Below are 100,725 nucleotides of genomic sequence, written 5' to 3'. Positions count from 1 at the left end.
TGCTTTCTTTGTTTTAAATCGACCGGCGCGTACACCTTCGTGACGTCAAGCAATATCCGAGCCGCGCTGGTGGCCGCCGGGGCGACCACGGCCTTGTATAATGGGGTCGTCGACCGCCGCGCGGGCGGTCGACTACGCCGCAACCTACGCTTTGATCGGATATATCCCGAAAAATCAGCCTGAGCGCTCCACCACGTAGTCGCACAGAGCCAGGAACGCGTCCTTCGCCGGGATGTTCGGCAGGCCCGAGAGATCGGCCCGCGCCCGGTCCACCCACGCGTCCAGTTCCGCACGGGCCTGAGCCATCGCCGGGTGCGCCCGCAGCAGCGTCAGCGCCTCCTCCAGGTCCTCCTCCGCCACCGGCCCCGACAGCAGCGTCTTGAGCCGCGAGTCCTCGGGCGAGGCCAGCAGGTAGAGCACCGGCAGCGTGCGGATGCCCTCGCGCAGGTCCGTCCCGGGCGTCTTGCCCGACTCCGACGAGGTCGAGGCCACGTCGAGCAGGTCGTCGCCGAGCTGCCAGGCCACGCCGATCGCCTCGCAGGCCCGGCTCAGCCGCTCCTCCACACCCGTGGGGGCGCCCGACAGCAGCGCCCCGAACCGCCCGGAGGCGGCGATGAGCGAGCCCGTCTTGTCGGCCAGCACGTTGATGTAGAACGAGATCGGGTCGTCGCCGGGACGCGGGCCGATCGTCTCCCTGATCTGGCCCTGCACGAGCCGGGAGAACGTCTGCGCCTGGACCCTGATCAGGTCAGGGCCGAGGTCGGCCAGGAGGTCGGAGGCCTGGGCGAACAGGTAGTCGCCGGTCAGGATGGCCACGGTGTTGTCCCACCGGGCGTTGGCCGACGGGGAGCCGCGCCGTACCGGAGCCTCGTCCATGACGTCGTCGTGGTAGAGCGAGCCGAGGTGCGTGAGCTCGATCACCACCGCGCCCGGCACGACGCCGGGCGCGGACGGATCGCCGAACTGGGCCGCCAGAAGCAGCATCAGCGTCCGGAACCGCTTGCCGCCCGCCTCGATGAGGTGCTTGGACGCCTCCGTGACGAAGGCGTCCTCGCTCTCGACCGACGAGCGCAGCAGTTTCTCGACCGCGTTCAGCCCACTGGCGATGTCCTGCGCCAACCGCTCGTCCTCAATGGGCAGATCAACAACCGGTGGCGCGGACATAGGTACCCCTATCTAATGAACAGGCCGGACGCAGCCTGGTTGGCGATGTCGAGTGCGGGCTGCGGGAAAAGCCCGACTCCTACCGTAACCAGCAGCGCGACGCCGATGACCACCGCGGTGCCCATGCTGGGCGCGACCACGGTGGGGCCGTCGGCGGCAGGCTCGCTGAAGAACATCAGCACGATGACGCGGACGTAGAAGAAGGCCGCGATCGCCGAGGCGATGACACCCACGACGACCAGGCCGGTCATCCACGCGCCCATCGAGTCTCCGGTCTGCGTGCCACTGCTCACGGCAGCCGCGAACACGGCGTACTTCCCGAAGAACCCGCTGGTCAGAGGGATACCAGCGAAAGCCAGCAGGAAGAAAGCGAACACACCGGCAAGCAGCGGAGATCGCTTCCCGAGTCCGGCCCAGCGGGACAGATGACCCGCCTCGCCGCCGGGGTCGCGCACCATGGTGACCACGGCGAACGCGCCCACGGTGGTGAAGCCGTAGACCAGCAGGTAGAACAGGATCGCCGACAGCGAGGCGGCGTTCTTCTCCGCGGCCTCGAACGTCGCCATCACGCCGATGAGCAGGAAGCCCGCGTGCGCGATCGAGGAGTAGGCCAGCATGCGCTTGATGTCGGTCTGCGTGATCGCCAGGATCGCGCCCACGATCATCGTCAGCGCCGCGACCACCCACATGACCGGACGCCAGTCCCAGTCCAGGTTGCCCAGAGCCACCCAGAACACCCGCAGGACCGCGCCCATGGCCGCCACCAGCGTGCCGGAGGCCATCAGGGCGGTGACCGGCGTCGGGGCGCCCTGGTAGACGTCCGGCTTCCACGCGTGGAAGGGAGCCGCACCGATCTTGAAGAGCAGGCCCACGCCGAGCAGCGAGAGGCCGAGCAGCAGCAGCGGGTCCATGAGCGAGCCGGTGGACATCGACTGGCTGATCCCGGGCAGGCTGACCGTGCCGGCGTAGCCGTAGATCATGGCCATGCCGTACAGGAAGAAGGCCGAGGAGAACGCGCCGAGCAGGAAGTACTTCAGCGAGGCCTCCTGCGACAGCAGGCGGCGACGGCGGGCGAGGCCGCACAGCAGGTACAGCGGCAGCGACATGACCTCAAGGGCCACGAACATCACCAGCAGGTCGTGCGAGGCCGCGAACAGCAGCATGCCGCCGACGGCGAAGAGCACCAGCGGGTAGACCTCGGTGTGCGCGCCACCGCTCGTCTCCGCCTCCTCCTCATCCGCACTCCCGGGTACGGCCGCCGCCGACGCGACGAAGTGCCCGTCGTCGTTGACCATCAGCACGGCGCCCAGCGAGAGCACCAGGATGACGCCCCAGATGAACAACGAAGGACCGTCCACCGCGACGGCGCCCATCGCCGAGGCCGTGGTCGGCACGCCGCCCCTGGCCACCTGCACGATGACCAGCGCGAAGGCGCCGATCAGGCTCAGCAGCGAGAGCGGCACCTGGATGGACTTGCGCAGGTAGCGCGGCGCGAACGCCTCCACCAGGACGCCGATGCAGGCCGCGCCGAAGACGAGCAGCAGCGGCGCGAGCTGCCCGTACTCGATGGTCGGCGCCTCGAAGCCGTTCACTCTCCGGCCCCCTTCTCAGCGATGGCGGGGTTCTTGACGTCCACGTTGGTGAGCGTGTGCTGCACCGACGGGTTGATCACGTCGAGCAGCGGCTTCGGGAAGAAGCCGAACCCGATGATCAGGGCGACCAGCGGGGCGAGCACCACGACCTCGCGGACGTTGAGGTCCTTGAAGCCCTTGACGGACTCGGCCGTCGGGCCGTTCAGCGCCCGCTGGACCATCCACAGGATGTAGACGGCGGCGAGGATGACCGCCACCGCGGAGACGATCGCCGCCACCGCGAGGGCGCCGGATCCGAACGCCTCGCTGGAGTACGTGCCGACCATCACCATGAACTCGCTGACGAACGACGACAGCCCCGGCAGCGACAGCCCGGCCAGACCGGCGACCAGGAAGAACCCGGCCAGCATCGGGGCGACCTTCTGCACGCCCCCGTAGTCGGCGATGTACGGCGAGCCGCGGCGGGAGATGAGGAAGCCCGCGACCAGGAACAGCGCGCCGGTGGCGAAGCCGTGGTTGACCATGTACAGCGCGGCGCCGGACTGCGCGACCTGGGACATCGCGAAGACGCCCATGACGATGAAGCCGAAGTGCGAGATCGAGGTGTAGGCGATCAGGCGCTTCATGTCCGTCTGCCCGATGGCGACGATCGCGCCGTAGATGATGCTGATCACCGCGAGCACCACGATCGGCATCGTGAACGCCTTGGCCGCCTCGGGGAAGAGCTCCAGGCAGAAGCGCAGCATGCCGAACGTGCCGACCTTGTCGAGCACGCCCACCAGCAGTACGGCCGCGCCCGCCGGAGCCTGGGCCGCCGCGTCGGGCAGCCACGTGTGCACCGGCACCAGCGGCGCCTTGATGGCGAAGGCGATGAAGAACCCGGCGAACAGCCACTTCTGCGTGGCCGGGTCCTGGATGGCGCCGACGAGCTCGGGGAACATGAACGTGCCCTTGCCCGCCGCGAAGTACAGCCCGATGACCGCGACCAGCATGAGCAGGCCGCCGAACAGCGAGTACAGCAGGAACTTCACGGCCGCGTAGGACCGCTGGGCGCCGCCGTAGGAGCCGATCATGAAGTACATCGGGATCAGCATGGCTTCGAAGAAGATGTAGAAGAGGAAGATGTCGGTCGCCGCGAAGACGCCGATCATCATCGTCTCCAGCACCAGCAGCAGCGAGAAGTAGGTCTTGACCGACCGCTTCGGCGCGATGACCGTGCCGTCCGCCGTCTTCACGCCGTCGGCGTCGTTCCACGAGGCCAGCACCACGATCGGCACCAGCACCACGGACAGGGCGATCAGCACCAGCGCGACGCCGTCCACGCCGACGCCGAACTTGACCCCGAAGCTGGGGATCCAGTTGTACTCGGCCACGAACTGGAAGCGGTCGCCGCGCGGGCTGAACTGCACCGCCATGACGAGCGTCAGCACCATGACGACCAGGGAGACCAGCAGGGTCACCTGCTTGGCCAGCTTGTCGCTGCCCTTGGGAAGCAGGGCCACCACGACGGCGCCCAGGACGGGCACCGCCATGAGGATTGGGAGCCAGGGTGACATCAGATGTTCCCAACGAGGAGCAGGGCGCCGGCCAGGAGGGCCGCACCGAACAGGATGGACAGCGCGTACGTTCTGGCGAAGCCCGTCTGCAGCCGCCGCATGCGGCCCGAGGTCCCGCCGATCGCCGCCGCCAGCCCGTTGACCAGGCCGTCGACGCCGCGGTTGTCGAAGAAGACGGCGATCCTGGTCAGCCACTGGCCGGGGCGCATGAACAGCGACTCGTTGAGGGCGTCGCCGTACAGGTCGCGCCGGGCGAAGGCGGTCAGGAACGAACCGCGCGGCGCCAGGACCGGAACCTCGGACTTGCCGTACTTGTACCAGGCGAAGCCCGCGCCCAGGGCGACGAGGGCCAGCGACGACAGCCCCACCGTGGTGGTGCTGAACAGGTGGAACTCGGGCAGCCGCTCAGGCAGGCCGACCGCCGGGGCCAGGAACTTCATGAACCGGTTGTCGCTGATCAGGTAGTAGCCCAGGCCGATCGAGCCGAGCGAGAGCAGGATCAGCGGCACCGTCATGACCGAGGGCGACTCGTGCGGGTGCGCGTCCTTGTCCCAGCGCTTCTCGCCGAAGAACGTCATGAAGATCATGCGGGACATGTAGAAGCCGGTGATGCCCGCGCCCAGCACGGCCAGCCAGCCCATCCACTGCCCGTGCTCCATGGCCGTCTCCATGATCCCGTCCTTGGTGTAGAACCCGGACAGGAACGGGAAGCCGATGATCGCCAGGTAGCCCACCATGAAGGTGGCGAAGGTGATCGGCATGAGCTTGCGGAGCCCGCCGTACTTCCTCATGTCCACTTCGTCGTTCATGGCGTGCATGACCGAACCGGCGCCGAGGAACATGTCGGCCTTGAAGAAGCCGTGCGCGATGAGGTGCGCGATCGCGAAGGCGTAGCCGGCGGGGCCGAGGGCGGCGCCGAGCATCATGTAGCCGATCTGCGACATCGTCGAGCCGGCCAGGCCCTTCTTGATGTCGTCCTTGGCGCAACCGATGATCGCACCGGCCAGCAGGGTCGCGACGCCGACGATGGCGACGACGAGCGAAGCCGTACTGGATGCCTCGAAGAACGCGCCCGAGCGGACCACCAGGTAGACGCCGGCGGTGACCATGGTCGCGGCGTGGATGAGGGCCGAGACCGGGGTCGGGCCCTCCATCGCGTCCAGGAGCCAGGACTGCAGCGGGAGTTGGGCCGACTTGCCGCACGCGCCGAGCAGCAGCAGGAGCCCGATCGCGGTCAGCGTGCCCGAGGAGGCCTCGCCCACCTTGCCCTGCAGGTCGCCGAAGGCCAGCGTGCCGAAGGAGGTCCAGATGATGAACATGCCGACCAGCAGGCCGAAGTCGCCGACGCGGTTGACGATGAACGCCTTCTTCGCCGCGACCGCGGCCGACGGCTTGAACTGCCAGAACCCGATGAGCAGGTAGGACGCGAGACCCACGCCCTCCCAGCCGATGAACAGCCCGACGTAGTTGTCGGACAGCACCAGCAGCAGCATCGCCGCGACGAACAGGTTCAGGTAGGCGAAGAACCGGCGCCGTTCGGGGTCGTGCGACATGTAGCCGATCGAGTAGATGTGGATCAGCGATCCGACACCCGTGATCAGCAGCGCGAAGCTGATCGACAGCGGGTCGATCAGCAGCCCCATGTTGAGGCCCTCGCCGTTCAGACCCATGCCGGGGATGAACTCATACAGGTGTACGGCCTGCCGCCGCGCGTCCTCGGGAAGCCCGAGCAACTCCACGAACCCGAGCACCGCCACGACGAACGAGGCGAGCGACATCGCCACGCCCAGCAGGTGTCCCCACTTGTTCGTGATCCGGCCGAGAACCAGCAGAATCGCGGCGCCGAGGAGTGGCAAGGCGATCATCAGCCATGACACACCGATCGCGCCGCTGCCGGCGAAATCGGCGATCTTAACGGGATCCACCAGTCACCCCTCAGTACTTCAGCAGGTTCGCGTCGTCCACGGACGCAGACCTGCGGGTTCGGAAGATCGTCACGATGATGGCCAGACCGACCACGACCTCGGCCGCGGCCACCACCATCACGAAGAACGCGATGATCTGGCCTTCGAGGTTGCCGTTCTGCCTGGCGAAGGTGACGAACGCGAGGTTGCAGGCGTTGAGCATCAGCTCCACGCACATGAACACCACGATCGCGTTACGCCTGATCAGCACACCGAGCGCGCCAATGGCGAAAATCAGCCCCGAGAGGATCAGGTACTGCGTCGTCACTTCGAGTCCTCCTCGACCTCGACCGAGTGCTTGATCGCCTCGGCGAGCTTCGGGTCGGCGGGCAGGTGGCCGTGCTCGACGTCGTAGCGCGCGATGTAGCGGTTGACCGACTTCTCGGAGACCGAGCCGTCGGGCAGCAGCGCCGGCATGTCGATGGCGTTGCTCCGGGCGTAGGTGCCGGGGCCGGGCAGCGGCGAGGGCTGGTCGCCCTGGAACCGGGCGCGCGAGAGGTCCTTCTGCGTGGCCTTGGCGGTGAGCCGCTCGCGGTGGGCGAGGACCATCGCGCCGAGCGCGGCGGTGATCAGCAGCGCCGAGGTCACCTCGAAGGCGAACACGTGGCGGGTGAAGATCTGCCCGGCCAGCGTGCGGATGTAGCCGCCCTGACCGGTCGCCGCGGCCAGGCCCTTGGCGTTGCCGAAGACGGCGTTGCCGACGGCCAGGATGATCAGCGAGGCGAAGCCGAGCCCGGCGATCGCGGCCCAGAAGCGCTGCCCCTTCAACGTCTCCACGAAGGAGTCGGAGGAGTCGACGCCCACCAGCATGAGCACGAACAGGAAGAGCATCATGACGGCGCCGGTGTAGACGATGATCTGCACCGCGGCGAGGAACGGCGCGTCCTGCGCCGCGTACAGCACCGACAGGCAGAGCATGACGCCGCCGAGCATCAGCGCGGAGTAGACCGCCTTGCGGCTGAACACCACGCCCAGGGCTGCCGCCACGGACACGACGGCGAGCACCCAGAAAGTGACTTGCTCACCCATTGGTCCGTCCCAGGCGGTAGTAGTCCTCTTCGGTCTCACCGAGCCGCATCGGGTGCGGCGGCTGCTCCATGCCCTGCGTCAGCGGTGCGAGCAGCATCTCCTTGGTGTAGATGAGGCTTTCACGGTTGGTGTCGGCCAGCTCGTACTCGTTGGTCATGGTCAGCGCGCGAGTCGGGCAAGCCTCGATGCAGAGACCGCACAGGATGCACCGCAGATAGTTGATCTGGTAGGTGCGCCCGTAACGCTCGCCCGGGGAGAAGCGCTCCTCCTCGGTGTTGTCCGCGCCCTCGACGTAGATCGCGTCGGCCGGACAGGCCCATGCGCACAGCTCACAGCCGACGCACTTCTCCAGCCCGTCGGGCCAGCGGTTGAGCTGGTGGCGACCGTGGAAGCGAGGGGCCGTGGGCCGCTTCTCCTCCGGGTAGTTCACCGTGACGGGCTTCTTGAACATCGTGTGGAAGGTGACGCCGAAGCCCTTGACGGGGTTCAGCCAATCAGTTAGTCCCACTGGGAACCTCCTTGTGCTGCACCCCGTGGTAGTGCGGCAGATCGAGCGGCGGCACCGGGAATCCGCCGGCGGTCGGCTCGCGGTCCAGCTCCTCGAACTCCGCGGCGACCTTGGCCTTCTCGGCTTCCTTGCGGCGCTGGTTGACGGTGTCGAACCGGGCCCAGATGCCGAGCGCGCCGAGGACCACGATGGCGGTGATCGTCAGGACGACCGCCATGCTCCCCTCGAAGCCGGAGGTCGGACCCTCCCTGACGTACATGATCGCCCGGACCGAGGCCACAAGCATGATCCACGCCAGGTTCAGCGGGATGAGGACCTTCCAGCCCAGCGACATCAGCTGGTCGTAGCGGACCCGCGGCAGCGAGGCGCGTACCCAGACCACGAAGGAGAAGACCAGGACGAACTTGATGAAGAACCAGAGCAGTCCCCACCAGCCTTCGTCCGGCAGGCCGAAGGGCGCCTGCCAGCCGCCCAGGAACAGCGTGATCGCCATCGCCGACGCGGTGAACGTGTGCAGGTACTCGCCCATCATGATCAGGGCGAACTTCAGCGAGGAGGAGTACTCGGTCTGGAAACCACCGACCAGCTCGCCCTCGCCCTCGGGCAGGTCGAACGGGATACGGGCGGCCTCGCCGAAGCCACAGATCACGAAGATCAGGAAGGACGGCAGCAGCAGCACCACGTACCAGGAGGGCATCGGGATGCCCCAGAACTCCCCGCCCGTGGCCTGCGCCTTGACGATCTCCGAGGTGGACAGCGTCCCGGCGAACAGGAACACGCCGACGAAGGACAGTCCCATGGCGATCTCGTAGGAGACCACCTGCGCCGCACTCCGCAAACCACCCAGCAGCGCGTACGGCGAGCGCGACGACCACCCGGCCAGCACGACGCCGTACACCGAGATGGCGCCCATGGCCAGCATGAACAACACCGCGACCGGAAGGTCCACGAGTTGCAGCGGCGTCTGGACCCCGAACAGGTTGACCATGCCGGCGAACGGCGTGATCGAGAAGGCCAGGAACGCGGGGATCACCATGATGACCGGAGCCATCAGGTAGAGCGCCTTGTCCACCGTGTTCGGGAACAGGTCCTCCTTGAGGCCCATCTTCAGGCCGTCGGCCACCGACTGCAGCAGGCCGAACTTGCCCGCCCGGTTGGGACCGATGCGGTTCTGCAGCTTGGAGATGAGCTTGCGCTCGTACCAGACGCCGAACAGGATCCCCAGCATCAGGAAGACGAAGAGCATCAGCGCCTTGACGATGGTGATCCAGAGCGGATCCTTGCCGAAGTCGGCGAGGGTCGGTTCCGTGGCGAGGAGGATCATGAAGCGCTCCCGATCGTGACGATGTCGCCGGACACCGCGCGCAGGTCGCGGGTGACCGAGCTGCCGCCGGAGTTCGCCGGCACCCACACCACACGGTCGGGCAGTTCGGCGATGCGCACCGGCAGCGTGATCGCGTCGCCGATGACGAGCTTGTCGCCGTCGCCCACGCCGATCTCGGCCGCGGTGCTCTCGGAGACCAGCGCCTCAGCCGCGCGGGAGGTGCCCGCGAGGTAGGGCTCGCCGTCCTGCAGGCGGCCGTCGTCGAGCAGCAGGTGCCAGGTCGCCAGTAGCGCCTGACCCGCCTGCGGCGCCCCGGCGGCACCGCCGCCGACGTTGGGCGCGGCCACGTGGCTGCCGCGCCAGGCGCCGACCGAGCCGAGCTCGCGGCGGGCGGCCTTGGCGTCGGGCAGGCCCAGGTGCACGTCCAGGCGGTCGGCCAGATTGCCGATCACGTGGAGGTCGCTCTGCAGGCCGGGCACCCTGATGGGCGCCTCGAACGAGCGGCCGCGGCCCTCCCAGTTGACGAACGTGCCGGACTTCTCCTGCACGGCCGCGACGGGCAGCACCACGTCGGCGCGGTCGGTGACCGCGCTCGCGCGGATCTCCAGGCTGACGATGAACGGCGTGTTCTCCAGCGCGGCCAGCGCGGCGGCCGGGTCGGCCAGGTCGTAGGGGTCGACGCCGGCGATCACCAGCGCGTCGATCTCCTCGGCCCGGGCGGCGGCCAGGATGCCGTCGGTGTCGCGGCCGGGCGTGGCCGGCAGCGAGGCGACGTTCCACGCCCTGGCGATCTCCGCCCTGGCGCTCTCGTCCTCGACCGGGCGGCCGATCGGCAGGAGGTTCGGCAGCGCGCCGGCCTCGATGGCGCCACGCTCACCGGCCCTGCGCGGGACCCAGGCGACCTTGGCGCCGGTGGCGGCGCTCAGCCGTACCAGAGCGGACAGGGCGCCCGGGGCGGTGGCGAGCCGCTCGCCGGCGAGCACGATCGTGCCCTCGGCCAGCGTGCCGATGAGGTCGCCGATGGCCTCGGCCTCGGCGCCGGGGGCGGTGCGGATGAGCGTGCCGCCCATCTTGGCCAGCCCCTTGGCGGCGAACGGCGCGATCGCGGTGACCTTCAGGCCATGCTTCTTCCAGGCCTTGCGCAGGCGCAGGAAGACGATCGGCGACTCCTCCTCGGGCTCGAAGCCGACCAGGACGACGGCCGGGGCCTTCTCCAGGTCGGTGTAGGAGACCTCGATGCCCTTGCCGGCGACGGCGTGGGCGAGGAACTGGGTCTCCTCGGCCGAGTGCGGCCGGGCGCGGAAGTCGATGTCGTTGGTGCCGAGCGCGAGCCTGGCGAACTTGGAGTAGGCGTAGGCGTCCTCGACGGTCAGCCGGCCGCCGAGCAGGACGCCGGTCCTGCCGCGGGCGGCGGCCAGGCCCTCGGCCGCGACGGTCAGCGCCTCCGGCCAGGAGGCCGGGACGAGCACGCCCTCCTCGTTGCGGACCAGCGGCGTCTTCAACCGGTCGGGCTGCGTGGCGTAGGTGAACGCCCAGCGGCCCTTGTCGCAGTTCCACTCCTCGTTGACCTGCGGCTCGTCACCGGCCAGCCGGCGGGTGACCCGGCCGCGGCGGTGGTCGGTGCGCTGGGCGCACCCGGAGGCGCAGTGCTCGCAGACGCTCGGCGTCGAGACCAGGTCGAACGGCCGGGCGCGGAAGCGGTAGGCGGCGCCGGTCAGCGCGCCCACCGGGCAGATCTGGACGGTGTTGCCGGAGAAGTAGGACTCGAACGGCTGGCCGTCGGCCACCCGTACCTGCTCCTTGGCCCCGCGCTCGAAGAAGTCGATGAACGGGTCGCCGGCGATCTGGTCGGAGAAGCGGATGCAGCGCGCGCACTGCACGCAGCGCTCGCGATCGAGCAGCACCTGCGTCGACAGCGGCAGCGGCTTGGGGAAGGTCCGCTTGTGCTCGTGGAAGCGGGACTCGCCCTGGCCGTTGGACATCGCCTGGTTCTGCAGAGGGCACTCGCCGCCCTTGTCGCAGACCGGACAGTCGAGCGGGTGGTTGAGGAGCAGGAACTCCATGGCCGCCCGCTGCGCCTTCTCGGCCACCGGCGAGGTGAGCTGGGTCTGCACGACCATGCCCTGGGCGACCTCGATCGCGCAGGAGGGCTGCGGCTTGGGGAAGCCGCGACCGTTGCCGGCGTCGGGGATGTCGACCAGGCACTGGCGGCAGTTGGCCGCCGGGTCGAGCAGCGGGTGGTCGCAGAACCGCGGGATCTGGATGCCCAGGAGCTCGGCGGCCCGGATGATCAGGGTGCCCTTGGGGACGCTGACCTGGAAGCCGTCGATGCTCAGGGTCACCAGGGAGGTTTCTACAGCGGTGGTCGTCACTGGTCACCCCAGACAGTGGACTTCTTCGCGTCGAACGGGCAGCCGCCGACCTCGAAGTGCTTGAGGTACTCGTCGCGGAAGTACTTCACCGACGAGTGGATCGGGCTGGCCGCGCCGTCGCCCAGGGCGCAGAAGGACCGGCCGAGGATGTTGTCCGCGATGTCGGTGATCGTGGACAGGTCCTCCTCGGTGCCCTGACCGGCTTCCAGGCGCTTGAGCACCTGCTTGAGCCAGTAGGTGCCCTCGCGGCAGGGCGTGCACTTGCCACAGGACTCGTGGGCGTAGAACTCCGTCCAGCGCAGCACGGTCCTGACCACGCAGGTGGTCTCGTCGAAGATCTGCAGCGCGCGGGTGCCGAGCATCGAGCCCTTGAGACCGACCTGCTCGAAGTCGAGCGGCACGTCCAGGTGCTCGGCGGTGAAGATCGGCGTGGAGGAGCCGCCCGGGGTCCAGAACTTGAGCTCGTGGCCCGCGCGGATGCCGCCGGCCATGTCGAGCAGTTCGCGCAGCGTGATGCCCAGCGGCGCCTCGAACTGGCCGGGCCGCGTGACGTGCCCGCTCAGCGAGAAGATGCCGAAACCCTTCGACTTCTCCGTGCCCATCCCGGCGAACCAGTCGGCGCCGTTGGTGACGATCGAGGGAACACTGGCGATCGACTCCACGTTGTTCACGACAGTAGGCGAGGCGTACAGGCCCGCCACGGCCGGGAACGGGGGCTTGAGCCGAGGTTGACCGCGACGCCCTTCGAGCGAGTCGAGCAGCGCCGTCTCCTCGCCGCAGATGTACGCCCCAGCGCCCGCGTGCACGACCAGGTCGAGGTCATAGCCGGAGCCGAAGACGTCCTTGCCGAGGTAGCCCTTCTCGTACGCCTCGCGCACGGCCGCGTGCAGCCGGCGGATGACGTGGAGCACCTCGCCGCGTACATAGATGAAGGCGTGGTTGGCGCGGATGGCGTAGGACGTGATGATGATGCCCTCGACCAGCGAGTGCGGGTTGGCCATCATCAGCGGGATGTCCTTGCAGGTGCCCGGCTCCGACTCGTCGGCGTTGACGACGAGGTAGTGGGGCTTGCCGTCACCCTGCGGGATGAAGCCCCACTTCATGCCGGTGGGGAAGCCCGCGCCGCCGCGGCCGCGCAGGCCGGAGTCCTTGACGGCCTGGATGACCGCGTCGGGATCCATGGCCAGGGCCTTCTTCGCCGCCTCGTAGGGCCCGTAGCCCTCGAGCGTGAAGGAGTTGGGCTGGTCCCAGTTGGCGGTCAGGACCGGCGTCAGCGTAGTCGTCATGCCTCAGGGGCCTTCCATCCGTTGGCCTTGGCGACCTTGAGGCCCTCCAGCGAGGCGCCGGCGGCCGAGGGGCCGTCGCCCGCCAGCTCGTCGGGCAGCCCGGCGAGCACGCGCGAGGCCTCCTTGAAGGTGCAGAGCTTCTTCGGGCCGCGGGTCGGCGAGATGCTCTTGCCGTCACGCAGGTCGTCGACGAGCTGCTTGGCCGAGTCGGGCGTCTGGTTGTCGAAGAACTCCCAGTTGACCATCATGACCGGGGCGAAGTCGCAGGCCGCGTTGCACTCGATGCGCTCAAGCGAGACCTTGCCGTCGGCGGTCGCCTCTTCGTGACCGACGCCGACGTGCTCCGACAGCTCTTCCCAGATCTGGTCGCCGCCCATGACGGCGCACAGGGAGTTGATGCAGACGCCGACGTGGAAGTCTCCGGCCGGGCGGCGCTTGTACATGGTGTAGAACGTCGAGACGCCCACCACCTCGGCCTTGCTCAGGCCCAGGATCTCCGCGCAGAACTCGTGGCCGTCGTCGGAGACGTAGCCCTCCTCCGACTGCACCAGGTGCAGCAGGGGCAGCAGCGCGGAACGAGTCTTCGGGTAACGCCCGATGATCTCCTTCGCGTCCCGCTCAAGACGCTCGCGGACCTCCGGTGAAAAGCTCATGCCAGCTCCTTCGGAGCAGGCATGAGCTGCGCTGCTGCGTCTACTAGGCGCTCGCTGCGCTCGCTCACCTGTCAACACCTCCCATAACCGGGTCGATAGAAGCCACCGCGGCGATCACGTCGGCGACCTGGCCGCCTTCCGTCATGGCGGGGAAGGCCTGCAGGTTCGTGAAGGAGGGCTCGCGGAAGTGCACGCGATAAGGCCGGGTGCCGCCGTCGCTGACCACGTACGCGCCGAGCTCGCCCTTGGGCGACTCGATCGAGGCGTACGCCTGGCCGGCCGGCACCCGGAAACCCTCGGTCACCAGCTTGAAGTGGTGGATCAGGGCTTCCATGGAGCTGCTCATGATGTGCGCGATGTGGTCGGGCGAGTTTCCGAGGCCGTCGGGGCCCAGCGCGAGCTGCGCCGGCCAGCCGATCTTCTTGTCCTCGATCATCACGGGCTTGCCCTTGAGCGGACCGGCGATCCGGTCGAGAGCCTGCTCGATGATCTTGAGGGACTCCTCCATCTCCTTCATGCGCACCAGGTAGCGGGAGTAGACGTCGCAGCCGCGCTCGGTGGCGACCTCGAAGTCGTAGGTCTCGTAGCCGCTGTAGGGCTGCGACTTGCGCAGGTCCCAGGGCAGGCCGGCGGCGCGCAGGATCGGGCCGGTGACGCCCATCGCCATGCAGCCGGTCAGGTCGAGGTAGCCGACGTCCCTGGTGCGGCGGACGTAGACGGGGTTCTCGTCGAGAAGCTTGCGGACGTCCTTGATCCGCTTGGGCATCTCCTTGAGGAACTCGCCCACCTTGTCCACGGCGCCCGCGGGCAGGTCGACGCTGACGCCGCCCGGCCGTACGTAGGCGTGGTTCATGCGCAGGCCGGTGATGTACTCGAACAGATCCATGATCAGCTCGCGGTCGCGGTAGCCGAACAGGAACGGCGTCGTCGCGCCCAGCTCCATGCCGAACGTACCCATCGCGACCAGGTGCGAGGCGATGCGGTTGAGCTCCATCATCATCACGCGGATCGCCTGGGCCCGCGCGGGGATCTGGTCGGTGACGCCGAGCAGCTTCTCCACGCCCATGCAGTACGCGGTCTCGTTGAAGATCGGCGCGAGGTAGTCCATGCGGGTCACGAACGTGGTCCCCTGGGTCCACGTCCGGTATTCCATGTTCTTCTCGATGCCGGTGTGCAGGTAGCCGATGACGCCGCGCGCCTCGGTGACCGTCTCACCGTCGAGGGTCAGGACCAGGCGGAGCACGCCGTGCGTGGACGGGTGCTGCGGGCCCATGTTGATGACCAGGCGCTCTTCCTCGGAGTCGCGCGCGCTGGTGACGACCTCGTCCCAGTCGCCGCCGCTGACCGAGTAGACCTTGCCCTCGGTCGCCTCGTCGTAGCCCGTGCTCACGAATACGACCTCCTCTCGTCCGGCGCGGGGATCGTGGCGCCGCGGTATTCGACCGGGATGCCGCCCAGCGGGTAGTCCTTGCGCTGGGGGTGACCGTCCCAGTCGTCCGGCATCATGATCCGCGTCAGCGCGGGGTGGCCGTCGTAGACGATGCCGAAGAAGTCGTACGCCTCGCGCTCGTGCCAGTCGTGCGTCGGGTAGACGGCGACCGACGACGGGATGTGCGGGTCGTCGTCCGGCGCGCAGGTCTCGACGCGCACCCGGGTGTTGTGCGTGATCGAGACCAGGTGGACGACCGAGTGAAGCTCCTCGCCCTGCAGGTGCGGGTAGTGCACGCCGGTCACGCCGAGCGACAGCTCGAAGCGCAGGGCGGCGTCGTCGCGCAGCTTCTGCAGGACCTCCACCAGGCGCTCGCGCTTGACGTGGAGGGTCAGCTCGCCCCTGTCGACGACGACGCGCTCGATGGCGTCGTCCAGGCCGAGGGTGTCGACCAGGGCGTCGAAGTAGCCGCCGAAGGGGCGGGGGGTGGACAGTTCGGGGGCCCGCCGTACGACGAGGCCGCCGTAGCCCGAGGTGTCACCGGTGTCGTGCGCGCCGAACATGCCCTGCCGGGCGATCGGCGTCTGCGGCGGCTCGGTCCCCGGTACCTCGGGGAGGTTGTCGCTCACTTGCCCGCCCCCTGGTCGATCAGCGGAAGCGTGCGCAGGGCCTGCAGTTCGAGCTCGTCGATCTGCTTCTTGCGGTGCGCGCCGAACTTCATGTTCTGGATCTTGTCGTGCAGCTTCACGATCGAGTCGATCAGCATCTCCGGCCGCGGCGGGCAGCCGGGCAGGTAGACGTCGACCGGGATGATGTGGTCCACGCCCTGCACGATGGCGTAGTTGTTGAACATGCCGCCGCTGGAGGCGCACACGCCCATGGAGATGACCCACTTGGGCTCGGCCATCTGGTCGTAGATCTGGCGCACGACCGGCGCCATCTTCTGCGACACGCGACCGGCGACGATCATCAGGTCGGCCTGGCGGGGAGACGCCGAAGCGCGCTCCATGCCGAAGCGCGCCAGGTCGAAGTGGGGGCCACCGGTGGCCATCAGCTCGATGGCGCAACATGCGAGGCCGAAGGTGGCCGGCCACACGGAGTTCTTGCGCGCCCAACCGGCGGCCTGCTCGACCGTGGTGAGGATGAACCCGCTGGGGAGTTTCTCTTCAAGTCCCATAATCAGTCCCAGTCCAGACCCTTGCGGCGCCACACGTACGCATAGGCGACAAGCACGGTGACGATGAACAGCACCATCTCGACCAGCGCGAACACCCCGAGGCCCGAGGCGATCACCTGGCCGTCGGCGCCCTTCAGCGGGGCGAAGGAGACCGCCCACGGATAAAGGAAGATGATCTCGATGTCGAACACGATGAACAGCATCGCGGTGATCATGTATTTCAGCGGGAAGCGTCCGCCACCGACAGGCTGGGGCGTCGGCTCGATGCCGCATTCGTAGGCGTCAAGCTTGGCGCGGTTCCAGCGCTTGGGACCGGTGAAGGGAGCGACCGCGACCGAGAAGATCGCGAAGCCTCCCGCGAGAATGGCGAGCACCAGGATGGGCACATAAAGGTCCATCGCTACGCCTCCTCTTCTGTCGCAACGCGCGCGGGCGCGCAGTCTGACCTATAAGTTTGCCGGGTGGGTCTGCGGTTCATGCTGGTGGGGCGACCTTCGAGAGTGCGTTGATGATCCTGTCTGACGCATCGCCTCGCCGGTCGGTGAGATTACCAAGGAGTTTGAGCGCGAAGCGCATCAGCCTCGGGTGAGGCAGCCCGTGCCTCGTACCGAAGCTCATCACACCTGGCTTCCCGATCGCTTCGACGAACAATCTGCCCAAGGTGAAATATCCGCCATACGCGTCCTTGAGGACCTGCGGGTACGTGCGCAGGATACGTTCCTGCTGCGCGGGGGTGGTACCGCGAAGCGCCTTCGCGATCACCTCGGCCGCGATCTCGCCCGTCTCCATGGCGTAGGCGATGCCCTCGCCGTTGAACGGATTGATGGCGCCGCCGGAGTCGCCGACGAGCACCAGGCCGCGGGTGTAGTGCGGCTGCCTGTTGAAGGCCATCGGCAGGGCCGCACCGCGGATCGGCCCCGTCATGTTCTCCTCGGTGAACGCCCATTCGGCGGGCATGTTCCTGCACCACCGCTTGAGCAGCTCACGGTAGTCGATCTTGCCGAAGGCGTCACTGGTGTTGAGCAGGCCGAGCCCGACGTTGCTGGTGCCGTCGCCGACGGGGAAGATCCACCCGTAGCCCGGCAGCAGCGTGTCCTGGTCCCACAGTTCGAGCCACGTCTCGAGGTAGTCGTCGTCGTGGCGCGGGCTCTGGAAATAGGTGCGTACGGCCACGCCCATCGGACGGTCCTCGCGCTTGTGCAGCCCCATCCCGAGCGCCATGCGCGTGCTGTTCCCGTCGGCGGCGACCACGAGGCGGCCGCGGTAGGTCGCGCCGTCCTTGGTGGTGACACCGGTCACGTGCCCGCTGCGATCGTCCAGGATCGGGCCGGTGACGTTGACGCCCTCCATGAGGCGTACCCCGGCCTTGACCGCGTGGGCGGCCATGATCTGGTCGAAGTCCTGGCGGGTGCGGACCAGGCTGAAGTCGGGGAAGCTGTCGAGCTGCGGCCAGTCGAGCTCGAAGCGGAGCCCGCCGCCGACGACCCGCAGTCCCTTGTTTCTGATCCAGCCGGGCCCGTCGATGTCGACGCCCATGTTCTGCAGTTGCTTGACCGCGCGTGGGGTCAAGCCGTCTCCGCAGACCTTCTCCCTAGGGAAACGCGTCTTCTCCAGGAGGAGCACGTCCAGCCCTGCTCGGGCCAGGTAATACGCGGTCGCGGAGCCTGAGGGACCGGCGCCGACGACGATGACGTCAGCGTCAACTGTGTTCATGGTCGCGCCCGCTCACCACTCGTTGGCATCGTGCCTCGCTCTCTCGTGGCGAGCTCCTGCGCTTGGCGTATGGCTGCTGGCACGGTCACTGGACTGTCCTGTCCTACACACTCGAAGGCCGTGGGGTATGGCGCCTTCGTTCCTTTGTGAACCCCTTCACAAACTTGTCGGCCCGCAGTCTAACGCTTTTGCGGGGCAAAGTGGCAGTCGGGGGGTTCGTTCATGAGGCGGGCTTGAAGCCGCGGTGCATGGCGACGATGCCGAGGCTCAAGTTGCGCCAGGCGACACGCTCCCAGCCGGCCTCCTGGATGATCCGCGCCAGCGACGGCTGGTCCGGCCAGTCTCTGATGGACTCGGCCAGATACTCGTAGGAGTCGTCGTTGGAGCCGAGGACCTTGGCCACCTTGGGCAGCATCTTCATCAGGTACTCGCGGTAGAAGAGGTCGAACGACTTGACGGTCACGTGCGAGAACTCCATGATCACCAGCCGGCCGCCCGGCTTGGTGACGCGCAGCATCTCGCGCAGCGCCACGGGGGTGTCGTGCACGTTGCGCAGCGCCACCGAGATCGTCACCGCGTCGAAGCTGTCGTCGGCGAACGGCAGCCGCATCGCGTCACCCGCGACGAACGGGATCCCGGGGCCGCTGAGCGCGTTGCCCCCGTGGCGGCGCACGCCGGTCTGGAGCATGCCCAGCGAGAAGTCGGAGGCGATCGCCCGCGCGCCCAGCGTGGTGAAGCTGTCGGTGGAGGTGCCCGTCCCCGCGCCCAGGTCGAGGACCACCTCTCCCGGCCCCGCGTCCACGGCCGCGGCGACCGCCTTGCGCCAGAAGCGCACCTGACCGAACGAGATCACATCGTTGACGAGGTCATAGCGCCGGGCCGTGCGATCGAACATCGCGGCGACCTCGTGCGGCTGCTTGTCCAACTGAGCGCGGGTCATGCGTCAAGCCTATTGCCCCCGCCCGTAAGGCCCTCATCGCGTGTGCCCTATCCCGACAATGAACGGAAAGTAGCCACTCCATAACGCACCGTCTGCTAGAACTTGGCGAATGTTCGCGCGTGTCACCCTTGCAGCGGTCATCACGATGGCCCCTGTCACGCACACCCGCGTGGTGTCCGCCAACCCGGCCGACACCACCCCCCACGTCCTCGACGGCATCGTCAACACCATCGCCCTGGTGGGCGGCACCGTGGTGGTCGGCGGCTCGTTCAGCGAGGTAGCCGACGCGAGACGCACGACCACCTTCCCCCGGAGCAACCTCTTCGCCTTCGACCTGGCCACCGGCGCCGTCCTGCCCGGCTTCGCCCCTGACGTCGCCGGTCCGGTCCACGCGCTGGCCGCCGGCGCCGGCGGCACCGTCTACGTCGGCGGCGACTTCCCGTCCGTCAACCGCACACGGGCGCGCGCCCTGACCCGCCTGAGCCTGTCCGACGGCTCGACGGTACGCGGCTTCGCCCCGCGCGTGTCCGGCGGCGTCGTGACCACGCTGGCCAGGCGCGGCGCCCACCTCTACACCGGCGGCGACTTCACCTCGCCGAGAACCGCCCTGGCCAGGCTCGACGCCACGACCGGCGCCGCCGACCCGCGCTTCACCATCGAGCCCGGCCTGCCCCGCACCCCCAAGGTCAAGGTTCACGCGCTGGCCGCGAGCGCCGACCGGCTGGTGGTCGACGGCAGCTTCACCACGCTCGACGGCGAGCCGCGGCCCCAGCTCGGCGTGATCGACATCTCCTCGTCGACGCCCCGGGTGGCCAACTGGCGCACGGCCGCGTACGAGCCGAAGTGCCAGGATGTCTTCCCCACCTATGTCCGCGGCCTCGACCTGTCACCCGGAGGCGACTATTTCGTGGTCGTCACGACCGGCGGCAACGGCGACCCGCGGCGCCTGTGCGACAGCGCGGCCAGGTTCGAGACCTACACCAGGAGCCAGCGCGTCCGGCCGACCTGGGTGAACCACACCGGCGGCGACTCGCTCTACTCGGTCGCGGCGACCGGCGCGGCCGTCTACGTGGGCGGGCATCAGCGCTGGATGAACAACCCGCGCGGCCGTGACTCGGCGGGGCCCGGCGCCGTGCCCAGAGAGGGCATCGCCGCCCTCGATCCGCGCACCGGAAAGGCGCTGGCGTGGAATCCGGGACGTGAACGCGGTATCGGCGTCAAGGCATTTCTGGCGTACAGCCGCGGACTACTCGTTGGTAGTGACACAACTCGACTCGGACGGGAGTACCATGCCCGGATTGGCATGTTCCCTCTGCCCTAGTCGTCCTGCGGCTTAGGCCGGTTGATCTTGTCGCTGATGCGGGCGCTCATGGCGTCACGCTGCTTGGACAGCAGGACGTAGCTGGCCACACCGCTGATCAGGAAAGCCACCAGGATCAGCACCAGCGGATTTTGCAGTCCGAGCAAGTACAGGACACCGAGGGTCACGATGAACAAGCCGATGCGCGACGCGGTGTAAACGAGAACGGGATGCACAGGTCAGAGGCTACTCGCTCCTGGTCGTGCCCCTGCGAGCCGTACCCGCTGCCGCTCTTCGCATCGGGCGCGAGCACTGCTACTGTTCCCAGTCAGGGTGTTTCGTAAAGAAACACCCACGAGAGCCCCAAAGAGGCTCTATCATATAACAATCGGGCAGTCAGCCGATAACAACCCGTGATCTTTGTCGAAAACCACGGATAAATCAGGCTTCGCTCGACACACTGGTTACCTGTCCGCCCGCTGGCAGGAAGCGGGATGCGAGGGGGAGAGATTGGTGGAGAGTAGCAGCGAGCGTCTGCTGACCCCAGGAGAGGTTGCCGCCCTCTTCCGGGTAGACCCAAAGACGGTTACACGCTGGGCTGCGGCAGGCCGCATCAGCAGTATCCGCACCCCCGGAGGGCACCGTCGCTTCCGCGAGTCGGAAGTGCACGCCCTTCTTAGAGGCGAGGACGTTCTTACGGCCGAACGGCCGGCAGGTGAGTCCCCGCGCGTTTGACGTTCCGTCAGGTCGGTGATCCTGCGCCGCTGTATCACCGCCACGGATCCCACAGGCACGCTCTTCTCGCCGGTACGGCCCGGCCCCAGGTGGCCGAGGACCGAAACGAGCGCCCCACCCCGCGCTGAATCCCGGCACGCGTGCCCACGCCCTCTACGTACATTGCCCGGACGACCCGAACCACGACCCGGCCTCCACCCCTCAGGCCGTCGCGGTGACCACCACCCCCCGTCGGTCAGGGTTGTCCCCCGATGTCAGGCGTCCTCCTGCTCCGCCTTGAAGGCCAGGAACTCCTGTTCCAGCTCGTCGTTCTCCGCCGCCCAGCGCGCACGCCGCTCGGCCGCCTCCTCCTCGGTGCACGACTCCGGCAGCCATCGCTCGTAGTCGGGATCCCCGGGCTCCAGTTCCACATACGCGTTGCCGATGAGACGCCCGTCTTCACTGGTCAGGCTCTGCGGCACGCGCAGGGTCCCGTCAGCGAGCCGGATGACGTACATCGCTCATCACCTAGATTCCGTAGCGCCGGTTGAAGAACAACATGACGTCGAGGGCCATCCGCGTGTCACCGCCCAGCATGTCGACCAGCGCGGGACGCTGGCGCGAGGAGATCGCGGCGAAGGCGTCCGCGAAGAACTCCTTGCGGCCGAGCCCCCCGCCCTGCCGGTGGAAGGCGGAGGCCAGCATGGGAGCGGCCTTCTCGTAGAGTGCCACGAACTCGGGCAAGTCGGAGACCCAATCGCCATGCGGGGAGTCGATGTCGTCGAGGGCGTGGCCGACCTCGTGCATCATCACGTCGGGGGTGGGAGAGGGCCGATCGCCTACGACGATCTTGCGGTCGCCGTACGCGCCGGCGCAGATGTCCCAGGAGGCCTTGCCGGAGGGCAGGGGGGCGCCGCGCAGATAGCCCATGTCGTCGAGGTCGGGGACGCCGCCGGCGCCGACGTAGATGCCTTCGAGTCCGATGGCGAGCTTGCGCTTCAGCCGTTCGGGCAACTGGGCGAGGCTTTCCACTGCGCGCACGGCCTCCGGCGAGGGCGGACCGAGCCGGGCGTCCCACTGACGGTGCAGGACGGCCTCCAGCTCGCCGCAGTGGCGTAAGCCGTCCGCCTGGACGGGCGCGTCGGGCCGGTTGGGCTGCGCGCGCGGCGGCAGGTCGGTGAGCTCGAAGTCGTGCCAGGTGTACTGCGGCCGCTCCACGACCGCGGCGGGCAGCCGCTCGCGCCGCCAGCCGGGCTCGTCGGCCCGCTCGGGTCGCCGCGCCTGCTCCGCCTCTTCCGCGCGCTCGACGCGCTCGCGTCTTCGGAACGGCCACACGCTCCGCTCGGCCTGCGGCTGTGCCCGGAAGGGCGGCCCGTCTGCCCCGGCTGACCTCTCCGCACGCTTCCGTTCGGCCTCGCGAAAGCCCTCCGCGGGCGTGTCACGGGACCAGAACGAGCGGTCCGCCTCCGGCGGCGCGTCACCACGGCGCGAGAAGAGGTAGGACCCGCGCCGCCACCAACGTCCACGTCGATGCCGGCCCTTGTCGCTGGAGAAGGCCATCTCACCCCTAGACACCCTGCCCATCAGGTGAAACCCCGCCGCTCCACCTGATCCGGTTCCACGGTACGCGGCCGATCTTCCCGAGTCATCCGAAATGGGACACCGAGCAAGCACGATCACGCCTCGGATGGCTTACAGTTCGGGCATGGCAGGTGTCCTGGTCACCCTGGCGGTGCTGGCTTTCTGGCTCTACTCCCTGTTCGACGTCATCACGACGCCGGAGGACGAGGTGCGGAACGTGCCAAAGACCCTCTGGGTGCTCGTCATCATCCTCGTCCCCGTGGTGGGCGGGATTCTGTGGTTCCTGCTCGGCAGGCCCGCCCGCGGCGGCGCCGAGGACGGTCCCCTGCGCATGCCGCGGCGCCCGGCGCCGCCGCGCCAGGATCCGCCCAAGGGACCGGAGGACGACCCGGAGTTCCTGCGCGACCTCGACAAGCGGATGCGCGGGGAGGAGTGAGCTCCTGCGGCTAGTTGCCGACGTCGGCGTAGCTGTGCATGCCGCCGAGGAAGATGTTGACGCCGACCAGGTTGAACATCAGGCAGGCGAAGGCGACGAGCTGCACGATCGTGGCGGCCCTGCCGCGCCACCCGGCCGTGACCCTGGCGTGCAGGTAGGCGGCGTAGGCCACCCACGTGATGAACGACCAGACCTCCTTGGGGTCCCAGCCCCAGTAGCGCCCCCACGCCTTGTCGGCCCACAGCGCGCCGGCGATCACGGCGAAGGTCCAGATGGGGAAGGCCACGACGATCGCGCGGTGCGCGACCCGCTCCAGGTCGGCGCGTGTGGGCAGGCGTGAGAGGCCGTCGCCACGGATGAGATAGAGCACGCCGGCCGCGCCGGCCACGATGAACAGGCCGCTGGCCAGGATCGCGGCGGAGACGTGGATGGCGATCCAGTAGGAGTTGAGCGCGGGCACCACGGGACCGGCGGCGGTGTAGAGGAACTTCACCGCGGCGCCGAGCCCGAGCACCGCCACGACCATGACGAACGGGCCGAGGAAGCGCACGTTGGCGCGTAGCTGCGTGGCCAGGAACGCGGTCACGGCGGCCATGCAGATGGCGACCACGAACTCGTACATGTTGCCCCAGGGCCAGCGCTCCACCGCCAGCCCGCGGGTGACGATGGCGGCGGTGTTGGCCCCCCAGCCGACCCAGGCCAGGGCCATCCCCACCTTGCCCGCGGTGCCCGCCCAGGCGGGCGGCTCGGGATCGGCGGGAGCCACGACCTGGTCGGGAGCCTCGTCCAGCGGGGCGCCGACGGTCGCGGGCTGCCTGACGCGGCCCTTGGCGGGCGCGTCGGTACGGGCCCTGCCGTAGGCCAGCTCCAGAGCGAAGCCGATCATGGCGGCGAGGTAGAGGAGCACGGCGCCGACGACGAGCTGGTCGCTCGCCTCGGCCAGTACTTCAGCGGACATCCTTGTCTCCAGCTGATAGGACCTTGACGATGTCGGCGAACTCCTCGGTGAAGCCCGCGGCGGAGCCCTCGGTACGGGTGAGACCGCCCACCTCCGCCGCGCCGTCCTTGACCCGGACGAACACACGGCGGCGGCGGATCACCAGCGAGAACACGATGGAAACAGTGGCGAGACCGGCGGCGAGCAGGGCGGGCACGCGGCCGGGATCGTAGGCGATCTGGAGCGTCATCCACTCCTTGACCTCGACGAACTCCAGCTTGCCGAGCCCGTCTGGCAGGTCGAACGACTGGCCGGGGGCCAGCGGCTCAGGTGCCGTGGAGCCCATGACCAGCGGCTTGAGCTTCTTCATGACATCGGGCGGCGCGAGCTCGTACACCGACTGAGGTCTTCCCGAGCGCACCCCGAAGTCGCCCGTGAAGGCGCCGAGGACCTGAACCCTCGGCATGAGGTCGCCGGGGAAGCTTGAGGTGTAGCCGCCGCCCTGGGCCGGCGCGATGGTCGGCAGGAAGCGCAGGAGGAAGCCGAGCTGACCCGGCTGGGCGTCGGGCGCCTTGAGCACGCAGCCGGAGACCCGGGTGGCCGGGAACTCGATCAGGCACGGGACCGCGCCTTCGAAGGCGACCTGGCCCTTGCCGTCGGTGATGCGGAAGAAGGGCGCGTAGCCGTTGCCGATCAGGTAGGTCTGGGTGCCGTTGATCTCCAGCGGCTCGTTGACCTTCAGCTCGTAGTCGCGTTTGGGCGCGCCGGGCGCGTCGCTGACCTTGAGGTGGGCGGAGAAGTCGAGCGGCTGGCCGACCTTCGTCGGGTCGCCGCCGACCTGGTAGGAGGCCTTGAACTCGTCGAGCGTGAAGGAGAACGGCTCCAGCGACTCGGCCGAGACCTGGTTGCCCGGCATGAACCGGTCGTAGGCGGCGACGGTGTTGGCGAAGCCCTCGTCCTCCACGACCAGCACGTTGCCCCGGTAGCCGAACACTGCGCCGATGCCCACGGCGACCAGCAGGCCGAGCAGGGAGATGTGGAAGAGCAGGTTGCCGGTCTCGCGCAGGAAGCCCTTCTCGGCCGAGACCCAGCCGTCGCCGGTGTCGACGCGAAAGCGCAGCTTGCGCAGCCTGCGGGCGGCCACCTCCACGGTGAGCCCCTCGTCGAGGACCGTGTGGTGGGGCAGGCGCGACAGGTGGCGGGGCGCGGCCGGCGGCTTGCGCCGCAGTTCCTTGAAGTACGTCGTGGTCCGCGGCACGATGCAGCCGACCAGCGAGGCGAACAGCAGCAGGTAGATCGCGGCGAACCAGACCGAGTTGAAGACGTCGAAGAGCTGGAAGCGCTCGTACCACTCGGCGCGGACCGGGTCGTTGATGTAGATCTGCGCGACCTTGTCCGGCTCGACGCCGCGCTGCGGGATCAGCGAGCCGGGGATCGAGCCCAGCGCGAACAGGAACAGCAGGAGCAGCGCCGTCTTCATCGAGGTGAGCGTGCGCCACGTCCAGCGCAGCCAGGCCACCGGGCCGAACCCGGGCGGCTTGGGCGCCTGCTTCTCCATCTCCTGAACGGCCATCAGATCACCGGCTGGAATCCGCCGATGAGCCCCTGCAGGCTCGCGATCATCTGTCCCCACAACCCGGTGACGAGAAGGACTCCGACGGCGACCATCATGCCCCCGCCGATGCGGGTGATGAGCTGGGAGTGCTTACGGATCGCCGCGAACGTCCGCAGCGCCCTGCTGTATGCCAGCGCCGCGCCGACGAACGGCAGCCCGAGCCCCAGCGCGTAGAAGACGGCCAGGGTCGCGCCGCGCGCCGCGCTGCCCTCGTTCAGCCCGAGCGCGAGCACGACGGCCAGCGTCGGGCCGATGCACGGCGTCCAGCCGAGCCCGAACACGACGCCGAGCAGCGGCGCCCCGGCCAGCCCCGCGGCGGGCTTGCGATGGATGCGCACGTCCCGCATGAATCCCGGCACGAGCCCGAGAAAGGCCAGCCCGAGCAGGATCGTCAAAACCCCGAGCACCCGCGTGATCACCTGGGCGTTGCCCAGCACCAGCGAGCCGAGCCCGCCGAACAGCGCCCCGCTGAGCACGAACACCACCGCGAACCCGGCCACGAACAGCACGGTGCCCAGCACCAGCCGCCCGCGCTTGGGGTCGGCGCTCATCCCGGTCACGTACGACAGGTAGCCCGGCACCAGCGGAAGCACGCACGGCGACAGGAACGACACGATCCCGGCGAGCACCGCGATCGGGACGGCCAGCAGGAGCGACCCCGAGGCCACGACCTCATTCATCGCGGACCTTGGTGACGGTGTTCATCAGGTCGGAGAACTTCACCGCGCCCAGCGCCCTGGCCGCGATCCTGCCCTGCTTGTCGATGATCAGCGTGGACGGGATGGCCGCCGGCGGCACCGTGCCCTGGAAGGACAGCGCCACCTCGCCGGGCTGGTCGAAGATGCTCGGGTAGCCGGACTGCTCGGTGCGCTCGAACGCGATCGCGTCGGCCTTGCGGTCCTTGAAGTCGATGCCGAGGAACTCCACGCCGCTGGCCTTGGTCTTGGCCGCGACGTCCTTGAGCACCGGCGCCTCGGCCCGGCAGGGCCCGCACCAGGACGCCCAGAAGTTGATCACCACGACCTTGCCCTTGTGCCCTGCCAGCGAGGCGGTGCCGCCGTCGAGCGTCGGTCCTTCGACGGCGGGGGCGGGCTTGCGCTCGGCGGCGGGGAAGACCTGCATCTTGCCGTCGCCGGCGATGAAGCGGGTGTCACCGGCCTGCGGCTGGCCGCTCTGGTTGCCCGCGCACCCCGCGACCAGAACAGTCAGCAGGGCGAGGGAGAGTGACGTCGCGCGCACGGGAGGATGATCTCCTTGTACTACAACCGGTAGAGCTTGCAACTCTACCGGCGAGGTCGCACGCCCCGAACACCAGGGCTCAACGCTGACCTTTCCGCAGAGATCCGGCGGGCTCGCTGTAGCCGACGCTGATCAGCCGGTCCTGGTCGAAGGTGAGGCTGGTGAGGCTGGCCAGGGCGCACTGACGCCGCCGCGGGTCGGGCGACAACCGGCGTCCCTCGGCCGCGAGCCTGATCGCCCAGATCGGAAGCTGGTGACTGACCAGCACCACCTCGTGCCCCCGCGCGGCGGCGCGGGCGTCCTCGATCATCGTGCGCATCCGCTGGACGATCTCCAGGTACGGCTCGCCCCACGACGGCCGCCACGGGTTGTAGAAGTAGCGGTAGTTACGCGGGTTGCGCAGGATCGCCAGGCCCGCGCCGACGGTACGGCCCTCCAGGAGGTTGCCCGCCTCCACCAGCCGCTCGTCGGGCTCCACGGTCAGCCCGAGCGTGGTGGCCAGCGGTGCGGCGGTCTCGCGGGCACGTTCCAGCGGGGAGGAGTACAGGGCCACGATGTCGCGGCCCGCGAGGGCCTTGGCGACCATCTCGGCCATCTGCTGACCTGTCTCGGACAGGTGGTAGCCGGGCAGTCTGCCGTAAAGGATGCCGTGGGGGTTGTGCACCTCACCGTGGCGCAGCAGGTGAACGACGGTGGTCTCAGCCATGGTGTGGCACAGCCTATCCGTTTCGATGGCGCCGATAGGCGACCCGGTCTCGTCCGAAAAGGGCACCGACGGTAAAGTCGCCTTGACTGCGCCTAGGGTTCCGCGTTCCGGTCCGCCCTGATGAACCACAACCAGGGCCGGGGAGACAGGTCCGAGCGGCGCCGCGGCCCTGGGCCGTACAGCTGACGGGACAAAAGCCTGGAGGCTCCTATCCGCACACCCGGAAGGAGCTCACCGCTTGAACGCCTGGGCCCTCGCTCTCGTCCTCGTCGCCGCCGTGGCGCACGCCACCTGGAACCTCCTCAGCAAGAAGGCCTCCCAGGCCGACGGCCTGATCTTCCTCTGGCTGGTCGCGGTCGCCTCGACCGTCATGTGGGGTCCGGTGTTCGCCGGGTTCCTGCTCGTCACGGGCACTCCGGTGCGGTGGAGCGACGTGGCGGTGGTCTGCGTCAGCACGGCGCTGCACCTCGGCTACTTCGTGCTGCTGCAGCGCGGCTACCGCTACGGCGACCTGTCGACGGTGTATCCGGTGGCGCGGGGTACCGGGCCGATGCTGGCCAGCCTGGTGGCGGTGCTGTTCCTGGGCGAGCGGCCCGGGATCGCGGGGGTCGCGGGCATCGCGCTGGTCGGGATCGGGGTGTTCATGATGAGCGGCGGCGGCAGGGCCGACGTCCGTGGGCTGGGGTTCGGGCTGGGGACCGGGGTGTTCATCGCGGCGTACACGGTGTGGGACGCACAGGTGGTCGGCGCGTTCGCGGTGGCGCCGCTGGTGCTGAACTACCTGGGCGAGGCGGGGCGCGCGCTGGCGCTGACCCCGGCGATGCTGAAGGGCGGGCGGCGGCTGCTGATCGGGGCGATCTGGCGTGAGCACCGCTGGCGGGTGCTGGGCGCGGCCGTGCTCATTCCGCTGTCCTACCTGCTGGTGCTGTTCGCGTTCACGATGGCGCCGGTCAGCGTGGTGGCGCCGACGCGGGAGATCAGCGTGCTGATCGCGGTCCTGCTCGGCGGCAGGCTGCTGGCCGAGGGCGACCTGCGCCGCAGGCTCCTGGCCGCCGGGGTGATCCTCGGCGGCGTGGTGACGATCGCGCTCAGCTGAGGCTTCCGGCCTCTTTCAGGGCTTCGACCATGGCTCTGATGGCGGGACGGCGGGCGGCGTCGGTGCGCCAGATGGCGTAGATGCGGCGGGTCTGCCGGGGCAGGGTGGGGATCGCGCGCACCCGCGACGGCATGCAGTCACGGCCCAGCCTGGGCACGATCGCGCAGCCGAGACCGCCGGCGACCAGCGCCATCTGCGTCGGGTACTCGTCGGCCATCGAGACGATCTCGGGTTCGAGGTCGGCGCTGCGCAGCGTGTAGACCAGCCAGTCGTGGCAGATGGTGCCGGGCGAGGAGCTGATCCACCGCTCACCGCTCAGCTCCGCCAGCTCGATCTCCCTGCGGCCGGCCAGGGGGTGGTCGGCGGGCAGGATCACGTCGGCGATGTCGTCGAGCAGGATCGCCTTGGACAGCCCGTCGGGGATGGCCATGGGCCGGTTGAGCCAGTCCTGGACGACGCCCAGGTCGAGCTCGCCCCTGGCGACCTCGCGCACCACGCGCTCCGGCTCCCGCTCGTTGAGCAGGATCTGCAGGTCGGGATGGCGCTCGCGCAGCGTGCCGAGCGCGGGCGGCATCAGGCCGCGGGCGGCCGTCGGGAAGGAGCCGACGTGGAGCTTGCCGACCACCTCGCCGCGCAGCGCCTCGAAGTCGGCCTCCGCGGTCTCGACCAGGGCCAGAATGCGCTCGGCGTGCTCGGCGAGCAGTCCGGCGGCGTCGGTGAGCCGCACACCGCGCCCGTTGCGCTCCATGAGCCGCGAGCCGGTCTCCCGCTCCAGCTTGGCGATCTGCTGCGACACCGCGGAGGGCGTGACCATGAGGGCGTCGGCCGCGGCGCCCACGGAGCCGTAGACGTGCACCGCGTGCAGCGCTTTGAGCCGATTCAGATCCAGCATCCGATGTGAGCCTCCTCTCGTAAGCCATCCTAAAGGGTTTAGCGTAGAAAGTCTCGCTTGTGGTTGATTGTGTAGCGAGAGAAAATATATGCATGAGAAACAACACCGCACAGAAGACCGAGACCTCCTACCTCAAGAAGCTTGCCGAGCAGGCCCGCGAGCAGCGCATCCGCGCCCAGAAGCCCGCCTCCAAGTAGTGAGGCCGCGCCATCTGGCCCTCGCCGTCGGCCTCGCGGCCGTGTGGGGCTTCAACTTCGTCGTCATGGAAGTGGGCCTGCGCCACTTCCCGCCCCTGCTGTACGCGGCGCTCCGGTTCGCCCTGGCCGCCTTCCCCGCGCTCTTGTTCGTGGGACGGCCGGGCGTACCGTGGCGCTGGGTCGCGGGTGTCGCGGCGGCGGTTGGAGTGGGTCAGTTCGGCTTTCTGCTCATCGGCATGCGGGCGGGGATGCCGCCCGGCCTCGCCTCACTGGTCCTGCAGGCCCAGTCGCTCTTCACCGTCGTCTTCGCGGTAATCCTGCTGGGCGAACGGCTGACCGGCCGCCGCATCACCGGGCTGACCCTCGCGCTCGGCGGCCTCGTCCTCGTCGCCGTCGACTTCGGCGCCTCGGGCCCGTTCGGCGCGTTCGCGCTGTGCGTGGCCGCCGCCGCCTCGTGGAGCGTCGGGACGATCATGCAGCGCCGGGCCGCGCCGCCCGACTCGCTGCGCTTCATGGTGTGGGTGAGCGCCCTGTCGACACCGCCGCTGTTCCTGCTGACGTTCGCGGTCGAAGGCGTGCCCGTGCTGAGCGCCCCGCTTGAGGGCTGGCTGTCGCTGGGCTACGTGGCGTTCATCTCCACGCTCGGCGGCTTCGGCGTCTGGGGCTGGCTGCTGCACCGCTACGACGCCTCGGTCGTCGCCCCCTACACGCTGCTCATCCCGGTGTTCGGGATGTCGTCGGCCGCGCTGTTCGTCGGCGAACCCATCGGCTGGGTGAAGGCGGGCGCGGCCGTACTCATCGTCTGCGGCGTCCTTTACGCCGGTACGCGGCCCCGCTCGGCCCCTTCGCCGTCACCCTCGCCCGCGCTCGCGCCCGCCGGGCGGTCGAGCCGGTAGATGACGTGGTCCCGGTCGTCGACCGGGTTGTCCGGCTCCAGCTCCCCCTCCGCCACCCGTCGCAGGCCCGCCTTCTCCAGCGCCCGCCACGAGGCCCTGTTGGCCTTGGACACCGGGACGATCACGCACGTCGCCTCCGGGTCCGCCCAGGTCGACTCGACGATCGCGCGGATCATCGACGGGCCCAGGCCCTTGCCCACCTGCTCCTCGTCGCCGATCAGGTAGTCGATGCTGACGGCGCCGCCGGGCACGTCGAGGATCGGGGCCAGCTCCTCGGCGTACTCGGGGTAGTCGGCGTACCGGGAACGCTGCACCAGACCCAGCGGGCGGCCGTCGAGGAAGACCAGCAGGTCCTCCGACGGCTCCTCGCCCCGGGCCGCCGGGCCGAAGTCGCGCGCGACGGCCTCCGCAGAGGTCTCGTGGTTCCACCACCGGGCCACGTGCGGCCGCTCCAGCCACTGCTTCACCAGCGGGAAGTCGTCCTCGGCGAGCCGGCGCCAGGTGATCACCATGTCTTCGACGGTACCCGACGCGCCGGCTCGCCGCCCGCGAATATCCGGCCGGGTCAGGCCACCGCGGCGGCGGCCTTGGCCGCGGCGGGCAGGGCGTCGCCGATGCGGTTCAGCGCCTCGTCGTCGTGCGAGGCCGACAGGAACCACGCCTCGTACGCCGACGGCGGCAGATAGACGCCCTGATCGAGCATGGCGTGGAAGAAGGCGGTGAACGCGGCGGTGTTCTGGCTCCTGGCCCCGTCGAAGTCGGTCACCTCGCGGTCGGTGAAGAAGATCGAGAACAGGCTGCCGGCCGCCTGCAGCCGGTGCGGCACGCCCTCGGCCGAGAAGGCCGCGGAGGCCGCCTGGGCGACCGTGGCGGCAGCGGCGTCCACGCGGGCGTAGGCGTCCTCGTCGAGGTTGCGCAGCGTGGCCAGGCCGGCGGCGCAGGCCAGCGGGTTGCCCGACAGCGTGCCCGCCTGGTAGACGGGGCCCTCGGGCGCCAGGTTGGCCATCACGTCGGCCCGCCCGCCGAACGCCGCCGCCGGCAGGCCGCCGCCCATCACCTTGCCGAAGGTCATCAGGTCGGCGTCGACCGGGTCCAGGCCGTACCAGCCGGAGCGGGAGACGCGGAAGCCCGTGAGCACCTCGTCGACGATCAGCAGGGCGCCGTTGCGGGCGCAGATCTCCTTCAGGAACGCGTTGAAGCCGGGCGCCGGCGGCACCACGCCCATGTTCGCCGGGCACGCCTCGGTGATCACGCACGCGATCTCGGCGGCGGCGAAGGCCTCCTCGACCGCCTCGCGCGAGTTGTACGGCAGCACGATCGTGTCGGCCGCCGACGCGCCGGTCACGCCGGGGGTGTCGGGCAGCCCGAACGTCACCACGCCGGAGCCGGCCGAGGCCAGCAGGGCGTCCACGTGGCCGTGGTAGCAGCCGGCGAACTTCACCACCTTGGAACGGCCGGTGAAGCCGCGGGCCAGGCGCACCGCGCTCATCGTGGCCTCGGTGCCGGAGCTGACCAGCCTGATCTTCTCCACCGGGGCCACCCGGGAGACCAGTTCCTCGGCCAGTTCGACCTCGCCCGGGGTGGCGGTGCCGTACGACATGCCGTGGGACAGCGCCGCGGAGACGGCCTCGACGACGGCGGGATGACGGTGGCCCAGGATCATCGGCCCCCAGGAGCAGACCAGGTCGACGTAGCGGTTGCCGTCGACGTCGGTGATGTAGGGGCCCTTGCCCTCGGCCATGAAGCGCGGCGTGCCGCCGACGGCGCCGAAGGCGCGCACGGGCGAGTTCACGCCGCCCGGCACGATGGTCCTGGCGCGGTCGAACAGGCTCTCAGACTTGTCAGTGCGGCTCACCCCTACAGGGTAGAGGCCGACCCCTGAGCCCGGTCAGTCGGTGAGCTGCTCCAGAACGCGCAGCGGGTCGGGAAGCGGGCGGCCGTCCGGCGGGCGCAGCCAGGAGACGGGCTGGCCGGTGGGCAGCGTGGACGGCGGCGCGAGGACGTAGCTGTCGCGGCAGTGCCAGCGCAGCCCCGGGTTGTCGTCGATGGTCGCCGGATCGCAGTCGAGCTGGCAGGACCACCACTCGTCCTCGTCGTCCGGATTGCCGCGCGTGGCCACATAAAACAGAACCCGGTCGCCGTTGGCGGCGACCGGGCCTGAGTGGGAGCCGGCTTCGTCCAGGCGCGTGAGCGCGGCGAGGCCGGCGGCCAGGGGTACGTCGAAGACGTCGAAGACGCGTCCCGTGGGGAGAATCACATTGGCGTCGGGCTCGTGCTGCCACCAGCGGGTGAGCTGGGTGGCGTCGGTCGTGGCCTGCAGATGCCAGGCCGGGGAGAGCGGATGCGCGCCGGGGTCCGGACAGCCGAGGCGGTCACAGGAGCACGCGCGCGACCCGTGCCGCAGCGGATGCGCCCCCGGCGCGCTGGGCCACCCGAGAGCGGCATAGCCCAGCACCGCGTCGATCCTGGTCGGGCGCGTGAGTTTCGCGGCCCGCTTCCGCGTACGCCGAGCGAGTGGTACCCCGACCATGGTGACTCCCGTTCGAAAATCCCGCGCGCCTGAGGAGGTCCCTGACCCCGGGGCTCCAACACGCCACCTGGGACACACCAGCACTTGTTATCGCACTCTAACGCACAGGTCGCAGGGGTGAGCGGGAAACCCCACCTAGAGCAGCCGAGCCACTTCGGTGGCCCAGTAGGTGAGGATCAGGTCGGCTCCGGCGCGCCGGATCCCGATCAGCGACTCCATGATCATCCGCTCGCGGTCGATCCAGCCGTTGGCCGCGGCCGCCTCGATCATCGAGTACTCGCCGCTGACCTGGTAGGCCGCCACCGGCACGTCCACGTTGTCGCGGAACTGGCGGATGACGTCGAGGTAGGACATCGCCGGCTTGACCATGACCACGTCGGCGCCTTCCGCGAGGTCCAGACGTACCTCACGCATGGCCTCCTCCAGCGGCCCCGCGGGGTCCTGCTGGTGGGAGGCGCGGTCGCCGAACTGCGGCGCGCACTCGGCTGCGTCGCGGAAGGGGCCGAAGAACGCCGAGGCGTACTTGGCCGTGTAGGCCATGATCGGCAGGTGGGAGAAGCCCGCACCGTCCAGGGCGGCGCGGATCACGCCCACCTGGCCGTCCATCATCCCGCTCGGGGCGATCATCTGGGAGCCGGCCTCGGCCTGCGCCACCGCCATCGAGGCGTAGCGCTCCAGCGTGGCGTCGTTGTCCACCTCGCCGCCGGGAGTCAGCAACCCGCAGTGCCCATGGTCGGTGAACTCATCCAGGCAGGTGTCGGCCATCACCACGATCGCGTCACCGACCTCGGCGTTCACCTCGCGCAACGCCTGCTGGAGAATCCCGTCGGGGTCGTCGCCCGCCGAACCGCGGGCGTCCTTCACCGCCGGGATGCCGAACAGGATCAGCCCGCCCACGCCCGCCTCGGCCGCCTCGTGGGCGGCCTTGCGCAGCGACTCGCGGGTGTGTTGGTAGACGCCGGGCATCGAGGCCACGGGATGCGGCTCGGCGAGGCCCTCCTTGACGAAGGCCGGCAGGATCAGCTGCGACGGGTGCAGGCGCGTGCCCGCGACCATCCGTCTCATGACAGGGGTACGGCGAAGCCGCCGCGGACGTGCGGCGGGGAACTCAGCACTCATGTGACGAAACTCCTATTTGCGGCGGCGTGCCCCACGGCGGTTCTGCGAGGGCTTACGCGGGGTGTCACCCGCGGCGATCGCCGCCTGCCTCTGCTTAGCACCGTACTCGGCGAGGGCGGCGGCCAGCGCGGAGGCCGATGGTTTGTCCGCCATGACATCCACGCGCAGGCCGAACTCCTCGGCCGTCTTGGCCGTCTGCGGGCCGATGACCGCGATGACGGTGACGTTGTGCGGCTTGCCGGCGATGCCGACCAGGTTGCGCACGGTCGAGGACGAGGTGAACAGGACCGCGTCGAACCCGCCGCCCTTGATCGCCTCGCGGATCGGCGCGGGTGGCGGCGCCGCCCGCACGGTCCGGTACGCCGTGACGTCGTCGCACTCCCAGCCCAGCTCGGTCAGCCCGGCCACGAGCGTGTCGGTGGAGATGTCGGCCCTGGGCAGCAGCACCCGGTTGATCGGGTCGAGCATCGAGTCGTAGGGCGGCCACTCGGCGACCAGGCCCTCCGACGACTGCTCGCCCGAGGGCAGCAGGTCGGGCTTGACGCCGAACTCGACCAGCGCCCTCGCGGTCGCCTCGCCCACCGCGGCCACCTTGAGCCCGGCGAAGGCGCGCGCGTCGAGCCCGTACTCCTCGAACTTCTCGCGCACCGCCTTGACGGCGTTGGAGCTGGTGAACGCCACCCACTCGTAGCGGCCGGTGACCAGGCCCTTGATGGCCCGGTCCATCTGCTGCGGCGTACGGGGCGGCTCGACCGAGATGGTCGGCACCTCGTCGGGCACCGCGCCGTAGGAGAGCAACTGCTCCGACAGCGCCTTGGACTGCTCCTTGGTACGCGGCACCAGGACCCGCCAGCCGAACAGCGGCTTGGTCTCGAACCACGACAGCTTGTCGCGCAGCCCGACGGCCTCGCCGACGACGATCAGCGCGGGCTCGGTGAACCCGGCGTGCTTCAGATCGGGCTGCAACCTGCCCAGCGTGGTCGCCACGGTGAACTGCTCGGTGGTGGTGCCGCTGCCGCTGACCGCGACCGGCGTGCTGTCGGGCTTGCCACCCGAGACGAGCGCCTTGCCGATGGCCACGGCGTCGCCGATGCCGTTGTAGATCACCAGCGTGCCGGGACAGGCGGCGTGCGAAGACCAGTCCTGATCCTGCGCGGCGTCGACGACACGGAACTCGGGCACGTCCGCGGCCGGCGGGATGCCCGCGTAGGTGAGCACCGCGGTCGCGGGCGGCACACCCGGCACGATCTCGAAGTCCACCCCGGCGGCGGTGCAGGCGGCGACCTCCTCGGTGATCGAGGAGAACAGCATCGGGTCGCCCTCGCACAGGCGTACCACCAGCCCGCCGTCACCGGCGCGCTTGAGGTAATCGCCCTCGACCACTTCGACGCCCTCGCGGCAGTGCCTGAGCAGCGGGCCGAACAGGTCCTCGTCGAGGACCACCGCGTCGGCCTTGCCTAGCAGCTCGGCACCACGCAACGTCAGCAGGTTCGGGTCGCCTGGACCCGCACCCACGAACGCCACGAAACCGGAGGTGGGACTATCGGCGCTCAATGGGAATGCTCCCCCATCAATCTGTCGGCCCCCTCGGCGAGCATCTCGGCCGCCAGAAGGCGGCCCAGGCGTTCGGCGTCCGAGGACGGGCCGGCGGCGGACTTGCGGACCGCAGCCTGGCCGTCGAGCGAGACGACGGCGGCGGTCAGGTTCAAAGTCTGCCCGTCATCGGCGGCGAAGGCACCCACCGGAGCGGAGCACCCTGCCTCGAGAGCGGACAGAACGGCGCGCTCGGCCGCGACCGCGGAGCGGGTCCGCGGGTCGTCGAGCACGCCAAGGAAGGCGATCAGGTCGGCGCGGCCGGCGAGGCACTCCACCGCCAGCGCGCCCTGGCCGGGCGCGGGCAGCATCTCCTCGACCTCGAAGATCTGGGCGATCTCCGTGTCGCGCCCGATCCTGGTCAGACCCGCCGAGGCGAGTACGACGGCGTCGAGCTCGCCCGAGGTTACCTTGCCGATCCGGGTGTCGGCGTTGCCGCGGATCGGGACGTACTCCAGGTCGGGCCTGAGCGCGCGCAGCATCGCGACGCGGCGCGGCGAGCCGGTGCCGACCCTGGCACCGGACGGCAGATCGGCCAGCTTGTGCGCGCCGACCAGCGCGTCGCGGTGGTCGTGGCGGGCGGGCAGGGCGGCCAGCGTGAAGCGCTCGTCCGGCTTGGTCGGCAGGTCCTTGAGCGAGTGGACGGCGAAGTCGATCTCGCCGTCGACCAGCTTGTCGCGCAGCGCGCTGACGAACACGCCGGTGCCGCCGAGCTGCGCCAGGTGCGCCTTGGTCACGTCGCCGAAGGTCGTGATGCCGACCATCTCGATCGCCCGGCCGGTCGCGCTGGTGTAGCCGTCGGCGACCATCTGCGACTGCGTGGTCGCCAGCAGGCTCCTGCGCGTCCCCAGCTTCAGGGTCACAGCTCCACCTCCCTCACGGCCTCGGGCATCTTCGGATCCAGGCCGAACAGCTCGCGCAGAGCTTCCGCATAATGATCGCCCCCTGGGGAGGTGGCGAGCTGTTTGACACGCACAGTGGGCTCATGAAGGAGTTTGTCCACCACGCGCTGCACGGTCTGCGTCACTTCGCCGCGCGCCTTGTCGTCGAGTTCGGGCAGGCGCATGAGCAGCCGGCCGAGCTCGGCCTCCACGACGTTGGCCGCCTTGCTGCGCAGCGCCACCACGGTCGGGGTGACCCTGGCCGCGCGCTCGGCGTTCAGGAAGGCCGCCAGCTCGTCGGCGACGAGCGCGCGCACCGTCTGTACGGCGTCGCCCTCCCGCGAGCCGATGCCCGACTCCTGGATGGTCTCCAGGTCCACCAGCGTGACGCCGGGCAGCTCGCGCACCGCCGGGTCCACGTCGTGGGGCAGCGCCAGGTCGAGCACGAACAGTTCTCCGCCGGTCCTGCCGGCGAGCATGGCCGGGGTGACCACGTGCGACCCTCCGCCGGTGCACGTGATCACAAGGTCGGCCGCGGCGAGTTCACGGGGAACCTCGCGCAGCGGCACCGCCCGGCCGTTCACCCGCTCGGCGAGCCGTACGCCTCGCTCGAAAGTGCGGTTGGCGACCACGATCTCGCCGGCGCCCGCGCGGGAGAGCGTGGCGGCGGCCAGCGCGCTCATGGAGCCGGCGCCGACGATCAGCACCCGCTTTCCCTCCAACGGGCCGACGAAGGCCAGGCCCGCGGAGACCAGGGACGCGCCCGCCTGGTCGATGTCGGTGTCGGCGTGGGCCCGCTTGCCCACCCGCAGCGCCTGCTGGACGAGCTCGTTCAGCGTGGCGCCGACGGTGCCGTGCTTCTGGGCGAGCTTGAGCGCCCCGCGCATCTGGCCGAGGATCTGGCCCTCGCCGACCACCATCGAGTCGAGGCCGGACACCACCGAGAACAGGTGCTCGACCGCGCGGTCCTCATAGTGGACGTACAGGTGTGGCGTCAGCTCGTCGACGGGCACGCCGGAATGGACGCTCAGCAGCCTGCTGATCGCCGTCACGGCCGCGTGGAAACGGTCCACGGCGGCGTAGACCTCGACCCGGTTGCAGGTCGAGACCACCATCGTCTCCGCGACGCAGGCGTCCTGCTGCACGTCGTGGATGAGTTTGGAAAGAGTGTCCCCCGACACCGAGACACGTTCGAGCATGGCCACCGGAGCCGTCCGGTGGCTGAGCCCGATCGTCAGAACACTCATTGACTGTCCACGGCCATGAGTGGCCCCCCAGCTTTGCGTTGCTCATGGAACGCAAGGATCTGCAGTTCTATTGATAGGTCAACCTTACGGACATCGACGCTGTCCGGCACAGAAAGTACGACAGGAGCAAAGTTCAGGATGCTGGTCACGCCCGCGGTCACCACACGGTCGCACACTTCCTGAGCCGCCGCCGCGGGTGTCGCGAGGACCACGATGGAGACCCCGCGCCGCCCGATCACGGCTTCCAGTTCGTCGATGTGTTCAACATTCAACCCCGCGATGTCGTCGCCCACGATTTCGGGGTCGGCGTCGAGCAGGGCGGCGATCCGGAACCCCCGGGACACGAAACCGCCGTAGTTCGCGAGGGCGCGGCCGAGGTTGCCGACGCCGACGATGGCGACGGCCCAGTCCTGGGTCAGGCCCAGCTCCCGCGAGATCTGGTACACGAGATATTCAACGTCGTAACCCACCCCCCGCGTGCCATACGACCCCAGATGCGACAGATCCTTGCGGAGCTTGGCCGAATTGACGCCGGCGGCGGCCGCCAGGTCCTCAGACGAGACCGTGGCGATCCCGCGCTCGGCCATCCCGTTCAGCGCCCGCAGATACAGCGGGAGCCGTGCGACCGTTGCCTCGGGTATGCCTCGGTCACGGGGCTGGGACGGGCTCTTCACGTGCCGGAGCTCCAGGGGAACGGGCGGCCTCTCGGCCGCGTCATGGGAATCGAACCGCCTTTCAGGTTAATCCCTTTGTGAACCGACGCACAAAGTCGCCACTACCGTGGACCCCATGCACGAGATCACTCTGTACGGCCGGCAGGGCTGCCACCTGTGCGACGACGCCCGCGCCGTCATCGCGAAAGTCGCGGCTGAGCTGGGGGTCAGGTGGACCGAGGTGGACATCGACGGCTCCGCTGAGCTCCGGGAAAAGTACAACGACATGATTCCGGTCACGCTCGTGGACGGAGTGCAGCACGACTTCTGGCGCGTGTCGGAGGAACGCCTGCGGGCGGCCCTGGGAGGTTAGAAGAGCGCCGTCGGCAGCGGGACGACCTTGGCGGCGTTGACGTTGAGTTCGATGATGTTGGTGGCCAGGACCATGGCCTGGCGCTCGTTGACGAAGCGCTCGACGTGGGGCTGGCGCTGGTGGTCCTGGAAGGCCACCTCGTCGCGGTAGAGCTCGTAGACGATGCGCTGCAGGGGCGCGGACTTCACCGCGTGGCAGGCGTAGACGAGCGTGTCAGGCTCGCCCCGGCGCACGGCCTCGACGGTCTGGTCGGCCAGGCGGTCGAACATGTCGCCGGATCCGTCCATCAGCGTGAAGACGGTCAGCAGGCCGTAGATGCTGGGCGAGGGGCGCCCGCCGACGGCCGGCTGGGGCGCGCTGGGCTGGAACACCTCGGCGCCCGGGTAGACGACGCCGGTGTTCGGCATGTTGTAGCTGTCCGGCTGCTGGGGCTGGGGCGGGCCGCCGCTGTGGCGGCCGAACGCCTGCTCCGGGCCGCCGTTCATGATGTAGCCGGTCGAGGGGCCCGGGTCCATCGCGGGCGCGGGGTTCATCGGGTTCATCGGGTTCGCCGGGTTCGCCGGGTTCATCGGGTTCGCCGGGTTGATGTGGCCGGTCGCCGGGCCCGGTTCCATGCGGGCGCCGAAGCCCACGTCCTGGTCGCCCGCGCGGTACTCGGCGACGAGGTCGCTCAGGCCCGAGGGCCGGGGCCGCGGGGGCTCCAGCGGCGCCTGCGCCTCCATGCGGGCGGGCGTGCGCTCAGGCATGGCTCTGCGGCCGGTCGGGGCGGGTTCCCAGCTCTCGCTCTTGATGTCGTCCTCCTCGTCCTCGTACGGCGCGAGCGGGCGCAGCACGGCGTACCAGATCGCCGCGGCGGCCACCACGAGCAGCGCGGTGGTGAAGACGCCGGGCACGGCGAAGCGCACCGCGCCGATCAGGGCCAGCGCCGAGGGCGCGATGACGGCGGCGGCGTGCAGGTTGTCGGTGTCGTAGTCGTCGCCGTTGCGCCAGCGCAGGGCGGCGACCACCACGCAGCCGAGCAGGATGAGCGCGTCGATCACGTGCGCGCCGACCAGGACGGAGCCGGCGATCAGCCCCCAGTGGGACGAGCCGGGCGGCAGCGCCTTGGCCATCTCCGTGGCCTTGAGCACGGGGTCGAAGACGATCACCACCGAGCTGACGATCGTGAACGCGATCCCGAACAGCCAGGCGACGAACTTCGGCGGCGTCTTCTCCGCCAGCAACTGGATGAGGCCGATCGCCATCCACAGCGGGGCGATCAAGGATCCGGCCAGTTGGTAGATCCTGAACGTGCCCTCGCCGAAGCCGATAAGGTAGCCCGTGCCGATCGCACCCAGCGCGATGCAGAGCATCGCCGTGGCGACCGTCCAGGCGATGAGCCACCCTTCGCGCTCCTCGCGAAGACTACGGATCAGGGCACCGGTTGCGATCGCGGCGAGGAGCGCGCCCGCGAACGCGATGACAGCAACAAGGATCTCCATGGTGACTCCAATGCTGCCGGACGATGCCTCCCAGCCGGTAGCCGAAGAGGGAACGGGTCGGTCCACACCGTATCCGCCGATTACGGCTAGTGACGCCACCCTGAAGCGGATTGTGGAATTTCCGGTTGATTTCTAGAGTGTTCGAGCACGCCGCAGCCCTTACCCCCAGGGACACCGGATGCCTGACTCGTGGCCGTTCGCCGGGCTTCTGTCGCCAGCGGTCGCTGGCAACACCCGGTCGAGCGAGCTTGCCGTGCGCGAAGAGATCCCAGATGACGTGCGTACGCTGGTGTTGCGGGCGAAGACCGGCGACACGGAAGCCTTTGGCACGCTCTATGACCGCTACGTTGATCTTGTCTACCGCTACATCTACTTCCGCGTGGGCTCTCACCCCCTGGCCGAGGACCTCACCTCAGAGACATTCTTACGTGCCCTCCGTCGTGTGGCGGACTTCACCTGGCAGGGCCGCGACTTCGGCGCCTGGCTGGTGACGATCGCCCGCAACCTCGTCACCGACCACTTCAAATCCGGGCGCTACCGTCTGGAGATCACTACCGGCGAGGTGCTCGACGTACCGCTCGACGGGGCTTACATCCCGGAGAACGCGGTGGTCACGGCCATCATCAACGACCGCGTCCTGCGCGCCGTCCGAGACCTCAATCCCGAGCAGCAGGAGTGCGTGGTCCTGCGCTTCCTGCACGGCCTGTCTCTCGCGGAGACCGCGTTGATCATGGGGAAGAAGAGTGGAGCGATCAAAGCCCTGCAGTTCCGTGCGATCCGGGCGCTGGCCAGGGCTCTCAAGCACGACCTCGCGTAACCTCCGCACGCGGCGCCTCGTTAGGCAGGTGTCACACCGGACGGGGGCCACAGGGAGCAGTCATGGGTAGGGCGCGACCTAGCCGATGGCCGTTCGGAGCCACGCAAGGGTCGCACGAGCGGCTTCTCGGCCATCTGGACGAGCTGCGCAGTCTGCCTCAGGGCGGCGGGCCGGACGGCGATTTCCGTGAGCGGCTGAGAACACGGCTGATCTCGGCCGACGCCAACGCCGATGCCGCCGCACCCGCCGTGCCCGAGGCCAAGGCGCCGCCTGGCAGGGCCCGGCACGCCAGGCGTACCAGGAGGGTGCGGTTGTCGTGGCCGTCGCAGCTCGCGACGCTCGGCCTGGCCGCGGGCATGATGGTGTCGGCCTTCTTCACCTACCAGTCGGTGCCCGGCGACACGCTCTACCCGCTCAAGCGGGCGGCGGAGCACACGCTCGTCCGGCTCAGCACCGACGACAGGGAGCGGGCCGAGCGCGAGATGGTCTCGGCCAAGGAACGCGCCGCCGAGGTGGCCGTGCTGCTCGGCGGCTCCGGTGACGGGCCCCTCGTCTCGGCTACTCTGAGTGACATGGCCGAATCCACAAAATCGGCCATCAAGCGGATGGAGCGGGTCGAGCCGCGCTCCCCCAAGCTCAACAGTTTCGCCCAGGACCAGCGCGATATGGTCGAGCCCATGCTGGAGCAGCTCAACGGCCCCGAGCAGGACCAGGCGAGTACGTATTTGCACTACATCGAAGGCCTTGCGGTGCCTAGGTAAGCTGCTGTCCATGAGGCGGCTACTTCGACGACGACACGAGACGGAAGCCCAGGTCGCCGGCGAGGTCGCCGCCGCGGCGGCGGTCGTGACCCAACCTGCCGATCCCGACCCGGAGGCCGCCGCGTTCTTCGACGTCGACAACACGATGATGCGCGGCGCCTCGATCTACCACTTCGCCAGAGGCCTGGCCACGCGTGGCCTGTTCACCACCTCCGACCTGCTGAAGTTCGCGGTCGGACAGGCCGCGTTCCGGCTGCGCGGCAACGAGAACCCCGAGCACATCGCGGTCGCCCGCGAGACCGCCCTGGCCTTCGTCGCCGGCAGCAAGGTCGACGACGTCGTACGGCTCGGCGAGGAGATCTACGACGAGGTCATGGCCGACCGCATCTGGGCGGGCACCAGGGCGCTGGCACAGTCGCACCTGGACACCGGCCAGCGGGTCTGGCTGGTGACCGCCACCCCGGTCGAACTGGCCCACGTGATCGCCCAGCGCCTCGGCCTCACCGGCGCGCTCGGCACGGTCTCCGAGACCAGGGACGGCGTCTACACCGGCCACCTGGTGGGCGACCTGCTGCACGGCCCGGCCAAGGCGGAGGCGGTGCGCGCGCTGGCCCGCAGGGAAGGGCTCGACCTGACCCGCTGCACCGCCTACAGCGACTCGGCCAACGACCTGCCGCTGCTGTCGCTGGTCGGGCACGCGGTGGCCATCAACCCCGACTCCGAACTGCGCGAGCACGCCAGGAAGCACGGCTGGCCGATCAAGGACTTCCGCACCGGCAGGAAGGCCACCATGGCCGCGCTGCCGATAGCGGCGGGCCTGGGCGCCGTCGCGGGCGGCATCGCGGCCGGGATCGCGCTACGCCGCCACTACCGGTCCAAGTGAGCGCCGGATCAGGGCCTTCAGCGCGGCGTTGACCAGTTCCGGACGTTCCAGCCCCAGCATGTGACCGGCGCCGGGCGCGACCACCAGCGTGGCGTCCGGCAGCGCGGCGGCGATCCTGCGGGCGTGCGCGGGCGTGGTGAGCCGGTCGCGCTCGCCCACCATGACCAGCGTCTCGACCCGGCTCAGCGCCTGGAGGGCGGCGAGCTTGTCGTGGGCCAGGATGGCGTGGAAGTAGCCGACCATGACCTCGGTGGGCGTCGCGGCGACCATCCTGTTGACGAAGCGCACGTGGTGGCCGCGCGCCTTCGGCCCGAAGGCGGCCAGCCGGGTGACCGGCCAGTTGGTCCCGGCGCGCAGGAGCGCCGGGCTGGCGTCGATGAGCGCCGCCCTGGCCTTCAGCCGGTTGAGCAGCACGGGGGCGGTTCTGCCTGCGAGCCCCTCCGCCAGCCTTCCCGACGAGGTGCTGATGAGCGCCACGGCGACGACCCGGTCGCCGAACAGTTCGGGCCGGCGGGCGGCCAGGCCCATGATGGTCATGCCGCCCATGGAGTGGCCGACCAGGACGACCGGCAGGCCGGGCGGGACCGCCGCGTCGATCACGGCCTCCAGGTCGGCGGCGAGCCGTTCTATCGAGCAGGGACCCGCCGGACCGGCCGTGGAGACCCCGTGCCCGCGCTGGTCGTAACCGACCAGCATGGCCTCGTCGGGTAGGGCCTCCCGCTGGTAGTACCAGCTGTCCCGGTTGAGCACCCAGCCGTGGGCGAAGACCACGGCGTAGGCGGGCGTGCCGGACTCCCTGACGTCGACGTCGATGACGGCGCCGTCGTCCGTCTCGACGGGCAGCCGGCGGCCGTGCCGGCCGCCGAGCGTCTCGCTGGACCTCTTGCGGGCGACGAGTCCCACGGCGACGCCGAGGAGCAGCCCGGTCACGAGCACCTTGTACCGCATGCCGAGACTATAGGACTTTTTGTCTAATAAGACTATCGGAGCTTCGCGAAGAGCTCCTGGGCCTCGGGCTGCTTCCAGGTCAGGCGGTTGGGGTCGTCGGGGTCGGGCGCCCAGGGGACGGTCAGGAACCTCGGCTTGCTCTGCCGCAGGTCGACGGCGAGCTGGTACATCTCCTCGACGTTGAGGTCTGACGTGGTGGCCGCCGTCACGGCGCCCAGGAACTCGCGGAACCCGGCCGGGTCGGTGACCAGGGCGGTCTTCGCCTTCGCCAGCATCGCGTAGAGCAGGCTCTGCTGGCGCTTGATGCGCATGATGTCGGAGCCGTCGCCGTAGTCGCGCAGCCGGAAGTAGCCGAGCGCCTGCTCGCCGGTGAGCACGCTCCGCCCGCTGGGCAACGTCAGCTTCGACTTCCGGTCGTTGACGGGCTTCTTGATCGTCACCTCGACGCCGCCGAGCGCGTCAACGACCTTCTTGAATCCCGAAAAATCCACTTCTGCGTAGCGGTCCACTCGGACGTCGGTCAGCTTCTCCAGTGTCTTGACCAGGCAGTCGACGCCGCCCGTGGTGTAGGCACTGTTGATCATGCCCCGGTGCGCGCGAGAGTCGCCGCACGCGGGGATCTCCACCATCGAGTCGCGCGGAATGCTCACCACCATCGGCTTGCCCCGGTCGGCGGGCAGGTGCACGAGCGCGATCGTGTCGGCCCGCGCCTTGGACCCCGTCCGCGCCTCCAACGGGCCGTACTGCTCGTTCCCCTCGCCCTGGCGGGTGTCGGAGCCGATGAGCAGGATGTTCTGGACGCCGGAGACGTTCACCGGCCGGTCCCCCGACCCCACCGGCGATTCCCGGTCCCGGTTGCCCAGCAGCAGCGTGGGCACCGCGACGGCCACCGCGGTCGCCACGGCCACCGCGCCCATCATCGCCCAGCCGGTACGGAGGCGCCGCCTGGGCGCCGTCTCCATGTACCGGCGGCGCTGGCGGACCAGCGTGGCCGGCGGCTCCTGCTCCAGTTCCCTGCCGAAGTCACGGAGCAACTTCAGATCGTCCATCGTCACTCCTCCTCGATCATCGGGTTGGTGTCGCCGAGGGCCGCGCGTACCTTCCGCCTGCCCCGGTTGAGGCGGGAGCGCACGGTGCCGATCGGGATGTCGAGCGCCCGTGCGACCTCGTCGTAGGTCAGATCGCCCCACGCGATGAGCAGCAGGACGTCGCGGTCCTTGGCGGGCAGGCCGGCCAGGGCCGCGGCCAGCTCGGGCCTGGCCGCCTGCGCGGTGACCCCGGCCGCCACGCGGTCGGCCGGGGACTCCACGTCGCCGTCGAGCGGCGCGCGCTGCATGGCGCGGTAGCGGGCCGCCTCGCCGCGGTGGTGGCGCGAGATGAGTTTGGTCAGGATTCCGAACAACCAGGGCCGGGCGTCGGAGTAGCCCGTGTCGTAGCTCCTCCTGCGGGAGAAGGCCACCAGAAACGTCTCGCCCACCAGGTCCTCGGCGGGCTCGGGGCCCAGCCGCTTCACGACGTACCTGTAGAGCATGCCGGAGTAGCGGTCGAACAGTTCGGCGAACGCCTCCGGATCGGTCCAGGACGCGCTGACGAGCTCGGCGTCAGCGGCCCTGGTGGCGGGTTGCGTGATCATCTCCGCCCTTCTGTGGGGGAATCAGTCAGGGATGTCTTGCCGCAACCCGCCCATCCGGTTCACAGCTCCTTGAGGAAGCCTCCGTCGATCACGAAGTCGGCGCCGGTCGTGCTCGCGGAGCGCGGCGAGACCAGCAGCGCGACGGCGTCGGCGATCTCCTGCGGCTCCACCAGGCGTCCGGTGGCCAGCCGCATCATCTCAGGTGCGGTCCGCTCGATGACGGTCGCGGTGTCGCCGCCGGTCGCCCCGGCCAGCACCTCGGCCGCGCCGCCCTCCTTGGTCCACCAGGCGGTCAGGGTCGGGCCGGGCGAGACGGTGTTGACCCGGATGCCCTGCGGGCCGTACTCCTCGGACAGGGCCTTGCCCACCGAGTTCAGCGCCGCCTTGGCGGCGTTGTAGTCGACGTTCATCGGCGCGGGCTGCCGCGCGCCGCCCGAGGAGACGTTGACGATCGAGCCGCCGCCGCGCTCCAGCATCAGAGGTACGGCCGCGCGCATCGCCCGCACCGCCGAGTAGAGGTTGAACTCGAACATCGCCCGCCAGTCGTCGTCCCCGGGCGAGAGGAAGCCGAAGCGCGGCAGGGTCACGCCGGGCGGCGGCCCTCCGGCGTTGTTGACCAGGATGTCGAGCCCGCCGAACCGCTCGGCGGCGGTGGCGATCACGTGCGCGGGCGCCTGCGGGTCCATGAGGTCCACGGGCACGTGCACGACCTCGGGCGGAAGCTCCGAGGTGCGGGTACGCGAGGCCGCCACGACATGGGCGCCCTCCTCGGCAAGAGTGCGGGCGACGGCCAGGCCGATGCCCTTGGAAGCGCCGGTGACAACGGCCACACGGCCGGAAAGCTGCAGGTCCACGAGGGTTCCTTTCTTGGTTTACGCCTCGTGAACACCCGCCGGGCCTGATCGGTTGCAGCCTTCTCAGACGAAGGCGTGACCTCTTCTCAGGCGCAGCTCGTTGAGCATCTGCTGGATGACCTCGCGCACGTGGTCGGTGAGGTTGAACACGAGCATCGGGTCGTCGGCCGCGCCCGGCTCGTACTCGTCGGTGCGGATGGGCTCGCCGAACTCGATCATCCACTTGGACGGCAGCGGCAACAACCCCAGCGGCCCCAGCCACGGGAAGAGCGGGGTGATCGGCAGGTACGGCAGGCCGAGCGCCCTGGCCAGCGTCTTCATGTCGCCGAGCTTGGGGTAGATCTCCTCGGCGCCCACGATCGCGGTGGGCACGATCGGCACCCCGGCCCGGATCGCGGAGGCGACGAAGCCGCCCCTGCCGAAGCGCTGGAGCTTGTACCGGTCGGCGTACGGCTTGCCGAGCCCCTTGTAGCCCTCGGGGAAGACCCCGACCAGCTCGCCCTTGCGCAGCATGCGGTCGGCGTCCTCGCGGCAGGCCAGCGTGTGGCCGGACTTGCGCGACAGGTGGCCGAGCACCGGGAGCTGGTAGACGAGGTCGGCGCCGAGCAGGCGCAGCGCCCGCCCGGCCTCGTCGTGCAACGCGACCTGGGTCATGAGCGCGTCGACGGGCAGCGTGCCGGAGTGGTTGGCCACGACGAGGGCGCCGCCGTCCTCGGGAACGTTCTTGACGCCGACGGTCTCCACCCGGAACCAGCGGTGGTAGATCGGCCGCAGGAGTTCGAGCAGGACCTTGTCGGTCAGCTCGGGGTCGTAGCCGAACTCGTCGACCTCGTACTCTCCGTTGAGCCGCCTGCGCAGGAAGGCCAGGATCTCGGCCAGCCGATCGGGCTCGCTCATGTCAGCATGGCTCCAAGCCCGCGCGAGCGGAGAAAGTCGTCGAAGGCCGCCGCGGTGGTGAACTTGGGCTTCCAGCCGAGCTCGGCGGCGAGCTTGGCGGGGTCGACGGCCCTGCCGTGGCTCATCAGCCGGAGTTGCTCGGGTGAGAACTCGACCAGCCCGGCGCGCCTGGCCATCTCGCCCATCACGCGGAAGGCGGGTGAGAAGAGTGGCAGCGAGAGCCGGCCGGCGCGGCGTACACACTGTGAGAGCAGAAGCACGCCCGCCCCGGCCACGTTGTACGTGCCGGGGTGGTCTTCCGTGGCCATCCGCCGCAGCACCTCGACCGCGTCGTCCTCATGGACGAACTGCAGGCGAGGGTCGAAGCCGAACACCGTCGGCAGGACCGGCTGGGCGAAATAGCGGGTGACCGGCGAGTCGACGCCGGGACCCATGAAGTTGGCGAAGCGCAGCATGGAGACGGTCACGTCGGGACGCCGGCGGGCGAACCCGCGCACGTAGCCCTCGACCTCGGCCGCGTCCTTGGCATAGCCGTGACCGGGGCCGTCGTGCGGCTCCACGTCCTCGTCGAAGACCGCCGGATCCTTCGGCGACGAGCCGTAGACCGCGGTGGTGGAACGGACCACCACGCGGCGCACGGTCGCCGACCGCTGGCAGGCACCGAGCAGCTGCATGGTGCCGATGACGTTGTGCTCTTTCATCAGCGCCCGGCCCGTGCTCCGCGAAGGAGCGCTGACCAGGCTCATATGCACAACGGTGTCGATGTCCGCGGCCGCGATCACCTGGGCGATGTCGGGGCTGCGCAGATCCACCCGGACGAACTCCGTCCGGCCGAGGGAGCCGCCGCCGTCTCGCGTCAGCGAGGGAAGCGCCGGCGACAAGGGCGGGACGGTGTCGACTCCGATGACGCGGCTGATGTCCGGGTCGGCCGCCAGGACGCTCGCCACCCGGGCGCCGATGTGGCGCGAGACCCCGGTGACGAGCACGGTGCGGGTCATCAGCGCCTCACAACAGCGTCTACTACTTCTTGTTACGCCGCTGGATGCGCGTCTTCTTGAGCAGCTTGCGGTGCTTCTTCTTGGCCATCCGCTTGCGGCGCTTCTTGATCACAGAGCCCACGGGACCCCCAGTTAACTGATAGCAAGTCTGAATCGACGTGCGAGCGCACGCCGGCTCACAGACTACCGGCGATCGGTGGTAGATCGCCCCTCGGGGGTGGGAGCCCGGCCGCGTTCGTGCGACCGGGCCCTGTCCCACGGCGTGTATTCACGGCGAGAGTACGAACGCGCCGCTACTCCAACTCTCATCCGGCCTCGATGTAGGCCTCTCGCAGATAGTCGTGTACCGCCTGCTCAGGCACCCTGAACGAGCGGCCGACGCGAATGGCCGGCAGTTCGCCCGAGTGCACCAGCCGGTACACCGTCATCTTGGACACTCGCATGACCGTGGCCACTTCTGCCACCGTCAGGAACTTCACCTCGCTGAGAGGTCTTTCGCCTGCACCCATCGGACGCCTCTTCCGCACGTGTTTCCGGGTTATCCCCACTGGTGCCATTGCTCACGCACGTGTACTGCCGTCAGCGTAAGTCGGGACTCCGAGTGCGCAAACCCCCTATTTTCTCAGCTCGCGGAGCCACCTGTCAGCCAAACCAGCAAAGTCGCTGGCCAGCAGCCGGGCAGAGCACCTCGCCAGGACGTTGGAACTGTCCAACTTCGTACACATAAGAGTCGCCCCAGGCCCATCAAAAGTTGGCAAAGGGACGACGAGCCTCTTGGAATGCAGGCGCGAAAAGACGGTATGGGGATGACCGAATTCGACTCAAAGGGCTCGTGAGACCCGTGTGACCAGATGGTCCGTCAACGGTGTGTAATAGCGCGGAAGCACGTTGTCATCGAGGGGGACGACCACATCGATCTTGCCCTCGGCCTCGCCCACGAACAGGGCGGGGTCGTTGCTGTCGGCGAAACCCACGGTCGGGATGCCCGCCTCGCCCGCCGCGCCGGCCCATCCGTGGTCGGCGACGACCAGGTCGGGGCGCTCCTCGCCCATCTCCGCGATCATCGCGACCATCGGCGCGGGGTCGTGGCTGTGCACGAATCCGCCGCGGTCGTCGAGCATCGCGACGTCCTGCAGGTAGCGGATCTTGCGCTTGCGGCCGAAGCCCTGGCCCCAGTAGGTCCAGCCCTCGGCGGGCGTCAGCAGCCGCGCGCCGCGCTCGGCCGCGAACCGCGCCAGCGGCAGGTGTACGGCCAGCAGCCCCGTCGGATGCCCCGTGGCGAACAGCAGCCGGGGCGAGGGCCGCGACAGCGCGGCGGCGATCCGGTCGGCCATGGCGTCCAGAGCGTCGATCGTCCGCTCGGGATCGATGGTGTCCTGCCCGGAACGGTGCTTGGCGTCGGCCACCACGCCCGCGGACTTGGCCATGAGTTCCAGGATGTCGCGGTAGGACCACGGCTGCGAGACGGTCAGGCCCAGCGTGTAGTGCGGGTCGCGGTTGGCCAGGGTGCTGTAGTGGTCGAGGTTGTTCTCGCGAGGGGTCGCGACGTCGCCGGCGATGCGCGTGCGAACCAGGTGCTCGCGGAGTTCGTCGCGGGTCTGCACAGCTCTCCTAGGGCAGCGGGTCGATGCCGTGCAGAGGGAACACCGCGTTACGCGTCGCCATGATCGCACGGTCGATGGGATCCGCAGGATCATAACCACCGGAAAGGTCACGAAATTCCGGGCTCCGGCCGTCCGTCATGGTCAGCGGGGGTGTCTCACCGGTGCGCTCGCGGACGAAACGCTGCCAGGACTCGGGTGTCCTGGTCGCCGGGTCGACCGGGCTGCCCGACGCCTCGGCCATGAGGTGCGTCCAGGCCCGGGGCACCACCTGGACCAGCTCGTAGCCGCCGCCCCCCGTCGCGATCCACTTGCCGCCCGCCGTCTCGTGCGCCAGCCGGTGCAGGGCCTCGTACGCCGCGCGCTGGCCGTCCAGGCTGAGCATCAGGTTGGCCAGCGGGTCCAGGGCGTGGCTGTCGCAGCCGTGCTGCGTCACCAGGACCTCCGGCCTGAACTCGCCCAGCAGCGGCGGCACCACCGCGTCGAAGGCGCGCAGCCAGCCGCCGTCGCCACAGCCGGCCGGCAGCGCCACGTTCACCGCGCTGCCCTCCGCGCCGGTCTCCTCCGGCCAGCCGGTGCCGGGGAACAACGTGCGCGGGCTCTCGTGCAGGCTGATCGTCAGGACCCGCGGGTCGTCGTAGAACATCGCCTGCACGCCGTCGCCGTGATGCACGTCCACGTCGACGTAGGCGATCTTCTTGACGCCCTTGGACAGCAGCCAGGCGATCGCCACGGCCGGGTCGTTGTAGACGCAGAAGCCGCTGGCCGTGGCCGCCATGGCGTGGTGCAGGCCGCCGGCGACGTTGAGCGCGTGCTCCGCCGTACCGTCGAAGACCGCGCGGGCGGCGGCCAGGGTGGCGCCGGCGATCAGCGCGGAGGCCTCGTGCACCCCCGCGAAGGCCGGGTTGTCCGAGGTGCCCAGCCCGGCGGAGACGTCGGGCAGGCCAGCGACCGAGACGCGCTTGACCGCCTCGATGTAGCCGCGCTTGTGCACCAGCGCCAGCTCGTCGTCGGTGGCCGGGGCGCAGCCCGCGAGCTCGACCCGCTCCAGCACGCCCAGGTCGCGGGCGAGCGCCATCGTCAGTTCGACCCTGACGGGCGCCAGCGGATGATCAGGGCCGAAGTCGTAGGAGGTCAGGGCATCGTCCCAGATCACCCTCGCCGCACCAGACATGAGTCTCCCTCCTAGCCTTTCGCCGACGTTACCGCAGGCGCACGCCACCGCCCATCGTCATGATCCGGAAATCGCGAGGTATCCTCCGCGGCATGCGCTTCCCCCGGCTGCACCGCTTCGCGCGCAACCCGTGGGTCCAGGACGTCGCGCTGGTCTCCCCGCTCGTGATCGGCAGCCTGTTCGCGGTGGGGGTGGCGTACTCGCTCCCGCAGGTCGACCGGGTCGCGCCGCTTCTGCTGCTGGTCAGCGTCCTGCCGCTGGTGTGGCGGCGGCGTTACCCCCTCACGGTGGCCGGGTTCGTGCTCGGGCTGGACGCCGCGGTCCCGGTCCTCATCGAGTCCGGCGTCTTCCTCGGGATCACGTCGCTGATCGCGCTCTACACCGTGGGCCGCCATCGCGCCGGCAAGAGCGTGCTGCTCACCGGGCTGGCCGCGGGCACGGCCTACTCGATCTCGGGCCTGATCACCCAGTACGACCCCGCCATGGCCGCCTCCGCCATCGCGCCCACCTTGACCGGTTTCGCCGGCCCGTTCCTGGGGCTCGGCCTGGGCCAGTTCGTACGGCTGCGCCGCGAGCTGAAGGAGCGCAGGCAGCGGGAGATGCGCGACGAGGCGATCCACGGCGAGCGGCGCCGTATCGCCCGCGAGCTCCACGACGTCGTCGCCCACCACCTGAGCGTGATCAACGCGCTCGTCGGCGGCGCCCGCACGGTGCTGCCGCCCGAGTCGGTCCCGGCCCGCGAGGCCCTGGAGGCCGCCGAGAGCAGCGCCCGCCAGGCGCTGTCGGAGATGCGCCAGTTGCTGCAGGTCCTGCGGGCCGACACCGCCGACGGCCCGGACGCCGCCACCGGCGTGGGCGCCTCCCGCCTGCCGGAGCTGGTCGAACAGTCGGGCAACGCCTCGCTGCGCGTGGACGGCGAGCCGGTGCCGCTGCCCACCGCCGTCGACCACGCGGTCTACCGGGTCGTCCAGGAGGCGCTCACCAACTCCCGCAAGCACGCCCCCGGCTCGCGGGCCGGCGTCAGGGTCGCCTACCTCAGCCGGGCCGTCGAGGTCGAGGTGCTCGACGACGGCTCGCCGGTCAGGACCGTGGGCGGCGGGTCCGGGTTCGGATTGGGCGGCATGGCCGAACGTGTGGCACTGTGTGGCGGTCGCCTGGAGACCGGGCCCCGCGCGCGAGGGGGGTTCCGGGTGTACGCGCTGCTGCCGCTGGAGACCACATGATCAGGGTGTTGCTGGTCGACGACCAGGCGCTCGTGCGCACGGGCTTCAAGCTCATGCTGAACGCCCAGCCCGACATCGAGGTCGTCGCCGAGGCGGGCGACGGCCAGGAGGCGCTCGCGCGTACCCGCGAGCTCCGGCCCGACGTCGTGCTCATGGACCTGCACATGCCCGTCATGGACGGCGTGACCGCCACCGGGCTGATCTCCGCCGAGCTCCCGGCGACGAGGGTCCTCGCGCTCAGCACCTTCGACCTCGACGAGAACGTCGTCGCCGCCCTCCGCGCCGGCGCCGGCGGATTCCTGCCCAAGGACATCTCGCCCGAGGAGCTCGTCGAGGGCGTACGCGTCGTCCACCGCGGCGAGTCCGCCGTCGCGCCCCGGCTGCTCACCCGGCTGATCGGCACGTTCGTCCGCGCCGCCCGCCCCCGCCGGGAGCCCGCCGCGCTGCCCGAGCTGACCGACCGCGAACGCGAGGTGCTCGTGCTCATCGCCAAGGGCCGCTCCAACTCCGAGATCGCCGACCGGCTGAGCGTCTCGCCGTCCACGATCAAGAACCACGTGACGAGCCTGTTCGGCAAGACGGGGGTACGCGACCGGGCGCAGGCCGTCATCCTCGCCTACGAGGCGGGCCTGGTCAGCCCCGGGGAGTAGGAGCAGGCTCCTACCTCCCGCCGACCCGAACGGTCCTCCGGCAGGAAGCCCCCCGCCGATCTCCCCGGCACCCTTGAATCCATGACCTCCATCAAGGCCACGGGCCTGACCAAACGCTATGGGCAGACCACCGCGGTCTCCGGCCTTTCGTTCACCGTGGAGCCCGGCCAGGTGACCGGCTTCCTCGGCCCCAACGGGGCGGGCAAGTCGACCACGATGCGCATGATCCTCGGGCTCGACCATCCCAGCGGGGGCTCCGTGGTGGTGGACGGCCTGCCGTACCAGAAGCTCAAGCACCCGCTCCGCAAGATCGGCGCGCTCCTCGACGCCAAGGCGGTGCACGGCGGGCGCAGCGCGCGCAACCACCTGCTGGCCATCGCCCAGAGCAACGGACTGCCCGCCGCGCGGGTCGAGCAGGTCCTGGAGAGCGTCGGCCTCAGCCAGGTGGCCAAGCGGCGGATCGGCGGGTTCTCACTGGGCATGTCACAGCGGCTCGGCATCGCCGCGGCGCTGCTCGGCGACCCGGAGATCCTGCTGTTCGACGAACCGGTCAACGGGCTCGACCCGGATGGCATCCTGTGGATCCGTACCTTCATGCGCAAACTGGCCGCGGAGGGCCGCACGGTCTTCGTCTCCAGCCACCTGATGAGCGAGATGGCCCAGACGGCCGACCACCTCATCGTGATCGGCAAGGGCGAGCTGATCGCCGACACCAGCGTGGCCGACTTCATCGGCCGCAGCTCCCAGGGCTTCGTCAAGGTACGCTCGCCGCGCCTGGCCGAGGTCGCCCAGCTCCTCAACGTGGGCGAACTCCACCACGACCACCTGCGGGTGACCGGCATGCAGCCCCTGGAGATCGGCACGCTCACCGCACGCGCCGGCCTGCCGCTGGAAGAGCTGACCTTCGTCCAGCCCACGCTGGAGGCGGCCTACATGGAGCTGACCAAGGACAGCCTGGAGTACACCTCATGATCGACGTGATGCGCTCCGAATGGACCAAGCTGCGCTCGCTGCGCTCCACGGTGTGGACGCTGATCGCGGGCTTCGTGATGATGGTCGGCCTCGGCGGGCTCATCTCCTGGGCCGCCGTGTCCAACGCCCCGGCCGGCGCCACCGGCACCGCGGCGCAGGCGGTGATGACCGCGCTGGTCGCCCTGCCGTTCGGCGCCATCGCCATGGCGACGCTGGGGGTGCTGGTCATCTCGGGCGAATACCGCACCGGGATGATCAGGACGTCGCTGCAGGCCGTACCGCAACGCCTGACCTTCCTGTACGGCAAGGCCGTCGTCTTCACCATCGTCGCGCTGGTCGTGGGGTTGACGACCGCGTACACCGCCTTCTTCGTCAGCCAGGGCGTCCTGGCCATCAAGGACCTCGACACCTCGATCACCGCCCCGGAGGTGCTGCGCGCGGTAACCGGTGCCGGCCTCTACCTGGCGGCGAGCGGCCTGTTCGGCCTGGCCCTGGGCTCCCTGATCCGCCACACCCCCGGCGCCATCGTCGCGGTCATCACCCTGACCCTGGTCCTGCCCCAGCTGACCACCGTGCTGCCGGGGCAGCTCGGGGAGATCGTCACCAAGCACTTCACCTCCAACGCCGGCCTCCAACTCACCATGGTCGAACCCCGAGCCGCCGGCCTCCCGCCGTGGACCGGCTTCGCGGTGTACCTGATCTGGGTGGCCGTCATCCTGACAGCCGGCACCGCCCTCCTCCACCGCCGCGACGCCTAACCACCGCCCATCCATTTCGCCCACCCGCAGACCAGCCCCTTCGCACACCCGCAACCCCGGCCAGACAGCGCAAACCAGCCCTTCGCACACCCGCTGCTCAGGCCGGACGCGCTCAGGGACCAGCGAGCCAACCCCGCCTACACGAACCGGCGATGGACCCGCATGCGCAAGCCGGTGGGACACCCGACGGGAGTGGCCGATCCCCTACGGGCAGGGCGGCCCGGGCGGGCGGGCGGGCGACCCGCGCGGCGCAGCCCCGCGCAGGCGGGGCGAGCCGAGTGAGCCGCTCGGGTGAGCGGAGCGAGCGGCCCGCTGGGGTGAGGTCGGCGCGGCAACACCCCTGGGCGGGCGGACGACCCGCGCGGCGCAGTCCCGCGCAGCCCCGCGCAGGCGGGGCGAGCCGAGCGACCCGCTCGGCTGAGCAGTGCGACCCTCCCGCAGAGGTGAGGCCGGCGCGGCAACACCCCTGGGCGGGCGGACAACCCGCGCGGCTTGCCCCGCGCAGCCGGGCAAGCGGAGAGAGCCGCTCGGGTGAGCGGAGCGAGCGGTCCGCAGGGGTGAGGCCAGCGGGGCGGGGGTGAGGCTGGCGTGGTGGGTGAGGCTGGCGTGGTGGGGTGGTCTACTCGGCGCGGAGGGCTACTACGGGGTCGAGTTTGCCGGCTCGGCGGGCCGGGGCCACTCCGAAGAAGACGCCCACCGCGGCCGAGACGCCGAAGGCCAGTGCCACCGACCACCAGGTTATCGAGGCCGGGACGGGGGTGAAGGTGGCGATGGCCATGGCGCCGCCTACTCCCAGGGCTATGCCGATCAGGCCGCCGATCGTGGTCAGGAGGACTGCTTCGATCAGGAACTGGCGCAGGATGTCGCCTTGCCGGGCGCCCAGGGCTTTGCGGAGGCCGATTTCCCGGGTGCGTTCGCGGACGCTCACCAGCATGATGTTGGACACACCAACCCCGCCCACCAGGAGTGAGATGCCGGCGATGGCCGCCAGTACGCCGGTGAGCATGCTGATCACGGTGCCGATGGTGCCCAGGAGCTGGGTCTGGGTCACCGCCGAGAAGTGTTCTCCCGGATAGCGGTCGACCAGCGCGTCCACGACCTTCTGCTGGAGTGGCTCGATTTCGTCGGGGCCGCCGGCGCCGACCGCCATGCCGTTGATGCGGGGGATGCCGAGCAGGCGCTGCGCCGTGGTGACCGGCATGTGGATTTCCTGGTCCCTGGCCACTCCGAAGGCGGAACCCAGCTGGGCGTACACGCCCACTACCCGGAAGCGGGCGCCGGAGATCGAGACCTGGCGGCCGATCGGGTCTATGTCGCCGAAGAGCTTGTTCGCCACCTCCGAGCCCAGGACCGTGACGCGGCGGCGGGTGTCGACGTCGGTTTCGCTGAGGTAGCGGCCTTTGTCCAGGGGGCGGGCGAAGATCTTGGGCAGGTTCTCGTCGGTGCCGACAATGGTGGAGAACACCTCGGCTCTGCCCACGCGTACCGTCTCGCCGGACTGCAGGGACACGGTCACCTTGCCCGGATCCCCCACCACGCGGCGCACGTACGCCACGTCGGTCAGGTCCAACCGGCTCTGGGTGGGGGCGGCGCCGACGTTCAGGCGTCCGGGGACGATCAGGATGATGTTGCTGCCCAGGCCGGAGATCTCCCGCTCGACGGTGTCCTTCGCACCGGTGCCCACCGAGACGAGGATCACGACCGACAGCACGCCGATGATCACGCCGAGCATGGTCAGCAGGCTGCGCATCCGGTTGACCCGCAGCGCCTCCAGCGCCATCCCGAACGCCTCACGCCCCCTCACCGGCCCTCCTCCCACGAACGGTCCCCGGAACCGAACCCATAGGCCCGGGTCCTGGAAGATGCGCCGCCCCCAGAGTGGTCAACCTCGGAGTGACCGCCCTCAGGATCACCGCCACCCTCGGGGTGAGCGGCCTCGGGGTGAGCGGGGTCGGGGTGAGCGGGGTCGGGGTGAGCAACTGTGGGGTGATCACCCCCGGGATGGGCGGGCTCGGGGTGTGTGACCTTGGGGCGATCAACTGTGGGGTGAGCATCCGTGGGGTGGGGGCTTCTGGGGAGTAACTCGGGGAGGTGGTCTGTGGCGGTGTCCAGTTCTATGAGGCCGTCGCGGACGTGGATCTGGCGGCGGGCGTGGGCGGCGATGTCGGGTTCGTGGGTGACGAGGACGATGGCGACTCCGCTGTCGGCGTTCAGGCGGTCGAGCATGGCCATGACCTCGGCCCCGTTGCGGGTGTCGAGGTTGCCGGTGGGCTCGTCGGCCAGCAGGACCTTGGGCTCGCCGACCAGGGCTCTGGCGATCGCGACCCGCTGCTGTTCGCCGCCGGACATCTGGGACGGGCGGTGGTCGAGGCGGTGGGCCAGGCCGACGGCCTCCAGCGCGGCCCGCGCGCGGTCGCGCCGCTCCGCCTTGCCCATGCCCCGGTACACCAGCGGCAGCGCCACGTTCTCCAACGCCGACGTCCTGGCCAGCAGGTGGAACGACTGGAAGACGAAGCCGATGGTCTGGTTGCGCAGCTCGGCCAGCTCGGTGTCGGACAGGCCGGACATCTCCACGCCGTTCACGCGCAGTTGCCCGGACGACGGACGGTCGAGGCAGCCGAGCAGGTGCATGAGCGTCGACTTGCCGGAGCCCGACGGGCCGATGATGGCGGCGAACTCCCCCTGGTCGATCCGGAGCGTGACGCCCCGCAGCGCCTCGACGGACACGCCTTCGAGCTGGTAGCGCCGCGTGAGGTCGACGGCCTCCAGCGCCGGCTCTGTGGAGGTCATGGCAGTTGCTGGCCCTGCCGTACGGAGTCAGCGCCCTTCACCACCACGCGCTCGCCCACCGACAGCCCGCTCAGTACCTCGACCACCGCCTCCCCCTGCGCCCCGAGCTTGACCACGCGCCGCTGCGCCACGCCGCCGGCGGCGGCCCATACGACGCTCTCCCGCCCGCTGCTGACGATCGCCGAGGCGGGCACCGAGACGGCCTCGGGCGACTCGCGGACGATCAGGCGGGCCACGGCGCTCATGCCCGGTTTGGGGACGGGCGCCTTGGTGCCGTCGTCGAAGGTTCCGGCGCCCAGACTGAGACGTACGGGGTAGCTGACGCCGCCGGTGCTGGACTGCATGGGGGTGACGCCGATTCCGGCGACCCCGGCGGTGTAGGTGGCGCCGGGGACGGCGTCGAGTTCGACCTCGGCCTTGGCGTCCTCCTTCACGAGGAGGATGTCGGTCTCGTCGATGTCGGCGGAGATCGTGAGCTTGGAGATGTCCGTGACGGTGATGATCGAGTCGCCGGCCGAGACGGGGACCCCGGCGGCGACGGCGGTCCCGGCGCCGTTGGAGGGCAGGTTCGGGAGTGGCTGGCCGCCGCCGGGCAGCTGGCTGAGCAGGCCGCTCAGGCCCGGCGTGGCGGCGCCGCTCTCCCCCGAGGCGCGGCCGAGCGTGACGACGCCCGTGAACGGGGCCTTGATCGTGAGCGCCTTGACGGTCCCCTCGGCGGCCTTGACCGCGACCCTGGCCTGGGTCAGCGAGGCCGCCCGCAGCGAGGACATCGAGGCACTGAGGCCGCCGGCGGTCTGCGCGAGCACTTGGGAGATGGTCCGTCCGAGTTGCGCGGTGATGCCGGCCAGCGCCTTCGACTGGGCCCGGTACTGGGTACGCGCCAGGCTCACCGCGGCCAGCACCTGCTCGCGCGCCCGCGGGTCGTCGATCTTCCTGGCCTCGCGGGCGGCCTTGGTGAAGTGCGCGCCGACCTTGCGGTCGAGTGCGGAGGTGTCGAAGGCGGCGAGCTGGATCCGCGGCATCCCGATCGACGGCGTACGGGCCGGCTTGGCGGCCTTCTTGGCCTGCTTGAGCTGGTCCTCGGCCTGCGGGGAGCGGATCTTGGCCAGGATCTGGCCCTTCTTCACGTGGTCGCCGTCGCTGACGTACAGCTTGGCGACGGTGCCCTGCGCGGGTGAGCGCAGGGTGGCGGTGGCGCGCGCGCCGATCGTGGCCGGGGCCTCGACGACCTCGGTGACGGGCGCGCGCCTTACTTCCGCGAGCTGTACGGCGGGCGGCGCGTCAGCCGAACAGCCGGTCAGAGCGAGAAGGACGAGCAGCGGGGGAATTCCGCGACGGATCGTCACCCGGCCCATCGTAAAGAGAGGGTCACGCGCCCTTCACACGGCGTCGGCCTCGACCGGCCGGGGGGCGGCCAGCCGTACCCCCCGGACAGCCGGTACGGCCAGCAGCACCAGACATCCCGACACCGCGATGACGGCCGAGAACCCGAGCACGCTCTCCGCCCCCACGAAGCCCGCCACCGGCCCGGCGATGGCGTTGCCTATGGGCATGGCCATGACCGAGCCGCCGATCTCGTAGGCGCTGACCCGGTTGAGCGCCTCTCCGGGGATGTTGGTCTGGATGCTGGTGGCCCACATGACCGACCAGAGGCCCCAGGCGGCGCCGCCGAGCAGGTGCCCGGTCATCATCACGGGAAGCGGGGCGCCGAGGGCGATGGTGAGCGGTTCGAGGGCGAACAGGAGCATGCCGGTCGCGCCGGCGGCCAGCGGGCGGGCGGGGCGCACCCGCATGGCGACCAGGCCGCCGACGATGGTGCCCGCGCCGCCCGCGGACAGGACCAGGCCGTAGGCGGCCTCGCCGTACGCGCCGGTGATGAGTTCTGAGCCGAGCGGGATGAGCGGGCCGAACAGGGTGATGCCGAAGATCATCCACATCAGGATGACGCTCCACATCCAGGTGCGCGAGCGGAACTCCTGCCAGCCCTCCCTGAGCTGGTGGAGCATCGGCCGGGCGGCTTCGGCGCGGGCCACCCTGACCCGCATGAGAAGCAGGCAGATAGCGCTGGCGGCGAACCCGGCGGCGTCCAGCGCGAACACGGTGCCGACGCCGGCCAGCCCGACCAGCGCGCCGGCCAGGCCGGGCCCGGCCAGCATCATGATCGACTCGGAGACGCGGAGCGCGGCGTTGGCCTTCTGGATGTCGGCGGTGATCCTGGGGATGGTTCCGGCGACTCCGGGGCTGTACATGGCGGTGGCGACGCCGTTGACCGCCGACAGGACGAGGATCTGCCACAGGGCGGGCCTGCCGGTCATGAACAGGACCGCGGTGGTCGCCTGGGTGGCGATCCTGGCGACGTCGGCGCCGATCATCATCCGGCGAGGTGTGAAACGGTCCATCAGGACGCCGCCGAACAGGATCAGCGCGACCATCGGCGCCGAGGTCGCGGCCAGCGCCAGGCCCACGCCGGTGGCTCCGTGGCCCGCCTGCCGCATGCCCAGGGCGGTGGCCACGGGCATCATGGCGAATCCGGCCATGGAGACCGTCCTGGCCACGAAGAAGAGACGGAAGTCCCGGGTCCACATGGGCGCCCATCCTGCCCCACGCAGGAAAGTTTCCTGTTAGTGGGGGGTCGCGCTCAGCCGGAGGCGAGTTCGCGGCCCCGGTCGCGGGCGGCCTCGATGGCGGCCAGGAAGGCGGCGCGCACGCTGTGGCGCTCCAGCTCGGCGATCGCCGCGATCGTGGTGCCGCCGGGGCTGGTGACGGCCTCGCGCAGGATGACCGGGTGCTCGCCGGAGTCGCGCAGCATGATGGCGGCGCCGACGATCGACTGGGTGACCATGTCGAGTGCGGCGGCCCTGGGCATGCCGAGCAGGATGCCGGCGTCCACCATGGCCTCGACCAGGTAGAAGAAGTACGCGGGCCCGCTGCCGGAGAGGGCGGTGGCGGCGTCCTGCTGCGACTCGGGGATGCGCAGGACCTTGCCGACGGGCTTGAGGAGGTCCTCGGTGCGGCGCAGGTGCTCCTCGCCGGCGTGGGCGCCGGCCGAGATGACGCTCATCGCCTCGTCGAAGCGGATCGGCGTGTTGGACATGACCCGCACCACCGGCACGTCCACGCCCAGCCGCTCCTCGACGAAGGAGGTCGTGATGCCGGCGGCGGCCGAGATGACCAGGCGGTCGGCGGCGACGTAGGGGGCGATCTCGGCGAGGAGGGCCGCCATGTCCTGCGGCTTGACGGCCAGGATGATGGTGCCGGCCAGCTTGGCGGCCTCGGGGTTGGCGACCGTACGCACGCCGTAGGTCTCGCGCAAGGCCTGGGAACGCTCCGACCGGCGCGCGGTGGCCACGATGTCGCCCGGCTTGAACCCGGCACGCAGCAGCCCCGACAGCAGGGCCTCGCCCATCTTGCCCGTGCCCAGAATCGCGATCATGTCAGGTTCCTCGCAGGTGTAGACGCTGGCCCGCAGCCTACCGGGCGGGCCGCGGCTAGCTTCTGGAGAGCAGGGAACGGGCGAAGAAGGCGAGGTTCGCCGGGCGTTCGGCCAGGCGGCGCATCAGGTAGGGGTACCAGTCGGCGCCGTAGGGCACGTACACGCGGACCTGGGCGCCGACTTCGGCCAGCCGCTCCTGCTCGGCGGGACGCACGCCGTACAGCATCTGGAACTCGAAGGCGGTCGCGTCGCGGCCGTTGAGCACGGCGAGGGCGGAGGCGATCTCGATGAGGCGCGGGTCGTGCGTGGCGACCATCGGATAGCCGCTCCCGGCCATGAGGATCTTGAGGCAGCGCACGAACGAGCGGTCGATCTCCCGCGCGGAGGTGTAGGCGCCCGGTTCGGTGTAGGCGCCCTTGCACAGACGTACGCGCGCGCCGTCGAGGCGGGCGCAGCGCTCGGCGGCGTCGAGCAGGTACGCCTGGACGACGATGCCGACCCCGGGATGTTCCTTGCGCAGCGTGGCGTGGACCGACTCCAGCCCGGCGACGGTGTCGTGCTCCTCGGCGTCGAGCGTGAGCGTGATGCCTCTACCCGTCACGGCGTCGCAGATGGTCGCGGCGTTGTCGAGCGCGAGTTGCTCGGACAGGCGCAGGCCGAGCGCGGTGAGCTTGACCGAGACGTCGGCGCCGGGCGGCAGCCGGTCGAGCACGGCGAGGTAGGCGCGCACGGCGCCGTCGGCCTGCGCCCGGTCGCGCACCTCCTCCCCGAGGTGGTCGACGGTCACCAGCAGCCGCCGGTCGGTCAGCTCGGTGACGACGGCGCCGATGTCGTCGGCGACGTATCGCCGGACCAATTCCCTGGTCAGCGGCGAGGAGGAGACGACGCGCTGGGCGCGCTCGCTCTTGGAGACGGCGATGAGGGCCTGACGAAGCACGTCCCTCACCCTAACTTCAGCGCCGCGGATGAACCCGCACGACGCGGGATCCGTCGAAAGGTTATGCGGACAATCCTCCTGGCTGGATGCCTGGTTCTGGTAACGAGTTGCGGTACGGCTGCGCCGCCCCAGACGGCAGCCCCCACCGGCACGAAGGCCGCCCCGGTGAGCTCGGGGCCCGTCGAGCAGACCCCGCCCAAGGGCCCGGAGCCGGTCAAGCCGGTCGCCGACACGATCAACACGAGGAAGGTCCCCTTCGCCAAGGCCAAGTCCTTCGACAAGGGCCGCAAGGTCAGGCTCACGTGGGAGTCGGGCGTGGCTCCGTGCACGGTGCTCGCCCGGGTGAAGGTGAAGGAGACCAGGGGCAAGGTCACCATCACGCTCTACGAGGGCACGCCGAGGAAGGCCAAGGACGTCGCCTGCATCATGATCGCCATCCAGAAGACGACGACCGTCAAGCTCAAGGCGCCGCTGGGCAAGCGGAAGATCGTCGACGGCGCCAAGCTCCGATAATTCGGGACATGTCCAGATGAGGACATCCCCAGTGACTTCCATGCGATTTCTTGCATAGATCAAGACAAACGGTCACTGGGGGGGTTCTCTTGACACGGCTCTTACGTGCGCTCATGTCCGTGCTCTTACTCACCGTCGGCATGGTCGCGTTGGTGGCGGCGCCCGCGCAGGCCCTGCCGGCACAGTTCCAGAAACAGGTCGTCTTCAGCGGCCTGACGCGCCCGTCGAACATCGAGTTCGCCGCCGACGGCCGCGTCTTCGTGGCCGAGAAGAGCGGGATCATCAAGGTCTTCGACTCCCTCACCGACACCACCCCCACCGTCTACGCCGACCTGCGCACCCAGGTGCACAACTTCTGGGACCGCGGCCTGCTCGGGATGGCGCTCCACCCGAACTTCCCCGCAGACCCCCGCCTGTACGTCCTGTACGCCCGCGACGCCGTCCCCGGCGGGAACGCTCCACGCTGGGGTACGGCCGGCGCCACCGACGACCCCTGCCCCAGCCCGCCCGGCCCCACCGGCGACGGCTGCCTGATCACCGGCCGCCTCTCGGTCATCTCGCCGGCCGGCGCGGAGACGCCGCTGATCACCGACTGGTGCCAGCAGCACCCCAGCCACTCGACCGGCGACCTGCAGTTCGGCCCCGACGGCATGCTGTACGCGACCGGCGGCGACGGCGCCAGCTTCAACTTCGCCGACTACGGCCAGGACAACCTGCCCAGCTCCGACATCACCCCGGACAACCCCTGCGGCGACCCGCCCAACTCGGTCGGCACCGCCCTGTCGCCCCCGTCTGCAGAGGGCGGCGCACTGCGCTCCCAGGACGTGCGTACCAGCGGCGACCCGAGCGGCCTCGACGGCACGATGATCCGCGTCGACCCCGACACCGGCGCCGCCGCCGCGGGCAACCCGAACGCCGGCAGCACCGACCAGAACACCGCCAGGATCGTCGCCAACGGCCTGCGCAACCCGTTCCGCCTGACCAACCGGCCGGGCACCGCGGAGATGTGGCTGGGCGAGGTCGGCTGGACCACGTGGGAGGAGATCAACCGCGTCGCCTCCCCGACCGCGGGCGTGACGAACTTCGGCTGGCCCTGCTACGAGGGCCCCAACCGGCAGGGCGGCTACGACGCGCTCAACCTGACCCTGTGCGAGAACTACTACGCGGCCGGCCCGTCCGCGCACGCCGCGCCGTACTTCGGCTGGAACCACAGCACCCGGCCGGCGCCCAACGACCCCTGCCCCAGCGGCAACTCCTCGGCCAGCGGGGTGGCGTTCTACCCGGGCGGGCCGTACCCGCCGGCCTATGACGACGCGCTGTTCTTCTCCGACTACAGCCGCTCGTGCGTCTGGGTGATGACCAAGGGCGCCAACGGGCTGCCCGACCCCGCGACGATCACGACGTTCGACTCCGGGGTCGGCTCGGTCGAACTGGAGACCGGGCCGAACGGCGACCTGTTCGCGGTGGACTACAACGCCGGCACGGTCGTGCGCTACCTGTACAACAACAACCCGCCGACGGCCGCGATCACGGCCAGCGCGACCTCGGGAGAGGCCCCGCTCGCTGTCAGCTTCTCCGGCACCGGCTCCACCGACCCCGACGGCGACCCGCTCACCTACGCCTGGGACCTCGACGGCGACGGCGACCTCGACGACTCCACCTCCGCCACCCCCTCGCGCACCTACACCCAGCCGGGCTCCCACACGGTACGGCTGCGCGTCAGCGACGGCAGGGGCGGCCAGGGCGACGCCACGGTGACGATCAACGTCAGCAACACGGCGCCCACAGCGGCGATCACCACCCCGACCGCCGCGACGACCTGGGCGGTGGGCGAGTCGATCGGGTTCTCCGGCACCGGCACCGACGCCCAGGACGGCACGATCCCCGGCTCGCGCATGCACTGGGCGCTGATCATGCACCACTGCCCAGGCGGCTGCCACGAGCACGAGATCACCACGTTCACCGGCGCGTCCGGCTCCTTCCAGGCGCCCGACCACGAGTACCCGTCGCACCTGGAGCTCAAGCTCACCGTCACCGACGCGCACGGCCTGACCGACACCAAGAGCGTGCTGCTGCAGCCCAAGACGGTGAACCTGACCTTCCAGACGAACCCACCCGGCCTCCTGCTCGGCTTCAACGCCGAACAGACGGTCGCGCCGTTCACCCGGACGGTGATCGTCGGTTCGAGCGTCGGCCTGTCCGCGCCTTCACCCCAGGGCGACCAGGGCTTCGTCTCCTGGTCGGACGGCGGCGCCGCGGCCCACAACATCACCGCCCCGGCGAGCGCGGCCACCTACACCGCGACCTACCAGACCGTGACCGGCCAGCCGGGTCTGGTGGCGGCGTACTCGATGAACGAAGGCACCGGCACGGCCGTCGGCGACGCCTCACCTTCGGGCAACGACGGGACCACGACCGCGACCACCTGGGCCCAGACCGGCAAGTACGGCAAGGCCCTGTCGTTCAACGGCAGCTCCAGTTGGGTCACCGTCGCCGACTCCCCGAGCCTGCGCCTGACCGGCGGCATGACGTTGGAAGCATGGATCCGCCCGGCCACCACGACCGGCTGGCGCACCATCGCCATGAAGCAGTTCGGCAGCGACCTCGCCTACTCCCTGGATCTCAACGACCGCGCCCACAGCACCATCCACACCACCTCGGAACGCGGCCTCTACGGCACCGCCTCCCTGCCCCTCAACACCTGGACCCACGTCGCCGCCACCTACGACGGCGCCAACCTCAAGCTCTACGTCAACGGCACAGAAACCAGCTCAGTGGCCGCATCCGGAAACATCAGGACCGACAACGGCGTGCTGCGCATCGGCGGCAACGCCGTCTGGGGCGAATACTTCAACGGCCTCATCGACGAGGTCCGCATCTACAACAGGGCCCTGACGCCCGCCCAGCTCACCGCCGACATGAACACCCCGATCGGCACCCCGCAACCGCCCGACACCGAAGCGCCGAGCGCCCCCGGCGCCCCGGCGGCCACCGGCGGCGCCGGCTTCGCCTCCCTGTCCTGGACCGCGTCCACCGACAACGTGGGCGTCGAGGGCTACACGATCCACCGCTCGGCGACGCCGAACTTCACCCCGTCAGGGGCGAACCAGGTCGGCTCCACGCCGTCCACGTCGTTCACCGACTCGGGCCTGGCCGCGGGCACGTACTACTACCGCGTGCGCGCCTTCGACGCCGTCCCCAACACCAGCGCCTCGTCCGGCGAGGTGAGCGCGGCCGTGACCGCGCCGCCGACCGGCCAGGGCCTGGTGGCGGCCTACGCCATGAACGAGGGCACCGGCGTCACCGTCGCCGACTCCTCCGGCAGCGGCAACAACGGCGCCTCCACCGCCACGTCCTGGACCACGACCGGCAAGTACGGCAACGCCCTGTCGTTCAACGGCACCGGTAGCTGGGTCACCGTCGCCGACTCCCCCAGCCTGCGCCTGACCGGCGCCATGACGTTGGAAGCATGGATCCGGCCGACCACCACCACGGGCTGGCGCACGATCGTCATGAAGCAGTTCGGGAACGACCTCGCGTACACCCTGGATCTCAACGACCGTGCCCACAGCACCATCCACACCACCTCGGAACGCGGCCTCTACGGCACCGCCTCCCTGCCCCTCAACACCTGGACCCACGTCGCCGCCACCTACGACGGCGCCAACCTGAAGCTGTTCGTCAACGGAGCGGAGGTGAGCTCCGTCACCGCGACCGGAAACATCAGGACCGACAACGGCGTGCTGCGCATCGGCGGCAACGCCGTCTGGGGCGAATACTTCAACGGCCTCATCGACGAGGTCCGCGTCTACAACAGGGCCCTGACGCCCGCCCAGCTCACCACCGACATGAACACCCCCATCACCTGACGGCCCGCCTGCCGGCCGTCAGCCGCTCGGCCTGCCTGCGCCCCACCTCAGCGGTGCGGCGCAGGTAGTCGACGATCACTTCCAGCTCGCTCTCGGAGTAGCCGGTGAGCGCCTGGCCGAAGTCCGTGCCGGGCTCGGTCCAGGCCGCGCCGATCCGTTCCCTCGCCGCGGGGGCCGGCGCGACGAGCGTGCGCCTGCGGTCCTTCTCGTCGGCCTGCCGTACGACCAGGCCGGCCTTCTCCAGGCGGTCGACCAGGCGGGTGGCCGAACCATGCGTCAGCCCCGTGAGCGCCGCGATCCTGCCCGTGGTCACCGGACCGGGCTCCAGGTCGAGCAGTCCCATGCACTGCAGGTCCGTGGGGTGAATGCCGAGGCTGTCGGCCAGCGCCTGGTTGAACAGCACGTACGCCGCGTAGTGCCGCTGGCTCTCGGCGACGAGGACGTCGAACAACTCCGCGCGGTTTGACACCGTGCGCCTCCACTCGGCTAAATTACGTGCGTGACGCAATGTTTGCGTGACGCACTTATTCTATCGTCCTGAAGGGACAACCCCAGCATGACCACCCTTGTCACCGGAAGCCGCGGCGCCGTCGCCCGCGCCCTCATCCCGATGCTGCGTGAACGCGGCCTGCCGGTCCGCGCCGCCTCCAGGGCACCGGACGACGACCGGACCGTGCGCTGCGACCTCACCGATCCGGGCACCTTCCCCGCCGCGCTGGACGGCGTGAGCTCCGTCTTCCTCTACGCCGAGCCGTCCTGCGCCGACGCCTTCGCCGCAGAGGCCGCCAAGGCGGGGGTGCGGCACATCGTGCTGCTCTCCTCCTCCTCGGTGCTCACCGACGACCCGTCCGGCAACCCCTTGGCCGTCTCCCACCTCGACGCCGAGAACGCGCTGCTGCGCTCCCCGATCCCGGCCACGCTGCTGCGCCCGGGAGCGTTCGCCGGCAACGCGACGGCATGGTCGTGGGCCATCAAGTCCGGCGAACCGGTCAGCCTGCCCTACCCCGGCGCGCACAGCGACGCCATCCACGAGGACGACGTCGCCGCCTGTGCCGCCGCGGTGCTGGCCGATCCCGGGCTGGGCGGCCGGGCGTACACGCTGACCGGGCCGCAGTCGATCACCTTCGCCGAGCGGCTCGAGATCCTCGGACGCGCGCTCGGCCGGGAGATCGGCGTCAAGCCCGTCACCCGCGAGGAGTGGAAGGCCGAGGTGGCCCAGTACGTGCGCGGCGCCTATGCCGACGCGCTGCTCGACTGGTGGGAGTCGTGCGACGGCGTGCCCGCGTCCCTGACCACGGCGGTCGAGGACCTGACCGGCCGCCCCGCCCGCACCTTCGAGTCCTGGGCCCGCGCCCACGCCGCCGACTTCGGGCGCTGACGGCTCAGCCCTTGCGCGGGCAGCCCTTCGGCATCCGCGGAAGGAGATCCGTCCAGCCGCTCACGACGGTCGCGTGGTACGAGACGATCCGGCCGCCCTTGACGGCGTAGGCGACTCTGGCCTGCGGGGCGCCGTTCTGGAGGTTGATGAACAGACGGTGGCGGACGGGCACGTCGTTGATGGTCCCGCCCTCCTCGCCCAGGTCCACGACCAGGCCCTCGCGGCCGAGAGGATCGCGTGCGACGCCGTGCACGCGGGTGCCGGGCTGCCCGGCCAGCACGCGCAGCACCCCCGCCCGCACCTGGGGACTGATCGGCATGTCCAACATGTTGCCGAGCACGGGGGCGAACTCCGCGAAGGACTTGCGGAAGCCCCGGTCGTTCCAGATCCGGTTGTACTCCCGGAACTTCCGCTCCAGAGCCTCGGGCTCGGCCGGCAGCGCCGCGAGGTCGGCCATGGTGAAGTCCGCGACGGACCTGTCGCCGTACCTGCCGCCCCAGTAGGCGCTGAAGCCCGACGTGCACTTTCCGCCGGCCGTCTCCCACAGCATGACCCGATCACCGGCCGAGCGCGGCACCCAGTTCTCGGCCCGCACCTTGCTGTCGGTCATCCGGGACGTGCGCCAGTACCGTCGTGGCGGCTCGTGCAGCTTCTCGATGCGCGCGGCGAGGTCGAGCATGGCCTGGTTCGGCCCCGGCTTCGGGGATTTGTACGGGGTCGACAGCGGCTTCTGGGAGGGCGCCGGGGTCAGCACCGGGGCGGGCGCCGGCGCGAGGTTCGCGGCCAGCGCGACGACCACCGACACGACCGCCGCCGTCGCCAGCGCGGCCCACGCCCAGCTCCTCCGCGCCCACTTCCCCCGCGCCCAGCTCATCCACGCCCAGTTCCCCCGTGTCCAGCTCCGTCGCGTCAGGCTCCGTCGCGAGGCGAGCCGGCCCGCCCTCGGCCGGGTTCGTACGGCCGCCACCTTCGCGCGTCCTCTCGCCACGACCTCGTCCGACGGCGGCCGGGCGTCGGGCAGGGCACGTGCGAGCAGCTCCAGCTCATCCATCGACTCCACCGAACTCCTCCTTGAGCGCCTCGCGCAGTTGCTTGCGCGCCCGGTTGAGCCGGGACGCGACGGTTCCGTAGGGGATGTCCAGAGCCGCGGCCACCTCGGCGTGACTCAGACCACCCAGCGCGACCAGCAGCACCACGTCGCGGTCGCGCGGCTTCAGCCCGGCCAGCGCCCCCGCGAGCGGGCCGGTGAGGCGCGCGGCGTCGATCCGGTCGAGGACGGCGTCCTCCCGGTCGTCCCAGTCGCGCTCGGCCGCGCGGGCCAGCGCCTTCCACCTCCTGCTCTCGGTACGGCGATGCCGGGCGACCAGGTTGGTGGCGATGCCGTACAGCCAGGGCCTGATCTGACCCGCGGCCGGGTCGTAGCCGCCGCGCAGCGCGGCCACGAAGACGTCCGCGGCCAGATCGTCGGCGATGTCGTCGGTCAGGCGGCGGGCGATGTAGCGGTGGATCTCACCGAAATATCGGTCGAAGAGATCAGGTGGAACCCCCAGCGGATCTGCCCCGTTACGCGTGTTGTGCACGATCACACCCGTTCTTGCCCGATGCCGCGGAATGCTTTCACGCTCATCGGGGTTGAGTCGGGTAGGCTCAACTCGTTTGACAAAGGTCATTCGGCTTCGTAAGTTGAGCCCATCGGACTCAACTTTGACTACAAGGACGTACTCATGGCACGTGCGGTAGGTATCGACCTGGGGACGACCAACTCTGTCGTCTCGATCCTCGAGGGCGGTGAGCCCACCGTCATCGCCAACGCGCAGGGCTCGCGGACCACGCCGTCCGTGGTCGCCTTTGCGAAGAACGGCGAAGTCCTGGTCGGCGAGGTCGCCAAGCGACAGGCCGTCACCAACGTGGACCGGACCATCCGCTCCGTCAAGCGGGAGATGGGCACCAACTGGTCCCAGGAGATCGACGGCAAGAAGTTCTCCCCCCAGCAGATCAGCGCGTTCGTGCTGCAGAAGCTCAAGCAGGACGCCGAGGCGTACCTGGGCGAGAAGATCACCGACGCGGTGGTCACCGTCCCGGCGTACTTCAACGACGCCCAGCGTCAGGCGACCAAGGAGGCCGGCACCGTCGCGGGCCTCAACGTCCTGCGCATCATCAACGAGCCGACCGCGGCCGCTCTGGCCTACGGGCTCGACAAGGACCAGGACCAGACCATCCTCGTCTTCGACCTCGGCGGCGGCACGTTCGACGTGTCCCTGCTCGACGTCGGCCAGGAGGACGGCCACGGCTTCGTCGAGGTGAAGGCCACCTCCGGTGACAACCACCTCGGTGGCGACGACTGGGACCAGCGCGTCGTCGACGAGCTCGTCAAGCGCTTCCAGAACGCCCACGGCGTCGACCTGGCCAAGGACAAGATGGCTCTCCAGCGTCTCCGCGAGGCCGCGGAGAAGGCGAAGATCGAGCTGTCCAGCCAGTCCGAGACGAACATCAACCTGCCCTACATCACCGCTTCCTCCGAGGGGCCCCTGCACCTCGACGAGAAGCTCACCCGCAGCGAGTTCCAGCGGCTCACCGCCGACCTGCTCGAGCGGACCAAGGGCCCGTTCCACCAGGTCATCAAGGACGCCGGCATCAAGGTCGCCGACATCGCCCACGTGGTGCTCGTCGGCGGTTCGACCCGCATGCCCGCCGTCTCCGAGCTCGTCAAGGAGCTGACCGGCGGCAAGGAGCCCAACAAGGGCGTGAACCCGGACGAGGTCGTCGCCATCGGCGCCGCCCTGCAGGCCGGCGTGCTCAAGGGTGAGGTCAAGGACGTCCTGCTGCTCGACGTGACCCCGCTGTCGCTGGGCATCGAGACCAAGGGCGGCATCTTCACCAAGATCATCGAGCGCAACACCACGATCCCGACCAAGCGCTCCGAGGTCTTCACCACGGCCGAGGACAACCAGCCGTCGGTGCAGATCCAGGTGTACCAGGGCGAGCGTGAGATCGCTTCCTACAACAAGAAGCTGGCCACCTTCGACCTGACCGGCATCGCCCCGGCGCCGCGCGGCATCCCGCAGATCGAGGTCACCTTCGACATCGACGCCAACGGCATCGTCAACGTCTCCGCCAAGGACCTCGGCACCGGCAAGGAGCAGACGATGACGATCACCGGCGGCTCCGCGCTGCCGAAGGACGACATCGAGCGCATGATGCGCGAGGCCGAGTCCTACGCCGAAGAGGACAAGCAGCGCCGCGAGGAGGCCGAGGTCCGCAACAACGCGGACGGTCTGGCCTACCAGACGGAGAAGTTCCTGCGCGAGAACGACGACAAGGTCCCCGGCGAGATCAAGACCGAGGTCAACGACGCGCTCACCGAGCTGAAGAAGGCTCTTGAGGGCACCGACACCGACGTCATCCGCACGAGCGCCGAGAAGCTGGCGACCGTCAGCCAGAAGATGGGCTCGGCGATCTACGCTCAGAACCAGCAGCAGCAGGGCGGCGAGGGCGCTCCGCAGGACGCCACTCCCGGCGCCGAGCAGGACAAGAGCGACGACGACGACGTGGTCGAGGCCGAGATCGTCGACGACGACCAGCCGAAGAAGGACAAGTGATGCCGGGGGCAGACGAGCCGGTGATCCGCGACAACCGCAAGATCGACCCCGAGACGGGCCAGGCGCGCCAGAGCGCCGGGTCCGACTCCCAGGACGCCGCCGGCGCGGGCTCCGCCAACGGCGGCGCCGAGTCGAACACCAGCGGCGCACCCGGCTCCGACACCATCCTGCTGGCGGAGCGCACCGCCGATCTCCAGCGGCTCCAGGCGGAGTACACCAACTACCGCCGCCGGGTCGAGCGCGACCGCGTCGCGGTCCGCGAGCAGGCCATGGCCGGGATTCTCGCCGAGTTCCTGCCGGTCCTCGACGACATCGGCAGGGCCCGCGACCACGGCGAGCTCACCGGCGGCTTCGCGAAGGTGGCCGAGTCGCTCGAAGCGGCCGTCACCAAGCTGGGGCTCAGCTCGTTCGGGCAGAAGGGCGACCCCTTCGACCCGACCATCCACGAGGCGCTGATGCACAGCTACTCGTCGGAAGTGTCCGAACCCACCGCCATCGAGGTGCTGCAGTCCGGGTACCGCCTCGGAGAGCGGGTGCTGCGCCCGGCGCGAGTGGCCGTGGCGGAGCCGGACGACTCACCGGCTGACGACGACAACGACGAAAACTAGGACGAAGGGCCATCGATGAGCACCAAGGACTACCTGGAGAAGGACTACTACGCCGTCCTTGGTGTGCCCAAGACCGCCACCGCAGACGAGATCAAGAAGGCTTACCGGAAGCTGGCCCGGCAGTATCACCCCGACACCAACCAGGGTGACTCCGTCAAAGAGGCCAAGTTCAAGGAGATCTCCGAAGCCAACGACATCCTGTCGGACACCAAGCGCCGCAAGGAGTACGACGAGGCCCGGACGCTGTTCGGGTCCGGCGTCGGCGGCCAGCGTCCCGGCGGTGGCGGTTTCCCGTTCGACTTCGGCGACCTGTTCGGCGGCACCGCCGGTCAGCAGAGCGGCGGCGGCGGTGGCGGCGCGGGCGAGCGGCTCGGCGACCTGTTCGGCGGGCTGTTCAACCGGGGTGGCGCCGGCACCGGCCGTACCAGCAGCACGACCAGGCCGCGGCGCGGGCAGGACATCGAGTCCGAGGTCACGCTGACCTTCACCGAGGCGGTGGAGGGCAGCACGGTCTCGCTCCGGCTGACCAGTTCGGCGGCGTGCAAGTCGTGCACCGGCACCGGCGCCAAGGCCGGCACCACGCCGCGCGTCTGCCCGACCTGTGAGGGCACCGGCGCGGCCAGCCGCAACCTGGGCAACTTCGCCTTCTCCGAGCCCTGCCGCGACTGCAAGGGCCGTGGTCTGATCGTCGACGACCCGTGCCCCGACTGCGACGGCAGCGGGCGGGCCAAGAGCACCCGCACGATCCAGGCGCGCATCCCCGCGGGGGTGGCCGACGGCCAGCGGGTCAAGCTCAAGGCCAAGGGCGCGCCGGGCGAGAACGGCGGGCCGGCGGGCGACCTCTACATCGTCACCCACGTGAAGGCGCACGCCGTCTTCGGCCGGACCGGCGACAACCTGACCATCACGGTGCCCGTGACCTTCACCGAGGCGGCGCTGGGCGCCGAGATCAAGGTGCCGATCCTCAAGGGCCTGCCGGTCACGCTGCGTATCCCCGCGGGTACTCCCAACGGGCGCACCTTCCGCGTCCGGGGCCGCGGCGTCACCCGCAAGGACGGCACCAAGGGCGACCTGCTCGCCAGCGTCGAAGTGCTCGTGCCTGAGGCGCTCGATGAGAAGTCGCGTGACCTGCTGACGGAGTTCAGCACGGCCACCGCGGGCGACGACCCGCGCGCCGAACTCATCCAGCGAGCCAGAAGCGAGTAAGCCGATGGACGCCAACTATTTCGACCTGTCCGACGACACCCCCGTCTACGTCATCTCGGTGGCCGCGCAGCTCTCGGGACTGCACCCGCAGACGCTGAGGCAGTACGACCGGCTCGGACTGGTCAGCCCCGGCCGCACGGCCGGACGCGGCCGCCTCTACTCCACGCGCGACATCATCATGCTCCGCGAGGTCCAGCGCCTGTCCCAGGAAGAGGGCATCAACCTCGCGGGGATCAAGCGCATTCTCGAGCTGGAGAACGAGGCCCTGCGGCTGCGTGAGGAGGTTCACCGGCTCAGGGCCGAGATGCAGATGGTGAGGGCGTTGATCCGCTACGAGCTGCCACCGGGGGCGTAAGAACACATGGACTACAAGCTCACCCAGAAGAGCCAGGAGGCGCTGTCGGGGGCCATGCGGCGAGCCGCCGCGGAAGGCAATCCGGAGATCGCCCCGGCCCACCTGCTGACCACGCTGCTGGCCCAGACGGGCGGCACCGCCGTACCTCTGCTGGAGGCCGTCGGAGCCGACTGGAAGGCGATCCGCGCGAAGTCGGAGGAGCTGCTCGCGGCGCTGCCGAAGGCGCAGGGGGCCACGGTGTCGGCGCCGTCGAGCTCGCGCCAGCTGCTCACCGTGATCAACACGGCCGCGCAGCGCGCCAAGCGGCTCGAAGACGAGTACGTCTCCACCGAGCACCTGCTCGTCGCGCTCGCCGCCGACGGCGGCCAGGCCGCCGACCTGCTCAGGCCGCAGGGCGCCACGCCCGAGGCGCTGCTCGACGCCTTCGAGAAGGTACGCGGCAACGCCCGCGTCACCAGCGAGACTCCGGAAGACACCTACAAGGCGCTGGAGAAGTACGGCGTCGACCTGACCGAGCGGGCCCGCACCGGCAAGCTCGACCCGGTCATCGGCCGCGACTCGGAGATCCGGCGCGTGGTCCAGGTGCTGTCCCGGCGTACCAAGAACAACCCGGTCCTGATCGGCGAGCCCGGCGTGGGCAAAACCGCCGTGGTCGAGGGGCTGGCCCAGCGCATCGTGGCCGGTGACGTGCCCGAGTCGCTGCGCAACAAGCGGCTGATCTCGCTCGACCTGGGCGCGATGGTCGCCGGGGCCAAGTACCGGGGCGAGTTCGAGGAGCGGCTCAAGGCCGTGCTCTCCGAGATCAAGGAGAGCGACGGGCAGGTCGTGACCTTCATCGACGAGCTCCACACGGTCGTCGGCGCCGGGGCCGCCGAGGGCGCCATGGACGCGGGCAACATGCTCAAGCCGATGCTGGCCCGCGGCGAGCTGCGGATGATCGGCGCGACCACGCTCGACGAGTACCGCGAGCGCATCGAGAAGGACCCGGCGCTGGAGCGGCGCTTCCAGCAGGTCTACGTCGGCGAGCCGACCGTCGAGGACACCATCGCGATCCTGCGCGGCCTGAAGGGCCGCTACGAGGCGCACCACCAGGTCGTGATCGCCGACAGCGCGCTGGTCGCCGCCGCCGCGCTGTCCGACCGCTACATCACCAACCGCTTCCTGCCCGACAAGGCCATCGACCTGGTCGACGAGGCCGCCTCCCGGCTCCGCATGGAGATCGACTCGCGGCCCGTCGAGATCGACCAGCTCCAGCGCAACGTCGACCGGATGAAGATGGAGGAGCTCGCGCTCTCCAAGGAGACCGACGAGGCCAGCCAGCAGCGCCTGGAGCGCCTGCGCAAGGAGCTGGCCGACCGCCAGGAGGAGCTCAACGCCCTGGTCGGCCGCTGGGAGCGGGAGAAGGCCGGGCTCAACAAGCTCGGCGACCTGAAGAAGCAGCTCGACGAGGCCCGCAGCACCGCCGAGCGCTTCCAGCGCGACGGCAACTACGCCGAGGCCTCCAAGCTGCTCTACGACGAGGTCCCGCGGCTGGAGAAGGAGCTGGAGATCGCCGGCGCCGCCGCCCAGGAGGCCGAGTCCCAGCCGATGGTCAAGGAGGAGGTCGGCGCCGACGACATCGCCGAGGTCATCTCCTCCTGGACCGGCATCCCCGCCGGACGCCTGCTGGAGGCCGAGACCGCCAAGCTGCTGCGCATGGAGGAGGAGCTCGGCCGCCGCCTCATCGGACAGGCCCAGGCCGTCCAGGCCGTCTCCGACGCCGTACGGCGCAGCCGCGCCGGCATCTCCGACCCCGACCGGCCCACGGGATCGTTCATGTTCCTGGGCCCGACGGGCGTCGGCAAGACCGAACTGGCCAAGGCGCTGGCGGAGTTCCTGTTCGACGACGAACGGGCCATGACCCGGATCGACATGAGCGAGTACTCCGAGAAGCACAGCGTGGCCCGGCTGGTCGGCGCGCCTCCGGGATACGTCGGTTACGAGGAGGGCGGGCAGCTCACCGAGGCGGTACGGCGGCGGCCGTACACCGTGGTGCTGCTCGACGAGGTCGAGAAGGCGCACCCGGAGGTCTTCGACATCCTCCTGCAGGTGCTCGACGACGGCCGGCTGACCGACGGGCAGGGGCGCACGGTCGACTTCCGCAACGCGATCCTCATCCTGACCTCCAACATCGGCTCGCAGTTCCTCGTCGATCCCAAGCTGGAGAACGGCGCCAAGCGCGATGCCGTGATGGGCGCGGTGCGCAACGCGTTCAAGCCGGAGTTCCTCAACCGGCTGGACGACGTGATCCTGTTCGACGCGCTCGGCTCCGAAGAGCTGGGCCGGATCGTCGACCTGCAGATCGACCGGCTCGCCCATCGCCTGGCCGACCGGCGCATCACGCTCGACGTCACCGCGGCGGCCCGCGAGTGGCTCACGCTCACCGGCTACGACCCCATGTACGGGGCCCGGCCGCTGCGGCGGCTGGTGCAGTCGGCGATCGGCGACAAGCTGGCCAGGGAAGTACTGGCCGGGACGGTCACCGACGGCGACACGGTCCGGGTGGACCTGGGCGACGACGAGCTCACCGTGGAGCGCGCCGCCTGAGGTCAAAGCCGATCTCCGGCCGGGGCCGCCGGGTAAGGTCTGGCCCACCCTTCGGGCAAGCACCCGTCCCTGTCCCGGCCGCGTGACTAGCTTCAGCGTTCGTCGGATCACCAAAAACGATCAGGGGGACGTGAAGTGTCATCTCGGAGCATCCGGAGCATCCTTGCGGTGGCCACTCTGACCACGGGAGTGAGCTGGCTGGTCGCGGGCCCCGCGCTGGGGGCGGACTACTGCGCCGACAGGGTCGCCGCCCTGCGGGCGCCCACCACGGTGGCCTCGGTCTGCGAGGAGCTGCTCGACCTGCGGATGAGCGGCAACTACGGCGACAAGATGACCGCGCCCAAGGACAGCGACGTGGCGATGTCCGCCGAGACGCTGGCCAGGAAGGCGGGCCTGCCGGGCCTGTCGAAGGCGTCGGCGGTACTGAGCCTGGCGGACCTGGGCGGCGTTGCCGCGGCCGCCGGCGCGCCGTCGATGCCCACCGGCTCGCCGGGTGTGGCGGGCCTGCGGAGCGTGGCGGACGTGCCCACCGCGCCCGATCTGCCTGGTCTGCCCAACAACCCGGCGATCCCCGGCACGCTGGCGGCGCTGCCGCCGGTGCCGGTCGAGGGCGAGGTGCCCGCGCTGCCCGACGCGTCCGGCCTGGTGGCCGGCGTGGAAGCCCCGATCGCCCTGCCACAGCCGGCTGAGACCGTGGCGGACGAGATCACCGGCAAGCTGCCCGAGACGCCCGGCAAGGCGCTGGAGGCGGTGCCGGTGCCCGAGAGCGAGCCGGTGACCGGGGGGATCGCCGACCTGCTCAACGGTCTCAGGCTGAGCTGACCGCGCGGGCGGCGCGCGCCCGCCGTCCGCGAGCCATGAGAAAGGGCCGCGACCCGCCAGGTCGCGGCCCTTCGCTCGTGCCGGGGTCAGGACAGGCCGAGGCCCTGGGAGACGCCCTGGCCGAGGTCCTTGTGGACGTTGCTCCAGTACTCCACGACGCGCTTCTTCATCTCCGCGGTGACCTCGGGCGCGGAGGCGTGGCCGACGATGTTGCCGACCAGGTGCTCGCGGTCGGTCTCCGACAGCACGTTCTCCCACAGGGCGCGCGGCTGGCCGTAGTCGTCGTCCTCGGCGTGCAGGGTGTAGGCCGAGCGGATGATCTCGCCGGCGACCTGGTAGTCCGATCCGGCGTACGGGGCCGGGTCGGCGGCGGGGCCGTTCACGCTGTTGGGCGCGTAGACGGGGTCCCGCTGGTTGCGGAAGGTCATCGGCCCGTCGAAGTTGTAGCTGTTCACCGGTACGGCCGGCGCGTTGATCGGCAGTTGCTGGTAGTTCGGCCCGATCCGGTACCGGTGGGTGTCGGGGTAGGAGAACAGGCGGCCCTGGAGCATCTTGTCCGGCGAGGTGTCGATGCCCGGCACCAGGTTGGACGGCTCGAACGCGGCCTGCTCGACCTCGGCGAAGTAGTTGTCCGGGTTCCGGTTCAGGGTCATCGTGCCGATCGTGATCTCGGGGTAGTCGCCGTGCGGCCACACCTTGGTCAGGTCGAACGGGTTGAACCGGTAGTCGGCCGCCGCCTCGAACGGCATGACCTGCACGTTCACCGTCCACGACGGGTGATCGCCCGCCTTGATCGCCGTGTGCAGGTCGCGGATGTGGTGGTCGGGGTCGCCGGAGGCCAGCGCGTCGGCCTCGGCGGCGGTGAGGTTCTTGATGCCCTGGTCGGTCTTGAAGTGGTACTTGACCCAGAACTTCTCGCCCGCGGCGTTGTACCAGAGGAACGTGTGCGAGCCGAAGCCGTGCATGTTCCGCCAGGACGCCGGGGTGCCGCGGTCGCTCATGAGGAACGTGACCTGGTGCGCCGACTCCGGCGAGAGCGTCCAGAAGTCCCACTGCATGTTGTTGTCGCGCAGGTGGTTGTCGGCGCGGCGCTTCTGGCTGTGGATGAAGTCCGAGAACTTCTGCGGGTCGCGGATGAAGAAGATCGGCGTGTTGTTGCCGACGAGGTCGTAGTTGCCGTCCTCGGTGTAGAACTTGATCGCGAAGCCGCGGGGGTCACGGGCGGTGTCGGCGGAGCCGAGCTCACCGGCCACGGTCGAGAAGCGCAGGAAGAGCGGCGTCTCCTTGCCCTTCTGGAACAGTTTGGCCTTGGTGAACTGGCTGACGTCCTCGGTGATCCGCAGCACGCCGTGGGCCCCGCCGCCCTTGGCGTGCACCACTCTTTCCGGGACACGTTCGCGGTTGAAGTGCGCCATCTTCTGGATCAGGTAGTGATCCTGAAGCAGCAGGGGGCCGTTCGGTCCGACGGAGAGCGAGTGCTCGTCGCTCGGCGCGGGGATACCGGCGTCGTCGGTGCTGATTGGCCTGGTGGTCATCGCGAGGTCCTCCCGAATCCGGACGTGGACGGGGACCCTGACGGGTCCCCCTCTCCCTCGCAACCTATGCCCTTAACAAGAATGATTCAAGTAAACGAGTCATCCAAGTTTTGGTCTGACGAGGAAAAGAGAGGACAAGCCAGCCAGTACGGCCAGCCCCGCCAGCGCCACCGCGGTGGCCCCCTCGCCCTGCGCCATGAACAACGTCCCCACGGCCGCCACCCCGATCACCTGGCCGAGCTGCATCACCGTGAGCAGCGCCCCGCTGGCGTCGGCGGCGTACTCGTCCGACACCGACTGCGTGGCCAGGTTGGTGACCGCGATCTGCACACCCAGCCCGGCGCCGATCAGCGCGCTCAGCACCGCGTACGGCCAGCCGCCCCCGCTGACCAGCCCGAGCCCGAAGTACGCGGGCGCCGCCACCACGTACCCGAACGGCAGCAGCGTCCGCTGCAACCTGGCAGGCAGCCGCGGCCACAGCAGCCCGACCCCCGCGAACGCCACCGCGCACGGCACCAGCATCAGCCCCGACTGCAACGGCGTCAGGCGAAGCTCGCCCTGGAGGTGCAGCGCCGAGGTGAACAGGAAGGCGCCCCACGTGGCCGGCCCGAACAACAGCACGCCGAGCCCCGGCCGCATGCCCGGCGCCCGCAGGACGGAGGCGTCCACCAGGGGCCGCCCCCCGCGGCCCGACACCCACCGCTCCACGCGGACGAAGACATAGAAGACCACGACGCTGAGCCCGATCGAGATCCAGCCCCACACCGGCCAGCCCAGATCGCGGCCGAGCACCAGCGGCACCACGAACAACAGGACGGCCGCCGACAGCGTGACGAGCCCGATCGGGTCAAGGCCGGTGCGTCCGCCGCCCCCGTCGGCCGGCAGCACGCGCAGACCGGCGATCAGCAGAACGGCCCCGATCGGGACCATCACCAGGAACAGCACGCGCCAGCCGAGCCCGAGCCCGAGCAGGATGCCGCCGAGCGCCTGGCCGACCACGATGCCGCCGCTGACGACGGCCGACCACAGGCCCATCGCCCGGCCTCTGGCCGCGCCGTGGTAGTTGCGCTGGATGAGCGTGAGCACCTGGGGCATCATCAGCGCGGCGCCGGCGCCCTGCGCGAACCGGAACACCACGAGCCACCCGGTGGTGGGCGCCAGCCCGGAGCCCAGCGTGGTCAGCGTGAAGAAGGCCAGCCCGGCCAGGAAGGTGTTGCGGTAGCCGAAAAGGTCGCCGACCCGCGCTCCGGTGATCAGCAGGACGGCGTAGACGATGGTGTAGCCCGCCACGATCATCTGCAGGCCCGCGCCGGAGGAGTGCAGGTCACGCTCGACGGTCGGGATGGCGACGTTGACGATGTTGACGTTCAGGATGGCCAGGAACTGCCCGACGAGGATGATCACCAGGAGGATTCCGCTGGTCTTCGTCCTTTCCTGTTGGGGGGCAAGGGTGGCAGTAGTCATGACTATCAGATTGCGACAGACTGGATACCAGTAACGAGAGCCCATTTATCCTGGTATCGGAGGTACCTGGCTATGAAGCGTACCGACCTCGCCGCCTACCTCCGCAGCCGCCGCGAGCGCATCACCCCCGACATGGCCGGACTGCCGCCCGGCACCCGCCGGCGCACGCCCGGCCTGCGCCGAGAGGAGGTCGCACAGCTCGCCGGGGTGGGCGTGACCTGGTACACGTGGCTGGAGCAGGGACGGCCGATCAACGCCAGCATCCAGGTGCTGGAGGCCATCTCCCGCACCCTCCAGCTCGACCCCGCCGAGCGCCTGCACCTGTTCCGGCTGGCCGGGCACCAGGATCCGGTGCCCGTCGCCGACTCCGGCCGGGTCACGTCGGAGATGCGGCAGATCCTCGACCAGCTGAGCCCGATGCCCGCCTCCATCGCCACCAGCCGGCACGACATCCTCGCCTGGAACGCCGCGTACGCCGCGATCTTCCCCGAGATCGCCGAGGGCAAGCCGAACACCCTGTGGCTGACCTTCACCCGCGATGACATGTTCACGCGGCTGGTCAAGCGGGAGGAGGATCTCGCGCGGGCGGTCGCCGTCTTCCGCGGCGCCTACGCCAGGCACGCGCACGACCCCTGCTGGAAGGAGTTCGCCGAGAAGCTGATCGCGGCCAGCCCGGAGTTCGCCCGGCTGTGGGCGCGGCAGGACGTGGCCGACCCCGGACGCCGCGACAAGGTCTTCGTCAACGACGCCGTCGGCGAGCTCCACTTCACCACCACCAACTTCAGCTGTGACGCGGCCACCGAAACTCGCATGATCATCTATACCCCCGCGAATGACGCCACTCGCTCCGGAGTGGTGTGGTTGACCGCACACGCCCGCGAATCCGTCTGACATGGCATGCTCAATCCCTGAAGTGTGGGATCTAGGAGAAGTAGCCATAGATGAGACGCCGTAGATGAGACACAGCCCTGCCCTCCTGGCATTAGCCGTAGCCGTCACCTTGGCCGCATGCTCCGCAGCCCAGTCGGAGCCGGATAAGTCCCCCGCGCGTAAGTCGATGCCGACCTCCCCCGAGGTGCCGACCAAGACCCCCGTCGAGCGGGAGCCGTACACGATCTCCTTCGGTGGGGACGTGCACTTCGAGGGCGTCTTACGCGCCCGGCTGGACGGCAACCCGCGCACCGCGTTCGGCCCGATCGCCAAGGTGCTGAGCCGCGCCGACCTGGCCATGGTCAACCTGGAGACGGCGATCACGACCGGCGGGACGAAGGCGCCGGGCAAGCAGTTCACCTTCCGGGCGCCGATCACCGCGTTCTCCGCGCTGAAGGCGGCCGGGATCGACGTGGTCAGCATGGCCAACAACCACGGCATGGACTACATGCAGACCGGCCTGGCCGACTCGCTGGCCGCGATCAAGCGCTCCAAGTACCCGGTCGTGGGCATCGGCAGGAACGAGGACGCCGCCTACAAGCCCTGGCGTACCACGGTGAACGGCAACCGCGTCTCGATCATCGGCGCCACCCAGGTGCTGGACGCCGAGTTCATCCAGGCCTGGACCGCCACCGACACCCAGGGCGGCCTGGCCTCGGCCAAGAACGAGGAACGGCTGATCCAGGAGGTCAGGAAGGCCCGCCGTACCTCCGACACCGTGATCGTCTACCTCCACTGGGGCACCGAGCGCATGACCTGCCCGAACCCGGCGCAGCGCTCCCTGGCCCCCAAACTGGCCAAGGCCGGCGCGGACGTCATCGTCGGCGGCCACGCCCACGTCCTGCTCGGCAGCGGCTACCTCGGCCGGTCCTACGTCAACTACGGCCTCGGCAACTTCCTCTGGTACGGCAACAGCCCCAGCGGCGTCCTCACCCTGACGATCAACGGCCGCAAGGTCATCAAGGACCAGTGGACCCCCGCCGGCATCCAGGGCGGCACCCCCATCCCCCTGACCGGCACCGCCCGCACCCAGGCCGTCACGAGCTGGAAGGCGCTCCGCTCTTGCACAGGACTGTCCGCCCGTTAATCATTGGACCGTGCGTCTAATACTGTCTGGCGATGTACGGCTCGCGCTCTTCGAGGAAGGCGAGCGGGACAACCCCACGATCCTGCTCGTCCACGGCTACCCGGACACCCACCGCGTCTGGGACGAGGTCGCCGGGCTGCTCAGCGATCGCTACCACGTGGTCCGCTACGACGTGCGCGGCGCCGGGCAGTCCGGCGCGCCGTACGACCGGCGGCACTACTCCTTCGACCACCTGGCCGCCGACCTCGGCGCGGTGCTCGACGAGATCGGCAAGCCGCGGGTCCATCTGGTCGGGCACGACTGGGGCTCGCTGCAGTGCTGGGAGGCGATCGGCCGCCCCGGCATCCGCGAGCGAGCCGCCTCCTTCACCACCTTCGGCGGCCCCGGCCTCGACCAGGCCGCCCACTTCCTGCGCTACGGCGGCCGCCGCGAGGTCGCCGGCCAGCTCGCCAGGTCCTGGTACATCGGCGCCTTCCAGCTCCCCGTCCTGCCCGAACTGGCCTGGCGCGGCCCGCTGCCCCGCGCGCTGGACCGTTCGATGCGGCTGGCCGAGGGCATCGAGCCGAGACAGGGGCACCCGGCCGACACCCTGAAGCGCGACGGCCGCAACGGCCTGGGCCTCTACCGCCAGAACTTCTTCACCCGCCTGCGCGCCCCCGCCGACCCCGGCGTCGAGGTGCCGGTCCAGCTCATCGAGACCAGCCGTGACATCTTCGTCTCGCCCAAACTGCTGGCGTCGATGCGCCAGTGGGCGCCGGAGTTCTGGCACCGCAGGCTGGCGGCCGGGCACTGGGCGCAGCGCAGCCACCCCGAGGCCGTGGCCAGGATGATCGCCGAGTTCGCCGCGCACGTCGACGGCGGCGCCTCGACCCGCTCGCTGCGCCGCGACCGCGTGCGCGAGGGCCGCCGCGCCTACCAGGACCGCCTCGTCGTGATCACCGGCGCCGGCAGCGGCATCGGGCGGGCGACCGCGCGCGCCTTCGCCGCGCACGGCGCCGAGGTGGTCTGCGCCGACCTCGACCGCGAGGCGGCCGTGCGGGTCGCGGAGGACATCGGCAAAGATTTCCGGCGTACGGCTCACGCCGTCCAACTCGATGTCGCCTCAACCACGGCCATGGAGGAGTTCGCCGGAAATATCGCGGAACAGTATGGCGTGCCGGATGTGGTGGTGAACAATGCCGGAATCGCGGTGGCCGGGCCGTTCCTTGACCATTCCCTCGACGATTGGCGGCGCACGCTCGACGTGAATCTCTGGGGCGTCATTCACGGCTGCCGGCTCTTCGCCCGCCAGATGGTCGAACGCGGCGAGGGCGGCCACATCGTCAACATCGCCTCGCTGGCCGCCTTCGTGGCGACGCGAGAACTGCCGGCGTACTCGACTTCCAAGGCGGCGGTGAAGATGCTCGGCGACTGCCTGCGGGCCGAGCTGGCCGGCCACGGCATCGGCGTGACCACTGTCTGCCCCGGATTCGTGTCCACGGCCATCGCCCGCAACGCCACCTATGTCGGGTCCGACCTGCGGGAGCTGGCCGAGCTGGGGCTCCAGCGGCGTGGGTATCCGCCGGAGCGGGTGGCGGCGCACATCCTGCGGGCCGTACACCGAAATGAGGCTGTTGTCCCGGTCAATGCGGAGGGGAAAATCGGATATGCGATGTCGCGGATCTCGCCCTCGGCGATGCGGGCTTTCGCCCGGTTATCCGGTGTCGTGAGAAATCCCGTCGTTGGACGGTAACGATCGCCCGCTTCGGGGGAAGATGGATTTCGTGTCCACCCCCGAAATTGACGACGACGACTGTTCGCAGCCCCAGCCGCTGCGCCGTAAGCCCACCCAGCGACGAAGCACACGCCGGGTGGAGCGGATGCTCGACGCGTGCGCGGCGCTGCTCGACGAGATCGGCTACGAAGCGCTCTCGACCACCCGCATCGCCGAACGCGCCGGAGTCGCGATCGGCTCGGTCTACCAGTTCTTCCCCGACAAGCGGGCCATCACCCAGGAGCTGACCAGGCGCAACGTGGAGCAGTTCGTCTCCAGGGTGGGCCGCAGGTTCATGGAGGAGGACTACCGCGGCTGGTGGGAGGCGGTCGACGCGATCATCGACGAGTACGTCGACATGCACAGGACCGTTCCAGGCTTCAAAAGCCTGCACTTCGGTGACGCCGTCGACCTCAACCTGCTCGACGTCGACATCGACAACAACGCGGTCATCGCCGGACGGCTGCGCGGCCTCCTGCTCAACGAGTACGGCCTGGCCGACAGCGACGAACTGGACATCGGGGTACTGGTGGCGGTGGAGGCCGGAGACGCGGTGCTCAAGCTGGCCTTCCGCCGCGACCCCAAGGGGTCACCGGAGCTGATCGACGCGGCCAAGCAGATGGTCCGCGGGTACCTCTCCCGCCAGCTCCGCCACCTGTCACCACAGAGCGACAGTTAACTCACCGCCCGAATCCCTTCGGAGCGGTCCCACCCTCAGAGCCGCTCAGGAGCCCTCGCCCTTCGTGGCCGCTCACTCCCCGACCAGGAGCCTTCCCCTTCGGGCCGGCCCACCCTTTTCAGTGAGCCGTCACCCCGCGTCTTCGGCGACGTTCACCCTCTCGGGGCTGCTCCTGAGTGGCCGGGGTGGGTCACTCGGGGAGCCACGCGGGCGGCGGTACCACGGGCTGGCGTTCGCGCTTTCTCGGCTTGAAGTCGGGCTTGTACTCCGGGGCCGGGACGAACGCCGCCGGGGCGGGCTGCTCGCGGATCGGCCTGGCAGGCTGGACCTCGCACGGCGCCGGGTAGGAGACCGGTCTGGTCTCGCGGGCGAGCCGGGCGTTCAGCCGCGCCTCCTGGGCGTGCAGCTTACGCTCGGCCGCCTCGATCGACTCGACGCGGGCGGACAGGTAGCCGGCGGCTCCGGGGATGAGCGCGGACAGCACCACCGCACACGCCAGCGAGAAGGTCACCTGCTTGGACAAGCCCATCACAGCCCCCTCCGTCGCGGTTCGCGCGACGGCTATATGCCCTGCCGCCTGGGACAACACGCGGACTGTGACCAGAGTTGTACCAGGCGTTACTCAATCTGTGCGTGTCTCGCCCTGCGTATTGCCCAGCAAAGACACCGGGTCGCTCGGTAGTCTCGGCGGTGTGGCGTATGTGACCCGTGAGCACCTTGATCGCCTGCTGGAGCGGGCCCTCCTGGCAGACGACCACAGCTCGCTGGCCAGGCAGCTCGACGATCTCGCCCATGAGTACTCCGAGGGCGACGTCTCCCGAGCGTCCATCCTGGTCCTTGCGGCTGAGGAGTGGCGCGCGGCCGGTCAGCCGGCGCGCGCGATGGACTGTTTTCAGCGCGCGCTGGAAGACGGCGGCGAGGCCAGTATCGATCCGCGCGCCGGGATCGCCGACACGCTCTTCGAACTGGAGCGTCCCGACGAGGCCCGCGAGATCATCGAAGCCCTGCGCGCCGAGCCGGCGATCCAGCCGGCCACCGCCCACAACATCGCCGAAACCCTGGTGGCCTATGGCGACCTGAGGGGCGGCCTGGAGTGGGCGACGCAGGCGGTGCTGTCGTGCGACAAGGACGACCCAGAACACGTCGCCCTCCTCCGCACGCGCTACCGCATCAGGGTCGACCTGGGCCTCCCAGAAGACGACCTGGACGCCCTGGTGTCCTAACCAGAGCGACGCCCTCCCTCCCCGGTAGCCCCCGGCACCGGCTCCGGCCGTGCCCAGCCGCTCGCCTCCGGGCACGGCGGGCTGCCCCCAAACCACAGACCGCACATCAGAACCTCGGGGCGGCGGCACGACGTGGATGCACCGGCGCCACATGGGCACATCGACCCGGCCCAACGGACGCCAGGAGACCGCCGTCAGGAGCCCGCGCGTCCGCCGGACGGCGTCAGGCGGTGGAGGCCGCGGTAGCCGGACGGCGCCAGAGACGCGGCAGCGGGAGCGCGTCAGGCGGCGGCGTGGTGTTCGGCGTGGGCGCACTGGCGCTACACGGCTCCCGGCTCTCGCGGCACGGTCCTCCGCGGCACGGCCAATCGCGGCACGGGCCCTGTGGTGAGCGAGGCGGCGCGCTGGCATGCGGTTCCGTGTGGCGGCGGTGTGGCGCTTTCGTGCGGCTCCGTGTGGCTGCGTGGCGCTCTCACGTGGCGCGGGGGCCTCGGGCGGTGACGCCGTCGGTGGCGAGGTGTCGGCTCGCGGAGGTGGCCATCCCTGGCAAGGCAGGGCGCGGCTCTGGCAACGCGATCCCCATGAGACAGGCAAACGGTGGCCCCGGCAGGGTGGCCTGGGTCAGGGCTTGTGGGGGGTCGGTGGGGTTGTGGGGTGGCGGGGAGCCTGGGGTGGTCTCGGGGGTGGGTGGCGGTGCAGGACGGAGGAGCGCGCAGATGTCATGGGTGAGCCCGCGTTCGTCACGAGGGGGTACGCGAGGACGTGCGACGGCGCGCAGGCTCGCGAGCGAGGGATGAGGCAAGAAGATGAGGGGTTGGAGCGCCACGATGTGGGGCTCGGGCCGCGTACGTGTTTCCTCGCCTGCCACCAGGGCGCGGGCATGGTGGCGGCGGTCAGGGGTTCGCGTGGCCATCCGGGTGGAAGCTTGGCAACAGATCACCAGCACCCATTGCCAGAGATGACCTTGGTTGTGCCATGATTGTCTTCGTCTTCGTGCAGGGCTGGTCGGAGACAACGAATGGGCTGGTCAGAGCCCTTATCGGAGCGGTCCTGTAAGTTGTGGTCAGCAACGTGCACGGGCCGCTCTGATCTATGCGCCTACGGCGAGCGTGTCGATGTCGAATTCGCCGGCACGGACACCGAGGGTGAAGGCGTCCCACTCCTCGGGAGTGAAGACCAGGACCGGTCCGTCCTGCTCCTTGCTGTCCCTCAGCGCGACGTTTCCGTCGGCCAGGCGAGCGAATTCAACACACGCGGAATTGCCGTTGCAGAAACGGCTCTTCCGCCAGGCGGGCGTGACGTCCATTGGTTGTTCCTTATCCTGAATAGCGCTTCAACAGCCCCTTTGGTGTTGATTGCGCTTCTGAGTGGCCCTACCGCCACTGCATGATCTTGCGTTGGACCAGTACCCGAGATTCGTCCTCGGACAGGGCCGTGGCTCGAAGATGCTCAAATGCCTGCTCGTAGTCAGCCACAAGGTCCAGCGCCTCCACGAAGCGGGCCCCGTAGAGCAGCTCCAAGTAAACAGCATCGTCGAGGTCCACGAACTTCAGATGGACGAAGGCACCGGTGTTGACCGGATGCTCGCCGTCCAAGGGCAGCACCTGAACGTTCACGTGAGGAAGCAGGGACATCTCCAGGAGGTGTCCGAGCTGCTCACGCATCACCGAGGGCTCACCGAAACGCCGCGTGAGCACGGATTCGTCCAGCACGACGGAGACCTCGGCCGGATCGGATCTGTGCAGGACACGCTGCTGCCGGTCGAGGCGGGCCTCGACACGGCTGCGGACACCGCTGTGCGTGATGCGCGCGATGCCCCGGGTCGCCAGGATGACCTCCCTGGCGTAGTCCTCGGTCTGCAGCAGGCCCGGCACCAGCTGGGGTTCCCAGCCGCGATGAGCGGTGGCCTCTGCTTCCAGCCCCAGGAATGTCGTGTATTCCGAGGGCAGGGCGTCCTCGTAATCCTCCCACCAGCCGCGCTGGTCGGCATCCCTTAGGAGCCCCAGCAGTTCGTCGAGTTTCTCATCGTCGACCTTGAACAACCGGGCCATCGCCTCGATGTCCTCGGTGCTTGGCATGGTCTTGGAGGACTCGATCCTCGACACCTTGCTGGGCGACCAGCCGAGACGCTCGGCGGTCTTGGCCCCGGTCAGCTTTCGGCGCTCACGAAGTAGGCGCAGCTCCTGGCCTAGCCTGAGCCTGCGGACAGTCGGGCTGCCCTGCTCTGATGGCACCGTCCACTCTCCTCATCGGGAATGAAGGTGTAGCGGTAAAGGACCGTTTGGAGCCCGGGTTTCTGGGCCGTTCACCCAATCTTACACTGCAACTTGCACGTGTAGTGCCACTTGGGCTTGCTCAAAGAGTTCCACGGGAGGACGGTGGAGGCAAGAACCTTCGCTGGCGCTCCCCGGAGTGCACCTGATAGGCCCCTGACAGTTCTGATGCAAGTTGCACCGCAAGCCGGGAAGCAAGATGCGAAGAAATGTAAATCTTCTCTTGCTTAGAGTATTGCAGCAAGCACGGCCCGGGAGGACGATCAGGCCAGGAGGAGATGACGAGGGAAAAGGGAGGCCGAACATGGACATACGGCCGCACACCCCGCATCTCCCGCTGAACGCGTGCGGCCAAGGCCGCTCCACCGGCAACGTCGCCGTCCCGGATACGTGCAACAACACCAGGGAGGCCGTTTGCCGGAAGGACACCGAACGCAAGTAGCGCCGCGTCGTAGCTCGTTCGAGCACAGAAATGCCGGACCGAAGCTGACCGCCAACCCGCCGCTCAAGGGCTGCCACCCTGCGACGACCCGGCTGCAGCACTCGGCCCGGCGAAAGAAGCCACCTCGAGTAATGCCGCGAAAGGGGTCTTCTATGTACTCACAAGGTACCAAGGGCCTGAGCCGAATCAAGTCCCGGATCCAGGAACTCATCGCGTGGGCCGACCGGGAAATCTGTATGGAGCCAGACGAATTCGCCCACCGGCGAGGCTGGACCGTGGCACGGACCGGATTCGGCGCACGTTGCTACCGCGACCCACGCTTCGACCAGCTCAAGGTCACGGCCAAAGTTCCAGAGGAGGTGTCCTAGATGTCCCCCAGGAACCCCAGGAACCAGATCTACCCGGGAGTCGAGGACCTGCCTCCGGCCGGTCGCACCGGCATCCTCACCGCCCTGTGGCGCATCCGCACCGAGCTCCTGCTGATCGGCGCGCTCGCCCTGTTCGTCCTGGCGGTGGTCGCCGCCACGCAGGACGGCGTCTGGCTCCCCTTCATCATGCTGAGCAGCGCGGTCTCCGTTCCGGCCGCCACCCGTTACGGGCGCGGCTGGTTCGTCGGCCACTTCTGGTGCCTGGTCACCCGGCACCGCCTGCAGCGGACCTGCCTGGAGACCACCATGCACACCAGGTCGGGCCGCATCCCCCTGGTCCTGTGGATCACGCCGACCGTCACCGGCGAGAAGGCGCTCATCATGACCAGGGCCGGCATCTCCGCCGAGGAGTTCGAGGCCTACGCCGAGGAGATCGCGGCGGCCTGCTGGGCACGCAGCTCGCGGGTCTTCCGGCACCGCAAGTGGGCCAGCCTGCTCATCGTGGAGACCGTACGCAGAGACGGGGTCGAGGGCGCCGCCTCCCCTGGACTGGACCGTTTCTACGGCCGCAGGGCCTGGGTCAGCCTCAGGCCCGACGTCGAGGAGCCGCCTGATCTTCCCAAGACGCTCCTCCTGCCCCTCGTGGGCTGAAACACCAAGCAAGCCCCGGAGACCGCGGGGGCTCCGGGGCTTCCGCCCCACAAAGCCCACCCAGGGTTTTGTGGGGCTTTCGCGGTCACGAGTTGGGGTCTTCACGACGGGACGGCAAAAGGTCAAGATGAGTCTGGATAGCGAACTCAGGAGTTCTCATGACGACCGTGCACCGTACCTGCCCGCTCTGCGAAGCCGTCTGCGGCCTGACCCTGACCCTCGACGACGGCGGGCACGTGACGAGCGTGCGCGGTGACAAGGAGGATCCGTTCAGCAAGGGTTTCATCTGCCCCAAGGGCGCGAGCCTGGGCAAGCTGGACGAGGACCCGGACCGGCTGACCCGGCCGCTGGTCCGTGAGGGTGAGCTGTGGCGGGAGGTCGGCTGGGACGAGGCGTTCGCGGCGGTTCAGGAGGGTTTCTCCAGGGTCACCGAGACGCACGGGCGCGAGGCGTTCGGCGTCTACCTGGGCAACCCCAACGCCCACACGATGGCCGGAGCCCTCTACGCCGCGCCGATGATCCGGGCGCTCGGCACCCGCAACGTCTTCTCCGCCAGCACCGCCGACCAGATGCCCAAGCACGTGGCAAGCGGGCTGATGTTCGGCCACCCGCTCAGCATCCCGGTGCCCGACCTCGACCGCACCGACTACCTGCTCATGCTCGGCGCCAACCCCCTCGACTCCAACGGCTCCCTCTGCACCGCCCCCGACTTCCCGGGGCGCCTCAAGGCGTTGCGCGGGCGCAGCGGCCGCCTGGTCGTCGTCGACCCGCGCCACACCAGGACGGCGGCGCTGGCCGACGAGCACGTGTTCATCCGCCCTGGCACCGACGCCTACCTGCTGTTCGGCATCGTCCACACGCTGCTGGCCGAGGGCCTGACCGACGTGCGGCAGGAGATCAACGGGCTGGCCGAGCTCACGCAGGCGGCCAAGCACTTCGCCCCCGACGTGGTGGCCCACCGCACGGGCGTTCCCGCCGAGGTGATCGTACGGCTGGCCCGCGAGCTGGCCGGAGCCCCCACGGCCGCGGTCTACGCGCGCATCGGCACGTGCACGGCCGAGTTCGGCACGCTGGCCCAATGGCTGGTGGACGTGGTCAACGTGCTGACCGGCAACCTCGACCGGCCGGGCGGCGTCATGTTCCCGATGCCGGCCACGGAGGGCGGGCGGCGGCGCAAGCCGTACCAGACGGGAAGGTGGCGCAGTCGCGTCAGAGACCTGCCGGAGGCGAACGGCGAGCTGCCCGTCGCGACGCTCGCTGACGAGATCGAGACGCCGGGGCAGGGCCAGATCCGCTGCATGGTGACGGTGGCCGGCAACCCGGTGCTGTCCGCGCCGAACGGCGGGCGGCTGGACGGGGCGCTGGGCGAGCTGGCGTTCATGGTGAGCGTCGATCCGTATCTGAACGAGACGACCAGGCACGCGCACGTCATCCTGCCGCCGCCGAGGGTGCTGCAGGCGGGGCACTACGACTTCGCGCTGCTCGGGTTCGCGGTGCGCAACTACACGCGTTACTCGCGGCCGCTGCTGCCGCTGGCCGACCGGCCCTCCGAGGGCATGATCCTGGCAAGGCTGGCGGTGATCGCCTCGGGGCTGGACGGGGATCTGGACGCGTTCATCATCGGGCAGACGTTGGAGAAGGCGGTCTCCACGCCGGGCTCCGGCGTGGAGGGCAGGGACGCCGGCGAGCTGGCGGCGCTGCTCGACGGCGAGTCCGGCGCCGAGCGGCGGCTGGACATGATGCTGCGGCTCGGCCCCTACGGCGAGTGGTCCGGGCGCGGCGAGCTGTCGCTGCGCAAGCTGCTCGACAACCCGCACGGCCTGGACCTCGGTCCGCTGGAGCCCCGGCTGCCCGAGTTGCTGACGACCGCGTCGGGGCGGGTCGAGCTGGCGCCGCCGCAGCTCATCGACGACGTGGAACGGCTGCGCGACGGCCTGGGCGACGAGCCGCCGGGCTTCCTGCTGATCGGGCGCCGGCACCTGCGCTCGAACAACAGCTGGATGCACAACGTCGCGCCGCTGGTCGGCGGGAGCAACCGGTGCACGCTGCAGATCAACCCGGCGGACGTGGACCGGCTGGGCCTGGACGGCTACGCCACGGTGAGGTCGTCGACCGGTGAGCTGACCGTGCCGCTGGAGCCGACCGACTCGATCATGCCGGGCGTCGTGAGCCTGCCGCACGGCTGGGGGCACGCGGGCAGCGCACAGAGCGTGGCGGCCGAGCACCCGGGAGTGAGCGCGAACACGCTCACCGACGAGTCCACCGTGGATTTGCCGTCCGGAAACGCAGTGTTCAACGGGGTTCCGGTCACGATTTTGCCAACCGGTGTGATCACCGCACATTAGGGTGTCGCGCGTGACTATCGCGCCAGAAGAGGACCGCCTGAACGCCCAGATCGCCTTCGCCGTCGAGATCGACAAGTTGAAGCGGGTGATCCGCCGCAACCATCTCATGGATGGTTCGCGGAGGGAGAACGACGCAGAGCACTCCTGGTATGTCGGACTCCTGGCCATGATCTTGGGAGAGCACGCCCCGGCGGGCACCGACATCCAGCGCGTGGTCGCGATGCTGCTCGTCCATGACCTGGTCGAGATCGACGCTGGTGACACCTTCATCTACGACGCCGAGGCGGTGGCGGCGCAGGCCGGCGCCGAGCGGGCCGCCGCCGACAGGATCTTCTCCATGCTGCCGGGTGAGCAGGGCGCGGAGATGCGGGCGCTGTGGGAGGAGTTCGAGGCCAGGCAGACGGTGGAGTCGCGCTTCGCCAAGGCGCTCGACCGGTTCGCGCCGATCCTGGCCAACCATCACACCGAGGGCGGCACCTGGCCGCTGTTCAAGGTGAAGGCGTCGCAGGTGCGGGAGAAGGTGCGCATCATCGAGGAGGGCTCGGCCTCGCTGGGCGTGTACGCGCTGGAGTTGGTGGAGCTCTCGGTGGCCAGAGGGCACCTGTCCGAGTGACCGGCCCATGCCCGGGGTAGGGCACTTGTCGTGAAAGAGACAGTACGCGCGAGACGTCGGCACTTGCGGCGTTTCGTGGGGCCGGTCGACCTGGCCGACCGGCTGGAGAAGACCAGAGCCCTGGACGAGCCGATCCGGGTGCTGGCCAAGACCGTACGCGAGAAGGTCCGCCCCGGGCGGCTGCGCGATCTGCTGCACGGCGTGCCCACGGGCAAGCCGCTGCACCCTCCGCTGGCCACGGTGACGCTCGGCTGCTGGCTGTCGGCGAGCGTCCTGGACGTGGCCGGCGCCGACCGGCGGGCGGTCCGGCTGCTGCTGGCGGCCGGCATCGCGGGCGCGGTGCCGACCGCGGCGGCGGGGCTCACCGACTGGTCCTCGCTGCATCGGGAGCAGCAGCGGGTCGGGTTCGTGCATCTGCTGGCCAACGTCGGCGCGCTCGGGTTGTTCTCCGCCTCGCTGCTGGCCAGGCTGCGCGGCCACGATCGCGGCGGGCGGGTCCTGTCGTTCCTGGGGCTGGGTGCGGCGGGCGTGGGCGGCTATCTCGGCGGCCATCTGGCCTACCGGCAGGCGGCGGGCGCCAACCACGCGCCGCAGGTCTCCCACCTGGTACCGCTCGGCTGGCACGACCTCTGCCTGCTCAAGGACCTGCCGAGCGGGCGGCCGGTCGCGCGCCGGCTCGGCTACATCCAGCTGTTCGTGCTGCGCACCGGCGAGTCGGTGACCGTGCTGGCCGACCGCTGCCCGCACCTGGCCGGGCCGCTGCACCAGGGCCGCCTGGTCGTGGAGGACGGCGAGGCCTGCGTGGTCTGCCCCTGGCACGGCAGTACCTTCCGCCTCGGCGACGGCACGGTCAAGCACGGCCCGGCCACCGCCCCCGCGCCCACGTTCGAGACCCGGATCAGGCGTGACGGGACCATCCAGGTACGCCCGGGAGGTTGACGTAAAGCTTACTTGAGGTTCTACCGTCGATCCATGTGCGAGATTCTGGTGACCGGGGCCTCCGGCGACATCGGCCGGCACGTGTTCGCCTCGCTGAGCGCGGCGGGCGTGCCCGTGCGGGGGCTGTCCGGGAAGGACATCGACCTGCTCGATCCGGTAAGCCTCGACGGGGTGGAGACGGTGTTCCTCGAGTGGCCCGCTCTGAACGCTCAGCGGGCGGCCCCGGTGATCGAGCTGATCGCCAGGCACGCGCGGCGCGTGGTCTTTCTCTCGACCCACACACACGGCTTCCACGCCGACATCGAGCGGCTGATCGAGCATTCCGGGCCCTCATGGACCTTCCTACAGACCAGCGGGCTGGCGACCGGCACCCTGGCCATGGCCGATCAGGTGCGGAACGGGGTGGTACGCCGGCCGTACGGGATGGCCAGGAGGTCCTTGATCCACGAGAAGGACGTGGCGGCGGTCGCCACGCACGTGCTGGCCTCGGCCGGGCACGGCGGCGTACGTTACGCGCTCAGCGGGCCCGAGGCGCTCACCCAGGTCGAGCAGGTGCGCATCCTCGGCGAGGCGGTGGGCAGGGAGGTGCGGTGGGAGGATCTGGCGCCCGAACTGGCGCGGCCGGAACTGCTGAGGGCCTGGGGGGACGAGGCGTACGTGGACGCGGAACTCAAGGCCTTGAGCGAGTTCGCGGACTCACCGGAGCCGGTCACCAACACCGTGCGGGTGCTGACCGGCCGGGAGCCGCGGTCGTTCCGGGAGTGGGCGCGCGATCACGCGGACGCCTTCCGCTGATCGGCGGGGTGCTCGACCAGGGCGAGGATGCGGCTGGACATGAACCGGGCGGTGCGTACGGCACTGCCGCTCCTGGTCACCTCGCTGACTTCGACCAGACCTCGGCGGGTGGCCACCTCGACCCTGCGGCCGGCGCGGGTGGCCTTGACTTCGTAGGTTCGCGGGGTTCCCCCGGCGTCGATGACGATCTCTACCCAGTCACCCTTCATGTATGGATTTATACCCAGAAAGACCTATTTTTATCCGTACACTAGTTTGATAATCGCCGCGATTCCGACGCAGACGATGATGCCGCGCAGCACCGGAGCGGGGATCTTCCTGCCGACCTTGGCGCCGACGTAGCCGCCGATCGTGGCGCCCACGGCGATTCCGGCCACGGCCCACCAGTCGACCTCCGCCACCAGGATGAACAGCACGGCGGCGGCGCCGTTCACGATCAGGGACAGGACGTTCTTGGCGGCGTTGACCCGCTGCAGGCCGTCGGTGAGGAAGCTGCCGAGCAGGCCGATGAGCAGCACGCCCTGGGCGGCGCCGAAATAGCCGCCGTAGACGCCCGCGCCCAGCACGCCCAGCCACAGGACGACGCCGCCGTCGGGGTGCGCGTGCTCACGCCGGGCCGACAGCCAGCCGTTCAGCTTGGGCTGGATGACGACGAGCACGCAGGCCAGCCCGATCAGGATCGGCACCACGACCTGGAAGACGTCCGGGTCCAGCCAGAGCAGCAGCAGGCCGCCGGCGAGCGAGCCGATCAGCGAGGCCGTGCCCAGCTTGACCAGCCGCTCACGCTGCCCGGACAGCTCGGCGCGGTAGCCGTAGGCGCCGGTGAACGAGCCCGGCACCAGGCCGATGCTGTTGGAGACGTTGGCCACGACCGGGTCCACGCCTACCGCCACCAGCGCGGGGAAGGTGATCAGCGACCCCGACCCCACCACCGCGTTGATGGCTCCGGCCCCGACCCCGGCCGCGCACACCGCGGCCACCTCCCACGGCGTCACTGCCCCTCCTCGCTCAGAACTCGTTTCCCGAGCTTAGAGACCTGGGAGATATCTCTTTACGCCGGGTCCTTCGGCGGGCCGAACAGGCCGCCGAGGCCCTCGATCACCTTGCCCATCTCCGACGGCACGATCCACAACTTGTTGGCGTCGCCCTTGGCGATCTCGGGAAGCATCTGCAGGTACTGGTAGGCCAGCAGCCGCTGGTCCGGATTGCCCTCGTGGATGGCCTTGAACACCATGCCGATCGCGTCGGCCTGGCCCTTGGCCCGCATCGCCTGCGCCTCGGCGTCGGCCTGCGCGCGCAGCACGGCCGCCTCCGCCTCGCCGCGCGCCCGCAGCACCGCCGCCTGCTTCTCGCCCTCGGCGGTCAGGATCGCCGCCTGCCGCTGGCCTTCGGCGGTCAGTACGGCGGCGCGCTTGTCACGGTCGGCGCGCATCTGCTTCTCCATCGAGTCCTGGATGGAGGAGGGAGGGTCGATCGCCTTGAGCTCGACCCGGTTGACCCGGATGCCCCACTTTCCGGTGGCCTCGTCGAGCACGCCGCGCAGCTCGGTGTTGATCTCCTCGCGGGAGGTCAGCGTGCTTTCGAGGTCCATGCCGCCGACCACGTTCCTGAGTGTGGTGACGGTGAGCTGCTCGACGGCGACGATGAAGTTGGCGATCTCGTAGGTGGCCGCCTTGGGGTTGGTCACCTGGAAGTAGATGACGGTGTCGATGGAGACGACCAGATTGTCGGAGGTGATCACCGGCTGGGGCGGGAAGGAGACCACCTGCTCGCGCAGGTCGATCTCGTCCCTGATCCGGTCGATGAACGGCATCACGAGGTTGAGTCCCGGGCCGAGCGTGCGGTGATAGCGGCCGAGCCGTTCGACGATCGCCGCGGTCGCCTGCCCGATGATCCGGACCGTCCGGTACAGAGCCAGCCCCACCAGGACGACCACGACAAGGATGACGATGAGCTCCGTGGCCATGGCACGCTCCGGAAAGTCGTGGGGGTCCCGACCACGGAGATCCTATTTGGTTTTGTACGGAGGCGGTCGGTAACCGCACAAATACGATCTAGTGCGCTCTCGCATACCAGCGGCCCTCGGCGCTGCGGTCCAGCGACAGCGGCACGCCGAAGGTGCGGGAGAGGTTGTCGGCGGTCATGACCACGTCGAGTGGCCCCTGCGCCACCACCGAGCCGTGCTTCAGCAGCAACCCGTGCGTGAACCCGCTCGGCACCTCCTCGACGTGGTGCGTGACCAGCACCAGGGTCGGCGAGCGCCGGTCCCCGGCCAGCAGCGACAACCGGCGCACCAGGTCCTCGCGCCCGCCCAGGTCGAGCCCTGCGGCCGGCTCGTCGAGCAGCAGCATCTCGGGGTCCGGCATCAGCGCGCGGGCGATCTGCACCCGCTTGCGCTCGCCTTCCGACAACGTGCCGAACCTGCGCCTGATCAGATGGGCGGCGCCCATCATGTCGATCAGCTCGACCGCGCGGGTGACGTCGTTGGAGTCGTACTCCTCCGTCCAGCGGCCGAGGATCGCGTACGACGCGGTCAGCACCAGGTCGATGACCTTCTCCTCGGCCGGGATGCGCTCGGCCAGCGCCGCGCTGGCCAGCCCGATCCGCGGACGCAGGTCGAAGACGTCGGCCTGCCCCAGCCGCTCGCCCAGAACCTCGACCAGACCTTCACTCGGAAACAGCAGCGTCGCCGCCACCTGCAGCAGCGTGGTCTTGCCCGCGCCGTTCGGCCCGATGACCACCCAGCGCTCGTCCTCGTTGACCGTCCAGTCGATGCCACGCAGGAGAGCCGCGCCGTCGCGTCTGACGGCGACATCCTGTAGCCGCAGCACCTGACCGCCCATCCCCGATACCTCCTCGCGCCCGATTGTCCCGGTTGCCGGAACGCACGGGACAAACCTATTGCAGGGCGAGCACATATCGTGGATCAGTGCGCGCTGAATCACCTGTCTCCCCCGCACTCGTGGCCTGGGGCAACGCCTGGCTGGCCGGTCACGTGGGCCTCGACGAGGCCGCCGACCAGGTGGAGTCCGTCGCAGGACCCACGTTGATCGCCACCGTCCCCCTCCGTGTGCACCTCGCCGACCTGCGCTCGCAAGGTCTCCATGAGGTACGGCTGGCCCTCCCGGCCCCCGGCGACCCGCTGGGGCTGTCGGGGCCGCCCGACTTCAACGCCGCCGCGGTGGACGCCGGGCAGGCGGCGATAGCCGTACTCGCCGAGCGGAACATCGGCCTGGTACCGGAGCCCGACCTGCGCGGTTCCTCCTACCAGGGCACCGCGTTCACGGTGCACCCGGCCGGACCGGTCCGCGCCGACCTGCCCTCCGTGGCCGAGGCGGAACGCGATCTGGCCGAGGCCATCCGGGCCGCCACCGAGGCGCTCACCTCGGTCGAAGGGCCGGGCCAGGCCCATCCCGGCCAGTTGGAGCGCGCGGGCGGCGAGCTCGCGCCCGGCTATCCGGGCCGCGCCCACCGCGTGTCCGCGCTGGCCGCGCGGCTGGCGGTGATGCTCCGGCTGGCCGACGAGGGCCTCGGGCTGACCTCCGCGCAGATGGCGACCAGGTCCGCGGCCCTGCGTCAGCTCGACCACGCGGTACGGCGGGCCACCGTGGCCGCCCACCACGCGATCTTCGAGCCGATCAGGAACCCGTGAGCTTCCAGAACCGGATCTGCTTGTCCTTGCCGGCGGTGACGATGGCCGGCCTGCCCGACATCGTCACCACGGCGACCAGCAGGACGCCCTTCTGGTGGGCCTTCACCGGCTTGCCGAGCGGCTTGCGGGTCTTGGGATCCCACAGCCGCATCGTGCCGTCGGTACTACCCGAGACCAGCACCACCCGCTCGCCGACCACGCCGAACGACAGCGAGTAGACGATCTTCTTGTGCCCGGTCATCGGCTTGCCGATGGACTTGCCGGTCTTCGGGTCCCAGAGGCGGATCTTGTTGTCCTTGCCGCCGGAGGCCACGACCGGGCGGCCGTCCAGCGCGCCCATCGCGATCGAGTAGACGCCCTTGGTGTGCCCCTTGTACGGCTTGCCGTACTTCTTGCGCTTGGCCAGATCCCACAGCCGCAGCGTCCTGTCCTCGCCGGCCGAGACCGCGACCACGCGTTCGCCGACGCGGCCCACGCCCAGCCAGTTGACCGATCGGGAGTGGGCGCGGACGGTCTTGCCGACCTGCTTCTTCTTGCCCAGGTCCCAGAACTTCAGCATGCCGTTCGCGTCGCCGCTCACCGCGACCCACTTGCCGCCCGCCTTGCCGACCGCGACCGCGTAGACGGAGTCGCCGTGGTAGCCGAGGACCTTGCCCTTGCGGGTCTTGAGGTTCCAGAGGCGGACCGTACCGTCGTACCCACCGGAGACGGCCATCGGCGTCTTGCCCATGGTCAGGCAGGCGACGGCGTACACCTCCTGGCTGTGGCCCTTCAGCCTGGCCACGTGCTTGTGGTCCTTGGCGTTCCAGATCCGCACCTGGCCGTCCTGGCCGCCGGAGACGAGCATCAGCTTGCCGGAGATGGTGATCGCGGAGACGGTCTGGACGGCTTTGGAGTGGCCCTTGAGCGGCTTGCCGTCCTGTTTGCCCAGGGCCGGGGGCTGGACGACCACCTGGGGCGGTGGCGGCGTGGGAGTCGGTGTCGGGGTTGGGGTTGGGGTGGGCGTCGGGGTGATCGAGGTGGTGACGCCCGCGACGCTCTGTTTGTCCGGCTCGCCCTCGCCGGAGGTGAACATCCTCGGCACCACGACCAGCAGCGTCGCGCTCAAGGCCAGGGCGACGACCAGGGCGGCGGTGACCAGGCCGGCGCGTCTGCGCTGGGGTGGGCCCGGGTTCTGGGGGACGCCCTTGAAGAACGCGTCGTTGTCGCCGGGAGGCTGCGGCGGGCTTGGGTGCTGCGGAGTCGGGGGGTGCGGGGCCTGGGGGTGTGGGGCCGGGGTCGGTTGCGCGGCTGGTTGTGCGTACGGCCGGCCGTACGCACCGGAAGGGTTGGCCCATCCGGTCGGCGCCACGGGCGGCGGGAACCCCGAAGGACCTTGGGCCGGGCCCTGCGCCGGGTGGGCCGGGGGGATGGAGGGCGGGTCGGCGGCGACCTGGGAGCCCGTGGTCATCGCCACGTCGGCGTCGCGCTCCGGGATGGGGCCCTGGTTCTCCAGGAGGGCGAAGAGGGTGTCGGCGGCCGTCGGGCGTTCGTCGGCGCGCTTGCTGAGGCAGGATCGGACGATCGTGCGGAGGTTGTCGGGAAGGGCGGAGAGGTCGGCTTCCTCGTTCATCACCCGGTAGATGACGGCGGGCAGACTGTCCTGGCCGAACGCGGGCCGCCCGGTGGCCGCGAAGGTCATCGTCAGGGCCCAGCTGAACATGTCGCCGGCCGGTCCCACGCGCTCGCCGGAGATCTGCTCGGGCGACATGTACGCGGGCGTGCCCACGACCCCGCTGCTGATCGTGATCGCCGAGTCCAGCGCCCTGGCGATGCCGAAGTCGATCACCCGGGGACCGTCGCTGCCGATGAGCACGTTGCTGGGCTTGAAGTCGCGGTGGACGATGCCGGCCCGGTGGATGGCGGCCAGCGCGGTGACGGTGCCGACGGCCAGCCGGTAGAGCGCGCCGCCCTGACGCGGCCCCTCGGTCTGGACGACCCGCTGCAGCGAGACGCCGTCGACCAGCTCGGAGACGATGTACGGCCATTCGCCGTCCATGTTCGCCCCGATGACCTGCGCGGTGCAGAACTGCGCGACGCGGCGGGCGGCGGCCACCTCGCGCATGAACCGCTCGCCGTCGATGCCCGGACGGTCGAGCCGGGTGTTGAGCAGTTTGATGGCGACCATCTGCCCGTCGGGGCCCTGGCCTTGGAAAACGATTCCCTGCGCGCCCTTGCCCACCCGGCCTAAGAGCCGATAGTTCCCCAGCGATACAGGATCACCCTGCTGTAAGGGGTGCAAATCCGGCACGTATCCCTCCCCCTTACGCAGAAACCCCCAAGACAAGCCTGGCCAGCAACCCCAAACCCGCGCAAGCACCGCCAGATCACGAAAGATCATCACTCTTTGTGGGATATTTGCCCTCGGCAATAATCAGCTGAAGAATCTGGGATTTCCAGCACCGTAGGGGGAGCCGCATATGCGCAAGTCTCTCAGCATGCTCTTAGGCGCGAGCCTGGCCGTCACCGGATTGACCGCCATACCCGCCCAGGCAACCACAGAAGCCACCATTGTTTCCCAAACCGCCCGCGCGCCGTACTCGAACTTCAAGGTCAGCGTCAAATACAGCACCCGCACCAAGCGCGGCGGAAGGATCCTCTACAAGATCAAGGCCAAGAACACCGGCCCCCACTACGCCGACTACTTCTGGGTCGGCGGCATGGTCCCCAAGGGCGTCGTGCCGACGCTGCGGTGGAGCGCCGCCAAGGGCACCAAGTGCAACTGGGAAGGCCGGTACTTCTGGTGCTGGGGCCGCTACGCCCTCGAAGTCGGCGACTCCGAATGGCTCAACTTCCAGGTGACGCTCAAGAAGAACACCAAGGGCACCGCCGTGGCCAAGCTCGGCGTGATCGCCTTCGATGTGCCGCTGGGCGCGGAGAACATCGACGAGGAAGAGCTCGAGCGCATCGGCATCAAGGGCTGGAAGTGGCTCAAGACCGCCAAGACCAAGATCGTCTGGCCGCCCAAGCGCCCCACCCGCGGCTGGACGCCTCCGCCGGTGGTCAAGGACTACAACCCGCCCGTGGTGCACGAAGAGTCCAACAAGAAGAAAGACACATAAAGACCTTTAAGGGCGTCACCTTCCTTTACGGCAAGCCGACCGAGCCGCCACCCGCCGACCATGGCCGGCGGCCTCCAGGAAGACGCCACTAGACCCGCACGGGGCCGGGCGCCGCAACGGCGCCCGGTCACCGGGCACGGGGCTCAGTTGGACCGGCTTCTGCCGCCCGCGGGCTTGGAGGCGCGCAACAGGCGAAACGCCGGATAGATGCGCGGGTGCGGCGGCGACAGCCAGCCGGGGAGTCAGGGCGGGCCTGGCACCAACGAGGAAGTCGGCGCGGGTCCGGCGCGACGGGCGATCGGGTGGTTGGGGCTGGGATCAGGCTAGATCGCTGATGTGAAATTCCGTGATCGGCTGCGGGCATGACGAAGGGCGTCCATGGTCGGTGTGTGAAGACAGACTTAGACGCCCTTCTGA

General features: G+C 69.7%; 99 protein-coding genes. 35 read left to right on the top strand and 64 right to left on the bottom strand.

Annotated features, from left to right (window positions below; genetic code table 11):
* Positions 1–183: hypothetical protein (locus ACFWY5_RS42565; RefSeq protein WP_379638236.1), on the top strand; the 183-nt coding region annotated here is incomplete at its 5' end.
* Here the strand turns inward: ACFWY5_RS42565 and ACFWY5_RS42560 are convergent.
* From ACFWY5_RS42560 to ACFWY5_RS42480, 17 genes are all read right to left on the bottom strand, one after another.
* Positions 175–1,164 (bottom strand): polyprenyl synthetase family protein, encoded by a 990-nt coding sequence (locus tag ACFWY5_RS42560; protein ID WP_379638235.1) that lies wholly within the window; start codon positions 1,162–1,164, stop codon positions 175–177. The two genes, ACFWY5_RS42565 and ACFWY5_RS42560, sit on opposite strands and share 9 nt — an antisense overlap.
* Before the next feature lie 8 nt (positions 1,165–1,172).
* The gene (nuoN, locus tag ACFWY5_RS42555; RefSeq protein WP_379638234.1) at positions 1,173–2,756 is read right to left on the bottom strand and encodes an NADH-quinone oxidoreductase subunit NuoN; all 1,584 of its coding nucleotides are present in this window, start codon (positions 2,754–2,756) and stop codon (positions 1,173–1,175) included.
* Complete coding sequence (locus tag ACFWY5_RS42550) at positions 2,753–4,312, bottom strand: NADH-quinone oxidoreductase subunit M (protein WP_379638233.1); 1,560 nt, start codon at positions 4,310–4,312, stop codon at positions 2,753–2,755. The genes nuoN and ACFWY5_RS42550 overlap by 4 nt, the downstream gene beginning before the upstream one ends.
* Positions 4,312–6,177, bottom strand: a complete 1,866-nt coding sequence (gene nuoL, locus ACFWY5_RS42545; protein ID WP_379638241.1) for an NADH-quinone oxidoreductase subunit L — start codon at positions 6,175–6,177, stop codon at positions 4,312–4,314. The genes ACFWY5_RS42550 and nuoL overlap by 1 nt, the downstream gene beginning before the upstream one ends.
* Before the next feature lie 70 nt (positions 6,178–6,247).
* Positions 6,248–6,544, bottom strand: a complete 297-nt coding sequence (gene nuoK / locus ACFWY5_RS42540; protein ID WP_184958585.1) for an NADH-quinone oxidoreductase subunit NuoK — start codon at positions 6,542–6,544, stop codon at positions 6,248–6,250.
* On the bottom strand, positions 6,541–7,305 hold the full coding sequence (locus ACFWY5_RS42535; protein ID WP_379625296.1) for an NADH-quinone oxidoreductase subunit J: 765 nt from the start codon (positions 7,303–7,305) through the stop codon (positions 6,541–6,543). Before ACFWY5_RS42535 ends, nuoK begins: the two co-directional genes overlap by 4 nt.
* Positions 7,298–7,813 (bottom strand): NADH-quinone oxidoreductase subunit NuoI, encoded by a 516-nt coding sequence (nuoI, locus tag ACFWY5_RS42530; RefSeq protein ID WP_090931991.1) that lies wholly within the window; start codon positions 7,811–7,813, stop codon positions 7,298–7,300. Before nuoI ends, ACFWY5_RS42535 begins: the two co-directional genes overlap by 8 nt.
* Positions 7,800–9,137, bottom strand: a complete 1,338-nt coding sequence (gene nuoH / locus ACFWY5_RS42525) for an NADH-quinone oxidoreductase subunit NuoH (protein ID WP_379625294.1) — start codon at positions 9,135–9,137, stop codon at positions 7,800–7,802. The genes nuoI and nuoH overlap by 14 nt, the downstream gene beginning before the upstream one ends.
* Positions 9,134–11,509: an NADH-quinone oxidoreductase subunit G gene (locus ACFWY5_RS42520; protein ID WP_379625292.1), complete on the bottom strand. Its 2,376-nt coding sequence runs from the start codon at positions 11,507–11,509 to the stop codon at positions 9,134–9,136. The genes nuoH and ACFWY5_RS42520 overlap by 4 nt, the downstream gene beginning before the upstream one ends.
* Positions 11,506–12,795 carry an NADH-quinone oxidoreductase subunit NuoF gene (gene nuoF / locus ACFWY5_RS42515; RefSeq protein ID WP_379625290.1) on the bottom strand — a complete coding sequence of 430 codons (1,290 nt, stop codon included), beginning with the start codon at positions 12,793–12,795 and terminating at the stop codon, positions 11,506–11,508. The genes ACFWY5_RS42520 and nuoF overlap by 4 nt, the downstream gene beginning before the upstream one ends.
* Positions 12,792–13,448: an NADH-quinone oxidoreductase subunit NuoE gene (gene nuoE / locus ACFWY5_RS42510; protein ID WP_184958597.1), complete on the bottom strand. Its 657-nt coding sequence runs from the start codon at positions 13,446–13,448 to the stop codon at positions 12,792–12,794. The genes nuoF and nuoE overlap by 4 nt, the downstream gene beginning before the upstream one ends.
* 64 nt (positions 13,449–13,512) lie before the next feature.
* A complete protein-coding gene (locus ACFWY5_RS42505) occupies positions 13,513–14,838 on the bottom strand; it encodes an NADH-quinone oxidoreductase subunit D (RefSeq protein WP_379638232.1) in 1,326 nt (441 codons plus the stop codon).
* Entirely contained in the window at positions 14,835–15,506 is a 672-nt protein-coding gene (locus ACFWY5_RS42500) for an NADH-quinone oxidoreductase subunit C (RefSeq protein WP_379638231.1), read from the bottom strand. The genes ACFWY5_RS42505 and ACFWY5_RS42500 overlap by 4 nt, the downstream gene beginning before the upstream one ends.
* Positions 15,503–16,054: an NADH-quinone oxidoreductase subunit B family protein gene (locus tag ACFWY5_RS42495; RefSeq protein ID WP_184958604.1), complete on the bottom strand. Its 552-nt coding sequence runs from the start codon at positions 16,052–16,054 to the stop codon at positions 15,503–15,505. The genes ACFWY5_RS42500 and ACFWY5_RS42495 overlap by 4 nt, the downstream gene beginning before the upstream one ends.
* Before the next feature lie 2 nt (positions 16,055–16,056).
* Complete coding sequence (locus ACFWY5_RS42490) at positions 16,057–16,452, bottom strand: NADH-quinone oxidoreductase subunit A (protein WP_184958606.1); 396 nt, start codon at positions 16,450–16,452, stop codon at positions 16,057–16,059.
* A 76-nt stretch (positions 16,453–16,528) separates the two neighbouring features.
* The gene (locus ACFWY5_RS42485; protein WP_379625281.1) at positions 16,529–17,767 is read right to left on the bottom strand and encodes a geranylgeranyl reductase family protein; all 1,239 of its coding nucleotides are present in this window, start codon (positions 17,765–17,767) and stop codon (positions 16,529–16,531) included.
* A 220-nt stretch (positions 17,768–17,987) separates the two neighbouring features.
* Positions 17,988–18,707: a demethylmenaquinone methyltransferase gene (locus tag ACFWY5_RS42480; protein ID WP_379638230.1), complete on the bottom strand. Its 720-nt coding sequence runs from the start codon at positions 18,705–18,707 to the stop codon at positions 17,988–17,990.
* Between the two features lie 109 nt (positions 18,708–18,816).
* On the opposite strand from ACFWY5_RS42480, the gene ACFWY5_RS42475 reads away from it, so the two are divergent.
* Positions 18,817–20,028, top strand: a complete 1,212-nt coding sequence (locus ACFWY5_RS42475; protein ID WP_379638229.1) for a hypothetical protein — start codon at positions 18,817–18,819, stop codon at positions 20,026–20,028.
* Here ACFWY5_RS42475 and ACFWY5_RS42470 read toward each other — a convergent pair.
* Positions 20,025–20,243, bottom strand: coding sequence for a DUF4229 domain-containing protein (locus ACFWY5_RS42470; RefSeq protein ID WP_379625276.1), 219 nt, complete (start codon positions 20,241–20,243; stop codon positions 20,025–20,027). The two genes, ACFWY5_RS42475 and ACFWY5_RS42470, sit on opposite strands and share 4 nt — an antisense overlap.
* A 277-nt stretch (positions 20,244–20,520) precedes the next feature.
* Between ACFWY5_RS42470 and ACFWY5_RS42465 the strand changes: the two genes are divergently transcribed.
* Positions 20,521–20,742 carry a BldC family transcriptional regulator gene (locus tag ACFWY5_RS42465; protein WP_157248821.1) on the top strand — a complete coding sequence of 74 codons (222 nt, stop codon included), beginning with the start codon at positions 20,521–20,523 and terminating at the stop codon, positions 20,740–20,742.
* A gap of 254 nt (positions 20,743–20,996) precedes the next feature.
* Here the strand turns inward: ACFWY5_RS42465 and ACFWY5_RS42460 are convergent, their stop codons facing one another.
* Positions 20,997–21,239 carry a hypothetical protein gene (locus tag ACFWY5_RS42460; RefSeq protein ID WP_379625274.1) on the bottom strand — a complete coding sequence of 81 codons (243 nt, stop codon included), beginning with the start codon at positions 21,237–21,239 and terminating at the stop codon, positions 20,997–20,999.
* 10 nt (positions 21,240–21,249) lie between these two features.
* Positions 21,250–22,056, bottom strand: a complete 807-nt coding sequence (locus ACFWY5_RS42455; protein ID WP_379638228.1) for a hypothetical protein — start codon at positions 22,054–22,056, stop codon at positions 21,250–21,252.
* 370 nt (positions 22,057–22,426) lie between these two features.
* On the opposite strand from ACFWY5_RS42455, the gene ACFWY5_RS42450 reads away from it, so the two are divergent.
* On the top strand, positions 22,427–22,738 hold the full coding sequence (locus tag ACFWY5_RS42450) for a PLDc N-terminal domain-containing protein (protein ID WP_379625270.1): 312 nt from the start codon (positions 22,427–22,429) through the stop codon (positions 22,736–22,738).
* Between the two features lie 10 nt (positions 22,739–22,748).
* On the opposite strand, the gene ccsB is transcribed toward ACFWY5_RS42450, so the two are convergent.
* The 5 genes from ccsB to ACFWY5_RS42425 form a co-directional block, all read right to left on the bottom strand.
* Positions 22,749–23,696: a c-type cytochrome biogenesis protein CcsB gene (ccsB, locus tag ACFWY5_RS42445; RefSeq protein ID WP_379625268.1), complete on the bottom strand. Its 948-nt coding sequence runs from the start codon at positions 23,694–23,696 to the stop codon at positions 22,749–22,751.
* Positions 23,686–25,248 carry a cytochrome c biogenesis protein ResB gene (locus tag ACFWY5_RS42440; protein WP_379638227.1) on the bottom strand — a complete coding sequence of 521 codons (1,563 nt, stop codon included), beginning with the start codon at positions 25,246–25,248 and terminating at the stop codon, positions 23,686–23,688. The genes ccsB and ACFWY5_RS42440 overlap by 11 nt, the downstream gene beginning before the upstream one ends.
* Positions 25,248–25,970 (bottom strand): cytochrome c biogenesis CcdA family protein, encoded by a 723-nt coding sequence (locus ACFWY5_RS42435; protein ID WP_379638226.1) that lies wholly within the window; start codon positions 25,968–25,970, stop codon positions 25,248–25,250. Before ACFWY5_RS42435 ends, ACFWY5_RS42440 begins: the two co-directional genes overlap by 1 nt.
* On the bottom strand, positions 25,963–26,529 hold the full coding sequence (locus ACFWY5_RS42430; protein WP_379625262.1) for a TlpA family protein disulfide reductase: 567 nt from the start codon (positions 26,527–26,529) through the stop codon (positions 25,963–25,965). Before ACFWY5_RS42430 ends, ACFWY5_RS42435 begins: the two co-directional genes overlap by 8 nt.
* A gap of 79 nt (positions 26,530–26,608) precedes the next feature.
* Positions 26,609–27,235 carry a histidine phosphatase family protein gene (locus ACFWY5_RS42425; protein ID WP_379638225.1) on the bottom strand — a complete coding sequence of 209 codons (627 nt, stop codon included), beginning with the start codon at positions 27,233–27,235 and terminating at the stop codon, positions 26,609–26,611.
* Between the two features lie 238 nt (positions 27,236–27,473).
* Here ACFWY5_RS42425 and ACFWY5_RS42420 point away from each other — a divergent pair, with 238 nt between their 5' ends.
* Positions 27,474–28,331: an EamA family transporter gene (locus ACFWY5_RS42420; RefSeq protein ID WP_379625258.1), complete on the top strand. Its 858-nt coding sequence runs from the start codon at positions 27,474–27,476 to the stop codon at positions 28,329–28,331.
* Here the strand turns inward: ACFWY5_RS42420 and ACFWY5_RS42415 are convergent.
* Positions 28,324–29,223 carry a LysR family transcriptional regulator gene (locus ACFWY5_RS42415; protein WP_379638224.1) on the bottom strand — a complete coding sequence of 300 codons (900 nt, stop codon included), beginning with the start codon at positions 29,221–29,223 and terminating at the stop codon, positions 28,324–28,326. The genes ACFWY5_RS42420 and ACFWY5_RS42415 overlap by 8 nt on opposite strands.
* A gap of 196 nt (positions 29,224–29,419) precedes the next feature.
* On the opposite strand from ACFWY5_RS42415, the gene ACFWY5_RS42410 reads away from it, so the two are divergent.
* A complete protein-coding gene (locus tag ACFWY5_RS42410) occupies positions 29,420–30,316 on the top strand; it encodes an EamA family transporter (RefSeq protein ID WP_379638223.1) in 897 nt (298 codons plus the stop codon).
* On the opposite strand, the gene ACFWY5_RS42405 is transcribed toward ACFWY5_RS42410, so the two are convergent.
* The 8 genes from ACFWY5_RS42405 to ACFWY5_RS42370 all read right to left on the bottom strand — a co-directional run bounded on the left by ACFWY5_RS42405 (position 30,235) and on the right by ACFWY5_RS42370 (position 38,360).
* Positions 30,235–30,828, bottom strand: a complete 594-nt coding sequence (locus ACFWY5_RS42405) for a GNAT family N-acetyltransferase (protein ID WP_379638221.1) — start codon at positions 30,826–30,828, stop codon at positions 30,235–30,237. The genes ACFWY5_RS42410 and ACFWY5_RS42405 overlap by 82 nt on opposite strands.
* Before the next feature lie 53 nt (positions 30,829–30,881).
* Positions 30,882–32,171 (bottom strand): glutamate-1-semialdehyde 2,1-aminomutase, encoded by a 1,290-nt coding sequence (hemL, locus tag ACFWY5_RS42400; RefSeq protein WP_379625250.1) that lies wholly within the window; start codon positions 32,169–32,171, stop codon positions 30,882–30,884.
* Between the two features lie 33 nt (positions 32,172–32,204).
* On the bottom strand, positions 32,205–32,846 hold the full coding sequence (locus ACFWY5_RS42395) for a bifunctional DNA primase/polymerase (protein ID WP_379638220.1): 642 nt from the start codon (positions 32,844–32,846) through the stop codon (positions 32,205–32,207).
* Between the two features lie 135 nt (positions 32,847–32,981).
* Positions 32,982–33,965, bottom strand: coding sequence for a porphobilinogen synthase (gene hemB / locus ACFWY5_RS42390; protein WP_379638219.1), 984 nt, complete (start codon positions 33,963–33,965; stop codon positions 32,982–32,984).
* 12 nt (positions 33,966–33,977) lie between these two features.
* A complete protein-coding gene (locus ACFWY5_RS42385; RefSeq protein WP_379638218.1) occupies positions 33,978–35,519 on the bottom strand; it encodes a uroporphyrinogen-III synthase in 1,542 nt (513 codons plus the stop codon).
* A complete protein-coding gene (gene hemC / locus ACFWY5_RS42380; protein ID WP_379611410.1) occupies positions 35,516–36,421 on the bottom strand; it encodes a hydroxymethylbilane synthase in 906 nt (301 codons plus the stop codon). The genes ACFWY5_RS42385 and hemC overlap by 4 nt, the downstream gene beginning before the upstream one ends.
* On the bottom strand, positions 36,418–37,686 hold the full coding sequence (locus ACFWY5_RS42375) for a glutamyl-tRNA reductase (RefSeq protein WP_379638217.1): 1,269 nt from the start codon (positions 37,684–37,686) through the stop codon (positions 36,418–36,420). The genes hemC and ACFWY5_RS42375 overlap by 4 nt, the downstream gene beginning before the upstream one ends.
* Positions 37,683–38,360: a redox-sensing transcriptional repressor Rex gene (locus ACFWY5_RS42370; protein ID WP_379611408.1), complete on the bottom strand. Its 678-nt coding sequence runs from the start codon at positions 38,358–38,360 to the stop codon at positions 37,683–37,685. Before ACFWY5_RS42370 ends, ACFWY5_RS42375 begins: the two co-directional genes overlap by 4 nt.
* A 115-nt stretch (positions 38,361–38,475) precedes the next feature.
* Between ACFWY5_RS42370 and ACFWY5_RS42365 the strand changes: the two genes are divergently transcribed.
* Positions 38,476–38,712, top strand: a complete 237-nt coding sequence (locus ACFWY5_RS42365; protein ID WP_379611407.1) for a glutaredoxin family protein — start codon at positions 38,476–38,478, stop codon at positions 38,710–38,712.
* Here ACFWY5_RS42365 and ACFWY5_RS42360 read toward each other — a convergent pair.
* Complete coding sequence (locus ACFWY5_RS42360) at positions 38,709–40,193, bottom strand: antibiotic biosynthesis monooxygenase (RefSeq protein ID WP_379611406.1); 1,485 nt, start codon at positions 40,191–40,193, stop codon at positions 38,709–38,711. The genes ACFWY5_RS42365 and ACFWY5_RS42360 overlap by 4 nt on opposite strands.
* A gap of 178 nt (positions 40,194–40,371) precedes the next feature.
* On the opposite strand from ACFWY5_RS42360, the gene ACFWY5_RS42355 reads away from it, so the two are divergent.
* The 3 genes from ACFWY5_RS42355 to ACFWY5_RS42345 all read left to right on the top strand — a co-directional run bounded on the left by ACFWY5_RS42355 (position 40,372) and on the right by ACFWY5_RS42345 (position 42,654).
* Positions 40,372–41,010: a sigma-70 family RNA polymerase sigma factor gene (locus ACFWY5_RS42355; RefSeq protein ID WP_379611405.1), complete on the top strand. Its 639-nt coding sequence runs from the start codon at positions 40,372–40,374 to the stop codon at positions 41,008–41,010.
* Positions 41,011–41,072: 62 nt separating this feature from the next.
* Positions 41,073–41,771 carry a DUF5667 domain-containing protein gene (locus tag ACFWY5_RS42350; protein ID WP_379638216.1) on the top strand — a complete coding sequence of 233 codons (699 nt, stop codon included), beginning with the start codon at positions 41,073–41,075 and terminating at the stop codon, positions 41,769–41,771.
* A 10-nt stretch (positions 41,772–41,781) separates the two neighbouring features.
* On the top strand, positions 41,782–42,654 hold the full coding sequence (locus ACFWY5_RS42345) for an HAD family hydrolase (protein WP_379611403.1): 873 nt from the start codon (positions 41,782–41,784) through the stop codon (positions 42,652–42,654).
* Here ACFWY5_RS42345 and ACFWY5_RS42340 read toward each other — a convergent pair.
* The 10 genes from ACFWY5_RS42340 to ACFWY5_RS42295 all read right to left on the bottom strand — a co-directional run bounded on the left by ACFWY5_RS42340 (position 42,628) and on the right by ACFWY5_RS42295 (position 50,759).
* On the bottom strand, positions 42,628–43,602 hold the full coding sequence (locus tag ACFWY5_RS42340) for an alpha/beta fold hydrolase (protein WP_379638215.1): 975 nt from the start codon (positions 43,600–43,602) through the stop codon (positions 42,628–42,630). The genes ACFWY5_RS42345 and ACFWY5_RS42340 overlap by 27 nt on opposite strands.
* A 32-nt stretch (positions 43,603–43,634) precedes the next feature.
* Positions 43,635–44,651, bottom strand: coding sequence for an LCP family protein (locus ACFWY5_RS42335; protein WP_379638214.1), 1,017 nt, complete (start codon positions 44,649–44,651; stop codon positions 43,635–43,637).
* A 2-nt stretch (positions 44,652–44,653) separates the two neighbouring features.
* Positions 44,654–45,235, bottom strand: a complete 582-nt coding sequence (locus ACFWY5_RS42330; protein ID WP_379611399.1) for an RNA polymerase sigma factor — start codon at positions 45,233–45,235, stop codon at positions 44,654–44,656.
* 59 nt (positions 45,236–45,294) lie between these two features.
* Positions 45,295–46,089 carry an SDR family NAD(P)-dependent oxidoreductase gene (locus ACFWY5_RS42325; RefSeq protein ID WP_379611398.1) on the bottom strand — a complete coding sequence of 265 codons (795 nt, stop codon included), beginning with the start codon at positions 46,087–46,089 and terminating at the stop codon, positions 45,295–45,297.
* A 63-nt stretch (positions 46,090–46,152) separates the two neighbouring features.
* Complete coding sequence (locus ACFWY5_RS42320) at positions 46,153–46,986, bottom strand: lysophospholipid acyltransferase family protein (protein WP_379638213.1); 834 nt, start codon at positions 46,984–46,986, stop codon at positions 46,153–46,155.
* Positions 46,983–47,984, bottom strand: coding sequence for an NAD-dependent epimerase/dehydratase family protein (locus ACFWY5_RS42315; protein ID WP_379611396.1), 1,002 nt, complete (start codon positions 47,982–47,984; stop codon positions 46,983–46,985). Before ACFWY5_RS42315 ends, ACFWY5_RS42320 begins: the two co-directional genes overlap by 4 nt.
* A 22-nt stretch (positions 47,985–48,006) precedes the next feature.
* Complete coding sequence (locus ACFWY5_RS42310; RefSeq protein ID WP_018654693.1) at positions 48,007–48,105, bottom strand: 30S ribosomal protein bS22; 99 nt, start codon at positions 48,103–48,105, stop codon at positions 48,007–48,009.
* 184 nt (positions 48,106–48,289) lie between these two features.
* A complete protein-coding gene (locus ACFWY5_RS42305; RefSeq protein ID WP_026214222.1) occupies positions 48,290–48,493 on the bottom strand; it encodes a helix-turn-helix domain-containing protein in 204 nt (67 codons plus the stop codon).
* 312 nt (positions 48,494–48,805) lie between these two features.
* Positions 48,806–49,588: a phosphatase gene (locus ACFWY5_RS42300; RefSeq protein WP_379638212.1), complete on the bottom strand. Its 783-nt coding sequence runs from the start codon at positions 49,586–49,588 to the stop codon at positions 48,806–48,808.
* Positions 49,589–49,595: 7 nt separating this feature from the next.
* Positions 49,596–50,759: an acetoin utilization protein AcuC gene (locus ACFWY5_RS42295; RefSeq protein WP_379638211.1), complete on the bottom strand. Its 1,164-nt coding sequence runs from the start codon at positions 50,757–50,759 to the stop codon at positions 49,596–49,598.
* A gap of 92 nt (positions 50,760–50,851) precedes the next feature.
* Between ACFWY5_RS42295 and ACFWY5_RS42290 the strand changes: the two genes are divergently transcribed.
* The 4 genes from ACFWY5_RS42290 to ACFWY5_RS42275 all read left to right on the top strand — a co-directional run bounded on the left by ACFWY5_RS42290 (position 50,852) and on the right by ACFWY5_RS42275 (position 54,362).
* Positions 50,852–51,982, top strand: a complete 1,131-nt coding sequence (locus ACFWY5_RS42290; RefSeq protein WP_379638210.1) for a sensor histidine kinase — start codon at positions 50,852–50,854, stop codon at positions 51,980–51,982.
* Positions 51,979–52,632, top strand: coding sequence for a response regulator (locus tag ACFWY5_RS42285; RefSeq protein ID WP_379611392.1), 654 nt, complete (start codon positions 51,979–51,981; stop codon positions 52,630–52,632). Before ACFWY5_RS42290 ends, ACFWY5_RS42285 begins: the two co-directional genes overlap by 4 nt.
* Before the next feature lie 81 nt (positions 52,633–52,713).
* Positions 52,714–53,604 carry an ABC transporter ATP-binding protein gene (locus ACFWY5_RS42280; RefSeq protein ID WP_379611391.1) on the top strand — a complete coding sequence of 297 codons (891 nt, stop codon included), beginning with the start codon at positions 52,714–52,716 and terminating at the stop codon, positions 53,602–53,604.
* On the top strand, positions 53,601–54,362 hold the full coding sequence (locus ACFWY5_RS42275; protein ID WP_379611390.1) for an ABC transporter permease: 762 nt from the start codon (positions 53,601–53,603) through the stop codon (positions 54,360–54,362). Before ACFWY5_RS42280 ends, ACFWY5_RS42275 begins: the two co-directional genes overlap by 4 nt.
* Positions 54,363–54,981: 619 nt before the next feature.
* Here the strand turns inward: ACFWY5_RS42275 and ACFWY5_RS42270 are convergent.
* From ACFWY5_RS42270 to ACFWY5_RS42245, 6 genes are read right to left on the bottom strand one after another with little or no spacing between them, the layout of a single operon-like run.
* Positions 54,982–56,166, bottom strand: a complete 1,185-nt coding sequence (locus ACFWY5_RS42270) for an ABC transporter permease (protein WP_379638209.1) — start codon at positions 56,164–56,166, stop codon at positions 54,982–54,984.
* A complete protein-coding gene (locus ACFWY5_RS42265; RefSeq protein WP_379638208.1) occupies positions 56,163–57,152 on the bottom strand; it encodes an ABC transporter ATP-binding protein in 990 nt (329 codons plus the stop codon). The genes ACFWY5_RS42270 and ACFWY5_RS42265 overlap by 4 nt, the downstream gene beginning before the upstream one ends.
* On the bottom strand, positions 57,149–58,498 hold the full coding sequence (locus ACFWY5_RS42260; RefSeq protein WP_379638207.1) for an efflux RND transporter periplasmic adaptor subunit: 1,350 nt from the start codon (positions 58,496–58,498) through the stop codon (positions 57,149–57,151). Before ACFWY5_RS42260 ends, ACFWY5_RS42265 begins: the two co-directional genes overlap by 4 nt.
* A 33-nt stretch (positions 58,499–58,531) precedes the next feature.
* A complete protein-coding gene (locus ACFWY5_RS42255) occupies positions 58,532–59,737 on the bottom strand; it encodes an MFS transporter (protein ID WP_379638206.1) in 1,206 nt (401 codons plus the stop codon).
* A gap of 53 nt (positions 59,738–59,790) precedes the next feature.
* The gene (gene proC, locus ACFWY5_RS42250) at positions 59,791–60,585 is read right to left on the bottom strand and encodes a pyrroline-5-carboxylate reductase (RefSeq protein WP_379611383.1); all 795 of its coding nucleotides are present in this window, start codon (positions 60,583–60,585) and stop codon (positions 59,791–59,793) included.
* A 55-nt stretch (positions 60,586–60,640) separates the two neighbouring features.
* Positions 60,641–61,522, bottom strand: a complete 882-nt coding sequence (locus tag ACFWY5_RS42245; RefSeq protein WP_379638204.1) for a proline dehydrogenase family protein — start codon at positions 61,520–61,522, stop codon at positions 60,641–60,643.
* Between the two features lie 165 nt (positions 61,523–61,687).
* Here ACFWY5_RS42245 and ACFWY5_RS42240 point away from each other — a divergent pair, with 165 nt between their 5' ends.
* Positions 61,688–62,035: a hypothetical protein gene (locus tag ACFWY5_RS42240; RefSeq protein WP_379611380.1), complete on the top strand. Its 348-nt coding sequence runs from the start codon at positions 61,688–61,690 to the stop codon at positions 62,033–62,035.
* A gap of 113 nt (positions 62,036–62,148) precedes the next feature.
* The gene (locus ACFWY5_RS42235) at positions 62,149–65,904 is read left to right on the top strand and encodes a LamG-like jellyroll fold domain-containing protein (RefSeq protein ID WP_379638203.1); all 3,756 of its coding nucleotides are present in this window, start codon (positions 62,149–62,151) and stop codon (positions 65,902–65,904) included.
* Here ACFWY5_RS42235 and ACFWY5_RS42230 read toward each other — a convergent pair.
* Complete coding sequence (locus ACFWY5_RS42230) at positions 65,897–66,373, bottom strand: MarR family winged helix-turn-helix transcriptional regulator (RefSeq protein ID WP_379611378.1); 477 nt, start codon at positions 66,371–66,373, stop codon at positions 65,897–65,899. The two genes, ACFWY5_RS42235 and ACFWY5_RS42230, sit on opposite strands and share 8 nt — an antisense overlap.
* 87 nt (positions 66,374–66,460) lie before the next feature.
* Between ACFWY5_RS42230 and ACFWY5_RS42225 the strand changes: the two genes are divergently transcribed.
* The gene (locus ACFWY5_RS42225) at positions 66,461–67,282 is read left to right on the top strand and encodes an SDR family oxidoreductase (RefSeq protein WP_379638202.1); all 822 of its coding nucleotides are present in this window, start codon (positions 66,461–66,463) and stop codon (positions 67,280–67,282) included.
* 4 nt (positions 67,283–67,286) lie between these two features.
* On the opposite strand, the gene ACFWY5_RS42220 is transcribed toward ACFWY5_RS42225, so the two are convergent.
* Positions 67,287–68,342 (bottom strand): hypothetical protein, encoded by a 1,056-nt coding sequence (locus ACFWY5_RS42220; RefSeq protein ID WP_379638201.1) that lies wholly within the window; start codon positions 68,340–68,342, stop codon positions 67,287–67,289.
* Positions 68,326–68,862 carry an RNA polymerase sigma factor gene (locus ACFWY5_RS42215; protein WP_379611375.1) on the bottom strand — a complete coding sequence of 179 codons (537 nt, stop codon included), beginning with the start codon at positions 68,860–68,862 and terminating at the stop codon, positions 68,326–68,328. Before ACFWY5_RS42215 ends, ACFWY5_RS42220 begins: the two co-directional genes overlap by 17 nt.
* Positions 68,863–69,006: 144 nt before the next feature.
* Between ACFWY5_RS42215 and dnaK the strand changes: the two genes are divergently transcribed.
* The 6 genes from dnaK to ACFWY5_RS42185 all read left to right on the top strand — a co-directional run bounded on the left by dnaK (position 69,007) and on the right by ACFWY5_RS42185 (position 76,458).
* A complete protein-coding gene (gene dnaK / locus ACFWY5_RS42210; RefSeq protein WP_379611374.1) occupies positions 69,007–70,881 on the top strand; it encodes a molecular chaperone DnaK in 1,875 nt (624 codons plus the stop codon).
* Positions 70,881–71,489: a nucleotide exchange factor GrpE gene (gene grpE / locus ACFWY5_RS42205; protein WP_379638200.1), complete on the top strand. Its 609-nt coding sequence runs from the start codon at positions 70,881–70,883 to the stop codon at positions 71,487–71,489. Before dnaK ends, grpE begins: the two co-directional genes overlap by 1 nt.
* A 15-nt stretch (positions 71,490–71,504) precedes the next feature.
* A complete protein-coding gene (gene dnaJ, locus ACFWY5_RS42200) occupies positions 71,505–72,695 on the top strand; it encodes a molecular chaperone DnaJ (protein ID WP_379611371.1) in 1,191 nt (396 codons plus the stop codon).
* Between the two features lie 4 nt (positions 72,696–72,699).
* Entirely contained in the window at positions 72,700–73,050 is a 351-nt protein-coding gene (locus tag ACFWY5_RS42195) for a heat shock protein transcriptional repressor HspR (RefSeq protein WP_184958700.1), read from the top strand.
* A gap of 6 nt (positions 73,051–73,056) precedes the next feature.
* On the top strand, positions 73,057–75,636 hold the full coding sequence (gene clpB / locus ACFWY5_RS42190; protein ID WP_379638199.1) for an ATP-dependent chaperone ClpB: 2,580 nt from the start codon (positions 73,057–73,059) through the stop codon (positions 75,634–75,636).
* A 168-nt stretch (positions 75,637–75,804) separates the two neighbouring features.
* Positions 75,805–76,458 carry a hypothetical protein gene (locus ACFWY5_RS42185; RefSeq protein WP_379611368.1) on the top strand — a complete coding sequence of 218 codons (654 nt, stop codon included), beginning with the start codon at positions 75,805–75,807 and terminating at the stop codon, positions 76,456–76,458.
* A gap of 86 nt (positions 76,459–76,544) precedes the next feature.
* On the opposite strand, the gene ACFWY5_RS42180 is transcribed toward ACFWY5_RS42185, so the two are convergent.
* Together ACFWY5_RS42180 and ACFWY5_RS42175 are read right to left on the bottom strand one after the other, a co-directional pair.
* Positions 76,545–77,993 carry a catalase gene (locus ACFWY5_RS42180; protein ID WP_379638198.1) on the bottom strand — a complete coding sequence of 483 codons (1,449 nt, stop codon included), beginning with the start codon at positions 77,991–77,993 and terminating at the stop codon, positions 76,545–76,547.
* Positions 77,994–78,092: 99 nt separating this feature from the next.
* Positions 78,093–79,457 carry an MFS transporter gene (locus ACFWY5_RS42175; protein WP_379638197.1) on the bottom strand — a complete coding sequence of 455 codons (1,365 nt, stop codon included), beginning with the start codon at positions 79,455–79,457 and terminating at the stop codon, positions 78,093–78,095.
* Between the two features lie 72 nt (positions 79,458–79,529).
* Between ACFWY5_RS42175 and ACFWY5_RS42170 the strand changes: the two genes are divergently transcribed.
* The 4 genes from ACFWY5_RS42170 to ACFWY5_RS42155 all read left to right on the top strand — a co-directional run bounded on the left by ACFWY5_RS42170 (position 79,530) and on the right by ACFWY5_RS42155 (position 83,906).
* Entirely contained in the window at positions 79,530–80,348 is an 819-nt protein-coding gene (locus tag ACFWY5_RS42170) for a helix-turn-helix transcriptional regulator (RefSeq protein ID WP_379611365.1), read from the top strand.
* A gap of 64 nt (positions 80,349–80,412) precedes the next feature.
* Positions 80,413–81,474 (top strand): CapA family protein, encoded by a 1,062-nt coding sequence (locus tag ACFWY5_RS42165; protein ID WP_379638196.1) that lies wholly within the window; start codon positions 80,413–80,415, stop codon positions 81,472–81,474.
* 10 nt (positions 81,475–81,484) lie between these two features.
* On the top strand, positions 81,485–83,206 hold the full coding sequence (locus tag ACFWY5_RS42160) for an SDR family oxidoreductase (protein ID WP_379638195.1): 1,722 nt from the start codon (positions 81,485–81,487) through the stop codon (positions 83,204–83,206).
* 31 nt (positions 83,207–83,237) lie between these two features.
* Positions 83,238–83,906 (top strand): TetR family transcriptional regulator, encoded by a 669-nt coding sequence (locus ACFWY5_RS42155; RefSeq protein WP_379611362.1) that lies wholly within the window; start codon positions 83,238–83,240, stop codon positions 83,904–83,906.
* Positions 83,907–84,096: 190 nt separating this feature from the next.
* On the opposite strand, the gene ACFWY5_RS42150 is transcribed toward ACFWY5_RS42155, so the two are convergent.
* Positions 84,097–84,438 carry a hypothetical protein gene (locus ACFWY5_RS42150; RefSeq protein ID WP_379638194.1) on the bottom strand — a complete coding sequence of 114 codons (342 nt, stop codon included), beginning with the start codon at positions 84,436–84,438 and terminating at the stop codon, positions 84,097–84,099.
* Between the two features lie 160 nt (positions 84,439–84,598).
* On the opposite strand from ACFWY5_RS42150, the gene ACFWY5_RS42145 reads away from it, so the two are divergent.
* Positions 84,599–85,129, top strand: a complete 531-nt coding sequence (locus ACFWY5_RS42145; RefSeq protein WP_379611360.1) for a tetratricopeptide repeat protein — start codon at positions 84,599–84,601, stop codon at positions 85,127–85,129.
* Between the two features lie 1,090 nt (positions 85,130–86,219).
* Here ACFWY5_RS42145 and ACFWY5_RS42140 read toward each other — a convergent pair.
* Complete coding sequence (locus tag ACFWY5_RS42140) at positions 86,220–86,435, bottom strand: DUF397 domain-containing protein (RefSeq protein WP_184958714.1); 216 nt, start codon at positions 86,433–86,435, stop codon at positions 86,220–86,222.
* 67 nt (positions 86,436–86,502) lie between these two features.
* Complete coding sequence (locus ACFWY5_RS42135) at positions 86,503–87,363, bottom strand: helix-turn-helix domain-containing protein (RefSeq protein WP_379611359.1); 861 nt, start codon at positions 87,361–87,363, stop codon at positions 86,503–86,505.
* An 849-nt stretch (positions 87,364–88,212) separates the two neighbouring features.
* Here ACFWY5_RS42135 and ACFWY5_RS42130 point away from each other — a divergent pair.
* The 5 genes from ACFWY5_RS42130 to ACFWY5_RS42110 all read left to right on the top strand — a co-directional run bounded on the left by ACFWY5_RS42130 (position 88,213) and on the right by ACFWY5_RS42110 (position 93,555).
* The gene (locus ACFWY5_RS42130) at positions 88,213–88,863 is read left to right on the top strand and encodes a hypothetical protein (protein ID WP_379638193.1); all 651 of its coding nucleotides are present in this window, start codon (positions 88,213–88,215) and stop codon (positions 88,861–88,863) included.
* Between the two features lie 158 nt (positions 88,864–89,021).
* Positions 89,022–91,208 (top strand): molybdopterin-dependent oxidoreductase, encoded by a 2,187-nt coding sequence (locus tag ACFWY5_RS42125; protein WP_379638192.1) that lies wholly within the window; start codon positions 89,022–89,024, stop codon positions 91,206–91,208.
* A 1-nt stretch (position 91,209) separates the two neighbouring features.
* A complete protein-coding gene (locus ACFWY5_RS42120) occupies positions 91,210–91,821 on the top strand; it encodes an HD family hydrolase (RefSeq protein ID WP_379611356.1) in 612 nt (203 codons plus the stop codon).
* Positions 91,822–91,884: 63 nt separating this feature from the next.
* Positions 91,885–92,760 (top strand): Rieske 2Fe-2S domain-containing protein, encoded by an 876-nt coding sequence (locus ACFWY5_RS42115; RefSeq protein WP_379638191.1) that lies wholly within the window; start codon positions 91,885–91,887, stop codon positions 92,758–92,760.
* 33 nt (positions 92,761–92,793) lie between these two features.
* A complete protein-coding gene (locus tag ACFWY5_RS42110) occupies positions 92,794–93,555 on the top strand; it encodes a nucleoside-diphosphate sugar epimerase (RefSeq protein WP_379638190.1) in 762 nt (253 codons plus the stop codon).
* Here the strand turns inward: ACFWY5_RS42110 and ACFWY5_RS42105 are convergent.
* The 4 genes from ACFWY5_RS42105 to ACFWY5_RS42090 all read right to left on the bottom strand — a co-directional run bounded on the left by ACFWY5_RS42105 (position 93,534) and on the right by ACFWY5_RS42090 (position 96,398).
* Positions 93,534–93,764, bottom strand: coding sequence for a hypothetical protein (locus tag ACFWY5_RS42105; RefSeq protein WP_184958722.1), 231 nt, complete (start codon positions 93,762–93,764; stop codon positions 93,534–93,536). The two genes, ACFWY5_RS42110 and ACFWY5_RS42105, sit on opposite strands and share 22 nt — an antisense overlap.
* Positions 93,765–93,794: 30 nt before the next feature.
* Positions 93,795–94,550 carry a sulfite exporter TauE/SafE family protein gene (locus ACFWY5_RS42100; RefSeq protein WP_379611353.1) on the bottom strand — a complete coding sequence of 252 codons (756 nt, stop codon included), beginning with the start codon at positions 94,548–94,550 and terminating at the stop codon, positions 93,795–93,797.
* Positions 94,551–94,606: 56 nt separating this feature from the next.
* Complete coding sequence (locus tag ACFWY5_RS42095) at positions 94,607–95,521, bottom strand: SPFH domain-containing protein (RefSeq protein WP_379611352.1); 915 nt, start codon at positions 95,519–95,521, stop codon at positions 94,607–94,609.
* An 88-nt stretch (positions 95,522–95,609) separates the two neighbouring features.
* Positions 95,610–96,398: an ABC transporter ATP-binding protein gene (locus ACFWY5_RS42090; protein WP_379611351.1), complete on the bottom strand. Its 789-nt coding sequence runs from the start codon at positions 96,396–96,398 to the stop codon at positions 95,610–95,612.
* An 86-nt stretch (positions 96,399–96,484) separates the two neighbouring features.
* On the opposite strand from ACFWY5_RS42090, the gene ACFWY5_RS42085 reads away from it, so the two are divergent.
* Positions 96,485–97,207, top strand: a complete 723-nt coding sequence (locus ACFWY5_RS42085; RefSeq protein ID WP_379638189.1) for a hypothetical protein — start codon at positions 96,485–96,487, stop codon at positions 97,205–97,207.
* Here the strand turns inward: ACFWY5_RS42085 and ACFWY5_RS42080 are convergent.
* On the bottom strand, positions 97,194–99,587 hold the full coding sequence (locus tag ACFWY5_RS42080) for a protein kinase (RefSeq protein WP_379638188.1): 2,394 nt from the start codon (positions 99,585–99,587) through the stop codon (positions 97,194–97,196). The two genes, ACFWY5_RS42085 and ACFWY5_RS42080, sit on opposite strands and share 14 nt — an antisense overlap.
* A gap of 79 nt (positions 99,588–99,666) precedes the next feature.
* Between ACFWY5_RS42080 and ACFWY5_RS42075 the strand changes: the two genes are divergently transcribed.
* Entirely contained in the window at positions 99,667–100,308 is a 642-nt protein-coding gene (locus ACFWY5_RS42075) for a hypothetical protein (RefSeq protein ID WP_379638187.1), read from the top strand.
* Positions 100,309–100,725: the final 417 nt, after the last annotated feature.

The organism is Nonomuraea sp. NPDC059007 (genome assembly GCF_042740555.1).
GTDB lineage: Bacteria > Actinomycetota > Actinomycetes > Streptosporangiales > Streptosporangiaceae > Nonomuraea.
This window is presented reverse-complemented; position numbering and strand designations above follow the sequence as displayed.

Excerpts from the sequence above, each read along its gene's own strand:
- ACFWY5_RS42560 (WP_379638235.1), bottom strand. The coding sequence starts at position 1,164 with ATGTCCGCGCCACCGGTTGTTGATCTGCCCATTGAGGACGAGCGGTTG.
- ACFWY5_RS42550 (WP_379638233.1), bottom strand. The coding sequence starts at position 4,312 with ATGTCACCCTGGCTCCCAATCCTCATGGCGGTGCCCGTCCTGGGCGCC.
- nuoL (WP_379638241.1), bottom strand. The coding sequence starts at position 6,177 with ATGATCGCCTTGCCACTCCTCGGCGCCGCGATTCTGCTGGTTCTCGGC.
- ACFWY5_RS42535 (WP_379625296.1), bottom strand. The coding sequence starts at position 7,305 with ATGGGTGAGCAAGTCACTTTCTGGGTGCTCGCCGTCGTGTCCGTGGCG.
- nuoH (WP_379625294.1), bottom strand. The coding sequence starts at position 9,137 with ATGATCCTCCTCGCCACGGAACCGACCCTCGCCGACTTCGGCAAGGAT.
- nuoF (WP_379625290.1), bottom strand. The coding sequence starts at position 12,795 with ATGACGACTACGCTGACGCCGGTCCTGACCGCCAACTGGGACCAGCCC.
- nuoE (WP_184958597.1), bottom strand. The coding sequence starts at position 13,448 with ATGAGCTTTTCACCGGAGGTCCGCGAGCGTCTTGAGCGGGACGCGAAG.
- ACFWY5_RS42495 (WP_184958604.1), bottom strand. The coding sequence starts at position 16,054 with ATGGGACTTGAAGAGAAACTCCCCAGCGGGTTCATCCTCACCACGGTC.
- ACFWY5_RS42490 (WP_184958606.1), bottom strand. The coding sequence starts at position 16,452 with ATGGACCTTTATGTGCCCATCCTGGTGCTCGCCATTCTCGCGGGAGGC.
- ACFWY5_RS42485 (WP_379625281.1), bottom strand. The coding sequence starts at position 17,767 with ATGAACACAGTTGACGCTGACGTCATCGTCGTCGGCGCCGGTCCCTCA.
- ACFWY5_RS42480 (WP_379638230.1), bottom strand. The coding sequence starts at position 18,707 with ATGACCCGCGCTCAGTTGGACAAGCAGCCGCACGAGGTCGCCGCGATG.
- ACFWY5_RS42475 (WP_379638229.1), top strand. The coding sequence starts at position 18,817 with ATGTTCGCGCGTGTCACCCTTGCAGCGGTCATCACGATGGCCCCTGTC.
- ACFWY5_RS42460 (WP_379625274.1), bottom strand. The coding sequence starts at position 21,239 with ATGTACGTCATCCGGCTCGCTGACGGGACCCTGCGCGTGCCGCAGAGC.
- ACFWY5_RS42450 (WP_379625270.1), top strand. The coding sequence starts at position 22,427 with ATGGCAGGTGTCCTGGTCACCCTGGCGGTGCTGGCTTTCTGGCTCTAC.
- ccsB (WP_379625268.1), bottom strand. The coding sequence starts at position 23,696 with ATGTCCGCTGAAGTACTGGCCGAGGCGAGCGACCAGCTCGTCGTCGGC.
- ACFWY5_RS42440 (WP_379638227.1), bottom strand. The coding sequence starts at position 25,248 with ATGGCCGTTCAGGAGATGGAGAAGCAGGCGCCCAAGCCGCCCGGGTTC.
- ACFWY5_RS42435 (WP_379638226.1), bottom strand. The coding sequence starts at position 25,970 with ATGAATGAGGTCGTGGCCTCGGGGTCGCTCCTGCTGGCCGTCCCGATC.
- ACFWY5_RS42425 (WP_379638225.1), bottom strand. The coding sequence starts at position 27,235 with ATGGCTGAGACCACCGTCGTTCACCTGCTGCGCCACGGTGAGGTGCAC.
- ACFWY5_RS42415 (WP_379638224.1), bottom strand. The coding sequence starts at position 29,223 with ATGCTGGATCTGAATCGGCTCAAAGCGCTGCACGCGGTGCACGTCTAC.
- ACFWY5_RS42405 (WP_379638221.1), bottom strand. The coding sequence starts at position 30,828 with ATGGTGATCACCTGGCGCCGGCTCGCCGAGGACGACTTCCCGCTGGTG.
- ACFWY5_RS42395 (WP_379638220.1), bottom strand. The coding sequence starts at position 32,846 with ATGGTCGGGGTACCACTCGCTCGGCGTACGCGGAAGCGGGCCGCGAAA.
- hemB (WP_379638219.1), bottom strand. The coding sequence starts at position 33,965 with ATGAGTGCTGAGTTCCCCGCCGCACGTCCGCGGCGGCTTCGCCGTACC.
- ACFWY5_RS42375 (WP_379638217.1), bottom strand. The coding sequence starts at position 37,686 with ATGAGTGTTCTGACGATCGGGCTCAGCCACCGGACGGCTCCGGTGGCC.
- ACFWY5_RS42365 (WP_379611407.1), top strand. The coding sequence starts at position 38,476 with ATGCACGAGATCACTCTGTACGGCCGGCAGGGCTGCCACCTGTGCGAC.
- ACFWY5_RS42360 (WP_379611406.1), bottom strand. The coding sequence starts at position 40,193 with ATGGAGATCCTTGTTGCTGTCATCGCGTTCGCGGGCGCGCTCCTCGCC.
- ACFWY5_RS42355 (WP_379611405.1), top strand. The coding sequence starts at position 40,372 with ATGCCTGACTCGTGGCCGTTCGCCGGGCTTCTGTCGCCAGCGGTCGCT.
- ACFWY5_RS42350 (WP_379638216.1), top strand. The coding sequence starts at position 41,073 with ATGGGTAGGGCGCGACCTAGCCGATGGCCGTTCGGAGCCACGCAAGGG.
- ACFWY5_RS42345 (WP_379611403.1), top strand. The coding sequence starts at position 41,782 with ATGAGGCGGCTACTTCGACGACGACACGAGACGGAAGCCCAGGTCGCC.
- ACFWY5_RS42340 (WP_379638215.1), bottom strand. The coding sequence starts at position 43,602 with ATGCGGTACAAGGTGCTCGTGACCGGGCTGCTCCTCGGCGTCGCCGTG.
- ACFWY5_RS42335 (WP_379638214.1), bottom strand. The coding sequence starts at position 44,651 with ATGGACGATCTGAAGTTGCTCCGTGACTTCGGCAGGGAACTGGAGCAG.
- ACFWY5_RS42330 (WP_379611399.1), bottom strand. The coding sequence starts at position 45,235 with ATGATCACGCAACCCGCCACCAGGGCCGCTGACGCCGAGCTCGTCAGC.
- ACFWY5_RS42320 (WP_379638213.1), bottom strand. The coding sequence starts at position 46,986 with ATGAGCGAGCCCGATCGGCTGGCCGAGATCCTGGCCTTCCTGCGCAGG.
- ACFWY5_RS42315 (WP_379611396.1), bottom strand. The coding sequence starts at position 47,984 with ATGACCCGCACCGTGCTCGTCACCGGGGTCTCGCGCCACATCGGCGCC.
- ACFWY5_RS42305 (WP_026214222.1), bottom strand. The coding sequence starts at position 48,493 with ATGGGTGCAGGCGAAAGACCTCTCAGCGAGGTGAAGTTCCTGACGGTG.
- ACFWY5_RS42295 (WP_379638211.1), bottom strand. The coding sequence starts at position 50,759 with ATGTCTGGTGCGGCGAGGGTGATCTGGGACGATGCCCTGACCTCCTAC.
- ACFWY5_RS42290 (WP_379638210.1), top strand. The coding sequence starts at position 50,852 with ATGCGCTTCCCCCGGCTGCACCGCTTCGCGCGCAACCCGTGGGTCCAG.
- ACFWY5_RS42285 (WP_379611392.1), top strand. The coding sequence starts at position 51,979 with ATGATCAGGGTGTTGCTGGTCGACGACCAGGCGCTCGTGCGCACGGGC.
- ACFWY5_RS42280 (WP_379611391.1), top strand. The coding sequence starts at position 52,714 with ATGACCTCCATCAAGGCCACGGGCCTGACCAAACGCTATGGGCAGACC.
- ACFWY5_RS42275 (WP_379611390.1), top strand. The coding sequence starts at position 53,601 with ATGATCGACGTGATGCGCTCCGAATGGACCAAGCTGCGCTCGCTGCGC.
- ACFWY5_RS42265 (WP_379638208.1), bottom strand. The coding sequence starts at position 57,152 with ATGACCTCCACAGAGCCGGCGCTGGAGGCCGTCGACCTCACGCGGCGC.
- ACFWY5_RS42255 (WP_379638206.1), bottom strand. The coding sequence starts at position 59,737 with ATGTGGACCCGGGACTTCCGTCTCTTCTTCGTGGCCAGGACGGTCTCC.
- proC (WP_379611383.1), bottom strand. The coding sequence starts at position 60,585 with ATGATCGCGATTCTGGGCACGGGCAAGATGGGCGAGGCCCTGCTGTCG.
- ACFWY5_RS42235 (WP_379638203.1), top strand. The coding sequence starts at position 62,149 with ATGTCCGTGCTCTTACTCACCGTCGGCATGGTCGCGTTGGTGGCGGCG.
- ACFWY5_RS42225 (WP_379638202.1), top strand. The coding sequence starts at position 66,461 with ATGACCACCCTTGTCACCGGAAGCCGCGGCGCCGTCGCCCGCGCCCTC.
- dnaK (WP_379611374.1), top strand. The coding sequence starts at position 69,007 with ATGGCACGTGCGGTAGGTATCGACCTGGGGACGACCAACTCTGTCGTC.
- grpE (WP_379638200.1), top strand. The coding sequence starts at position 70,881 with ATGCCGGGGGCAGACGAGCCGGTGATCCGCGACAACCGCAAGATCGAC.
- dnaJ (WP_379611371.1), top strand. The coding sequence starts at position 71,505 with ATGAGCACCAAGGACTACCTGGAGAAGGACTACTACGCCGTCCTTGGT.
- ACFWY5_RS42195 (WP_184958700.1), top strand. The coding sequence starts at position 72,700 with ATGGACGCCAACTATTTCGACCTGTCCGACGACACCCCCGTCTACGTC.
- clpB (WP_379638199.1), top strand. The coding sequence starts at position 73,057 with ATGGACTACAAGCTCACCCAGAAGAGCCAGGAGGCGCTGTCGGGGGCC.
- ACFWY5_RS42180 (WP_379638198.1), bottom strand. The coding sequence starts at position 77,993 with ATGACCACCAGGCCAATCAGCACCGACGACGCCGGTATCCCCGCGCCG.
- ACFWY5_RS42175 (WP_379638197.1), bottom strand. The coding sequence starts at position 79,457 with ATGACTACTGCCACCCTTGCCCCCCAACAGGAAAGGACGAAGACCAGC.
- ACFWY5_RS42170 (WP_379611365.1), top strand. The coding sequence starts at position 79,530 with ATGAAGCGTACCGACCTCGCCGCCTACCTCCGCAGCCGCCGCGAGCGC.
- ACFWY5_RS42165 (WP_379638196.1), top strand. The coding sequence starts at position 80,413 with ATGAGACACAGCCCTGCCCTCCTGGCATTAGCCGTAGCCGTCACCTTG.
- ACFWY5_RS42140 (WP_184958714.1), bottom strand. The coding sequence starts at position 86,435 with ATGGACGTCACGCCCGCCTGGCGGAAGAGCCGTTTCTGCAACGGCAAT.
- ACFWY5_RS42130 (WP_379638193.1), top strand. The coding sequence starts at position 88,213 with ATGTCCCCCAGGAACCCCAGGAACCAGATCTACCCGGGAGTCGAGGAC.
- ACFWY5_RS42125 (WP_379638192.1), top strand. The coding sequence starts at position 89,022 with ATGACGACCGTGCACCGTACCTGCCCGCTCTGCGAAGCCGTCTGCGGC.
- ACFWY5_RS42110 (WP_379638190.1), top strand. The coding sequence starts at position 92,794 with ATGTGCGAGATTCTGGTGACCGGGGCCTCCGGCGACATCGGCCGGCAC.
- ACFWY5_RS42105 (WP_184958722.1), bottom strand. The coding sequence starts at position 93,764 with ATGAAGGGTGACTGGGTAGAGATCGTCATCGACGCCGGGGGAACCCCG.
- ACFWY5_RS42095 (WP_379611352.1), bottom strand. The coding sequence starts at position 95,521 with ATGGCCACGGAGCTCATCGTCATCCTTGTCGTGGTCGTCCTGGTGGGG.
- ACFWY5_RS42090 (WP_379611351.1), bottom strand. The coding sequence starts at position 96,398 with ATGGGCGGTCAGGTGCTGCGGCTACAGGATGTCGCCGTCAGACGCGAC.
- ACFWY5_RS42080 (WP_379638188.1), bottom strand. The coding sequence starts at position 99,587 with ATGATCTTTCGTGATCTGGCGGTGCTTGCGCGGGTTTGGGGTTGCTGG.
- ACFWY5_RS42075 (WP_379638187.1), top strand. The coding sequence starts at position 99,667 with ATGCGCAAGTCTCTCAGCATGCTCTTAGGCGCGAGCCTGGCCGTCACC.